Source organism: Cellvibrio sp. UBA7661, assembly GCA_002483365.1.
In the GTDB taxonomy this organism is placed as follows: Bacteria; Pseudomonadota; Gammaproteobacteria; order Pseudomonadales; family Cellvibrionaceae; genus Cellvibrio.
This window is the reverse complement of the sequence record DLHT01000018.1, coordinates 136,082-251,424: the sequence shown is the minus strand read 5'-3', so window position 1 is coordinate 251,424 and position 115,343 is coordinate 136,082. Positions and strand designations below refer to the sequence as shown.

General features: G+C 44.1%; 95 protein-coding genes, 3 tRNA genes, 1 pseudogene and 1 riboswitch (2 of these 100 running past the window's edge). Of the genes and pseudogenes, 68 read left to right on the top strand and 31 right to left on the bottom strand.

The genetic code is table 11. From position 1 onward, the window contains the following. From kdsB to B2739_RS16220, 13 genes and pseudogenes are all read left to right on the top strand, one after another. A protein-coding gene (kdsB, locus tag B2739_RS16275) for a 3-deoxy-manno-octulosonate cytidylyltransferase (protein WP_331346903.1) crosses the window boundary here: on the top strand, positions 1-480 show its 3' portion. It extends 282 nt beyond the left edge of the window; only the last 480 of its 762 coding nucleotides appear in the window; its start codon lies off the left edge, out of view; the stop codon is at positions 478-480. Positions 481-491: 11 nt separating this feature from the next. After that, entirely contained in the window at positions 492-971 is a 480-nt protein-coding gene (locus tag B2739_RS16270; protein WP_331346902.1) for a low molecular weight protein-tyrosine-phosphatase, read from the top strand. Positions 972-1,013: 42 nt separating this feature from the next. After that, entirely contained in the window at positions 1,014-2,036 is a 1,023-nt protein-coding gene (gene murB / locus B2739_RS16265; RefSeq protein ID WP_331346901.1) for a UDP-N-acetylmuramate dehydrogenase, read from the top strand. 211 nt (positions 2,037-2,247) lie between these two features. Further along, positions 2,248-2,901: a response regulator gene (locus B2739_RS16260; RefSeq protein WP_331346900.1), complete on the top strand. Its 654-nt coding sequence runs from the start codon at positions 2,248-2,250 to the stop codon at positions 2,899-2,901. 37 nt (positions 2,902-2,938) lie between these two features. Next, on the top strand, positions 2,939-4,774 hold the full coding sequence (uvrC, locus tag B2739_RS16255) for an excinuclease ABC subunit UvrC (protein ID WP_331346899.1): 1,836 nt from the start codon (positions 2,939-2,941) through the stop codon (positions 4,772-4,774). A 99-nt stretch (positions 4,775-4,873) separates the two neighbouring features. Then, on the top strand, positions 4,874-5,428 hold the full coding sequence (gene pgsA / locus B2739_RS16250) for a CDP-diacylglycerol--glycerol-3-phosphate 3-phosphatidyltransferase (protein WP_331346898.1): 555 nt from the start codon (positions 4,874-4,876) through the stop codon (positions 5,426-5,428). Positions 5,429-6,470: 1,042 nt separating this feature from the next. Next, on the top strand, positions 6,471-8,207 hold the full coding sequence (gene ltrA, locus B2739_RS16245; protein WP_331346897.1) for a group II intron reverse transcriptase/maturase: 1,737 nt from the start codon (positions 6,471-6,473) through the stop codon (positions 8,205-8,207). 133 nt (positions 8,208-8,340) lie between these two features. Then, positions 8,341-8,414 (top strand) — tRNA-Cys (locus B2739_RS16240). 33 nt (positions 8,415-8,447) lie between these two features. Continuing rightward, positions 8,448-8,534 (top strand) — tRNA-Leu (locus tag B2739_RS16235). Between the two features lie 223 nt (positions 8,535-8,757). Beyond that, positions 8,758-8,943 (top strand): annotated as a pseudogene (locus B2739_RS17905) (Arm DNA-binding domain-containing protein); the annotation flags it as partial. Then, positions 8,917-9,540 (top strand): tyrosine-type recombinase/integrase, encoded by a 624-nt coding sequence (locus tag B2739_RS16230; protein ID WP_414633239.1) that lies wholly within the window; start codon positions 8,917-8,919, stop codon positions 9,538-9,540. The pseudogene B2739_RS17905 and the gene B2739_RS16230, both read left to right, overlap by 27 nt. A gap of 599 nt (positions 9,541-10,139) precedes the next feature. Further along, positions 10,140-10,409, top strand: coding sequence for a DUF1778 domain-containing protein (locus B2739_RS16225; RefSeq protein WP_331346896.1), 270 nt, complete (start codon positions 10,140-10,142; stop codon positions 10,407-10,409). Continuing rightward, complete coding sequence (locus B2739_RS16220) at positions 10,406-10,936, top strand: GNAT family N-acetyltransferase (RefSeq protein WP_331346895.1); 531 nt, start codon at positions 10,406-10,408, stop codon at positions 10,934-10,936. Before B2739_RS16225 ends, B2739_RS16220 begins: the two co-directional genes overlap by 4 nt. Before the next feature lie 175 nt (positions 10,937-11,111). On the opposite strand, the gene B2739_RS16215 is transcribed toward B2739_RS16220, so the two are convergent. The 9 genes from B2739_RS16215 to B2739_RS16175 all read right to left on the bottom strand — a co-directional run bounded on the left by B2739_RS16215 (position 11,112) and on the right by B2739_RS16175 (position 20,086). Continuing rightward, the gene (locus B2739_RS16215) at positions 11,112-11,384 is read right to left on the bottom strand and encodes a hypothetical protein (RefSeq protein ID WP_331346894.1); all 273 of its coding nucleotides are present in this window, start codon (positions 11,382-11,384) and stop codon (positions 11,112-11,114) included. Between the two features lie 72 nt (positions 11,385-11,456). Continuing rightward, positions 11,457-12,710 (bottom strand): HEAT repeat domain-containing protein, encoded by a 1,254-nt coding sequence (locus tag B2739_RS16210; protein WP_331346893.1) that lies wholly within the window; start codon positions 12,708-12,710, stop codon positions 11,457-11,459. A gap of 20 nt (positions 12,711-12,730) precedes the next feature. After that, positions 12,731-13,894 (bottom strand): hypothetical protein, encoded by a 1,164-nt coding sequence (locus B2739_RS16205; protein ID WP_331346892.1) that lies wholly within the window; start codon positions 13,892-13,894, stop codon positions 12,731-12,733. Further along, complete coding sequence (locus B2739_RS16200) at positions 13,845-14,993, bottom strand: DUF2169 domain-containing protein (protein ID WP_331346891.1); 1,149 nt, start codon at positions 14,991-14,993, stop codon at positions 13,845-13,847. Before B2739_RS16200 ends, B2739_RS16205 begins: the two co-directional genes overlap by 50 nt. Before the next feature lie 9 nt (positions 14,994-15,002). Next, the gene (locus tag B2739_RS16195; protein WP_331346890.1) at positions 15,003-15,488 is read right to left on the bottom strand and encodes a DUF6484 domain-containing protein; all 486 of its coding nucleotides are present in this window, start codon (positions 15,486-15,488) and stop codon (positions 15,003-15,005) included. Positions 15,489-15,541: 53 nt separating this feature from the next. Beyond that, complete coding sequence (locus B2739_RS16190) at positions 15,542-16,495, bottom strand: hypothetical protein (RefSeq protein WP_331346889.1); 954 nt, start codon at positions 16,493-16,495, stop codon at positions 15,542-15,544. Between the two features lie 54 nt (positions 16,496-16,549). Then, a complete protein-coding gene (locus tag B2739_RS16185; protein ID WP_331346888.1) occupies positions 16,550-17,554 on the bottom strand; it encodes a hypothetical protein in 1,005 nt (334 codons plus the stop codon). Further along, positions 17,555-18,547: a hypothetical protein gene (locus B2739_RS16180; protein ID WP_331346887.1), complete on the bottom strand. Its 993-nt coding sequence runs from the start codon at positions 18,545-18,547 to the stop codon at positions 17,555-17,557. After that, a complete protein-coding gene (locus B2739_RS16175) occupies positions 18,548-20,086 on the bottom strand; it encodes a PAAR-like domain-containing protein (protein ID WP_331346886.1) in 1,539 nt (512 codons plus the stop codon). A 235-nt stretch (positions 20,087-20,321) separates the two neighbouring features. Between B2739_RS16175 and B2739_RS16170 the strand changes: the two genes are divergently transcribed. Both B2739_RS16170 and B2739_RS16165 read left to right on the top strand, forming a co-directional pair. Next, positions 20,322-20,570, top strand: coding sequence for a CopG family ribbon-helix-helix protein (locus tag B2739_RS16170; protein WP_331346885.1), 249 nt, complete (start codon positions 20,322-20,324; stop codon positions 20,568-20,570). Continuing rightward, on the top strand, positions 20,551-20,844 hold the full coding sequence (locus B2739_RS16165; RefSeq protein WP_331346884.1) for a type II toxin-antitoxin system RelE/ParE family toxin: 294 nt from the start codon (positions 20,551-20,553) through the stop codon (positions 20,842-20,844). Before B2739_RS16170 ends, B2739_RS16165 begins: the two co-directional genes overlap by 20 nt. A 797-nt stretch (positions 20,845-21,641) precedes the next feature. Here B2739_RS16165 and B2739_RS16160 read toward each other — a convergent pair. The 3 genes from B2739_RS16160 to B2739_RS16150 are packed head-to-tail and all read right to left on the bottom strand — an operon-like array spanning position 21,642 to position 22,834. Continuing rightward, positions 21,642-21,986: a zinc ribbon domain-containing protein YjdM gene (locus B2739_RS16160; RefSeq protein WP_331346883.1), complete on the bottom strand. Its 345-nt coding sequence runs from the start codon at positions 21,984-21,986 to the stop codon at positions 21,642-21,644. A gap of 36 nt (positions 21,987-22,022) precedes the next feature. Continuing rightward, positions 22,023-22,649: a trimeric intracellular cation channel family protein gene (locus B2739_RS16155; protein WP_331346882.1), complete on the bottom strand. Its 627-nt coding sequence runs from the start codon at positions 22,647-22,649 to the stop codon at positions 22,023-22,025. Then, the gene (locus tag B2739_RS16150) at positions 22,646-22,834 is read right to left on the bottom strand and encodes a ribbon-helix-helix protein, CopG family (RefSeq protein ID WP_331346881.1); all 189 of its coding nucleotides are present in this window, start codon (positions 22,832-22,834) and stop codon (positions 22,646-22,648) included. Before B2739_RS16150 ends, B2739_RS16155 begins: the two co-directional genes overlap by 4 nt. A 428-nt stretch (positions 22,835-23,262) precedes the next feature. Between B2739_RS16150 and B2739_RS16145 the strand changes: the two genes are divergently transcribed. The 4 genes from B2739_RS16145 to B2739_RS16130 all read left to right on the top strand — a co-directional run bounded on the left by B2739_RS16145 (position 23,263) and on the right by B2739_RS16130 (position 27,795). Next, a complete protein-coding gene (locus B2739_RS16145) occupies positions 23,263-23,493 on the top strand; it encodes a hypothetical protein (protein ID WP_331346880.1) in 231 nt (76 codons plus the stop codon). A 10-nt stretch (positions 23,494-23,503) separates the two neighbouring features. Continuing rightward, positions 23,504-24,283, top strand: a complete 780-nt coding sequence (locus B2739_RS16140; RefSeq protein ID WP_331346879.1) for a methyltransferase domain-containing protein — start codon at positions 23,504-23,506, stop codon at positions 24,281-24,283. Between the two features lie 27 nt (positions 24,284-24,310). Continuing rightward, positions 24,311-25,315 carry an isocitrate dehydrogenase gene (locus B2739_RS16135; protein ID WP_331346878.1) on the top strand — a complete coding sequence of 335 codons (1,005 nt, stop codon included), beginning with the start codon at positions 24,311-24,313 and terminating at the stop codon, positions 25,313-25,315. 371 nt (positions 25,316-25,686) lie between these two features. Next, complete coding sequence (locus B2739_RS16130) at positions 25,687-27,795, top strand: hypothetical protein (RefSeq protein WP_331346877.1); 2,109 nt, start codon at positions 25,687-25,689, stop codon at positions 27,793-27,795. An 18-nt stretch (positions 27,796-27,813) separates the two neighbouring features. Here the strand turns inward: B2739_RS16130 and B2739_RS16125 are convergent, their stop codons facing one another. Then, entirely contained in the window at positions 27,814-29,046 is a 1,233-nt protein-coding gene (locus B2739_RS16125; protein WP_331346876.1) for a PAS domain-containing protein, read from the bottom strand. A 192-nt stretch (positions 29,047-29,238) separates the two neighbouring features. Here B2739_RS16125 and B2739_RS16120 point away from each other — a divergent pair, with 192 nt between their 5' ends. Beyond that, positions 29,239-32,958, top strand: coding sequence for a PAS domain S-box protein (locus B2739_RS16120; protein WP_331346875.1), 3,720 nt, complete (start codon positions 29,239-29,241; stop codon positions 32,956-32,958). A 33-nt stretch (positions 32,959-32,991) separates the two neighbouring features. Here the strand turns inward: B2739_RS16120 and B2739_RS16115 are convergent, their stop codons facing one another. Together B2739_RS16115 and B2739_RS16110 are read right to left on the bottom strand one after the other, a co-directional pair. Next, positions 32,992-34,623 carry an EAL domain-containing protein gene (locus tag B2739_RS16115; protein ID WP_331346874.1) on the bottom strand — a complete coding sequence of 544 codons (1,632 nt, stop codon included), beginning with the start codon at positions 34,621-34,623 and terminating at the stop codon, positions 32,992-32,994. A gap of 1 nt (position 34,624) precedes the next feature. After that, positions 34,625-38,239: a PAS domain S-box protein gene (locus B2739_RS16110; protein WP_331346873.1), complete on the bottom strand. Its 3,615-nt coding sequence runs from the start codon at positions 38,237-38,239 to the stop codon at positions 34,625-34,627. A gap of 238 nt (positions 38,240-38,477) precedes the next feature. Here B2739_RS16110 and B2739_RS16105 point away from each other — a divergent pair, with 238 nt between their 5' ends. The 12 genes from B2739_RS16105 (at position 38,478) to B2739_RS16050 (ending at position 50,322) form a co-directional block, all read left to right on the top strand. After that, complete coding sequence (locus B2739_RS16105; RefSeq protein WP_331346872.1) at positions 38,478-39,326, top strand: HDOD domain-containing protein; 849 nt, start codon at positions 38,478-38,480, stop codon at positions 39,324-39,326. A 151-nt stretch (positions 39,327-39,477) separates the two neighbouring features. Further along, the gene (locus B2739_RS16100) at positions 39,478-40,158 is read left to right on the top strand and encodes a response regulator transcription factor (protein ID WP_331346871.1); all 681 of its coding nucleotides are present in this window, start codon (positions 39,478-39,480) and stop codon (positions 40,156-40,158) included. Next, positions 40,145-41,491, top strand: coding sequence for a HAMP domain-containing sensor histidine kinase (locus B2739_RS16095; RefSeq protein WP_331346870.1), 1,347 nt, complete (start codon positions 40,145-40,147; stop codon positions 41,489-41,491). Before B2739_RS16100 ends, B2739_RS16095 begins: the two co-directional genes overlap by 14 nt. Positions 41,492-41,561: 70 nt before the next feature. Then, positions 41,562-42,833: an NAD(P)/FAD-dependent oxidoreductase gene (locus tag B2739_RS16090; RefSeq protein WP_331346869.1), complete on the top strand. Its 1,272-nt coding sequence runs from the start codon at positions 41,562-41,564 to the stop codon at positions 42,831-42,833. Next, on the top strand, positions 42,827-43,588 hold the full coding sequence (locus tag B2739_RS16085) for a DUF1365 domain-containing protein (RefSeq protein ID WP_331346868.1): 762 nt from the start codon (positions 42,827-42,829) through the stop codon (positions 43,586-43,588). The genes B2739_RS16090 and B2739_RS16085 overlap by 7 nt, the downstream gene beginning before the upstream one ends. Positions 43,589-43,650: 62 nt before the next feature. Further along, positions 43,651-44,811, top strand: a complete 1,161-nt coding sequence (locus B2739_RS16080; protein ID WP_331346867.1) for a cyclopropane-fatty-acyl-phospholipid synthase family protein — start codon at positions 43,651-43,653, stop codon at positions 44,809-44,811. After that, positions 44,801-45,319, top strand: coding sequence for a chalcone isomerase family protein (locus tag B2739_RS16075; protein WP_331346866.1), 519 nt, complete (start codon positions 44,801-44,803; stop codon positions 45,317-45,319). Before B2739_RS16080 ends, B2739_RS16075 begins: the two co-directional genes overlap by 11 nt. Then, positions 45,316-46,659, top strand: coding sequence for an MFS transporter (locus tag B2739_RS16070; protein ID WP_331346865.1), 1,344 nt, complete (start codon positions 45,316-45,318; stop codon positions 46,657-46,659). The genes B2739_RS16075 and B2739_RS16070 overlap by 4 nt, the downstream gene beginning before the upstream one ends. Then, positions 46,607-47,140: a DUF3833 domain-containing protein gene (locus B2739_RS16065; RefSeq protein ID WP_331346864.1), complete on the top strand. Its 534-nt coding sequence runs from the start codon at positions 46,607-46,609 to the stop codon at positions 47,138-47,140. The genes B2739_RS16070 and B2739_RS16065 overlap by 53 nt, the downstream gene beginning before the upstream one ends. Further along, positions 47,140-47,895, top strand: coding sequence for an SDR family NAD(P)-dependent oxidoreductase (locus B2739_RS16060; RefSeq protein ID WP_331346863.1), 756 nt, complete (start codon positions 47,140-47,142; stop codon positions 47,893-47,895). Before B2739_RS16065 ends, B2739_RS16060 begins: the two co-directional genes overlap by 1 nt. Positions 47,896-47,987: 92 nt before the next feature. Further along, positions 47,988-48,887 carry an AEC family transporter gene (locus tag B2739_RS16055; RefSeq protein WP_331346862.1) on the top strand — a complete coding sequence of 300 codons (900 nt, stop codon included), beginning with the start codon at positions 47,988-47,990 and terminating at the stop codon, positions 48,885-48,887. 70 nt (positions 48,888-48,957) lie between these two features. Continuing rightward, positions 48,958-50,322 carry an HD-GYP domain-containing protein gene (locus B2739_RS16050; RefSeq protein WP_331346861.1) on the top strand — a complete coding sequence of 455 codons (1,365 nt, stop codon included), beginning with the start codon at positions 48,958-48,960 and terminating at the stop codon, positions 50,320-50,322. 61 nt (positions 50,323-50,383) lie between these two features. On the opposite strand, the gene B2739_RS16045 is transcribed toward B2739_RS16050, so the two are convergent. From B2739_RS16045 to xseA, 4 genes are all read right to left on the bottom strand, one after another. Next, positions 50,384-51,196 carry a thiazole synthase gene (locus tag B2739_RS16045; RefSeq protein WP_331346860.1) on the bottom strand — a complete coding sequence of 271 codons (813 nt, stop codon included), beginning with the start codon at positions 51,194-51,196 and terminating at the stop codon, positions 50,384-50,386. Between the two features lie 4 nt (positions 51,197-51,200). Beyond that, positions 51,201-51,404 carry a sulfur carrier protein ThiS gene (gene thiS, locus B2739_RS16040; protein ID WP_331346859.1) on the bottom strand — a complete coding sequence of 68 codons (204 nt, stop codon included), beginning with the start codon at positions 51,402-51,404 and terminating at the stop codon, positions 51,201-51,203. Between the two features lie 5 nt (positions 51,405-51,409). After that, positions 51,410-52,525, bottom strand: a complete 1,116-nt coding sequence (locus B2739_RS16035) for an FAD-dependent oxidoreductase (protein WP_331346858.1) — start codon at positions 52,523-52,525, stop codon at positions 51,410-51,412. Between the two features lie 41 nt (positions 52,526-52,566). Then, positions 52,567-52,702: riboswitch (TPP riboswitch) on the bottom strand. Positions 52,703-52,752: 50 nt separating this feature from the next. Next, entirely contained in the window at positions 52,753-54,108 is a 1,356-nt protein-coding gene (gene xseA / locus B2739_RS16030; RefSeq protein ID WP_331347110.1) for an exodeoxyribonuclease VII large subunit, read from the bottom strand. A gap of 171 nt (positions 54,109-54,279) precedes the next feature. Here xseA and guaB point away from each other — a divergent pair, with 171 nt between their 5' ends. From guaB to B2739_RS16015, 3 genes are all read left to right on the top strand, one after another. Beyond that, positions 54,280-55,755 (top strand): IMP dehydrogenase, encoded by a 1,476-nt coding sequence (guaB, locus tag B2739_RS16025; RefSeq protein ID WP_331346857.1) that lies wholly within the window; start codon positions 54,280-54,282, stop codon positions 55,753-55,755. Positions 55,756-55,891: 136 nt separating this feature from the next. After that, the gene (guaA, locus tag B2739_RS16020) at positions 55,892-57,469 is read left to right on the top strand and encodes a glutamine-hydrolyzing GMP synthase (protein ID WP_331346856.1); all 1,578 of its coding nucleotides are present in this window, start codon (positions 55,892-55,894) and stop codon (positions 57,467-57,469) included. A gap of 84 nt (positions 57,470-57,553) precedes the next feature. After that, positions 57,554-59,074, top strand: coding sequence for a succinylglutamate desuccinylase/aspartoacylase family protein (locus B2739_RS16015; protein WP_331346855.1), 1,521 nt, complete (start codon positions 57,554-57,556; stop codon positions 59,072-59,074). Between the two features lie 58 nt (positions 59,075-59,132). Here B2739_RS16015 and B2739_RS16010 read toward each other — a convergent pair whose 3' ends face one another. From B2739_RS16010 to B2739_RS16000, 3 genes are all read right to left on the bottom strand, one after another. Beyond that, positions 59,133-59,678 (bottom strand): PEP-CTERM sorting domain-containing protein, encoded by a 546-nt coding sequence (locus B2739_RS16010; protein ID WP_331346854.1) that lies wholly within the window; start codon positions 59,676-59,678, stop codon positions 59,133-59,135. Between the two features lie 186 nt (positions 59,679-59,864). Next, on the bottom strand, positions 59,865-60,341 hold the full coding sequence (locus B2739_RS16005; protein WP_331346853.1) for an EVE domain-containing protein: 477 nt from the start codon (positions 60,339-60,341) through the stop codon (positions 59,865-59,867). A gap of 27 nt (positions 60,342-60,368) precedes the next feature. After that, positions 60,369-62,366, bottom strand: coding sequence for a VacB/RNase II family 3'-5' exoribonuclease (locus B2739_RS16000; protein ID WP_331346852.1), 1,998 nt, complete (start codon positions 62,364-62,366; stop codon positions 60,369-60,371). A gap of 210 nt (positions 62,367-62,576) precedes the next feature. Between B2739_RS16000 and B2739_RS15995 the strand changes: the two genes are divergently transcribed. From B2739_RS15995 to B2739_RS15985, 3 genes are all read left to right on the top strand, one after another. Then, positions 62,577-64,295 (top strand): potassium/proton antiporter, encoded by a 1,719-nt coding sequence (locus B2739_RS15995; protein WP_331346851.1) that lies wholly within the window; start codon positions 62,577-62,579, stop codon positions 64,293-64,295. Positions 64,296-64,321: 26 nt separating this feature from the next. Then, positions 64,322-65,791, top strand: coding sequence for an NAD-dependent succinate-semialdehyde dehydrogenase (locus B2739_RS15990; protein ID WP_331346850.1), 1,470 nt, complete (start codon positions 64,322-64,324; stop codon positions 65,789-65,791). A gap of 139 nt (positions 65,792-65,930) precedes the next feature. Beyond that, complete coding sequence (locus tag B2739_RS15985) at positions 65,931-67,571, top strand: methyl-accepting chemotaxis protein (protein WP_331346849.1); 1,641 nt, start codon at positions 65,931-65,933, stop codon at positions 67,569-67,571. A gap of 25 nt (positions 67,572-67,596) precedes the next feature. On the opposite strand, the gene B2739_RS15980 is transcribed toward B2739_RS15985, so the two are convergent. Then, positions 67,597-68,835, bottom strand: a complete 1,239-nt coding sequence (locus B2739_RS15980; RefSeq protein WP_331346848.1) for an EAL and HDOD domain-containing protein — start codon at positions 68,833-68,835, stop codon at positions 67,597-67,599. Positions 68,836-69,084: 249 nt separating this feature from the next. On the opposite strand from B2739_RS15980, the gene B2739_RS15975 reads away from it, so the two are divergent. Continuing rightward, the gene (locus B2739_RS15975) at positions 69,085-70,035 is read left to right on the top strand and encodes a chemotaxis protein CheV (protein WP_331346847.1); all 951 of its coding nucleotides are present in this window, start codon (positions 69,085-69,087) and stop codon (positions 70,033-70,035) included. Between the two features lie 62 nt (positions 70,036-70,097). Here the strand turns inward: B2739_RS15975 and B2739_RS15970 are convergent, their stop codons facing one another. Then, entirely contained in the window at positions 70,098-72,095 is a 1,998-nt protein-coding gene (locus tag B2739_RS15970) for a transglycosylase SLT domain-containing protein (protein ID WP_331346846.1), read from the bottom strand. A 189-nt stretch (positions 72,096-72,284) separates the two neighbouring features. Here B2739_RS15970 and B2739_RS15965 point away from each other — a divergent pair, with 189 nt between their 5' ends. Further along, a complete protein-coding gene (locus B2739_RS15965; RefSeq protein ID WP_331346845.1) occupies positions 72,285-74,201 on the top strand; it encodes an ATP-binding cassette domain-containing protein in 1,917 nt (638 codons plus the stop codon). A gap of 49 nt (positions 74,202-74,250) precedes the next feature. Here the strand turns inward: B2739_RS15965 and B2739_RS15960 are convergent, their stop codons facing one another. Then, complete coding sequence (locus B2739_RS15960; protein WP_331346844.1) at positions 74,251-74,709, bottom strand: universal stress protein; 459 nt, start codon at positions 74,707-74,709, stop codon at positions 74,251-74,253. 88 nt (positions 74,710-74,797) lie between these two features. On the opposite strand from B2739_RS15960, the gene B2739_RS15955 reads away from it, so the two are divergent. Then, positions 74,798-75,286, top strand: a complete 489-nt coding sequence (locus B2739_RS15955) for a hypothetical protein (RefSeq protein WP_331346843.1) — start codon at positions 74,798-74,800, stop codon at positions 75,284-75,286. Positions 75,287-75,295: 9 nt separating this feature from the next. Here the strand turns inward: B2739_RS15955 and B2739_RS15950 are convergent, their stop codons facing one another. Then, positions 75,296-76,009, bottom strand: a complete 714-nt coding sequence (locus tag B2739_RS15950; RefSeq protein WP_331346842.1) for a hypothetical protein — start codon at positions 76,007-76,009, stop codon at positions 75,296-75,298. Between the two features lie 334 nt (positions 76,010-76,343). Here B2739_RS15950 and topA point away from each other — a divergent pair, with 334 nt between their 5' ends. From topA to B2739_RS15905, 9 genes are all read left to right on the top strand, one after another. Further along, positions 76,344-78,968, top strand: a complete 2,625-nt coding sequence (topA, locus tag B2739_RS15945) for a type I DNA topoisomerase (RefSeq protein ID WP_331346841.1) — start codon at positions 76,344-76,346, stop codon at positions 78,966-78,968. 56 nt (positions 78,969-79,024) lie between these two features. Then, complete coding sequence (locus B2739_RS15940) at positions 79,025-79,558, top strand: DUF6586 family protein (protein WP_331346840.1); 534 nt, start codon at positions 79,025-79,027, stop codon at positions 79,556-79,558. Positions 79,559-79,711: 153 nt separating this feature from the next. Beyond that, positions 79,712-79,796 (top strand) — tRNA-Leu (locus tag B2739_RS15935). Positions 79,797-79,869: 73 nt separating this feature from the next. Then, complete coding sequence (gene tig / locus B2739_RS15930; protein ID WP_331346839.1) at positions 79,870-81,183, top strand: trigger factor; 1,314 nt, start codon at positions 79,870-79,872, stop codon at positions 81,181-81,183. A 175-nt stretch (positions 81,184-81,358) separates the two neighbouring features. Further along, positions 81,359-81,997: an ATP-dependent Clp endopeptidase proteolytic subunit ClpP gene (gene clpP, locus B2739_RS15925; protein WP_331346838.1), complete on the top strand. Its 639-nt coding sequence runs from the start codon at positions 81,359-81,361 to the stop codon at positions 81,995-81,997. A 132-nt stretch (positions 81,998-82,129) separates the two neighbouring features. After that, complete coding sequence (clpX, locus tag B2739_RS15920) at positions 82,130-83,428, top strand: ATP-dependent Clp protease ATP-binding subunit ClpX (RefSeq protein ID WP_331346837.1); 1,299 nt, start codon at positions 82,130-82,132, stop codon at positions 83,426-83,428. Between the two features lie 163 nt (positions 83,429-83,591). Beyond that, on the top strand, positions 83,592-86,012 hold the full coding sequence (gene lon / locus B2739_RS15915) for an endopeptidase La (RefSeq protein WP_331346836.1): 2,421 nt from the start codon (positions 83,592-83,594) through the stop codon (positions 86,010-86,012). Positions 86,013-86,219: 207 nt separating this feature from the next. Continuing rightward, positions 86,220-86,492, top strand: a complete 273-nt coding sequence (locus B2739_RS15910; RefSeq protein WP_039914522.1) for an HU family DNA-binding protein — start codon at positions 86,220-86,222, stop codon at positions 86,490-86,492. A 201-nt stretch (positions 86,493-86,693) separates the two neighbouring features. Further along, the gene (locus tag B2739_RS15905; protein WP_331346835.1) at positions 86,694-88,565 is read left to right on the top strand and encodes a SurA N-terminal domain-containing protein; all 1,872 of its coding nucleotides are present in this window, start codon (positions 86,694-86,696) and stop codon (positions 88,563-88,565) included. Between the two features lie 91 nt (positions 88,566-88,656). Here the strand turns inward: B2739_RS15905 and B2739_RS15900 are convergent, their stop codons facing one another. Both B2739_RS15900 and B2739_RS15895 read right to left on the bottom strand, forming a co-directional pair. Next, positions 88,657-89,622, bottom strand: coding sequence for a diguanylate cyclase (locus tag B2739_RS15900; RefSeq protein WP_331346834.1), 966 nt, complete (start codon positions 89,620-89,622; stop codon positions 88,657-88,659). A gap of 14 nt (positions 89,623-89,636) precedes the next feature. Then, positions 89,637-90,254, bottom strand: coding sequence for a hypothetical protein (locus B2739_RS15895; protein ID WP_053094156.1), 618 nt, complete (start codon positions 90,252-90,254; stop codon positions 89,637-89,639). Between the two features lie 280 nt (positions 90,255-90,534). Between B2739_RS15895 and B2739_RS15890 the strand changes: the two genes are divergently transcribed. Genes B2739_RS15890 through B2739_RS15875 form a run of 4 tightly spaced genes read left to right on the top strand, consistent with a single transcriptional unit; the run spans position 90,535 to position 95,618 of the window. Then, positions 90,535-92,169 carry a peptide ABC transporter substrate-binding protein gene (locus B2739_RS15890; RefSeq protein ID WP_331346833.1) on the top strand — a complete coding sequence of 545 codons (1,635 nt, stop codon included), beginning with the start codon at positions 90,535-90,537 and terminating at the stop codon, positions 92,167-92,169. A gap of 3 nt (positions 92,170-92,172) precedes the next feature. Next, positions 92,173-93,108: an ABC transporter permease gene (locus B2739_RS15885; protein WP_331346832.1), complete on the top strand. Its 936-nt coding sequence runs from the start codon at positions 92,173-92,175 to the stop codon at positions 93,106-93,108. Between the two features lie 3 nt (positions 93,109-93,111). Then, positions 93,112-94,002 carry an ABC transporter permease gene (locus B2739_RS15880; protein WP_331346831.1) on the top strand — a complete coding sequence of 297 codons (891 nt, stop codon included), beginning with the start codon at positions 93,112-93,114 and terminating at the stop codon, positions 94,000-94,002. Between the two features lie 2 nt (positions 94,003-94,004). Further along, positions 94,005-95,618, top strand: a complete 1,614-nt coding sequence (locus tag B2739_RS15875) for an ABC transporter ATP-binding protein (protein WP_331346830.1) — start codon at positions 94,005-94,007, stop codon at positions 95,616-95,618. Between the two features lie 99 nt (positions 95,619-95,717). Here the strand turns inward: B2739_RS15875 and glgA are convergent, their stop codons facing one another. Both glgA and glgB read right to left on the bottom strand, forming a co-directional pair. Next, positions 95,718-97,160 carry a glycogen synthase GlgA gene (gene glgA / locus B2739_RS15870; protein WP_331346829.1) on the bottom strand — a complete coding sequence of 481 codons (1,443 nt, stop codon included), beginning with the start codon at positions 97,158-97,160 and terminating at the stop codon, positions 95,718-95,720. A gap of 36 nt (positions 97,161-97,196) precedes the next feature. Next, the gene (gene glgB, locus B2739_RS15865; protein WP_331346828.1) at positions 97,197-99,404 is read right to left on the bottom strand and encodes a 1,4-alpha-glucan branching protein GlgB; all 2,208 of its coding nucleotides are present in this window, start codon (positions 99,402-99,404) and stop codon (positions 97,197-97,199) included. 379 nt (positions 99,405-99,783) lie between these two features. On the opposite strand from glgB, the gene glgC reads away from it, so the two are divergent. The 4 genes from glgC (at position 99,784) to B2739_RS15845 (ending at position 104,781) form a co-directional block, all read left to right on the top strand. Beyond that, positions 99,784-101,049 carry a glucose-1-phosphate adenylyltransferase gene (gene glgC / locus B2739_RS15860; protein ID WP_331346827.1) on the top strand — a complete coding sequence of 422 codons (1,266 nt, stop codon included), beginning with the start codon at positions 99,784-99,786 and terminating at the stop codon, positions 101,047-101,049. After that, positions 101,042-102,769 carry a glycoside hydrolase family 57 protein gene (locus tag B2739_RS15855; protein ID WP_331346826.1) on the top strand — a complete coding sequence of 576 codons (1,728 nt, stop codon included), beginning with the start codon at positions 101,042-101,044 and terminating at the stop codon, positions 102,767-102,769. The genes glgC and B2739_RS15855 overlap by 8 nt, the downstream gene beginning before the upstream one ends. Before the next feature lie 74 nt (positions 102,770-102,843). Next, the gene (gene malQ, locus B2739_RS15850; protein WP_331346825.1) at positions 102,844-104,358 is read left to right on the top strand and encodes a 4-alpha-glucanotransferase; all 1,515 of its coding nucleotides are present in this window, start codon (positions 102,844-102,846) and stop codon (positions 104,356-104,358) included. A 57-nt stretch (positions 104,359-104,415) separates the two neighbouring features. After that, entirely contained in the window at positions 104,416-104,781 is a 366-nt protein-coding gene (locus B2739_RS15845) for a hypothetical protein (protein WP_331346824.1), read from the top strand. A gap of 545 nt (positions 104,782-105,326) precedes the next feature. On the opposite strand, the gene B2739_RS15840 is transcribed toward B2739_RS15845, so the two are convergent. Then, entirely contained in the window at positions 105,327-105,509 is a 183-nt protein-coding gene (locus tag B2739_RS15840) for a hypothetical protein (RefSeq protein ID WP_331346823.1), read from the bottom strand. Positions 105,510-105,645: 136 nt separating this feature from the next. Between B2739_RS15840 and B2739_RS15835 the strand changes: the two genes are divergently transcribed. The 10 genes from B2739_RS15835 to B2739_RS15790 all read left to right on the top strand — a co-directional run. After that, the gene (locus B2739_RS15835) at positions 105,646-106,050 is read left to right on the top strand and encodes a hypothetical protein (protein WP_331346822.1); all 405 of its coding nucleotides are present in this window, start codon (positions 105,646-105,648) and stop codon (positions 106,048-106,050) included. Beyond that, the gene (locus tag B2739_RS15830; RefSeq protein WP_331346821.1) at positions 106,038-107,093 is read left to right on the top strand and encodes a phage/plasmid replication protein, II/X family; all 1,056 of its coding nucleotides are present in this window, start codon (positions 106,038-106,040) and stop codon (positions 107,091-107,093) included. Before B2739_RS15835 ends, B2739_RS15830 begins: the two co-directional genes overlap by 13 nt. A gap of 2 nt (positions 107,094-107,095) precedes the next feature. Then, positions 107,096-107,476 carry a hypothetical protein gene (locus B2739_RS15825; protein ID WP_331346820.1) on the top strand — a complete coding sequence of 127 codons (381 nt, stop codon included), beginning with the start codon at positions 107,096-107,098 and terminating at the stop codon, positions 107,474-107,476. Between the two features lie 2 nt (positions 107,477-107,478). Continuing rightward, entirely contained in the window at positions 107,479-107,694 is a 216-nt protein-coding gene (locus tag B2739_RS15820; RefSeq protein WP_331346819.1) for a hypothetical protein, read from the top strand. Positions 107,695-107,718: 24 nt separating this feature from the next. After that, positions 107,719-107,943 (top strand): hypothetical protein, encoded by a 225-nt coding sequence (locus B2739_RS15815; protein ID WP_331346818.1) that lies wholly within the window; start codon positions 107,719-107,721, stop codon positions 107,941-107,943. 156 nt (positions 107,944-108,099) lie between these two features. Then, positions 108,100-109,395: a hypothetical protein gene (locus B2739_RS15810; RefSeq protein WP_331346817.1), complete on the top strand. Its 1,296-nt coding sequence runs from the start codon at positions 108,100-108,102 to the stop codon at positions 109,393-109,395. A gap of 2 nt (positions 109,396-109,397) precedes the next feature. Continuing rightward, positions 109,398-109,721 carry a DUF2523 family protein gene (locus tag B2739_RS15805; protein WP_331346816.1) on the top strand — a complete coding sequence of 108 codons (324 nt, stop codon included), beginning with the start codon at positions 109,398-109,400 and terminating at the stop codon, positions 109,719-109,721. Further along, positions 109,718-110,938 (top strand): zonular occludens toxin family protein, encoded by a 1,221-nt coding sequence (locus B2739_RS15800; protein ID WP_331346815.1) that lies wholly within the window; start codon positions 109,718-109,720, stop codon positions 110,936-110,938. The genes B2739_RS15805 and B2739_RS15800 overlap by 4 nt, the downstream gene beginning before the upstream one ends. A gap of 250 nt (positions 110,939-111,188) precedes the next feature. Continuing rightward, the gene (locus B2739_RS15795) at positions 111,189-114,284 is read left to right on the top strand and encodes a glycoside hydrolase family 15 protein (protein ID WP_331346814.1); all 3,096 of its coding nucleotides are present in this window, start codon (positions 111,189-111,191) and stop codon (positions 114,282-114,284) included. Positions 114,285-114,413: 129 nt separating this feature from the next. Further along, on the top strand, positions 114,414-115,343 hold the 5' portion of the coding sequence (locus B2739_RS15790) for a TrkH family potassium uptake protein (RefSeq protein ID WP_331346813.1). Its footprint extends 522 nt past the window's final position; the window shows 930 of its 1,452 coding nt (coding positions 1-930); the start codon lies at positions 114,414-114,416; its stop codon lies off the right edge, out of view.

Genomic DNA, 115,343 nt, shown 5'->3' with positions numbered 1-115,343 from the left:
GTTAATGTGCAAGGTGATGAACCATTGATACCCCCTGCGGTAATTAATCAAGTAGCAAAAAATTTGGCAGAAAATCGATATGCAAGTGTTGCAACCTTGAGCGAGCCTATTTATACCCTCGATGATTTTCGTAATCCCAATATTGTAAAAGCTGTAGCTGATCAACAGGGTAGGGCACTGTACTTTAGTCGCGCTCCAATCCCGTGGCCTAGGGATCATTTTGCACAATCGCAGGTTAATACATTGCCTGATAAATTCTCCGCACAGCGACATATAGGCATTTATGCGTATCGTGTTGCTTTACTGAATCGTTTTATAACTTGGCCTCAGGCTGCATTGGAGCAAATAGAATCACTTGAACAGCTGCGGGTATTGGCGAATGGTGAAGCTATCCACATAGCGGAAGCATGTGCCCAAGTGCCGGGGGGGGTTGATACAGAAGCTGATTTATTGCGTGTTAAAGCATTATTAGAACGCTGAGAGTGATTAGAATGGTTAAAGTGTTATTTGTTTGTTTAGGAAATATTTGTCGCTCTCCAACAGCTGACGGGATTTTTCGTGAATTGGTAAAGCGTGAAAAATTGGATCAGCAATTACTGATAGATTCAGCTGGTACAGGTGATTGGCACGTTGGCAAAGCGCCTGATGCGCGCACTATTGCTGCTGCAAAACAGCGTGACTATGATTTGTCATATTTACGTGCTCGTCAGGTTTCAATTAAAGATTTTGATGAGTTTGATTATATCCTCGCGATGGATGAGGCTAATTTGCGCGATTTGCAAGCGTTAAAGCCTGCGCATTATTCAGGGCACTTGGGTTTATTCTTGGATTTTGGTTCCAGTAAACAATATCGAGAAGTCCCTGACCCATATTATGGCGGTAATGATGGATTTGAGCTGGTACTTGATTTGGTAGAAGAGGCTGCTCATGGTTTATTGATGCACATCCGCAGCAAGCTTCACTTATCATAAGCGTTACTTATGAGAATGTTTAAATCCAACAGGTAAAGCATCGTGCCACTATTTTTGCCGCATTTTAATTTGCAGAAATTTAATACACTTGCAGTGCCTGCAATTGCTGCTTATTTCGTCAGTGTAAAAAACACAGAGGAATTGCGAGAGGCTTTGGCATTTGCCCGTACGGAAAATTTATCTCTTTTATTGTTGGGAGGCGGTAGCAATATTGTTTTGAAGGATGACTTTCCTGGCTTGGTAATTCACATAAAATCCCAAGGTAAGGAAATTATTCATGAGGATGATGATTATGCTTGGCTAAAGGTTGCTGCGGGAGAAAACTGGCATCAATTGGTGGAATACACACTAGCGAATGCGCTATATGGGTTGGAAAATTTATCACTCATTCCTGGTAGCGTAGGTGCAGCCCCGATTCAAAATATCGGTGCTTATGGTGTAGAGATTAAAGAATTGCTTACAGAGCTCACCGCACTAGATATTCGCTCTGGATTAAGTGTCACCTTTACTAATCAAAGTTGCCAATTTGGTTATCGAGATAGCATTTTCAAGCATGCACTGAAAGACTGTTATGTGATTACTTCTGTGACATTCAAACTGCATAAACGACCACAAATGCATCTGGAATATCCTGCTTTAAGGGCTGCTTTGGCGTCTCTCACGCAAACAGAAATTACACCTCAATTGGTGAGTGCGGCAGTGATTGCGATACGCACTAATAAATTGCCCGACCCTGTCGATATCCCCAATGTAGGCAGTTTTTTTAAGAATCCGGTTATTCCCAAAATAAAATATGAGGAATTAAAGCTCCGCTACCCTGAAATTGTTGCTTATGATGTTGAGGAGGGGCAAGTTAAATTGGCGGCGGGCTGGCTAATTGATCGTGCTGGATGGCGGGGTAAAGAGGCTTCAGGCGCTGCTGTTCACAGAGACCAGGCGTTGGTGCTCATCAATCCACACAAAGCAACCGGTCAGGCGGTGTTAGGATTGGCCGAATTAATTAGGCAGTCAATTTTTGATCAGTTTGGGCTATGGTTGGAAATAGAGCCCCGCGTTTATCCCTAAAGTTTTAATCAAGTGATATGAAAATCAGATCAGGCTAAAAATCAACCAAAACAGTATGCTATCCGATTATTGGCATTTAAGAACGCCTAAGCGGGTCATTAAAGAGTGGTAGTTTGGCAGGAGTCTCACTACAATCGTTAAAAATGTGCCAGTTATTAATGGGCAGTTATAACAACAATGTAATGTATCCGGTTTCGGATTGGGGGCTAGTTTGACAAAGATTCTCGTAGTCGATGATCACGATCTAGTTCGCATGGGGATAGTGCGTATGTTAGCCGATATAGACGGCTATCAAGTGGTTGGGGACGCCAAGAGTGGCGAAGAAGCAGTTACTAAGGCGCGAATTTTGAAGCCTGATGTTGTGCTTATGGACGTAAAGATGCCCGGTATGGGAGGTCTTGAAGCTACCAAAAAATTACTGACGGTCAATCCGGTCATCAAAATTATTGCTGTCACCGCCTGCGATGATGATTTATATCCGACACGATTGATGCAGGCAGGAGCCGTGGGTTATGTGACTAAAGGTGCAGAGTTTACTGAGATTACTGATGCGATTGATAAAGTAATTCGCGGTGACTTATACATGAGTAATAGCATTGCACAGCAGCTTGCATTGAAGACGTTTGCCGGAGGTGCGACTCAGGAATCTCCGTTTGAAAAGCTTTCTCAGCGCGAGCTTCAAACAGCAATGCTGATCGCTAATGGCCAAAAAGTGAATGACATTGCAAATACTTTTTGCGTTAGCCCTAAAACAGTTAACTCCTACCGCTACCGAATTTTTGAAAAGCTTGCGATTAACAGTGACGTAGAGTTGACTCTTTTGGCTGTCAAACACAACCTTCTTGATCCTGAGGCAGTTGTATAGCGACTGCTTCTTTTCTAATTTCATTGACGCATTTTTAATGACGCAAGACAGTGCTGCTTTTGATCATTCCCTGTTTTTATCCAACACCACTCAACAGCCTGGTATTTATCAGATGTTTGGTGTTGATGGGGGGGTTCTTTACGTTGGCAAAGCCAAAAATCTTAAGGCACGATTGTCAAGTTACTTCCGTAAAACGGGACTAACTCCCAAGACACAGGCTCTCGTTGCTCGCATCACCCGTATTGAAGTAACAGTAACAGCGAACGAAACAGAAGCGCTGATTCTTGAACAAAATTTGATTAAATCCAATCGTCCACCCTACAATATTTTATTGCGTGACGATAAGTCCTATCCTTACATTTTCATATCCAGTGGCGAGGACTATCCGCGCATTAGTTTCCATCGTGGGGCAAAGAAAAAAAAGGGAGATTATTTCGGGCCATTCCCTAATGTGGGCGCAGTAAAAGAAAGCTTACATTTTTTGCAAAAAACATTTCGTGTGCGTCAGTGCGAAGACAGTGTTTTTAGAAATCGTACGCGTCCGTGCCTGCAATACCAAATCAAACGCTGCACTGCCCCTTGTGTGAATTTCATTTCTGCATCTGACTATAAAACAGATGTTTATCACACAGGGTTATTCCTCACCGGTAACGCTGATAAATTATTGGATGAACTTGCCGATAAAATGGATGCAGCATCACAACAGTTAGCATTTGAAAAAGCAGCTGCATATCGTGATCAAATTACTGCTTTGCGCACTGTTCAATCGCAACAAATTATTGAAGAAGGTAATGGTGATATTGATGTGATTGCTGCTGAAATGCGTGTGTCTGCCATCTGCGTTCATATTCTCTTCATTCGTCAAGGGCGAATTTTAGGAAGTCGCAGCTTCTATCCGCATGCAACATTAGCAGAAACACCCGCACAGATTCTTGCTGAGTTCATTCCTCAGTTTTACTTGGCGAATACTGCGCGCGATATCCCGCGCGAATTAATTGTAAGTGAGTTGCTTGAGGATGCTGAGTTGCTTAGTGCCGCCTTGCAGCAAGCGGCAGGGCGGCAGGTTGCTATCAATCATCAAGTGCGAAGTCATCGTGCGCAATGGTTACAAATGGCAGCTACTGCAGCAAAACAAAATATAATTGCGCACATCAATAGTAAAAAGAACTCACTTGATCGTTTCATTGCGCTGCAAGAAGCTTTGGGTTTGGAAGATACACCACAGCGTTTGGAGTGTTTTGATATCAGTCACAGTAGCGGCGAGCTGACTGTGGCAAGTTGTGTAGTATTCGATACTAACGGGCCGCTGAAATCAGATTATCGTCGTTTTAATATTGAAGGCATTACTCCAGGCGATGACTATGCCGCAATGGAGCAGGCACTCACCCGGCGCTATACTCGTCTGCAAAATGGTGAAGGTAAATTACCTGATATTTTACTGATCGATGGTGGAAAAGGGCAGTTAGGCAAAGCAATAGAGGTTCTTGCTGAGCTAGGTGTGCAAGATGTTCTCTTGATTGGTGTTGCTAAAGGTTCCACTCGTAAAGCAGGTTTTGAAACACTGTTTGATGGGGAGACGGGAGCGGAAATTGTATTGCCGGGCGACTCTCCTGCATTGCATTTAATCCAGCATATCCGCGATGAATCTCATCGCTTTGCCATTACTGGTCACAAGCAGCGGCGGGATAAAAAGCGCAAAACATCTTCTTTGGAGGATATTCCCGGTATAGGCGCCAATCGTCGTCGTGAATTGCTCCGTCATTTTGGTGGTTTAACTGAAGTGCAAAACGCCAGCATAAACGAGCTGGGTAAGGTTAACGGGATCAGCCAGAAATTAGCCGAAGAAATATACGCTTTTTTTCATAATGATTAGCCAGAGGGCTTCGCTGGCATACTGAAAAGATGTTAAAGGCGCTTTGCTGGTGTATTATCGCGCCCGATTGATGATTGTTTGAAACGCCGGAACCTGCCTATGAATCTTGCCAACCAACTGACTTTATTGCGGATATTTTTGATACCGCTATTCGTAGTGGTCTTTTATTTGCCCTTTGGTTGGTCTTATTTTGTTTCTTCTTTGATCTTCAGTGTCGCAGCTATCACCGATTGGGCTGATGGATATGTGGCACGTAAATATAATCAAAGTACACCATTTGGCGCATTTCTTGACCCTGTGGCCGATAAGCTAATGGTGGCTATTGCATTATTGTTATTGGTCACACTCCACCATGATTCAGTTTGGTTTGTGGTTGCCGCTGCAGTTATTGTAGGGCGTGAGATTGTGATATCGGCATTGCGCGAATGGATGGCGGAGCTCGGACAACGCGCCAGCGTAGCTGTTTCAAATATCGGCAAAATCAAAACCACTCTGCAAATGACGGCAATTATTGTGCTACTAATGAATATTCCTTTATTGCTACCGTTGGGCTTTATTGCCTTGGCTGGTGCAGCGGTTTTGACATTGTGGTCAATGATCATTTATCTGCGCGCAGCTTGGCCTTATTTACTGCCGGACTCTGTAGATAAATAACGTCTTTTTGATCGGCCTGTGCAGCAATTGAACAGTAATCTAGTTGTCATCAAAAAACCTCTATATAAGCCTCAGAAAAGACTAGGATTTTTAAAATGAGTCCGCTAGAACTGCGGCCTCTGTGCGACACGTTTTACGTGTCTCCGGTGTGTGGTAGCTAGCCACCAAAAACAAATAGCATATTAGTTTTATCATTATTAACCCCTGCGGGATGTATCCCGTATGGGCTACCTCTCCCGCATACAAGTGAGAGAGGTATATCGGAATAAGCTCGCTGTCTCTTGACGGTCCTTGCTTACTTCAACATCGGAGGCATGTAAATGTGCTCCGTTTCGTATTGCTTGGCTCCATATCTTTGTTTGGAGTATCAAGTCTAACGTGTGTCCGTTAGTTCGCTAGATCGACATGCTTTGAGGGCCAACCTTGAGGTGTGAAGCTCGATTAACAATGTCTCTGCTGGCCTCTTTTGCTGTTTAAGAAAAGCGGTGGCTCCTGATTTTGGTGACAAGATCGGTTTGAATCTGAATTGCACGGATTTGAAGAGGCTAGTGACAATACCTGCATGGCTAACTTATGTGAATCATCGTTATAACCCTCGTAAATACGGACGGGCCTACGGCAATTATTGGCCCCAGCCAAAACGGCATCGTAGTTGGTCTACACAATAAGGGCATGTGTAGCGGCACCAGACAACTACCGGGGGAAAGATGAAGCCTAAACAGGGAATCGGTACGAAACGGGGAACGTGGCAATCCCGACCACTCGCCAACGGCCAGAACACCGGTACGGGCAGGCGCTTTGTAAAAAGTGCTGATGAGTGTGGGGAATGGGAGGATGTAAGAAGCGAATGGCTCTCTGTAATGGAGAGTATATCGGTTGAAATATCACCGACTGGGGCAACCCTGGCTGACGTACATCTGGTTTACACGCGCGTGAACTTTTGCTGATTTCAATCCATTAACTCACCTGAAGGGTAGACACTGCCCTTTGGGGGAGTCGTCCGCCTGACGGGTAGTTATTTCTATCCACTCAGGAGGACTGTATGAATCTACCATCGGAAACGATGCACGCTGCGTCCTCTGACGAGGCGACAGGCTGGCACCAGATCAACTGGGAAAAGGCTTATCGCACCGTTAGGAAGACGCAATTGAAGATCGCGCAGGCGACTAAGGCGGGTGATTGGCGAAGGGTTTTTCGACTTCAACGATTGCTTGCTCACTCGTTTTACGGACGCTGTATGGCCGTAAAGCGGGTAACAGAGAACCGGGGTCGAAAGACACCGGGCGTGGATGGTGAAACATGGAGTACGCCAACCGCCAAATGGAATGCCGTGAAGCGTTTGTCACATAAGCGGGGTTATCAACCAAAACCGCTAAAACGGGTATGGATACCCAAACCCGGCAAGCAAGAAAAGCGCCCACTAGGCATCCCGACGATGTTGGATCGGGCAATGCAGGCGCTTTACTTGCAGGGATTGGAGCCTGTTGTAGAAAGCACCAGCGACCCGAAAAGTTATGGCTTCCGGCCTGACCGATCAACCGCTGATGCAATGGTAGAACTTTTCCACTTGCTTGCGCCGCAAACGGCGCCGGTTTGGATTTTGGAAGGGGACATCAAGGGCTTCTTTGACAATATTAACCACGAGTGGCTGTGTCGCAACGTTCCTATGAACAAAACGATACTTAACAAATGGTTAAAAGCCGGTGTGATAGACAAGCACCAGTTTGCAGAAACGAAGGCAGGAACACCGCAGGGTGGCATTATTTCGCCCTGCTTGGCTAATGCCACACTTAACGGATTGGAAAACCAATTAAAGGCGTATTTTGCGCAATCAATTGGTATGTCTAAATCCAAGCGGCTTGGGTTACAGGTGGTGAGATATGCGGATGACTTTGTGATTACGGCCTATTCGAAAGAATTGCTGGAAAGCGAAGTGAAGCCTTGGGTGGAGGAATTCTTGTCGGTGCGAGGGGTTCAATTATCAAAGGAGAAAACGCGTATTACTCACATCAACGCCGGTTTTGATTTTCTGGGGTGGAACTTCAGAAAATATGTACCCAAGTCACCGTATCGAAAGGCCAAGCTGTTTATCAAGCCATCCAAGAAAAACGCGCAAGCGTTTTATCGAAAAGTGGCAGCGATAATTAACAACAGCGGAGCATTGACGCAGGATGCGTTAATTGGCCAATTGAATCCGGTATTGCGGGGATGGGCGGAGTACCATTCTCCAGTGGTTGCAAAGCAAACCTTCGGCAAGCTGGAGTATCTTATCTTCTGGCGAATATGGCGATGGGCAAAACGCAGGCATCCAAATAAGTCCATTGAATGGGTTAGGAAGCGATACTTCAAATCCATTGGTGAGCGTAGTTGGGTGTTCTCTCTAGCGTACAAATTGCAATCGGGAGAAACGAGGTATCGCCGACTCTACGGGTTAGCGGGTACCCCTATCGTGCGCCATAAGCGACTACCAGCGGATTACAATCCGTATGACGCGGAGCACGAGGAAAAATGGGAGGCACTACGAGTCCAGCGGATGCGGCATAAACTGCGCTACCGCAAAGAAATCTGGTCGCTATTTGCCAGACAACTGGGCTTGTGTGCTTACTGTGGCGGCGGAATATCAATGCAAAGTGGCTGGCACGATCATCACATCGTAAGGCGTGTTGATGGCGGGTCTGATCGCAAAGATAACCGTGCTTTACTTCATCCAAATTGTCACGCTTTGATTCATAGTCAAGGGTACATAAAAGAGTTGCAATACAGTGGGTTAGGTGTGTAATATTCGCGCCTCTCTGATGTTGCCGGCTGGTTAGATCAGCTTGCAGTAACTTGAGCCGTGTGCGGTGAAAGTCGCACGCACGGTTCTTAGGGGGGAATGGGGCAGTAATGTCTTGTTCCTACCCGACCGAAATGGCGCGATAGCAAAGCGGTTATGCTCTGGATTGCAAATCCAGCTAGTCCGGTTCGACTCCGGATCGCGCCTCCATTTTTTCTTTACGTGCCGACGTAAAGACACTCCGCCCGAGTGGTGAAATCGGTAGACACAACAGATTTAAAATCTGTCGATCTTTTGGTCGTGCCGGTTCAAGTCCGGCCTCGGGCACCATCTTGAAATTCCAAGACATCCAAGAAAGTCTCGAAACCCGCATAAACACTGTGTTTCGGGGCTTTTTTCGTCTCTAGACGTCCACCGAAATACCCTTGAAGCTACAACGCTCTGGGGGCACAATTGGGGGCATAAATTTGGAGGCGTAAATGGCACCAATAAGCTCACCGAACTCGCAATCAAGAAGGCTAAACCAAAAGAGAAGTCATAAAGGCTCGCTGATGGCGGCGGTATGTATTTGGAGGTCATGCCCAATGGCTCCAAATACTGGCGAATGAAATACCGTTTTGGTGGAAGAGAAAAACGTCTTGCCTTTGGTGTTTATCCATCAATTTCACTTGCGTCTGCACGCGAAAAAGCTCGACTCGCAAAACTCGAATTGATCGAAGGGAATGATCCGGGCGAGATCAAAAAACAAGAAAAATTAAACAAGCGAATAAGCTCATCTAACACTTTTTCAGCGATTGCTGCTGAGTACATAAAAAAGAAAGAAATTGAAGGCGTTGCTCGCGTAACCCTCGATAAACTCAAGTGGATAATTGATCAAAAGTTGTCCCCTCATATTGGCCGCACTCCTGTCTCAGAAATCACCTCAGCCAAATTGCTTGTGCCGTTAAGGCAAATTGAAATCGATGGTCTGCATGAAACTGCAAACAGAGCCAAAAGAGTTGCTGGTCAAGTGATGCGTTATGCAGTCGGTTTGGGGTTGGCTGATAGAGATCCATCCCAAGATCTTAAAGATGCATTGGTCACCGCCAAGGCCACCCACCGGGCAGCCATAACTGATCCAAAAGAGTTGCGCAAGATCCTCATCAGCATTGATGGCTTCAACGGTACTCCGGAAGTCAGTGCTGCGCTAAGGCTCACTCCAATACTATTCCAACGGCCTGGTGAAATTCGCCATATGGAGTGGTCGGAGATTAATTGGGAGGAGGCCTATTGGGAAATTCCTGCCGATAAAATGAAAATGCGTTTTGCGCATGTTGTGCCGCTCGATACCTTTTAATCCTGCCAGAGCGAGGTTGATACTGTTGACTGCATATCCTGCTTCGGTAAATGCGGAGCGAATAAGGTGCACTTTTTCAAACGTCAACGTGCTCCAGTCGAATCGCTCGATGGGTTTTTGGTGGCCCAGAATGGATGCGCACTGATGCAACAATGTTTTCATGGATTTTCGCCCTGTGGGTGCCAGGCTATCCAAATAAATGGCGTAGGCTGATTTAATTTCCGCTTTGAATATCGATGTGGAAAGTTTGGTTTTAACTGCATGGGTAGCCATAAGGCCTCCTGTTTTAAGGCAATAGAAATCCCGCGATCAATGGATTTGATCGGGGATAAGTTGATGTGTGAAAAGGGGTAAAGCGAAGGGAATGGCACTAGCGGTTTAATGCACATTAAACCGAGTAAAGAATTCCTGGGAATGATATATGCCTGAGATTTTTTACTCTTTGAGTGCGATAAGGCTTAGGGTAGGGCGCTCTGGGGGAGTCAGTTGAGGCTTGAGTGTACGGAAGTTTTCCGTACATATTGATCTAAAGCTGGTTATGGTTGTATTATGACCGTACGGAATGTGTCCGTACAATTTCACTGTGCACGAGGTATCCCATGGCTACATCCCGCTTAGACATGCGCCTTGATGAGCAAATTAAGGCTAAAGCTGAAAAAGCCTCAGTATTGCTGGGCCATAAAAGTCTGACTGATTATGTGGTTAGCGTATTGAATGAAAATTCGACCAAGGTCATAGCTCAATATGAATCTATGACGGTAGAAAACAATGTTTTCGATAGATTTATGGATGCATGTAATAAGGCCAGTAAGCCCAATACCGCACTGGCAAACGCCGTTCAATTTGCCAAAAAACAGGGATTTAAGTGAGCTATACAAAAGAGTTTGTAGGCTTGGATAAAACAATCCATGACAGAGAGTCTTTTGATTGTGGCGAGCCGGAATTAAATAGCTTCATTCGAAGCCAAGCTTCAAGACTTATGGATGCGGGCATCAGCAAAACGATGGTGCTGCCTGCATCCTTATCTTTAGCGAATGGAAAAGTGCCTATCTGTGCGTTTTATTCTATTGCGCCATCATTAATAAAGCGTGAAGACTTACCAGAAGGGGTCGCTAAAACACTACCTCGCTATCCTATCCCAGTATTTCTTCTCGCGCAGTTAGCCGTGCATAAGGAATTTAAAGGTGTGGGGTTGGGGAAGGTTGCTCTCGTGAATGCGCTTGAATATTTCTACAACATTAGCGCTCATATGCCAGCACATGCTGTTGTAGTGGATTGTCTCAATAAAAATGCAGAGAGTTTTTATTTAAAGTATGGCTTCAAGGAGCTGTGTAAATACAACGAGCGCTCCCGATTGTTTATCCCCATGAAACAGCTGTCTGAGTTATTCAAATAATTGTTTTTCCGTTGCTTACGAATTTTTATTTTTGACAAGTTGTGTAATAACCAAAATTTTTTCTCGGTTAATTCCGGTGTGTTGAGTGTAATTTATTGAAAATCATAGATAGTGCAATGGCATAGGAATGATGTATGTCTGAGATAATTTTCAGCGACTATTGAGGTTGCGCTTCTTACAGAAAATCAAGTTCGTTGCTGTTTTTGTAAAAGTCTTGCAAAGCGGTTGTTTTATCTGCTGCCTGACCTGCCGCTTTTTCCAGAAACTCTGAATAGGTTGTCAGTATGTTTGTTTCGCCCGATTGCTGCTCAAGAATAAAAAAGGGTGCTTGATCAACGTTGAATTTTTTGGCTAATAGCATGCCGGGAGAATTGCTGTCGCGCTCGTCGGCGATGACAATACTATTAATGATTCCGATATGGCCGGATGCCTCCAACTTATGAAGCATTTCCGCGCATCGTTTGCATGGCAATCCATTGGTCAATATTTTTTTGACTAAGGTAATGGTTTGCATATTTCTTTAAATATTCCGTTTGTTTAGCAGCGTCACCATGTGGCGACCACTGTGCGTTGAGCTTTGACGCGATAAATATAATGCGGCTTGCCAGCGTTGTGGTTGAGTGCCTTGTGCTAAGCTGGCGTTAGCATTTTCGAGGGAGATGGGGAGGCCCATGCAGTGTCTTTCTGTAGAGGTGATGGTTGAGCAGTGTTGAATTATCCAATTGCGCAAAGCATCGGGATCTACAGCTGCAAGGCCTGCATCATCCGAGTCTCCTTTTGTTGTCGTGCCGTCGTCATTTTTTGCTGCAAGCTCAGCCAGTACACTTTCCAGATCAATATTGGTTATGTGTGTAATAGCGTGAGCGGCGAGTCGCACTGTGGTGGGATTTAACCAGGGTGTTATGCATTCCAGCAATCGTTGATCCCCCCGAAATGCCAACGCCCACAAACGACTCCTTTGGTGTTGCAATGCGTCACCCGGTAGCGTTAACCATGAGTGAAATTCCTCATCAGAACTGTCAGTTGCCCAAAGTAATAAACTGCGTTTTAACGCATGCCCAGTCAGTAATGGCAAGCTGTCGCGCAATAGTGGTAGGCCATCGTTATAACCCAATAAGCTCAGGCTGTAGCTTGCCTCAAAGCGGCATGCAGAATTTGCATGCGATAACGCATCTTCACAATGCGGAATGAGCGAGTGCAAACCGTGCTCACCAATCGCTGCTAATAAGTTCGCTTTAAATTCTTCATCTGCATCGCTGATGCCTGCATCAATAATGTCAGCAGCAGAGAAGTGAGGGCTATTTAATGCAAAGGAGAGTGCAACGCGGCGCAATACTGATACAGGCGATGACCACCAGTGTGTTAATAGTTGACGTTGTGGTTCAGACAACTGTTGTGGATTCAATTCGAGACAGGCTGCTGTCGCGCCGTCAATTAGCGATGGTTTTTCTATCAGTATGTTTTCGCAAATGTGTTGTGCTTCAGTGGCATCCTGCGAATCTAGGTTGTGTAACAGCACCAGTATTGCGACAAATGTTTCGTCAGGTGTTTTCCATCGTTGTAATTTTGCGACCGCAGGCATTAGCGCATGATTGCCACTTAATCTTAATCCGTTAATATTTGCGGTGAGGCGATTTTTATAGCGTTGTACTACGCGCTGATTAGATAAGGGACACCATAATCGTTGATGGCTACGCGCCCAACAAAATGCAGCGTTTTCTATATGTTGTTCGAGAATGGGCCCAATAATTGGGCGATCTAAAATGGCAGGCATGACAATATCCTTTGTTGGAGTTAAATCCGTGTTGCGACTATAGCGCCACGCGCTTCGCCTGAAGAGGATAAGGAAATAAGTATGGGTGCGTGTGGGATGGTCTGCTCTTGTGCGGATTGCCACGCTAGGCCAAGTAGCAAAGGGCCAAACGCTGCGCCAAGATTGCCCGTGCTGTTTGCAGGTTGTAAACGTGCGAATCCCGATGGCATGGACTTGCGTAACAAGCGGCTTCTTGCATAGGCGGTCTCTTCGAAAAAATACGGTTCACTGGTGAGGTCGTTCAGTTCCAGCATGACATCGGATAGTGATAGCTGCGCTTGATCCAGTGCTTGGCGGATAGCCTTAGCCAAACCTTTTCCATAACACGGTGCATCGCTATAGAGAATGGCTTCTTCCTCTGCACTGCCAATGCCGGAAATGCGCAATTGTGTCTCTGGATTCACATTGGTGTGGTGTTTAACGGAATCTGGATTGGCAACTAAAATGGCCGCCGCCCCTTCGCTTGGAATAAAGCCGCTGGCATTTTCTGGCGAGATAAGCCGCTCATGTTCGATGGCAAATTGAATATCAGGAACATTCAACCAGCTATCAACACCAACGAGCAAAACAAAAGGGGTATCGTCATTTTCAAGTAATGTGTTCGCTGCCTGTAGTGCTTCAATCACACCAACACATCCCACTTCTGCGCGATAAAAGGGTGTTTGATGTGCCGAGGATAATAACGCGGCATAGGCTTGTTGGCAGTACGCAACTAATTCATCGGTGCGGCCATAGCGTTCGGTTTCACCCAATACCAGCAGTATTGGAATAGGATATTGGCAGGGTAAATTGATTCCGGCATTTAACAAGCACTCTTCAATTGCCATGCGCACAAAAGCGGCCAGACGTTCGTGGCCGCGCATAGTGGGATTGGGTAAAGTGGGGTGAGCGCTGTATTGAATGGCTGCCCCTATGACGGGGCTGCCCATATTCATAAATGCGGTGTCTTGAAAATTATCCAAGCCTGCGTGAATGGCTGCGTTAGTTGTTGCCAGGCTCATTCCAACGCTGGTTACTGCGCCAGCTGAAATAATGTTCATCGGTGTGGGCATTTTAGTTGCGGCGAGAGTCACGATAATACTTAATCCTTTTATATTAAGCGGATAAACCGCAATCGCTACAGTTGTCCATCGCGTCAGTGACATCGACCACATCATCCGCGTTGTCCGGCTCTATTTCACCCGAACAGGTACCTGTTCCCATTACCAAAGAGCGCCACTTACACTGGCTTATTTTTCCTATAGCAACGGTGAGGATTTCATTTAACGAGCGCTTAATGGGGAAGTGCGCACGCCATAGCAGGGTAAATTCTTCTTTGTCTGGATTTAACGTCAGGCAATCAACAACCGGTTTCAGTTTGTGCTGGATGTGTTGTTTGGTGAGTAGCACCATGGGCATTTCAAGATCGGGTAATAAAAAATGAATGCGCTCACGGGTAGGGTGCAAATTCATGAGCGTGATAGCTTCACCGCCAACAGGAAATGGAATCTGTTGATCTTTAGGAGTGCATTGGAAAAAAGCTTCATCAAAATCTGCAGGTAATAGCGGAAAAGTATTTTCTTTCCAATCATCATCATAAGTTCCCGCACAGGACAGCCGAGGCTCCCAAGAGCGCCCGATAGGACCGAGCGAGTAGGGCTGATAATTTCCATCACACTGCCGAATCGGTTTATCTGGATGTTCCAGATTGGGGACTTTGGTTCCTTTGAGTAAAGCGGTATGTTTTCCTTTCGCATAACCACAGCCCACCGGGTTGGCGGCGTAACTTATTCCGGAGTCCTTTTCATTTTGTGGTGGTAAGCTTCCGCCAAATGCGCGGCTATATGAAATTGGCATTTCAGTAAATAATTCAGGGGCCGATGGGCTAAGCCCGAGAAAGCCTTGCCAGGTGCGATCACCTACAACACGCAATACTTTTTGGCATTCATGTACGCGCATACCCACCAAGAGTTCGGCGACCGGTTGTTGTTGTGGTGCATAGGCTGTTGCGTTTATAACTACATCGCAGCGGGCTTTTCGCAGACCATAATCGCTTTCAAATATCGGGCTGGAGAATCCTGGCTCACCTTCAAATACATCCGCTGCATAAATCGGTGTTTGTGTTTTTGCGAGCCTGGGCAAGCTGGTGGCATCTTTGGGAAAGTCGTAGGTGGCTTTTACCAGCGCGACTATATATTTTTGCCCTGTTTTATCCATTGCTTGGTGCGTATCCAGCACAAAGGGGCTGCCATTTAACAAATCCATTGTATTGCCTTAATTCAGTTTGACTGATGCGCCGCGAATCTGATTTAACCCCGTCGAATGAGAAGTTATTTTTGTTCCGCGCAATTCGATTTTTCCATCTGCACTCAAAGTGAGTGAGGCCTTTCCGCATTGAAGTTCAATTTTTTCTACGGCTTTGATGTCTTGTTGTTCTTCAATTGTATTGATTGTTAAAACCGGATGGTGCAATAGCCCCATTACAATTGGGTGTGCGGGGTCGCCGTTTTCGAACATCAGTGCGCATTGGCGATCTATATCGTTCGGAGATACGGCGCATATCGTCATTGCAACCAGTGGGAATTTTATTCCTGAGTGATTTATCCATAGTTGGCCTTCGTCATCTATAGCGCAAATGCTGCCTATGATAATGCCGCGTATGTTTTCGTTGGTGTGAGTTTTTTTGCTTTTCAGCAGCGTGTGCAAAAGATCGGTAGTTTCGTCAGTTGCCTGCTCAAGTAGTGCGCCTGCTTCTTTCATGGTAACTATCTCCATTAGTCAAAAAATGATTGATGATTATTTTCCATAAGTTACTAAAACAAACTTCTAACAGTGGCGGCAATGCCGCTTATGCGTTCACCTATGGTGCGCTCTGACATTTCATAGCTAAGCCATTTCAGAACAATAGGGTCTTCTGTTTTTTCCAATTCTTTTATTATCTTTTTAGACAAGTCATAGCGTGCTGCCATTAGTTGGTTTACAAGAGGGTCTTTGCCTATTAGCGACAATAATTCAGCCTCTGACGTTTCTGAGTTGATGGTAGATTCTATCCAGGTAGGAAGTTCTGGCGGTGCAGGAACGTCTCGTAAAACGGGCTTACCGTTTAGCAGGTTTTCCCATATTGCACCGTGATTTATCGGTTGGCTTTCCAGTGTCATGTAGTCCTGATCGATTGCATCTCTAAACTCGGGCTCGCTAATAAACTCGGGTAGCAGATGACGAAATCCATTATGTAATAAGTGGAAATCTTTTTCTCTTTCATAGAGCTGGCTTAAAAAGGCAAACTCAAGGTTGGCCTCATTGAAATTTGCATATTTATCATCGATAAATAGTCCTTTAGCATTTAACTTCCCATCAACTTCAAAGTAAAAATCATTGGAAATTGTGAATATCAACCCTGACACGTTTAGGTCACCTTTTACATAGAGTGAAGCCCAATTATAAATGTGTGTAGCGCTCATATTTCCCATGACAATGGTGAAGCCATAGCCTGTTCGATAATTCCTACGTAAACCTTCCTCATCATCGTACATACCTTTGATGGTCAGGTTGCCGCGCACCACTAAATGACCACTGGCGATAAAGTTAGCAGGGATGGTTAAGTCGCCGTCATATATCAGGAAGTCTTGATTTTCAAAGTCGTAGGAAATCATTCCTTTAATTGTTTGACTCAGCCAAAGCTTTTCTTCATTGGTAGCCTGGCGAATGCCGAGTATATCGCTAGCATTTAACCAATCGCTAGCATTTGAAAGCAGTGCTACAGACATTAGCAACATCCCTATTAATTGTGTGCTGATAGTTTTCATTGTTGGGTTAATCATTTATTCGTATGGCCTTACAATCGTGCGCCAATCGGTGCCGTCAAATAATTTTACGGTATTCAAATCGGCTACTAGCAGCAGGTTTTCGTAAACATCCATATTGCCAGACATAATAATTTCTTTTCCATCGTGTACTGGGTGAACCAATTCTTTGCCATTCCATACCCGCAATTGGTAATCAGAGCTGATCCATACTTGGTTGTTGTACCACGCCAAATCTTTATTCAATACGCTGGATGAGCCTGTGTGGATTTTTTCCCAAGTATGCATTTGCCCGCGCCATAAATTGCCGCCTTCACCGCTGATATAGACATCACCATCGGGTGCAACTAAAACGCAAGAGAGTTGTTCATTACTGGGAAAATCGCACCATTGCCATTTTTCACCGTTGTAGTGCCATACATCACCGCAACCACCTACAGCGTACATGTTGTTTTCGTTGGGGCCGTGGATGTCGTGGAAACCCATATCTGATGAATCCATTTTCTCCGGCCATATTAAGCCGTTGGTAAGTGGTATCCATTGTCCGTGTGCAACTCGTTTGTGGATGATTCTGCCAAAACTAGCAGCATACGCGTATCCATCTATACATTTGAGTTTGTAGACATAGGCGCTACCTTTTGGCTTTTCTTCACCATCAGGGGTGATGTAATCCATTTCCTTGATGCCGCCTTTGCCTATTGCAAATATCAATCCGTCATTTTGCCGAGAAGAAAATAAGCCACGTAACTCAGGCTTTTGCGTGATGCAAACTCTTGGAAATCGCAGGCCTCCTGGCCTGTAAGCTCCGCACTTCAACTCATCGGCTTCAAACATAAGGATTATTCCTCTCATTTCCCGTGAGCTTTCGCGAAGCACGTCATATTCATCGTCAGACATATCAGCTTTTGCTGCTAGTAATATTTTGTTGCGCTCTAAAATACAGCAATCGATAATATCGAATCCTTTAATTATTTCTTCCCATTTTGCTTTCGTTAGTAAGTGTTTCTTGTGAACGTTAATCATTTATTCATAAGGCCTTACAATCGTGTGCCAATCAGTACCGTCAAATAATTTCACGGTATTTAGATCGGCTACTAGCAGCAGGTTTTCGTAAACATCCATATTGCCGGACATAATAATTTCTTTTCCGTTGTGTACTGGGCGAACCAATTCTTTGCCATTCCATACCCGCAATTGGTAATCAGAGCTGACCCATACTTGGTTGTTGCACCACGCCAAATCTTTATTCAATACGCTGGATGAGCCTGTGTGGATTTTTTCCCAGGTATGCATTTTCCCGCGCCATAAATTGCCGCCTTCACCGCTGATGTAGACATCACCATCGGGTGCTACTAAAACGCAAGAGAGTTGTTCATTGCTTGGGAAATCACACCATTGCCATTTTTCACCGTTGTAGTGCCATACATCACCGCAACCACCTACAGCGTACATGTTGTTTTCGTTGGAGCCATGGATATCCTCAAAGCCCATGTCGAGGTAATCCATTTGCTCTGGCCAAGTTAAACCTTCAAGTATCGGTATCCATTGGTTGGCCGCTGCTCGCTTAAAAACACGGCGCCCAATCGCTACTGCAAACGCCCATCCGTTAATGCTTTTTAATTTCCTCGTGTTGCAGCTTTTTGTTGGACCTGGTTTTCCCTCAGGGGTAATGTTTTCTAACCCTGCATTGGTATTTCGGTCTCTATAAAAAACGCCACCCTCACTTTCCCTTGATGAAACTAATAGTATTGGTTCCTCTTTTCGTTCAACGGTTACTTTTGGAAAGCGAAAACCTGTTAGCGCGGTGTTGCCGCACTTGGTCGCATTAGATTCAAGCGTTAATGATATTACTCTTGTTTCTACGCTTCCTTCTCTTAATACATCGTACTCTTCAGAAGGAACATCTTTTTTGGCAATTATGGCTATTCTGTTGTTTTCCCAAATGATGCAGTCAACGAAGTTGAAGCCTTTGATATTTTTAGTCCAACGATCTTCGGTTAATTGAAGTATTGTCATTTAGTTATCCTCGGTAACTGGCTCGAATTTTTTGCCATTCTTATCTTTCGCATTAAGCATTGGATTCTGTTGTTTACAAGCTTTTTTGTAGTAATCGTCCAACTGTGAACGTATGCATTTTTTACTGCAAAGTGATAACGGGAATGCTTTCATGTGTGATTCCGTGGCAGCTGCTAGCGCGTCATCCAAGCTAATTTTGTTATTGATAATTTTTCCTTTCTCTGATGCTTTTTCGAGGGCGCTATCCATTGCGTTGTGCACTCGCCCATGACTGCCGTTTCCTACTCCACCCTCAACGCACACGGTAGGAGCTTCGACGCTTTGACCGCCGCGATTTCTGTGGATTGTACAACCAGAATCACGTGTCATCCCATCGGGTAGTAAGTGGTGACCCGTTTGTCCATTGCAGCAGCCTTTCCCATTTTTTTGGGATGTTTCAGTTTTTTTTGTGCCATCTCGCCCATCGGTACTTTTTTTACCATAGGGAACTAAATTACATTTTCGTGCGCGAGTACAATCATTGAGCGTGGCAAGTCCATCCTGAATATCACCAACTTGTTTTCGAAATTCAGTTTGACCTTCTTTTGTGTCTAAATCGGGCACGTTTACTTTCCCGTCTTTAAACATGTTGTCGAGATTTTTTTGTGCTTCGGAGAGTTTTTGGGCTGATTCGGCAGCATATTTTTCAATCTGCGCCGCTTGTTCTGTTAATTCTCTTATTTGTGCCTGAAGTGAATAGAGGTCTGCTGCTGTTGATGCGCCCATTGCGATATTCCCAACTACAGGCACCAGTGAGCCGATGGCTTGTTTACCAACAGCTTTCATCGCTGCTATGCCCGCCTGCTTAGTGCCCCAGTCGATAACTTCTTCGCCAAACTTATCGGAAATCTGTTTAACAATGTCTGCGTTTTTCAGCTGATCCTGCAGGTGCGAAATATTGTTTTCGAGTTCTGCTTTGATGTCGTCAATTTTACCGTTGCCAACCTGAGCGCCGAGCCCTTTACAGTTTTCCTCTGTCCAGTGCTTATCTTTATCGGCGGCCTTTTTGCTTTTGCAGGCTTTTTCAATTCGTTTTTCTTCCTTCATGCAATCATGACGACCAAGAAACCAGCTGCGGGATTGAAAGGGAAAAAGTGCGGTATTGGATGGATTGCTGTGATTGTGCGTTACGCTATCCAAATGCCTTGGAACACCAAAGCCTTCTACTTTCACATTCGGTGACCAATGTACGAAGTAGGCTTTACCATTTACGGCACCGGATACGATGCCTTTCTTAAGCCCTTTTGTTGCCGGGTCATCGCCAACACTGGTTTTAAAATAGGATTCGTCGGCCAAGCCAACACTTTTCCCTTTGATAAAAACACTGGTGCTGCCGTTGGTAATATCCTTGGCGAAACAAGTATTGCTGTAAGGAATGGGTACACCGGTAGCGGGTGGTGTGGGTGGTGAAAAGCAGGTGTCTGGAAATGCAGCGGCAGATTTGCCGTCCGAAGAGCGAGAGGCTATTTCCATACCGTTGGCGTATACGTGGTGCGCCATGTAAAACTCCCTGATTAAAATCGGCTTGCGATTAGATATCACTTCATGGTTTTGCGGATGCGGACTCTAACCTAACTTCAGGTGGTGATTCTGGGATTTGGGTCGCATTCACGGACGGCATAAGCGTTTTGTCGTTTAATATCTCCAGTTATAAATGACCATTAAAAGACTTTGATAGCGTTTATATGATAACTTTCAGGTTTCAAGAGAACCTCATAGATTCTTGGAGATTCCCATGAGCTTAAAAGCAACCTCAGTAAGGCTTGATGATGAAACTTTGGCCAGGATTGGCCAGATGGCAGACGCTATGGATAGGCCGCGCGCCTGGTTAATGGCGGAGGCTATCAAGCAATATGTTGCTCGCGAAGAGTGGTTTTTACTTGAGGTAGAAAAGGGTGTTAAAGCGGCGGAAGAGGGACGTTTGATCGACCACAAGGATATAAAGGCTAAGTGGGAGGCTAAGCGTGCAGCTCAAATGGACTGATCTTGCCGAGGTTGATTTAGAAAATATCGAAGCTTATATTACTAAGGAAAATAGTCTCTCTGTCGCAATTGATGTCGTTCTGCGTATTGTTGATGACGTTCATTTAATTTTGTCGGATTATCCTCGCGCAGGCAGACAAGGTCGCGTGAAAAATACGCGCGAGTTGGTTGGTGATGGCCTTCCTTTTATTGTTATATATCGTGAGAATTCCAAGGTTAATTGCATTGAAATTTTGCGTGTTTTGCATAATGCACAACGGTGGCCGACAGCCTAAAGGTTCATTGAAAAACGGCTAAATTCGACTGGGAAAAAGCCCGCTTTCGGACTTGAAGAGGTTATTTTTTGATCGGGACTAAAAAGCAAATTTACGCACTGAAATTCTAGTGTTCTAGTATGGTAGTTTTGTGGGTAAATTGATTAAAAAGTGATCAGCCGTGTGCGGCGTTTATGTGCAAACTACCGGCAAGCCCTCTAGCCATCAGACTCTCAAAATTGGGGGCATGTGAGGGGGCATAATTGAGAAGTGAGGTTTTTAAAGTGTTTGATTTTAAAAGGTTTTTTGTTCACTTCAAGTCAGGCCTCGGCACCATCTTGAAATTCCAAGACATCCAAGAATATCTCCAAACCCACATGAATGCTGGGTTTCGAGGCATTTTTCCTCTCTAGACGTCCACCGAAATCCTATTGAAGCTACGATCATCTGGGGCAGAATTGGGGGCATAAATTTGGTGGCGTAAATGGCAACTAATAAGCTCGCGGAAGTCGCAATCAAAAAAACTAAACCAAAAAAAGTCACCATCCAGGTGCGTTGATGGTGACTTTTTTGTATTTGGTGGTGCGTAATATTGACGGATCAAATATTGCTTTGGTTGAAAAAAGTGTTTTGTTTCTGCTATTTGTTCATTCGGTTCTCTTGCTGCTGCGAGAGAAAAATTTGCTTCCTAAAACTTGAATTGTTTGAAGTAAAAATTCCAGTGAGTCTGGCGAGATAAAAAACAATAAAAATTAGAAAGGAAATATGCAAAACCTTTATCGAGAGCGCCGGCCGCAAAGGTGTGGCGGGAATAAAGACTACGCTTTTTTCACAAACTCCGATTTCAACATCATTGCGCCGATCCCCTCAATGCGACAATCAATGTCGTGATCACCATCGACTAAGCGCAGTATTTTTACTTTTGTGCCGACTTTGACCACGGAAGATGAGCCTTTAATTTTCAGATCTTTAATCACTGTTATGAAATCCCCTTCGGTAAGCACATTGCCGTTGGCATCACGAATTTGTTTGGTGGTTTCTGAGGCGTCGCTGGCTTGCGCTAGTGGAGACCATTCGTGCGCGCACTCGGGACAAATCAATAGATCTTGATCCTGATAGGTGTATGGCGAGTTGCACTTCGGGCATGGTGGTAGTTGAGTCATGAATAAATCTCCGGCGGGAACTAAAAATTAAGTGTTTCATTTTTCGAACACAAAAGACGGCAGTGCCCATTGTGCTTTTACTGCCCATAGGCGCAGAAACAGAACACAGGACATGCTGATTATCGTATTGAGAAAAACACTGACTTCAAAAAAAGTAAGGGTGCAATAGACAGCTCCGCCCAATGCGCTTGCGGTCGCATAAATTTCGCGCTTCAAAATAAGAGGGATGTCGTTACAAATAATGTCACGGATCGCTCCGCCAGCAGTGCCCGTGATGATCCCCATCATAATGGCAACCGGCACAGGGGCAGTCACTTGGTGCAAGGCGACTTGTACACCAATTACGGTAAACACGGCTAAACCGAAGGCGTCCGACACTACCATGATGCGCTGATCAAAGCGGTGAGTGATTCGCTGCCCCATTAAAGTAAGTGCTACCGCGATGGTTACCAACAACAAATATGCGGGGTTACCAATCCAGCTGACAGGGTGAACGCCTAATATCAGGTCACGTAAAGTGCCACCGCCAAGTGCCGTAATAAATGCGATTACCAGTACGCCAAAAATATCCATTGAGCGGCGACCAGCGGCGAGTGCGCCGCTTATTGCAAACACCAACACGCCGAAACAATCGCTCGCATAGAGCCAATTAATACCGCTCATTCAGGAGTGTCGTTGGTGCTTGGAGCCTGATTGGCGTAAGTAACTCCATGTTTTTCAAGGTATTCGCGGATTAATTGTCGCACCACCTGGGATGGTGTGACATCTTGCGATGCACAAAGCTGCTCGAAGGCATCCTTTTTAGTAGGGTCAATCAGCACTGTAAGGCGCGCCGTTTTTTGTTCCATATCCTCTCTCTCATCATTGAAGGTTTTATAGGCGGGGTTTATTCGGAGCAAATGCTGTTTGCAATACAAGGATCTGCACCGATTTCGGTGCCGCAACCGGGCGGACCTGAGCACCATGACTCGCATAACGCTAACCCTCATAGGATACACGATAAGTTAAAAATTATAACAGCATTATAATGTTATTAGCATATGATGATAATGATCAGCTATACTGAATTGGTCAAAAGTGCATAGAGGGTTGCTCTATGTTGTTCAAAATCCACTTGGTTTCCCCTGTGTATAGAGCATTCTATTGTCGGATTTTCTTGGTTTGCCGATTCCACTCGGTCCTGGAAAGTTTAAATCTTCACACAACGTTCGTTGTGTATACCCCTCGCTGGAAAACTGTATCTCTCGTCACCCTTTTTTATAGAGTTTTAAATTCCATGAAATTATCTGAAGTCAAAGAAAAAATATTAACCAACGAAACTATAACGGTTGAAATGATGCGCAACCCGGCTGAGTTATCGGAATGGGTTGTTTGGATTCGTGAAAGTGACGGCAAAAGTTTTCTGTTGATGAATGAGTTTGATGTTGCAATTACTACTACCGATGCGAATAAAATTCTTCTGTTATTGCGTTCTGTTGGTGTTAAACAAACCAATGTTGTTCTTTGATGATTTTTTTATGACACTGAAATTTTTATTAACAGGTGCTTCAGCAATGCCCGAAGGAAAAATCATACACAGTACTAGTGACACTTACGGCAATATTTTGGTTGTTGATTACCCTCGCTATCGGGCATTAAGTTTTGATTCTATTTATGAGCAAAGTGGATATTATGTGGAAAAACCCTATGCACTTGTACATGAATACACGCGAATCATGATGTTAGTTTTGGGCTTTATAGAGCCTCGCCATACCACGTTGTTGGGGTTGGGTGGTGGTAGCTTATTGCGGAGTTTGCATCACTATTTATCGCACTGCGATTTTCACGTCATAGAGTTGCGTGCAAAAGTTTATGAAATTGCACGGGATTATTTTGATATTCCTGATGATAACCGTGTGTGGGTATCTATTGAGGATGCAGAATTGAAAATGAGGTCTGCCAAAGATGGAAGCACCGACGTTATCTTTGCTGATATGTATGATGCGTATCACATGAGTCCAGCACAAGGGCAAAAACAATTTGTTCAGGAGTGCTGGCGAACCCTGAGTAAAAGTGGATGGTTAGTAATTAATTATCATCGCTTGCCTGATAAGAATTCTTCATTTTTTGACTATTTAATTAGCTATTTCAGCACCATCATGGTGTGCTCTGGTGAGTACGGTAATCATATTCTGTTTGCTTGTAAATCACCGAGTATCGATTACGATCGTGCTCCGATTATGCTGAAAAAAATGGAAAAAATATTAAATGAAACCTTCATGCCTTTATTCAAGCGCATTGAACATATCACAGTTTAACTGTATTTACCTTTTGGGATAAATCTTATGGCTGCAATTATTACTGTTATCAAGGGGGATGGCATAGGCCCAAGTATTGTCGATGCCGCTATTCAAGTTCTCAATAAAGCCGGTTGTGACTTTTGTTATGAATATGTCGATGCTGGACTTATCGCATTGGAAAAAACCGGACAGTTGTTGCCACATTTAACTACTGATGCCATTACACGCAATAAAGTGGTGTTGAAAGGACCGCTCACCACTCCAATTGGTGAAGGGTTTACTTCAATCAATGTGAGTTTGCGTCAAATTTTTTCTCTTTACGCTAATGTTCGGCCGGTAGTTTCTTTTGTTGGTACCAAGGCGCGCTACGACAATATCGATATTGTCACTGTGCGTGAAAATACAGAGGGGCTTTACTCAGGAGTAGGTCAGTTTGTCTCAAGTGATGGGGAAATTGCTGAGGTCACCAGCATTGTTACCCGTCGTGCATCGGAGCAAATTGCGACTTTTGCCTATGAGCTTGCACTACGTGAAAAACGCCGTAAGGTCACCATCGTACACAAAGCCAATATCCTAAAATCTACTTCAGGCTTGTTTCTCAAAACGGCACGTGAAGTTGCCAAAAATTATCCGGCCATCGAAACCAATGAAATGATTGTCGATAATGCCTGCATGCAATTAGTGATGAACCCGCACCAGTTTGACGTGATAGTTACCACTAATTTATTTGGCGATATCATTTCTGATTTGTGCGCTGGATTGGTGGGCGGGTTAGGTATGGCGCCCGGTGCCAATATCGGTAAAGACTATGCGATTTTCGAGGCTGTACATGGTAGCGCGCCTGATATCGCTGGTAAAAATATTGCAAATCCTAGTTCAATGATCCTGGCATCAATACAAATGTTGCAATACCTTAAATTATTTGAACCAGCTGAGCGCATTAAAAAAGCACTGCGGGACACTATTCAGGCTGGTGATAGAACGACTCCCGACTTGGGAGGGGGGGGAACCACAACCGATTTCACGGAGGCAGTCATTAGTCGGTTATAACCTATGCTTGATGTAATAATCTTAATTCTAAACGCTGGTTTTTAGGGGGCGTCAGGCTCGCCTCTGATCCAGGGTTTCCTGCCGTGCAGTGTGGCATGTTCCTAATCGCTATTGACACCTGAGTTTAATTTGTATTTCTTGAGGCAATTCTCAGAGCTGTAGATGCATTATTGTCAATTGGTCGTTTATGTTTCCTCATGAAACCACCAGCATAGACATTAAAATTAAATTTAGTTCTCTACATAAAAGACCCTTTGGAATTCATAGGTAGAATGGGTTAATTTTGTAGGTGCTAAACTGATTAAAAATGTTGGGTCGTCAACATTAGCATATGATGACTTGTTGCTGAATTGGCAAAAAGAGGAAATGCAATGACTGCATCTAATGGACTTCCATTTATTTTGGGGGAGATAATATTTATCTTGCTCGTCGCGTGTATCTTTCTAACCTTTATAGCAATAAAGTTCAAAAAAAGACATGATGAAATAGAATTGGAATATAAAGAGCTTCGTAAGCGAACCAGGCATATTCTGAATGAGTTAAATTTTGCTGATCAAAATTTTATTCCAGAAAAACTACATGGAGATACTGTTGGCATTTTTCTTCACAGTATTACCCAATATTCTATTGAGCGATTCAAGAAGTTTGTGCCTGGTGGGATTCCCAGTTTGTCAGCGGATACCCCGTTCGGGGCAAAGATTGCTGCATTACGCTATCTTGTTGCGAGTGCCGAGGCGGAAAACCGCACCAAACAAAACAGTCCAGAAAATTGGCTGGTTCTTGAAAAAAGGTTGGCTGATATCGTTCGTTGGGTGCGTAATATGCCAAAGCAACAAAATTATGGAGGGGGGCGAATCAAACAACTGCAAGAAAAAATCGATAGCTTGAAAAAACAAGAAGTTGAAAACTCACGATTAAAACGTCAACTGACTTTGGCTAGACAAAAAAGTGAATCTCTCGGTCAGCAAAATAAAAGCCAGCGAGATAGTATTCGCAAGCTACAAACTATGATCAATGCTTTCCAGCGTGCTTTTCCTGATACTCATTTTGCACTCTCTTCTGAAAGTGATGATCAGGAAAATGCTGCATACCAACGCCATGAGCGAGCGACTCACGCTTATGAAGGTAGCGTGTTCCAAATAACCAATATCAACGATATCAGCCAAAAAAAGCAGGGCTTATTAAATCAGATTGCAGAAGATTTTAACAATTCGTTTGCCTATCTTGGAAAAAGTGAACGTGAAAAATTTGAAGAAAAAGTGAAAGCACTGGAGTTGGATATTCTCAAGTCAGACCACCATATCACCAACTTGCAGAAAGAGTTAAAAATGGCGCGTGAAAATATCCAACAATTCAAGCAGGTGGAATTGGATGAAGCCAATTATGCGGTGTTGGAGAATGATCTTGCGGATGGCGCTGTGTTACAAGAAGAGCATGTCGGAATGGCTTCCTGGGTGGAAGGTGGTGGGCCACAGCGTTCATTAGAAGAAATAGAAAAGCTGCGTAGCAATAATCAAAACCAGCGGCAGCTTATTCTGGAATTAAACTCAGAAATAAACGTATTGCGTGAATCAATGTTGGCCACTGATGACGAGGTTCTCAAAGAGGAGAAAGGCCAAGAAATTATCAAGTTGGAACGGTTGGTAAAAGAATGTGAATACTGTATTGAAACTTTGGAAAGCGAAGTGGAATTGCTGCGCGATCAAATGACTGATGAGCAAGAAAAACTTCAGCATCCCGATATTGAGCGGCTCAATCGTGATATTGAGCATATGTCCGCGCAGTTACATCAAACAATAGAACAATGCTCAAAGGCTAATACAGTTAATAAATTTGCTACCCAATTGCTTGAGTGCAACAACATCGAGTCAATTGCCCAATTGCTAACCGCCACACTGCAATCTATGAATGTTGCGTGTGGTTTTTATCTGAACAGCGATTTGGGTAACATAGAGCACTATTCAGATGGTAAAGGCACACCACAAGAACAAAAATCACTTAAGGCACTGGATAGCACTAGCGAAATTGGCTATGTAAATGAAGGGATTTTGTTTTTTCGTCCCCATGTGCGGCTAATTGTAAGAGATCCGCCAGACGAGGATGAGGCGCAAGCATTGTTGGAAACAACGCTGGATACGATGGTTCAGTTGGCCAATTCAAAAATAGGTTTGATGGATTCTCAGATTAAATTAGCGAAACATGATTCTGCCATGAGCTCTGCTTTGCATAAAATAACGGGAACGCTGACGCAAATTAAATCCCGACATCATGCTCAATCAGCAGATGCAAAGGCGATTATTCTCGACTTCACTCGTGAGATAGAGCTTTCAGTAAAAGCAATGAAGCCATCGCCTGCTGTCAAGGCGGTGTTTGATAATGCTATTGGTGAGTGTTTTCAGCGTATGGATCAGATGTTGAGTGAGAGTAAAACGATTGATAAATACACACAGGATATTATTGGTTTGTTAGAAAAGAAGTAACGCCCGGTTTTATGAGAGTTATTGCGGTGTTGGTGCATTGGTTGATATTGCTGATGATTTCATGCGCTCTGTAAGGCGATCAACAATCAGGCGATGCTCTCGCTCTAACATTTTGTGCTCGTGAATATCCACTGTGCCGCCATACCATTTAATTATCTCACCCTGATGATTAAATACTGGCTGTGCTCGCGTTAAATGCCAGCGATACTCGCCATCATTGCGTCTTATTCTGAACTCAATAACATACTCAACACCATTTTGGACTGACTCTTTCCAGTAGGCTTCAGCGCGCTCTGCATCATCTGGATGTAACAAACTAAGCCAGCGCCCGGGTTGGACAAGTTCTTCAATATCCAGGCCCGTAAAGTTGCAAAGCGCACGATTAACATAATCTACAACGCCATTAGCTTCTGCGCTCCAAACAATAATAGGCATGGCATCGGCTAGATTGGAAAACTTATCATTACTTTGTTTAATTAAATGCTCGACCTGTTTTCGTTGGCTGATGTCTTGTATTGCTCCTTGAATACAGATAACTTTTCCGTGTTCATTCGTTAGTGGCATACCAATAATACGCACCCACAAGGAACTATTTTCGCGAGTCAGTAGTTGAGCTTCGCTATCAAAAGAAGTGCCTAGCTCAATGCAATTGCGCAATTGTTTACGTACATATTCACGCTGATTTGGGTGATAAAAATTTAGCATTTCTTCAAGGCTTGGGTGATATCCGGGAGGGAGCTGGTGCATATTGGCAAGCTCATCTGTCCAGCTGACTTGCTCATTCGGTAGGCTAAGCGTCCAACCGCCCAAGTGCCCCACCTGGCTCGCAATACGCAACAATTGATGTTGCTCGGAAAGTTGTTCCTGAGTGGCAATTAACGCATCTGTAATTGCATTTAAACGCTGAAAGTTAACGAGTAGCCAAAACGATAGGGTGGCCGTAAACACGATGAGTAAAATAGATAGCAACCGGTTGCCAAAAATCGCATTCAAGCTGGGAGTTTCGCCACCAATAGACGATATCAACATACCTATCAAGGTTAGTACCACTGCACTGAGAGCTGTGGCGAGCAAAAATGCACGGCTACCGCAAACTAATGCGATCAATATTAATGGGCTATAGAGCATGCCGTGGGCAAATCCCAACGGTGTCAGCCAATCGGCTGCAAAGATGACTGCCAAACCAATTACACTGATCCAGCGGCAAAGTGTGCGGGATAAAAACGGATAGGGTAATAAACTCTCTGTCATCACATACCTCTTGCAGATTGCAGTCACCCGTACAATAAAAATAGCACTGAAAACACAGTCCGGTCACGACCTAGTCATTCATCAAGGCTGAGCTAAACTTTGATTTTATGCCAGCTATTTATCAGGCTTTTGACGAAAAAATTTGCAGGGCACTTTGTTATGGTTACAGGCAAGCATTCCGCCGGTGGATTCATGTCAATACGCTTCTGGGTATGGGGGTTGGCATTCACCGCGCTGCTGTGCTGCATGCTGCTTGCTACCTTGCAGGTTTATCATAAATATCAAAGTACTTTCACAGTTAAATCCAGTGAGTGGCCTTTTTATACGGCAGTTGCACTGGCTTTTTTGTTGCTGATCATTGTTTTTGCAATAGCCTGGCTGTTTGAAATATCGCGTACGCATAACAACCAGAATCTGGCTGAACGCGAAACCCATTTTCGGGAGTTGGCAGAAACCATTACGGAAGTGTTTTGGTTAACCGATATCACCAAAGGCAAGATGCTTTACATCTCTCCCGGGTACGAGCGTATATGGGGGCGGCCTTGTGATTCGTTATACCAAAACCCTGCTGCCTGGCTGGAACCTATACATCCCGATGATCGGCCTGCGTTATTGAAAGTATTACCGGATCAGGTGCGTGGCAATTATCGCTGTGAGTATCGCATTATTCGCCCCGACGGCAATATTCGCTGGATTGAAGATCGCGCATTTCCCATCTGTGATGAGTCTGGCAAGGTTTATCGCATTGCAGGATTGGCTACCGACATTACCCATCGTAAACATATTGAAAAGCGACTGCGTCAGCAAGAAAACCAATTGCGTCAGGCCGCACGTATTGCACGATTGGGTAGTTGGTTCTGGGATGTGCGCAGCGACAAAGTTGTTCTGGATGATGAAGTTTGCAAAATCCTGGAGTTGCCACCCAATACTCAAATGCCATTACAGCAAGGGTTGGATATGTATCCTCCGCGCTGGCGCAATCTGATTGTGACTGCGGTTAATCGTTGTCTTGAGCAGGGCATCGCTTACGATGAGGAGTTGCAAATTATTACTGCCGGTGGCCGCTACTTGTGGGTTCGCACACAAGGCGAAGCCATTCGCGATGCACAGGGAGTTGTGATTCGCCTGGAGGGATCATTTCAAGATATTAACGAACAAAAACACACGGAAAACTTATTGGCTCAAGGTGGACAGCGCTTGCAGCAGTTGGCGAATGCGCTGCCTATTATTATTTGGTCAGCAACAACCGATGGCACTATTGATTATGTCAATGATCGTTTTAGTGAATATACGGGTCTGGATCAATCCCAAATTTCAACTCAACAAGACTGGCTGCAAGTTATACACAGTGATGACCAGTTGCCCGCCGGCGCAGCCTGGCAAAATGCAACGCAGCATAGCGCAATGTACCTTACTGAATTCCGGTTGCGCGATATCAACGGCAATTATCGCTGGCACCTTGCCAGAGCGGTGCCGGTATTTAATGCACAGCGTGAGATTGTGCGTTGGTACGGGAGCGCAATTGATATTCACGATACTAAAACCAATGAAGAAAAAGCCCAGGCATTGGCTGATCGTTTAACCGTAACACTGGAAAGCATTACCGATGCATTTGTGACAGTGGATACTGAATGGCGCTTTACTTACATTAATCAGGAAGCTGAACAATTACTGCATCGATCGCGCGCAGAGTTACTTGGCAGAACTATGTGGCATGAGTTCCCCCAAATCAAAGATAGCGATTTTGAGTTCCACTACAAAAAAGCAATGAGCGAGCAAGAAAAGGCATCGTTCGAGGCCTATTATGCGCCGTTGCAAAAATGGTTCAGTGTGAATGCTTATCCTTCAAGCGAAGGTTTAGCTGTTTATTTTCAGGATATAACCTTGCGTCGTGCAAATGAACAGCAATTGCGATTGATGGAGGCGTGCATTGCGCATATGAATGATATGGTGATTATCACCAATGCTCCTTCATCACAAGAAGATGGGCCGGAAATTATTTTTGTGAACACCGCTTTTGAAAAAGTGATGGGTTATAAAAGAGAGGAAGTTGTCAACAAAAATCCTCGCTTTTTAAGATCCAGCGATTCACCTCCAGAGGAGCTCCATAAGGTCAAAGACGCGCTGAAAAATTGGCAGCCTGTCCGGGCCGAATTGATGAATGTTACTAAAACTGGTGAGCAGGTACAGGTAGAAATTGATTTGGTGCCTATCACCGATAGCAATGGCAAATACACTCATTGGGTTGCGGTTGAGCGTAATATTACAGAGCGAAAACGTATTGCTGAATTAGAACAAGCACATCGATTGGCAGAACTTGCCAGTCAGGCGAAATCCAACTTTCTTGCTGCCATGAGTCATGAAATACGCACACCGATTAATGGTGTGATTGGTATGATTGAAGTGCTGCAGCAAACACAATTGCGCGGATATCAAACAGATATGATTGATATCATTCGTGACTCAGCTATGTCGCTATTAAATATTATTGAAGATATTTTGGATTTCTCCAAAATCGAAGCTGGACGATTAGAGTTGGAGTCTAGACCTTTTTCACTAATAGAAACTGTGAAAAAAGTTGTACAGCTGATGGAGCCGGTAGCCGCTAACTCCAACGTAATACTAACAGTCACCAACGATGCTAATTTATTTGGATACTTGCGTGGCGACGAGCAGCGTGTACGTCAGATACTACTGAATTTGATGAGCAATGCGATTAAGTTTTCCAGCAAGCAGAAGCAACAAGGCATGGTGCAGCTTAGTACTCATTTGATTGCGCAGGATGAAGCGTTAATAGCACTGGAAATACGCGTAAAAGATAATGGAATAGGTTTGAGCCAGCAACAGCAAATGCGATTGTTTAGGCCTTTTGCTCAAGCAGATGCTTCTACCAGTCGTCATTTTGGCGGGACTGGCCTTGGCCTCAGTATTAGCTATGGTTTAATTCAATTAATGCATGGCAGCATTCGCGTGATCAGCGAATTATCTCAAGGTGCAGAGTTTATTGTGAATTTACAATTGCCGAGGGAAAACAAACCGCCACAGATTTTGAGTTCTGCTCCTGTAGAGGCAATAAATTATGTTTCAGCAAGCAGAACAGGAATGCAGCCAATACTAGTCGTGGAAGATAACAGCATTAACCAAAAAGTGATTGCTTATCAATTGGAGTTGCTAGGTTATTCTGGCGATATGGCGGCTAATGGCGCACAGGCTTTGGAGAAATGGCGACAACAAAAGTACTCGCTGATATTAACAGATCTGCACATGCCTGAAATGGATGGTTATGAATTCGTGAAGCAGCTTCGGCAAGAGGAACTAGCGTCTGGTTATCGCACGCCTATTATTGCGTTAACTGCAAACGCTTTGCGCGGTGAAGCGGAGCGCTGTTTTGGTTTAGGAATGGATGATTACCTCACTAAACCTATCACACTGGAAAGTTTGGCATTCAGTTTAAAAAAATATCTTTCCCCAGCAGAATCTATTTCTTCAATATCGGAAATTCATGATGATCACAACACTTACGCCCAGGTGTTAGATTTTCCTGAAGGCGTTGCCGATGCTGTGGATTCTGCCCATCTGAATTTGTTAATTCTGCAAAATCTGGTTGGGAGTGATGCAAGTACAATTAAAGAATTTTTAGCCGAATTTCTGGTCAGTGCGCAAACATTGGCAGGTGCCATCGTTAGTGCTTATGACAATCGCGACTGGTCACAGCTCAGTACCAGTGCACATACACTCAAATCATCGGCACGTGCAGTTGGAGCGCAACAACTAGGCAATATTTGTCAGGGAATTGAAGCTGCTGCCAAAAAGCCAGCGCCTGAGCAAATTGCCCATGAAATGGCGCTGTTTGGTCCTGCTTATGCAGCGGTTGAAAACGAAGTGAACCATTATCTGACACAAATACACTAAGGCTATAAGTACTTATGGAAATTGCGCAATACATTAACGTATTAATACTGATTTGACTTTTGCTACCAAGGTTTTTCGATCAAAAGGTTTAGCAATAAAACCTGATGCCCCCGTTTTCATGCTTTGTACTACAATTTCTTTTTGGTTTGAGCCTGAAAGCATAATCACAGGTGTTTGTTTAAAAACAGCAGTGGATCGTAAACGTTTAAGAATTTCCAAGCCGTTCATTCCTGGCAACTCGATATCAATTAATATCAATGTGGGGCGTAGTGTGCGCAACAACGATAGTGCTTCTGCGCTGGTTGCAGCAGTCACTACAGAGAACCCTTCTTCAGTTAATATTTTGTTTTGTATTCGCCGCTGAAATTCATGATCTTCAATTAACAGTACGGTCCCTTCTTTACTGGCTTTTACTTTGACAGCGGCGCCATTGATCTCCGGTAATAATTCGCGTCTAACCCGTTCGCCCCATAGGCTCAGCCATTTCGGTAGTGCATCCCCCTCCATTGGTTTTGAAATAAAATAGCCTTGTGCATAATCGCATTGGGCATTGCGTACAAATGCCCAATCTTTTTCTGATTCAATGCCTTCTGCCACGACTTTCATGGATAAACGTTTGGCCAGGTTCAAACTGGTTTCAAACATTGCACGAATACGTTGATCTGCCCATGCGCCAGTGACAAAACTCTTATCAATTTTGAATTCATCAAACGGAATATCCCGTAACTGCGCCAGTGATGAGTGGCCAGTCCCAAAGTCATCAATAGACAAAACAAAGCGCTTCAGGCGCAAGCGCGCTAATGTATCCAACGTGATTGTCGGATCTTTCATTGCGCGGCTTTCGGTAATTTCCAGTGTAATATCTTTTGTGAGCAAGCCTGCATCGGCCATAATTTTGGAAAAATTATCCGCAAAATCCAATGAGGCCAAATTTTCCATAGAGACGTTAATTGCCATGGGAATATGCAGTGACAATGCCTGCCATTGTTTATACTGTTGCAGCGCTTCGGTTAGCACCGTGCTGGCTAATTGATCGATCAGGTTATTGTCCTCAGCGATTGGGATAAATTGCTCTGGCCCCACCAGGCCATCAGTGGGGTGATTCCAGCGCACCAATACCTCTACACAGTTAAGTTTGCCATTTTTAAGTGACACTATAGGTTGGTAGGTATTAAATAATTGCCCTTTTGAAATGGCTAAAGCCAGCTCGTCGGCAGAATAAGTTTTTAATTCTGTTGGAATAAATGTTGATTGCGTATCCAGTTGTTTGAGTAATGGGATAATGGATTCCTGCGTTACCGGTTTTTGTAGATGCCCCAGAATGCCAATCTGGCGCGCAGCAATTAATTTTTCTGCACTGATTAACATGCGCTCATCTTCACCGCTTATTAAAATAATATTGCCCTTAAAATGAGTAGTCTCCAAAGCCCGGACAAATTCAATGCCATCCATTTCCGGCATGTTTAAATCCAGTAGAATTAAATCGATTGGTGGCTCTGCATGCGAGAGTGCTTCCAAACCTGCTGCGCCGCTATCGCAGCAGCTTACATTGATGACACCATTTACAGTCAAAATTCGCTGCATGATTTTCAGCATAAATGTATCATCATCGATCACTAACGCATTGATTTTTGATAAATCGATGGGACCCGTATCTTGATTCATATTAATGCAGACGTTCTGCGTCCTCTCCTGTGTTATTGAGGTGTTCGGCAATCAGTTGTTCAACACCATGAAATTCATTTTCAAAGTCGCAATAGTGGTTTGCTAATTCTGTGCTCATTTTTTTATTGGCATAAAACTCCATGTGCTCACATATTTTACCTAAAGCCAAGGCACCCACTGCGCGTGAAGATGATTTCAATTTATGCAGTTGTCCAGCTGCGGAAGGGTAATCCTCTTGTGTTATATTGTTGCTAATTTGTTGTTGAAGTTGGCGTGCATTGCGGAGGTAGTCGCGTAAAAATTCGTTGATAACCAATTCATCATCACCAACCAGATCGCGCAAAATGTTGACATCCAATTGTGCAGTTTCAGTATGAGTCATTACTGGAGCATGCGGCTCGTATGAAACTATATTTAGCTGGTCATGTTGTGTCAGGTAGCGATCCAGTATTTTCTTCAAATCAGGTAGTAATGCCGGTTTTACCAGATATTCATTGGCGCCAAGCTGCGCGCATTTTTCTGCTTCATCGCCCATTGCATTAGCACTGAGTGCGATGATAGGTATGTTATTAATAGCTGCATCGGAACTGCGTACTTTACGAATTAATTCATAACCATCCATAACCGGCATATGGATGTCAGTAATCAACATGGCGTAGTGTTCATGGTGGAGGCGTGCAAAAGCCTGTTCGCCATTGTCGACAATATCTACTGCATAACCTAATAACCCGAGTTGTCGGGCAATGAGTTTTTGATTGGTCTCATTATCTTCAGCTAACAATAATAGACGGCCTTGCGCCAACGCATCAGAGCGCAGGGGAGGTATAAAGTCCTGTTCGTGATGGCCGCGTATTTGTGGCGTAGTTAGTTGCTTCTGCCCAATTGCAATCTGAACTGCTTCAAAAAAACGTGCGCGCCCAAGACAATTCCCATCGATAAAGCAATTGCCATGTTCGTCGCGTCGCAGCTCACGTCGCTGGCCTCTGCCAATAGTTAGACAATAAATCTGTGGATGTAAAGATTGAATGGTATTGATTAAACCATTTGGCGTGAGCTCGGTATCTTTTTCGCAGTCATCAATTAATACCAGAATTTGATAGTGCATATACTTGCGTTGGAGCTCCTGCCAATGTATTAATTCTGCTGCAAAAAATTGCACCAACGTTGCTCCGGCAGATTGCAAATACTCTGCCCAGATTGACGCCATGTCACTGTTGCTGCCCACTACAATACTTAGCAGTCTACTAAAATGCGGCTGCGCAACCAGTTGTTTATCATTTTGAGATATTAAAAAAGGAATGCGTACAGTAAATGTTGTGCCGCTACCTTCGCGGCTACGCACTTCTATTTCACCTCCCATCAATTCAACCAGATGTCGCGTGATGGTTAGCCCAAGGCCTGTTCCACCGTAATGACGTGTGGTAGATGCATCCGCTTGCATGAACGGTGTGAATAATTGCGCAAGCGTTTTCTCTGACATACCAATACCGTTGTCAGATATTATGAATGCGATTGTAAGCGTGTCATGGGTTTGTGTTTGGGGTTTGATACTGATTCGAACTTTTCCATAGGGTTGTGCGTTTGCTGAGAATTTAATTGCATTGTTTACAAGGTTAATTAATATTTGGCGCAATCGCAGTTCATCGCCGATTATTCTTTCTGGTAACGCTGAATCAATATGGAGCGACAGCTCGACATTTTTCTCCAGTGCCATACGATCCAGTAATAAACTAACGTCTTCGAGATTTTTTTCTGGCGAGAAGAGGGTGTTGTCCAGCGCAAGTTTGCCGGATTCTATTTTTGAGAAATCCAGAATGTCATCAATGATATCCAGTAGTGAATTTGCGGAGTTGCGAATAATATCCACCATTTCAATTTGGTAGCCTTTCAGGCTGGTTTGATGCAGCAGATCCACCATACCGATAACGCCACTAATAGGTGTACGGATTTCATGGCTCATGGTGGCCAAAAAGTTGGACTTGGCCTCATTGGCCAGTTCAGCAAGCTGCCGGGCGTGTTTTATTTCTTCTATTTTTTTTCGCTCGGTAATGTCTCGTTCTACTGATACCCAATGGGTAAACCAACCGGTTTTGTCAGCGATGGGAAAAATATCCACTTCCAACCAAAACTCTTCACCGGCTTTAGTGTAATTAATTAGCTCTGCACGTACAGGCTGCCATTTTCGCATGGCGGTTTTGATTTTATCCAATTCATTGCGCGGCGTATTTGGTCCCTGCAAAAAACGAGGCGAACGCCCGATGACTTCATTCAGGGCGTAGCCAGTTTGCTTAATAAATGCATCATTTGCATAAATAATGCGAGGGCCCGGCTCTTCAATTGGTTCTGCTTCTGTAACAACAATTAGATCGTTCATGCGTGCGATGCACGCTTCCATCAATCTTAGTTGGTCATCTTTTATTCGTCGTTCAGTAATGTTTTGAAAGTAAACGCTAATCCCTTCTGTAGATGGATAAGCATTGACGCCGAACCATGTTTTGAGTGGGGCGTAATACTCTTCAAATGCAATCTTTACCCCATTATCCATAGCCTTGTGATAATTAAATTCAAAAGCTGTACCTACCGCTTCCGGAAATTCTTGCCAGATATTGTTTCCCAATAGATCATCGCGCCTTCTTTCCAGTAATCGTTCCGCCTCAATATTAACGTATGTAAAACACCAGTTTTTGTCCAGTGCAAAAAAAGCGTCGGTAATGCTTTCCAGTGTTGACTGTAAGCGCTTTGTTAATTGTTTATTTTTCTCATGGGCAATTTTATTCTCTGTAATATCATCAACCACACCAACAAACGCGAGCGGCTTTTGCTCGGCATCGCGCAGCATGGATACCTGTGCGCGCACCCAAATAATATTTTTTTGTTTGGTTATGCATCTGCACTCTAAAATAAAATTCGGGCATTGATTTTTATATAAAGATCTTAGTTTGATTTGTATTTCAGGAAAATCATCCGGGCAGAGAATGTCTGCCAGAGTTGTGCGCGACATTTCTTCAGCTGTGTAACCAAACAAGCTGAAATAATAGGGATTAAACAATAAATATTTTCCATCCAGGGTTGATACTGCGATACCTGTTGCTGCTGCAGAAATAATATCTTTTACGCGATTGTGCGCTGCATGTTCTGATGACAAGCGTTCGCGTCTGGTATTTAAATTGTGAATGGCTTGTTGCGCGAGAACCGACAAGGCTTTAATGGTTTCATCCCGGTAAGTATTGGGTTTGCGATCAATAACTGCGAGAGTGCCTATCGCAAAACCATCGGGCGAAATTAATGGAATCCCCAAATAAGATCGAATCCAGGGGGTGCCTGTGACCAAGGGATTATTAACAAAACGTATATCAGTTGTTGCATCTTCTATAAAAAATGGGGTCGTGTGTTGAATGGCATGATTGCAGAATGCGATTTCTCTTGGTGTTTCGCGCACATCCAAACCATATACAGATTTAAACCATTGCCTTTTTTCATCAACAAGAGTTAACACTGCAATGGGAGCGGCACAGACATGCGCAGCAAGCCATGTTAGCTGATCAAAATCTGCTTCAAAGTCAGTATCGAGAATGTGATAAGAGTGGAGACAGCGCAGGCGGTGAAATTCATCCATTGGGAATTCATCCATCGTAGTGATTCGCATTAACGCTTTGTGAATTCATACTAGCACACAAGCAAGATTTGGCTTTGCTTAGGCTAAAATATCAGGAGTGTGTGTATTTATATAACTGTAGGTGATTTCAATCTGAATGATATTTTCTGCACCGGTTTACTCTTGCAATTACCTGTCAATTGTCCGGTATTGATCATCATCTATACTTTCCGAAGATGCTGACTTTTTGGAAATACGTATGGATCATTTAGCCACCCGGATTAGCGAAGACATTATCAATGCTATTAATAGCGATCAGTTAATTTTGCCCACGTTGCCAGAGGTTGCATTGAGGGTACGCGCCGTTGCGGATGACCCCACGGCCGACATTGAACATTTGGTGGGTGTAGTTGGTTCTGATCCGGCGTTGAGTGCCCGTTTGATTCGAGTGGCCAATAGCCCTTTGTTGCGTGCTGCAAGACTGGTCGATAATTTGAACGGTGCATTGATGCGTCTGGGTATTGAATATGCGTGCAATATGGCAACAAGTCTTGCGATGGAACAAATGTTTCAATCTACTTCTGACATCATTGATATGCGTATGCGCGAGGCGTGGTTTAGATCAAGCCAGGTTGCGGCGATTAGCTATGTGCTGTGTAAACACTACACGAATTTGAACCCTGATAAAGCGATGCTCGCTGGAATACTTCATCAAATTGGTGTTTTGCCAATTCTCAGTTTTGCGGAAGATCATCCAGAGTTGCTAAATGACAGCATTACTCTTGATCGCATTATAGAAAATATTCATGCACCAATAGGGCGTTTGATCTTATCGCATTGGGGATTTGATGAAGATATCCTCTCAATTCCAGAGGATCATTTAAAATTTTATGAGGTTAGGGAAAAAGTGGCTTATGCGGATTTAATTACCATTTCGGTATTGCAATACGACTTCTTTAGGGACAGTCGCGTTTCTTCACTGGATTTTTCAAAGATATCGGCTTTTGATCGCTTGGGTTTGGACTGTAATATTGACATTGGAGCATCGCAATCGCTTGCTCTTGATGTAGAAGCCGCAGAAGATGTGTTGCGAAGTGATGGAATTTAGCAATAGAGTTTGTCGGGATTCAGCCTTTCTTTTGATATCAGGTGGATTGCGAAATTGATTAACCTATATCATGCATTTTCAAACCTACACAATAAACCTTAAAAGTCTTGGTATTCGCAATACCTATGAAAACGTCAATTGCCAGGAATTCATGAAAATACTGATTATCGAAGACGATCCCAAAATACGGACCTATGTAGGAAAGGGGTTAAAAGAAGCGGGGCATGTCGTTGACCTGGCTGAGGATGGAGAATCAGGCCTTCATCTGTGCATGAATGAAAAATACGATGTGCTTATCGTTGATCGTATGTTGCCAAAGCTCGATGGACTTTCATTGATCAAAACGCTACGAGGCAGTGGAAATCTGACGGGCGTTTTGATCCTGAGTGCGCTTGGCGATGTGGACGATAGAGTGGCGGGTTTGCGTTCCGGTGGTGATGACTATCTGGTTAAACCTTTTGCTTTTGTTGAATTACTTGCGCGTGTTGAGGCATTGGGTAAACGCTCATCTTCACTTCCGTTAGCGCAATCAACACTGCTCAAGGCGGGGGATTTGGAAATGGATCTTCTTGCACGCAAAGTGCGGCGCAACGGAAAAATAATTGAATTGCAGGCGCGTGAATTCAGGCTGTTGGAATATCTTGTCAAATTCAAGGGGCAACTGGTTACCCGCACTATGCTTCTCGAAGGGGTATGGGATTATCACTTTGATCCACAAACCAGTGTGATTGATGTGCATATAAGCCGCCTGCGTAAAAAGCTTGGCGATACAGGAAACACCTTAATAAAGACGGTGCGCGGTGCAGGATACATTATCGATGAAAGTGTCTAGGCGCTATGTTGATAGCTCCAGTTTCAAAATGGCTTTGCTGTTTACCATTCTGCTTTCTGCGTCAGCAGCTATCTTATGTTATTTCCTGATCGAATTTGGCCGACGCGATTTCCTGCGCGAAACAGAAGCTGCGATCGATATCGAAATTAGCATGCTCTCCAGTTTTGAAAACACGGAGGAGCAGCTCTTGCCATATATCCAGCGAAGGGCAAAAGACGACGCCGTTGTCCGATTCCGATATGAAAATCAAAAGGGGCTTTTGCTGGGCGGATCCGTTGACCCTATGCCTGAGCACATGCAAAAAATTACGGAAGGCGTATTAGGTTTTGATTTGCTGACTGCTCATGGCGAGCAGGCATTTGCAGCAAAAATTCATACATTCGAAGATGGTTCCCGCATTCTGGTTGCACGTAATGTGCACGAGCTTATTGCGAGTTATGAACGGTTAATCCATTTAAGCTGGCTGATCATGATACTGATGTTGGTAGTGGTATTGGTGAGCTTTGGTATCAGCCACTTTGTGGTAAGCCGAATTAACCGGATTGCTGCTACGGCACAACACATAGTTGAAACAGGCGATTTATCGCAGCGCCTTGCTATCGATAGCCGCTGGGATGACCTTAGTAATCTCTCAGAAGTGCTGAATGGTTTTCTGGCGAAAATTGAAGATTTAATGAACGGCGTGCGCGAAGTCAGCAACAATATTGCCCATGATTTACGCACCCCTTTAAGTGGTCTTCGTGGCGATATTGAAGCACTCAAGCATCGCACTGTACACGAGGAACAGATCGATACACTGCTGTCTGATGTCGATCATATTCTTGCGATATTTCATGCTTTACTGCGCATCGCCAATATCGAAAAAGGAAAACGTAGCCTGCATATGGTTGAAGTGGACTTGGGCAGGATTATTCAGGATGTGGCTGAGCTTTATGAGCCGCTTGCCGAAGAGCGAGAGATCAGGTTTGATCTTCGTACCAGCGGCAATGTGACGATTAAAGGTGACGGGGATTTGTTATTCCAACTGTTTGCCAATCTTGTCGATAACGCCATTAAATTTGCACCGGAGCAATCTGTTATCAACTTGTCGGTTGCTCGGGAAGGGCAGTTTGTGGTGGTGTTAATCCAGGACCAGGGGCCAGGAATTGCCGACGACGAAAAAGAAAAAGTGTTTAAACATTTCTATCGTGGTGATGCCAGTCGTAGTACGCCAGGAAACGGATTAGGGTTAAGCTTGGTGCGTGCAGTTGCCGGGCAGCATAAAGCACGGATCAGTCTGGATAATGCATCGCCCGGCTTACGGGTACGTATTCTGTTCCAACCTTACCAATAATTTAGGATTGCGTAAGTTTGTGCCAAAGGCATTCGTCATAAAGTGGTAGCTGACCTCGGAGGGAAATGCTTTGACACAAACAACCCGAAAAAAAATAGCCATCATCGGTACTGGTATCTCTGGTCTCGGCGCCGCATCACTGTTGTATCCTCACCATGACATTACTGTGTATGAGAAGGGCGCATACCTAGGTGGGCACAGTAGGACGGTGGAGGTTAAAACCCGCGACGGTATCACACCTGTTGATACCGGTTTTATTGTGTTCAACAAACGCAATTATCCTTTGCTTACACGCTTGTTTGAATATTTACAGGTGCCTATTGCCAAAAGTGACATGTCCTTTGGCGCAAGTATCGATAATGGATGGCTTGAATACGGCACGCGTAGATCCGGTGATTTTTTTGCGCAAAAACGCAATCTATTGCGCCCTGCATTTTGGGGCATGATTGCTGACATCCTCAAATTCAATAAAAGCGCAAACGCTTACTTGCTTAAAGATCCTTCGTTCACACTGGGCGATTGTCTGGATGATCTGGGGATGCGCCCCTGGTTCCGTGATTATTTTTTGCTGGCGATGGGTGGCGCTATTTGGAGTACGCCCATCAATGAAATGCTCAAGTTTCCCGCCAGTACGTTTATCCGCTTTTTTGAAAATCATGGGTTGCTTACCATTAACGACCATCCCCAGTGGTATACGGTGCAGGGCGGTAGCCGCGAATATGTTCGCCGCTTGTCTGAGCCATTCAAGGAGCATATCCACCTCAATCGGGGTGTTAAAAAAATCAAGCGCGAAGAGGCAGGCGTTATTCTTGAAGACCTCTGTGGGGACATTCGTGTTTTTGATGAGGTCGTTTTTGCATGCCATGCCGATCAAGCGCTGAACATTATTTCTGACGCGAGTATTGAGGAGCAATCCATACTCTCAGCATTCAGTTATCAGCCTAACCGCGCGGTGTTACACAGTGATACCAGTTTTATGCCCAAGCGGCGTAAGGCCTGGGCGAGTTGGGTTTATCTGTCGGAGGGCAAGCGTGACCAAAACCCCAGTGTTTCGCTTAGTTATTGGATGAACAATCTTCAGCCTTTGGGGACTGCCCAGCCGTTAATTGTGACGCTAAATCCCGGGCGCGAACCTGATTCAGCGCTGATCTATGACGACGTTATGTTCGAACACCCCGTGTTTGATGAAGCTGCGATAACCAACCAGTCAAAAATTGATGGCCTTCAAGGCCTCAATCGCTTGTGGTTTTGTGGTGCTTACCAACGTTACGGTTTTCACGAAGATGGTCTTGGTAGTGCAGTAAAAATGGCAGGGTTTATGGGTATTTCTCCTCCATGGTAATAACACCTCAACTTTACACAGCACGGGTAATGCACAAGAGGCTTTTTCCCAAAAAAAATGCGTTTCATTACGGCATTTATTATTTTGCATTACCGCTGCCGGCTACCCCTGTGCCAGGTTTGCTTGCCAGTTTTCACCGGAAGGATGTTGGCCGACGCGATGGCAGTGATCCGACACCTTGGGTGAAAGAAATTCTGGCTGATTACGGCCTGGATCAGACAACAAATAATATTATTTTGCTGACCATGCCGCGTGTGGTCGGTTATGTATTTAATCCTGTCAGTTTTTACTTTTGCCTTGATGATCAGCATACATTGCGCGCGGTACTGTGCGAAGTGCATAACACCTTTGGTGAGCAACATAGTTATTTGTGTGCAAACCCGGACCACTCGCCAATTGGTGCAGAGCAATGGCTGGAAGCAGAAAAAGTATTTCATGTTTCGCCTTTTCTGAATCGTGCTGGCACTTATAAATTTCGCTTTGATCTGAATGCCGACAAGCTGCGTATCTGGATTGATTATTATGACAGTGACCAGCAAAAACAGCTGGTGACTTCGCTAGTGGGCTCTTTCACGCCATTGACTCGGCAAAGCGCGCGACAAGCGTTTTTGCGACACCCCCTTGTGGCAATGAAGGCAATGTTGCTGATTCATTGGCAAGCGCTAAAGTTGGTGATGAAAGGTATTGGCTACATAGCCAAGCCTGCACAACTGGCCACCAAAATTACCGCGAGCCGAAACCTTAACAAAATGTAAGCCAGGGGAAATTCAAAGGACAGGCAACCAAGGCTATAAAAGAGAAAAAGAGGATGAATACTATGTTTGATCGGCACCTTACTAACCGTTTTCTTGCAGCGCTTGACCTGATCGAATACGGGGCGATCGAGGTGACAACACCTGAAGGAAAAACCTACTCTTTTAAAGGTTCAAAGCCGGGCGCAGAAGCACAGCTTGATATTCGTGATTGGCGTTTGGTGGGCGCACTTGTGCGTCATGGTGATATCGCGCTTGCTGAGGCTTATCGCGATGGACTGTGGGATTCAACCGATCCAACCCAGGTATTTCTGTTTGGATTGCAAAACCAGTCAGTGCTGGATGATTACATCTGCGGTAATGCTTTTGGCAAGTTCGCCTCGCGCATCGCGTACTTTTTCACGCGCAACACATTGCAAGGCAGTAAGAAAAATATTCATGCCCATTACGATATTGGCAATGATTTTTACTCCCTCTGGCTCGATCCCTCGATGACTTATTCATCAGCAATTTTTGCACGGGAGGATGAGAATCTTGAGCATGCCCAAATGCGCAAATATGACCGCATGATCGACCGGCTAAGTGCTTCTGGCAGTCTTCTGGAAATTGGTTGTGGCTGGGGAGGTTTTGCCGAGCGTGCACTGCAGAAAGGTGACTACGCAATCAAAGGTCTGACCATTTCTGAAGCCCAACATGAGTTCGCGGTAAAACGCGTGGGTAGAAACGCCGTTATCGCACTTGAAGATTATCGTCATCAAACTGGCCGTTACGACCAGATCGTTTCTATTGAAATGTTTGAGGCCGTTGGTGAGAAATTCTGGCCCGTCTACTTCGCAAAATTAAAATCGCTTCTTGCAAGTAAAGGCAAGGTGATGGTTCAAAGCATCACTATTGATGATTCGTCATTTGATCGCTATCGGGTGAGTGGTGATGCGATCCGTACATTTATATTTCCAGGCGGTATGTTGCCATCGTCTTCGCGCTTTCGTGAAGAGAGTGCAAAAGCAGGTCTGCGTGTAACAGACGAGTTCGCGTTTGGAAAAGATTATGCACGTACCCTGACACACTGGCTCGATAATTTCGATGAAAAAATCCACAGCGTCAAAGCCATGGGATTCGATGAAAAATTTATCCGCATGTGGCGCTTTTACCTGACCTGTTGTATTGCATCATTCCAGCATGGAAGAACGGATGTGGTGCAATGGGAGCTTGAACATGCAAGCTAGACTGAAGTCGGCACTGGGTGTTTTTTTTATTCACGCATCCAGTGTGTTTGCGTCTGAGCCAATCAGTCACTCTGTGCCTGAAGCATCTATAGTAGGGCAGGGTGTGTTTTCTTACGCGTTTTGGGATGTTTATGAAGCAACCCTTTATGCGCCGAAAGGAGAGTGGAGTTCTGACCAGCCGTTCGCATTATCGATTGAATATTTTCGTGATATCAGCGGCAAAGAAATTGCGGATAGATCAGTGCAGGAGATGCGCAAGCAAGGTTTTTCTGACGAAGTGGCGCTGGCGGCATGGAACACGCAAATGAAATCTATTTTTCCGGACGTAAAAGAGGGGATGGTTCTGTCTGCCATTTATGTTCCTGAAAAACACACAACTTTTTACCACGGAAATGAAATCGCAGGTGTTATCAAAAACGACGATTTCGGCAAACTATTCTTTGATATATGGCTGGGTGAGAATACATCCGAACCATCGCTGCGTCGCGCGCTCTTGGGGTTGCGATGAATGCCGGTGCAATCACAGCGAAATCGCTTTTTGGATACGGTTTTATTGCTGTGCCTGTCGCATTTGCCGGTTTTCCGCTTTACATTCTTGCGCCTGATTTTTATGCCACACACTATGGCCTTTCGCTCACATTGCTCGGCACTTTGCTATTGGTAATTCGTTTGTTTGATGCAGTGCAAGACCCATTGATTGGCTGGCTTACCGATCGCTTCCAACAACACTTATTTGCTTTTCTTGTAGTGGCTGGAGCGATTTTATGTCTAGCTATGTATGGGCTGTTTAATGTCAGGTTTTATTCGGCAGCGATGTGGTTTTGCCTGTGCATGGTGTTTGCAGTAACTGCATACAGCGTGCTAACTATTGTGCTGGGCGTCAAAGCAACACTATGGACGCAGGATGCCGCTGAGCAAACCAGAATTGCAGGTGCACGTGAATCCTTTGGTCTGATTGGCCTGGTTATTGCGGTATCTACTCCTGCACTGTTGTCTTATTTTGTTAATCCCGACAATGTGTATCTTTGGTACACGATGATGCTGTCTATTTTAATGATGGTAGGAGTCGCGTGTTTTTTTCTGTTAGCTTCCCGCACAAATGCATCTCTGATTCGAGTTAATAACCACAACATCAAGGTTCCCGTTTTATCTCCATTATCCGCATTGCGCGCTTTACCCGCAGTAAGTGTGCAGCTATTTGTTGTGTACGCGATCAGTATGCTTGCCTCTAGCATCCCTTCCGTGTTGGTCATTTTTTATGTGCGCGATTTTCTGGGCGCAGAGCATTTAACCGGATTATTTTTATTGCTGTATTTTCTGTCGGGTGCAGCGGCAATGCCGTTATGGAAAAAGTTGAGCGTGAAGTTTGGAAAATATAAGGCGTGGGGCTTGGCAAATGTTCTTGCTGTCGCCGGTTTTATTGGTGCTGCCTTGCTGGGTGCTGGTGATGTATGGGCATTTGCCGCTGTGTGTGTTTTTTCAGGCCTTGCATTTGGTGCTGATCTGACATTGCCGCCATCAATATTGGCTGATCATATTCATGCCCATAGCAATAGTAATTATGCCGGATCGCATTACGCGATTCTCGCCTTCATTATTAAAGCCAGTTTGGCGTTGGCGTCGGCTATTGTGCTACCTATTTTGGATGCAGCAGGATTCCATCCGCAATCAACCAATTCTGCCACTGCCCTTAGCGTACTTTCGATTAGCTATGCCGTTTTGCCTTGCATTTTAAAACTGGTGGCGGCTGGTTTTCTTTATGTGTTTTTTATTCAATCCCACTCAGGAGGAAAAAATGAAAATCATCAGAATCACAGCCATTCTGGGAGCACTCATGATGCTGGGTAGTTGCGCGGGAAATTCCCTTGATCATTACAAAGACACGACCCCACGTGCCGATATCAAAGAATATTTTAATGGCCCCATCAAGGCCTGGGGAATAGTTCAGGATTGGCGCGGCCGTGTAATACGCCGTTTTGATGTAGACATGGTAGGTGAATGGAAGGGCGATGTCGGCACATTGACGGAGTACTTCAATTACTACGATGGGGAAAAACAACAGCGTATCTGGACCATCAAAAAAATGTCTGATGGCACTTATCAAGGGACCGCATCCGATATTATTGATACCGCAACCGGTAAGATTGAAGGTAGTGCAGTGCGCTGGAATTATGTAATGGATCTTCCTGTTGATGACACAACCTATCACATTCGTTTTGATGACTGGATGTGGTTGATGAATGATGATGTATTGATCAATCGTTCATACCTCAAAAAATTCGGGTTCACAGTCTCTGAGCTCACCATCTTTATGCAGAAGCAAAAATAATGATGACCTCATATGAAAATCAGGTTGTCTGGATAATTGGAGCCAGCAGTGGAATTGGTGCTGCGCTGACACGCGAACTTTTCAAAAGAGGGGCTTTGTTGGCATTGTCTGCCCGGCGCAAGGATGACTTGGATAAATTAAAACTTGAACTGGATGATTCAAGTAAAGTGTTTGTGCTTGATATTACAGATCCGGATACAACATTGCGCACTGCACATGCAATACGTGCTGCTTTTGGCCGCATAGACCGGATTATTTTTCTGGCAGCCGCCTATGTGCCGATGAAAACAACAGAGCTGGATATTGCAGTCACCAAAGGCATTGTTGATACAAATTTGACCGGGGCATTCAACGTGGTACACGCCGCTGTGCCTATCCTCAAATCCCAACCAAACAAAGGGCAGTTAGCCTTGTGTGGCAGTGTTGCAGGCTATATAGGCTTACCTGAAGGCCAGCCCTACAGTGCCACTAAAGCGGCGCTGATTAATCTTGCAGAAAGTTTGCATGCAGAATGTAGGGGGTTAATTGATATAAAACTCATCAATCCCGGATTTGTCAGCACTCCATTGACCGACAAAAACCGTTTTGAAATGCCAATGATCATCACCCCTGAGCAGGCCGCCAGCGCAATTGCCGATGGTTTGTTATCGCGCAGTTTTGAAATTCACTTCCCTAAAAAATTTACGCTGCTACTAAAGCTATTGCGTTTGCTTCCATATTCGTTGTCGCTTCGCATCACTCGCAAATTAGTTTGAAAAATAGTTTCTTTAGGCAGTAGTTTCTATTTATATTTAGCATTGATCAGCTAAAGTAAGTTTAATTTTTTCGTCATTTGGTTGCTAACGTCATGTCCAACATAGCGGTTGTCATTATTTGTTTGCTGGTTGGATTATTGTTCCAGCGCAGTAAACATCTGCAAGAGAACGCGGCGGCATCGCTCAATGGATATGTCATTTACGTTGCCTTGCCAGCATTAATTCTTGCCGAAATTCCCAAACTCACCCTTAACCACGAAGCGCTGATTCCAGTCATAGTTGCCTGGGTTGTGATGTTTTTTAGCGCAGTGGTTACTTTTTTTACAGCGCGCTGGTTGCGCTGGTCGCGTGAAATTAGCGGGGCACTCATGCTACTAGTGCCCTTGGGGAATACCGGTTTTGTCGGAATTCCGCTCATAGAAGCTCACCTTGGCTCCCAGGCAATTCCCTATGCGATTTTGTATGACCAACTAGGGACATTTATTGCGCTCAATACTATTGGTGTTGCGCTTGCGGCTTACTATGCAGGCGGTGCAACATCGGCAACAAAAATTTTGCGCAATATAGTGGTGTTCCCTTCCTTCATCGCACTCGTTGCAGCCTTCTTGTTACGATTTTTTACATATCCGGATTGGTTTGCTGAGGCAGTTGCGCGAATTTCATCTACACTTGTTCCTGTGGTAATGGTTGCGGTGGGATTGCAGTGGCGGTTTAAACTGGAGTCCAATCATTTATTGCCATTGTTGCTGGGCATTTTTTATATTCTGGTGTTATCGCCAGCATTTGCCTGGTTTGGCTTGTGGTTGTTTGATATCCAGGGTTTGGTTGCGCAAGTGGTTGTATTGGAGGCAGCAATGCCGGCGATGATCTCTGCTGGCGTACTTGCCGTGAGTCATAACCTTGCACCACGTTTTGCTGCTTCCATGGTTGGCTATAGTTTATTGATAGGATTGGCCAGTGTTTGGTTATGGCGAATTCTTTTGGTGCATTAATTGCCCGGAATAGTTGTGTAAAGTGAACTAACAATAACTCCAATTTGTTTACGTCTGCATGGATGGTTTTATGTCGTATGATCAGCCGTCAATGCTGAAAAATGCATCATCTGTCTGGAATCCCTTGCGGTTAGATGCATATGATTTTTATCTGGCCCAGCTTTCTGCTTCAAACCCTGTCACTGCCACACAGGATATTTATTCTGTTGATGGCAGGCTGCTTATTTCTTCAGGCGATTTGATCTCCCGTAATACTCTGTTGTTATTAGGTGATGTCTTGTTGGCCGCACCGCTATCCCATTGCGTCCACATTCAAAAAACCATGTGTAATAGCGATTTTTTGCAGCATTTGGTCGATACCATCCGCAATACAGAATTTTTCCAGTCGCTGGAAGAACGTAAATATCCATTGGACTCCTTGCGGCCTGTAAGTGAAATGCTGGAGCATTTTCCGCGAGTGCAACAGCGCCTGACAGTCATGGCATCGCAAATGGAGAATTTGTTTCAGCGCACGTTGAGTGTAGGGCTGTGGTCTATTTTTATCGCTCAGGAAATGCGTTTGCCCCTTGATGAAACTCAGCGGATCTTTTGGGCTGCTATTACTCATGATTTTGGCATGATGCACATCCCACCCCGGATTCTTGCACATGAAGAGCTCACCGCTGACGAATGGCTTGTTTTGCAAGCACATGTTGATATTTCTTGCCAAATATTGCGTGAGGTTCCCGGGTTTTCTGATGAGTTAATTATTGCGGTAAGCGAACATCATGAACGTTGTGATGGCACTGGCTATCCAATAGGCAAAGTGGAAAGTGAAATTTCGTTGCCAGGGCAAATTCTTGCCTTGGCCGACAGTATTGTGGGTATTTACTACAATCGCTTTAAACCTTATGGCCGCCGCTGGCGAGAAGTGATTCCGGTGTTGGAATTAAACCGCGCAGCGTATTTGTATCGAGGTTGTGAAATTGTCAGCACTATGATTTTTCGTAGTGAAATTCCACTGGATAATGTCGTAGAGGGTAGTGAGGTTCCTGAGTTTGCAGAGCGCATGCTGCAACAAAATGAAAATTTACAGCAATGGTTTGCTGAACTAAGAGAAATACTGACTAATTTGGGTTACACCCATGGCGATCGTAAGCTGCACAGCTTACAAAACGTTGTACTGCATATCGCCTCTACTTTTAAAGGCAGTTTGTTATTTCATGAAGATTTGCGAGACTCTTTGCAATCTATCGCGAATCAGCAAGGCGTGAGCATCAATAAAGTAGTGGAAGATGCACTTCTACGGCAGCAGGAGATGGATTTTCATTTGCATCGCTTAACGCATATGCTGCAGGTCTATGTAAAATCGGGTGACTGCAAAAATATAAAAGTGGCCGCGGCATTGGCTGCAGGGCTGAAAAAAATTGGCGGCTTTTTGTTGCCGCCAACGTGATAATTGCTGGTTTTCAAATAGCTACCGGAACAAATCGCTGCCCGCTAAAATATTATTGTTTCTATTGTTGATGCCAAAATGGCTGGCCGACAGTAGGTGTGCTTGGGCTGGCTGTTTGGCGCTTTTGCATCAGGCCTGCTTTGAATGCTTTACGGCCTGCATCAATAGCATCGGCAAATGCTTCTGCCATTAACGGTGGATTGTGTGCCTTGGCTACTGCTGTGTTTAGTAATATCCCGTCAAAGCCCATTTCCATTGCCTCTGCTGCTTGTGAGGGAGCGCCGAGCCCCGCATCGATAATCATCGGAACATCCTTGATCCTTTCACGCAAGCTACGCAAGTTATATCGATTTAATAAGCCCTGGCCTGTACCTATGGGAGCGCCCCAAGGCATTAAGACTTCACAGCCGACATCCAACAAGCGTTTACATAAAATCAAATCATCTGTGCAGTAAGGTAATACCTTAAAGCCTTTTTTTATCAGGATGTCTGAAGCCTCTACCAACCCAAAGGGATCCGGTTGTAAGTTGTAGTCATCGCCAACGACTTCCAATTTTATCCAGTCAGTATTAAAAATTTCGCGCGACATTTCGGCAAGAGTGACTGCCTCTTTAACTGATTTACAGCCCGCTGTATTAGGGAGTAAGCGGCAACCACTTTCTTGAATGTATTGCCAAATAGCATCTCCATCGCGATTCGCCGGATTTTGACGGCGCAAGCCGAGTGTGACAATTTCACAGCGCGATTGGATAATTGAATCGCGCATTAATTGTGGCGATGCATAAAGTGCAGTGCCTAGTAAAAAGCGACTGGAAAAGGTTTCGCCATACAGTGTGAAATCGCGTGCGGGTAACGTTGATGTTGCATTATTCATGTGCTTAACCTCCGCCTACCGGGCGAACTATATCGATTTGATCGTTGGCATTGAGTATGCGTTGTGTGTAAGTGGAACGTGGTACAAACTCCTGATTGATTGCCACTGCAATTTTGCTGTCACCATAACCCCAATCACGCAATGCGTCACTTAGCAGCATCTCTGGGGTTATTGATTTAATTTCATTGTTTACACTGACGTGGATCATTGTTTTTAACCTGAAGGCTGAAGCAAATCGGGGAATAAAATAGTGTGGTCTTGCGCAACCTGTGCAAGCACTTGTTCAGTGACGGCGGGTGCCAACAAATAGCCGTGGCGGAATAACCCATTGGCAATAATGAGCCCGGGTCTGCAAAAAATCTTGGGCAGGTTATCCATAAATGCCGGGCGTAAGTTCGTGTCTGTCTCGATAATTCGTGCTTCGGCAAAAGCGGGTGATAACGTATAAAGTGCGCTACCTAACTCAAGTGATGATTGCAGCGTAACCGGTGACAGATCTTCACTTTCAATTTGCGTTGCACCAATAATGAACCGATTATCTGGTTTGGGAACGACATATAATTGGTAGCGCGGGTGCATTAATCGAACAGGGCGCTGTAAACGAATTTCGCTGGTCTCTACATGCAGGGTTTCACCGCGCACGCCGCGCAATTGTGTGAGTTGTGTTTTTGCCCCCAGTCCACGGCAATCAATAACCAGGTCGAATTTTTCAGTTCTATCAAGGGTGCGGATAGTATGCGGATCGACTTCTACAGGTGTGTTTTCGTAAATGGTAATGTTTAAGCGAATCAATTCATCGCCAAGTTGTTGTAGAAATTCACGATTATGCAAATGACCTTCTTCTTGCAAGAGGAGGCCGCGCAAAAAGTGTGAATGCAAGTCTGGTTCCAGTGTTTGAATTTCATGTCCGGATAACCATTGATAGTTGCGGCATTCAGGTACGACAAAATTTAATTCATTTTCAAATTGTTGCAGCTCGCTTTCATCTTGTGGGTGCGCAACCAGCAAGCTACCTTTGGCAAAAAATAATTGCGGATTCTGTTGAGGTAAATTTGCCTGCGGTAAATCGTTTAGCCATTGTGGCCAGCGCTGCAGTGCAAATTGGCCCATGCGATAAACATTTGCATCGGATACTACGGCTTCACTCAGTGGCGCTATCATTCCTGCCGCAGTAAACGCAGCCGCCCGCAGTGTGTCGTCCGGTTGTAATTTGCCAGCTTCGAAAATCGTGACGTCATGCCCCTGTAAGCGCAAGCGCCAGGCAATCAATCGACCTAACAGGCCTGCACCGGCAATGGCGATCTGCTGCGGGTTGATTTTGGTATTCATGGGTGCCTCGAAAAAATGAGGCGGAGGGCGGGGATATAGCTATCGCTATGCGCCTTGTTCCCTCCGCAGGTTCTAGCCTGTTCAGGTTCTACGGGTTGGGCCGAGCCCATCTCAGCCTCCGTACCAAATTTGCATTCGCATTCATGCAATTCAGCCAAGGCGCCCCGACAAGAAGTGCAGCCAATATACTCATGGCTTTTATTGTTCGCAATCAAAACCTGCAGGTTTTAGTGGGTATCTATCGACTCCACAATGCTATGAAAGCCACCGCCTGCTACCCGTATGTGAATGCGTTGGCCCGATTGGACTTGCTGCTGGTGCGTTATGATTCGCCCTGATTGTGCATCGCTTGCCAATGCAAATCCGCGCTCAAGTGTATTGAGTGGGCTCAGGGTGTTTAGCATGCGCGCCGCTGTAGTGAGCCGCTGTTTCTGATTATCTATGTACGCAAATTGGGTTTTAAATAGTTGTGTTCGTGCTGCATGTAGTCGATCGCGCAATTGTGTTAGCTGTACATGTGGATGATGCACCTGCATGCGCAGCCGCAATTGAGCGAGTTGGTGCTGGTGACGATCCAAAAGGTGTTTGATATGGTTTTTCAAGCGCAATTCGAGGTTGTCTAATCGTTGCGCTTGCTGCTCCAATCGTTCGCGTGGATGCCGTAAACGCAGGCGCAAATGTTGTAAGTGCTTTTGCAGATGCGCGAGTTTGCGCAGCATGGCTTCTTCCAGCAGCACCTCAAAACCGATGAATTTATCTAGCCATTCCTCGCTGTCGGGCACCAATATTTCCGCTGCTGCGGAGGGCGTTGGCGCTCGCAAGTCGGCAACAAAATCGGCGATCGTGAAATCGACCTCATGACCCACGGCGCTGACAATGGGAAGTGAACTATTAAAAATCGCGCGGGCGACAATTTCCTCATTAAATGACCAGAGATCCTCCATCGAGCCCCCACCGCGGGTTAGCAAGATGACATCGAACAGGTTGGCACGGTTGGCAAGCTCAATAGCATTGACAATTTGAGGCGCCGATTCTTTTCCTTGGACTGCGACCGGGATTACGCTGACCGGAATGCCAGCAAAACGTCGATCCAGTACACTTAGGACATCACGGATAGCCGCGCCGGTAGGCGACGTGATCACAGCGATATGTTTAGGAATTTTTGGTAGGGGCTTTTTATGAGCCTCGTTAAACAATCCTTCGGATGACAGGCGATGCTTTAATTCATCAAATGCGCGTTGTAATGCGCCGCTGCCAGCTTCCTCCATATGTTCGGCAATGATTTGATAATCACCGCGACCTTCATAAAGACTCACGCGAGCGCGGATCAATACGTGTTGCCCTTGTTGTGGCTTGAATCGCACCAGCATATTCCGGTTGCGGAACATGCAGCAGCGGACTTGGGCTTGCTCATCTTTTAGCGTGAAATACCAATGGCCAGATGAGGGGATTGACACATTAGAAAGTTCACCCTCTACCCAGAGTAAGGGTAAGTGTGTTTCCAAGAGCTGGCGCGCTTGACGGTTAAGCTGGCTAACACTAAGGATTTCCCGTTCAGGGGATTTGCTGAAAAGATCATTCATGGCGGATAGAGTCAAAAGCAGTTTGATACGCATTCTAGGCCAAGCATCGGTGTGCGGATAGCCTGAAAGCGTGCAATAGCCACAAGATATAGTGGTTATTGGTTTACCAGCGAGGATCGAATCGCTATAATTCCGCGTTTATTTTCCCGCTCTATTTTGAGGTTGGTTGCTATGTTGCGAATTACTGAAGAAGCCCTCACATTTGATGATGTGCTCCTTGTGCCAGGTTTTTCGGATGTCACACCGAAAGATGTATCCCTGAAAACCCAGTTGACTCGCAAGATCCAGCTAAATATTCCTCTGATTTCCGCTGCGATGGATACTGTCACCGAAGCACGCCTTGCTATTTCAATGGCGCAAGAGGGGGGTATAGGCATTATCCACAAGAACATGACTATCGAGCAGCAAGCTGCTGAAGTACGTGCTGTGAAGAAGTTTGAGGCCGGCGTAGTGAAAGACCCCATCACTATTGACTCCAGCGCAACCATTCGCGATTTGATCGCGTTGACCCGCAAAAATAATATTTCTGGTGTGCCGGTTCTGCACAACGGCGATCTAGTAGGCATAGTAACCGGTCGTGATGTGCGTTTTGAGACCAATCTGGATGCGAGTGTTTCCAGCATCATGACTCCCAAAGCACAGTTGGTGACAGTTAAAGAAGGTTTTACTGCAGAAGAAGTCCGCAATTTGTTGCACAAGCACCGCATCGAAAAAGTCCTAGTAGTGAATGATAACTTTGAGCTGCGTGGTTTGATTACCGTTAAAGATATGAATAAGGCTGAGAAGTACCCCAGCGCTTGTAAAGACCCTGAAGGTCGCTTGCGTGTAGGCGCGAGTGTCGGGACCAGCCGCGATACAGATGCGCGAGTCGATGCATTGGTTGAAGCTGGTGTTGATGTGTTAGTTGTTGACACTGCCCACGGTCACAGTAAAAACGTATTGGATCGCGTGCGCGCGATCAAAGTCAAATACCCGGATGTACAAGTGATTGGCGGTAATATCGCTACTGGTGCAGCTGCTTTGGCGTTGGTTGAAGCAGGTGCAGATGCGGTGAAAGTAGGAATTGGCCCAGGTTCGATTTGTACAACCCGTATCGTCAGCGGTGTAGGGGTTCCACAAATTTCTGCAATTGCAAATGTTGTCGCAGCCCTGAAGGGGACCGGTGTTCCTGCTATTGCAGATGGCGGTATTCGTTACTCCGGTGACATCGCCAAAGCGGTCGTTGCTGGTGCTTATGCGGTGATGATGGGCTCTATGTTTGCCGGTACCGAAGAGGCTCCCGGTGAAGTGGAACTGTATCAAGGCCGCACTTATAAGGCCTACCGCGGCATGGGATCATTGGGTGCCATGTCACAATCGCAAGGTTCCAGCGATCGCTACTTTCAGGACGCCAGTGCAGGTGCTGAAAAGTTGGTTCCAGAAGGAATTGAAGGGCGAGTCTCCTATAAGGGCCCTCTGGCGGCCATCGTTCATCAAATGATGGGTGGTTTGCGCTCAGCAATGGGTTATACCGGTTGTGCTGATTTGGAATCTATGCGCACCAAACCTGAGTTTGTGCGTGTAACCGCCGCGGGCATGGGGGAAAGCCATGTGCACGATGTACAAATCACCAAAGAAGCACCGAATTATCCAATTGGTGGCCGTTAATTAGTGGTTTTTACTAAGATGTGCGTAACAAGCGCAGTAGAGAAGAAAAACTCGGGTTAAGCCCGAGTTTTTCGTTTCAGCAGAATTCATTTTTAATATTTTATTTTCTGATTTTTTATTTCGAGCAGGGCACAACATGTCTCATGATATTCATGCACAGCGAATTCTTATTTTGGATTTCGGTTCACAGTACACCCAGTTAATTGCACGTCGCGTACGCGAGATTGGCGTATTTTCGGAGATCCGCGCTTGGGATATGAGTGACGACGAAATTCGCGAATACAATCCAAAAGGCATTATTTTGGCGGGTGGACCAGAATCGGTTCACGAAGCAAATTCACCGCGTGCGCCAAAAGCAGTATTTGATTTGGGTGTGCCGGTTTTTGGTATTTGCTATGGCATGCAAACCATGGCAGAGCAAATGGGTGGTGCAGTAGAAGGTTCGAATGTTCGTGAGTTTGGCTATGCGCAAATAAAAGTGCATGGAGAATCATCACTGTTTAACGATATCAAAGACCATGTCGATCAAGATGGTAGCGCATTGCTTGATGTTTGGATGAGCCACGGTGACAAAGTGACGAAAATGCCGGAAGGCTTTCGTTTAATGGCATCAACACCGTCGTGTGCAATTGCTGGCATGTATGACGAAGCTAAAAAATTCTATGGTGTGCAGTTTCATCCCGAAGTAACTCATACATTGCAAGGTAAGCGCATGTTTGAACACTTTGTTCTGCAAACCTGTGGCTGTGAACCCTTGTGGACACCTGCAAATATCGTTGAAGATGCGATTAAAAAAGTTAAAGCGCAAGTTGGTACAGACAAAGTGTTACTTGGTCTTTCTGGCGGCGTGGATTCCTCAGTGGTTGCAGCGTTATTACACAAAGCAATTGGCGATCAACTGACGTGCGTATTTGTTGATAACGGTTTGCTGCGTAAAAACGAAGGCGACCAAGTCATGGACATGTTCGCCAAAAATATGGGCGTGCGTGTTATTCGTGCTGATGCAGAAGAACAGTTTCTCAGTAAGCTTGCGGGTGTGAACGACCCTGAGAAAAAACGCAAAATTATTGGTGGTACTTTTATCGATGTCTTCGATGTCGAAGCAACCAAACTCAAGGATGTTAAATGGTTAGCCCAAGGCACTATTTATCCCGATGTGATTGAGTCTGCCGCTGCAAAAACCGGAAAGGCTCATGTTATTAAATCGCACCACAATGTGGGTGGTTTGCCAGAAGATATGGCATTCAAGCTTGTTGAGCCGTTGCGAGAATTATTCAAAGATGAAGTGCGTGCGATTGGTTTAGAGTTGGGGTTGCCCTACGATATGGTTTATCGCCACCCATTCCCTGGTCCCGGCTTGGGAGTCCGTATTCTTGGCGAAGTGAAAAAAGAATACGCTGATATCCTGCGCGAAGCCGATGCTATTTTTCTTGAGGAGTTACATGCATCCGGTTGGTATCACAAAACCTCGCAGGCGTTCGCTGTATTCCTTCCAGTAAAATCGGTTGGGGTAGTAGGTGATGGCCGTCGTTACGAATGGGTAATTTCGTTGCGCGCTGTAGAGACTGTTGATTTTATGACTGCACGATGGGCTCATTTGCCTTATGAGCTACTTGAAAAGGTTTCAGGTCGTATTATCAATGAAATCTCTGGTGTATCGCGTGTTTGCTATGACGTATCAAGCAAGCCGCCTGCAACTATTGAATGGGAATGATCTTCTGTTAAATCATTGTTCAGGATTAATCACACGGATGTGTGCTGTACAGTAACATTCCTATACTAATGAGATACTGAGTTTATGCAGCGAAAGTTTCCCTTGTTGGTCATTAATTTATTTTCTGCTTGTCTGCTTTCTGTTGGATTTTTTTATTCCGGCCTTGTGTTGGCGCAAACAAATTCCAGTTCATCTGGTGATTCATCCGTTTTACTTCTCGCACAACATGCTGCATCAAGCCGCAAGCCTATCATTACAGCATCATCATCCAGCTCAGCTGCTAGTACTGAGATTAGTAGCAGTTCAGCAATAAACGCTGAAATATCATCCTCTGCTATAGGGCAGTCATCCAGCACGCAATCGTCCACTGTAAGTTCGGTGATTGGGTTCAGCAGTGCTGTGGCGAGTACGGCTGTATCCAGTGCAGTACAGATAACATCTTCAGCGAAATCCAGTCATAGCGCACAATCTTTCAGTGAGACAATTGCGGATGACACCATAACTCTATCCAAATTTATTTTGGATACAGAAGTAAAACCCAACTCTTCAGTACGTTTAACCTGGAATTCAGATGCAGCGGTAGGAACGTTTAGCGAAGCAACGCCTGTTTTGGTTGTGAATGGCGCAACCCCCGGAAAAACATTGTGCCTGACTGCAGCAGTTCATGGTGATGAATTAAATGGAATTGAAATGATTCGTCGCGTTATTTTTAACATCGATCCCGCTAAATTAAACGGTACTATTATTGGTGTACCTGTGGCGAACATTATGGGATTTCGCCGCAACTCCCGTTACTTGCCTGATCGTCGTGATTGGAATCGTTATTTTCCTGGGAACACTCGCGGCAGCTCTGCATCGCGTTTAGCGCACTCCTTCTTCAGTAAAATTATTATGCATTGTGACTCCCTTGTAGATCTTCATACCGGGTCGTTTCACCGCACAAATCTTCCACAGTTACGCGCGGATCTTTCTGATGAAAACGTAGCGCGTCTTGCACAGAATTTTGGTGTAATCGCCGTGTTGAATGGTCGCGGTAATCCGAACTCTCTCCGAGCAGCGGCTGTGCGCGCAGGCATTCCAGCGGTTACATTGGAGGCAGGTGAACCAATGGCAATGCAGAGCGATGTAGTGGAGGAGGGGGTAATGGCAATTAATACATTGCTAGCCAAAACAGGAATGTATGGTAAACAAAAGCGCTGGAATCGTATTGCCCCTGTTTATTATCGCTCAGCATGGGTACGCGCAAACCAGAGTGGCATTTTATTTAGCAAGGCTACCTTGGGGCAACGAGTTAAAGAAGAGGATGTTTTAGGTACCGTTACAGATCCTATTACTAATGCGCGCACTACTATTAAGTCACCATACAATGGTCGCATTATCGGGATGGCGTTGGATCAAGTGGTGTTGCCCGGATTTGCTGCTTACCACATCGGTATTCAAACTCCTGAAGCTATTCTGATAGAAGAAAGTCAGATGAATGGAGAATTGCTCGAGACTGAAGAGGACGAAGAAGATGGCGATGACTCTGGCGTTGATCCGGCTGATGAAATGGATGAACCTGAAACGGGTGTGAGTAAAGCGCAGGATCGGATGGCGGATGAGTAGTAAAAAGGCCAGCAGTTTTTGCTGGCCTTTTTGTTTTTACTTGAGATTGTTTTTGTTTTTACTTGAGATTTTTTTGTCTACGACGAGCCAAACCAAGCCCCAACAGACCTAAGCAAGTCAACAGCAAAGTGGACGGCTCGGAAACTTCAGTTTTGGTGTATTTGCCAAATTCACTGACGTGACTAATCGTCAATGATTTTAAGTCAGGTAGTTTGAATCCAGCCTCTAATTTGGAAAAATCTACTACCCCCCAATTGGCATTGGCATTGTTTTCAAAAACAGCCCACCAGCGTGCATTTTTGATCAGGAAATATCCTGGAGTTGATTGCAGTTCGAACGCAAAAATGTTCGCAGATTCGGTGGCAAAATAATTCACTTTCTCTTCTTTGATTACGAAAGTGGTGTCCGGATGAAGTATTGAGTTAACCCAGTCGGTCTCAGTTGTAGGGTTGCTATTGGCTAATCCGGTTACGGTTGCCAATAACGTATCTTCAACACCGACATTGGTACCTGCAAAGCTACCAACCTGAATGACGTAAGCGTTTGCCGAATGCCCAGCACACAAAGATGCAGTGATAATTAGGGTAGAAATCAATTTCTTCATGGTAGCTGTTCCCGACAGTGTTCAATAACAGAATGATGGCGCTAAATTCAACATTTTGAAAGCAATTTAAATGCTACTTTTCTGCTTGAAAAAATCACAATAAAATCAATGTGATATCGGTTGGTATCATTAAGTGCAAGTTTTTTGTGTCAAATAAATCGACACTTTTCTTGTTTCAGCTAAAAATTATGAGCAGGGAGTACTGGCAAGCCCGGATATTAATTTCCACTCCGATAGTGTTACTGGTTGCGTGGATAACCGGCCTTGTTTCACTAGCACCATATCTTGTAATTGAGGGTGTGCTTTAATTTCAGCCAGCGGAATCAACCGCGGAAATATTGTAGTCAGTTGGATATCCACTGAAAACCAGCGCGGATTTTCCGGTGTTGATTTTGGGTCGTAGTAATTACTTTCCGGATTAAATTGTGTGGGGTCTGGGTAGGCCGTTTTCACAACCTTTGCAGTACCAACAATGCCAACATTTTTACAGCTACTATGGTAGATAAAGACTTCGTCACCAAGCTTTACGTGATCGCGCAAAAAATTCCTTGCCTGATAATTGCGAATGCCATCCCAGCGGCCAGTTTTGTTTGGCGCCGAAGCGAGATGATTTATGCCATAAATATGGGGTTCCGCTTTGAATAACCAATATTTCTGCGTCATAAATCCTCTCGTTTGAGGGTGTGTTAATTAAAGCCATGCACTTAAGCGCTGCGCAGTTTCTTCGCTAATAATTTCCAATCCTATTTTGCGTTTTTCAATATCGACATCTTTCACCAGAACGTAGACTTTATCGTCCAAACGCCAGGTTTTTCCATCGATAGTCAAACTTAGTCGGCGCGAATCGAACTGCGCTTTAATATTGCCCTCTTTGGGTGCAAGTAATGCATAGCCATCTAATCCCCAGTCATCGAGTTTTATGCCCAAGCCGAATGAATTAACTAGTGCAACACTGCCTTGATGCAGGCTCCCTATGTGCTGGGCTGCATACTGGCAACCCAGCCAGGTTTCTGTATAGCGGCCTGCTTGGCGACCATTATTCAGCTGGTTTTGCAGAGCGCCTGCGAATTGTTTCTTATCCAAAATATCAATGGGCGGTTCGCCACGTAAAATACGTTTAATAGCGATGTGGTTGAATAAATCGTTGTAACGGCGAATGGGGGATGTCGCCATCGCATAAGCCCGAAAACCCAAGCCAAAGTGTGGGGTTGGTTCAAACGTCAGCGAGCCAGCCTGAAGCATGCGCTGCAACAATGAGTGCAGTGCGCTACTTGCAGGATGGTTCGTTGGGTTCAAACGCAATTCGCGGAATAACCTTATAAATGCATCCAATTGTGTCAGATCGCCCGGGCTTAAATCCGGGCGATCTTCCTGGATTAATGCTAGTGCATCATTAATACGCTCAGGGCGAAAACCGATGTGTCCTGAGAAAATCCCATAACCCGGATGTTGCAAAAAGAATTCGCCAGCGCATAAGTTGGTAGCCAGCATGGCTTCTTCAATCATGCGGTGTGCAATATTGCGTTCGCGTTTTTCAATATGGTCAATTTTTTTCTGTTCATTCAATACAAAAGAATAATCAGGACGCTCTTCCATTATTAATGCATTGCTTTGACGATATTGCGCACGCGCTTGCGCACACACTTTCAATTCCATCAGCATATTATGAATAAAAGCTGGTGCTCCAAGCGATGAGTCGCTTGTTTCCATCAGTGCATCGAATACACCTTGGTAGCTTAATTTGTGATGAGAGCGGATTTGTGCTTCAACAAAAGTGAATGAACTGATAGTCCCGTCGTGCTGGATTTGCATTTTACAAACTAATGCAGGCCGTTTTTGTTCCGGCACTAGTGAGTAGGTGTCATGGGAAAGGTCAACCGGCAGCATAGTGACGGTCTGCCCAAGTAAGTAGTGTGTGCTGGCGCGGGCACGTGCTGTTTGCTCAAGTGGGCTATCAAATGTGATGTGCTTGCTTGGGTCCGCAATTGCTGTAAACAATTCCCAGCCATTGTCATTTGATGCAATATAAATCGCATCATCCATGTCACGTGTATTTTCGGAGTCTATTGTGACAAAGGGTAGGTGAGTTAAATCCTGCTCATTGTTCTCAAAGGTAAGTGGAGACCAGTTGATACTACCTGCTTGCGTTTGTGCAGCTGTGGGCCACTCAAAAGGAATTTGGAATTTGGCGATGCTGTAACGGCTTTCTACGCCGGGTTCATCGGGAGTTCCTATACGATTAAGGATATGGATTTGTACTTTGCCATCATTATTAAACGGGTGGCGCGCAACAGTACAGTGGATTAAATCGCCTACTTTAAAGCCTTTGCGCTCTTGTGGAGGAATAAACAACCAGCGATTAAAATTGTTTATGTCGGGCTCAACAAAATCGGCAGTACCCTTATTGACATAACGCCCCACGAATTCCTGTAGTCCAGGCGTAATGAGTCTGGTCAATTTTGCTTCAAATTGACCCTTGTTATTGGTTGTAATTTCAGCTTCGACACGATCATCTGGCAGCACTCGCATCATTTGATCTGGATCGATAAACGCCTCGCGACCATCATCTAATAATAAAAAACCAAAACGTTTGGTGGTGGTGCGTACGAGTCCTTGAGAAATGTCTTTACTGACTGAAATAGCAGACTTGAGTTGGGCGAGTTGTTGCAGGGCATCTTTATTGAGCATGGGGTACAACTTATAAAGTAAGGATTATGGCGCGATTATAGCTGGAATTGCCGGCGCTGTTGCGCAAATATGGGGCAGCTATTTTTTTTCACATATATAGGCTTTACTGATTGTTAACGGTGAGCCTTTTGACAGCATCCAGCCGCATCAGGTTACAATCGCTGCGACTTAGTATTTGTTTTTATTGGAATTCTTTGAAAGGGTTGTTTTTTGGACACAGTCACTATTAATAACATCTTGCTGGTGGGAGCGCTTTTAGTTGCTGCCAGTATTTTGCTTAGCTCAATTTCTACCCGTGTTGGGGTTCCTATCCTGGTCATATTTCTGGGAGTGGGAATGATGGCGGGGGTCGATGGCCCCGGTGGCATAGTGTTCAATGATTACTCTACCGCTTATCTGGTAAGCAACCTGGCATTAGCCATTATTTTACTTGATGGTGGTATGCGTACACGTACTACAACTTTCCGAGTGGCACTTTGGCCAGCGCTGTCACTGGCTACAGTCGGTGTTGTGATTACCTCGGGTTTGACCGGTATTGCGGCGGCCTGGTTGTTTGATTTGTCATTGATAGAGGGTTTGTTGATAGGTGCGATTGTAGGCTCAACCGATGCCGCAGTGGTATTTAACCTGCTCAATGGCAAAGGGTTGAACGAGCGTGTTGGCTCAACTCTTGAGATTGAATCGGGTAGTAATGATCCAATGGCGGTGTTTCTTACCGTTACGTTGATTGCCATGATTGCAGCTGGTCAGACCCAATTTACCTTGGGCGTGTTGGGCAGCTTTGCCCAACAGTTTGGTATTGGAATCGCTTTGGGATTAGTTGGAGGTTGGTTGTTATTACAGTTGATCAATCGTCTGACTATCGCTGATGGTTTGTATCCGTTATTGGCAGTGAGCGGTGGGATTATGCTGTTTGCGCTGTCTGGTTTTTTGGGCGGTAGCGGTATTCTGACTGTCTATGTGTGCGGCTTGTTATTAGGCAATCGCCCGATTCGTAATCGTCACGGCATTTTACATATGTTTGATGGCCTGGCATGGTTGAGTCAGATCGGTATGTTCCTGGTGTTGGGCTTATTGCTTACACCCAGTCAATTGCTTCCTATTGCCATACCGGCATTGTTGTTATCTTTATGGATGATTTTATTTGCTCGTCCGCTGTCTATCTTCATTGGGCTTTTACCTTTCCGCAGTTTTAATCTTAAAGAGCGAACATTTATTTCCTGGGTTGGATTGCGCGGTGCCGTACCGGTAATTTTGGCTGTTTTTCCATTGATGGCGGGATTGGAAAATGCCCAACTCTTTTTCAATGTGGCCTTTTTTATCGTACTGGTGTCATTGTTGGTTCAAGGCACAACGCTTGGATTCGCGGCTAGAAAAGCGAATGTGGTGGTGCCGGCAATTCCATCGCCTATATCCCGTGCGGGTCTTGAAATTCATGTGACCAGTCAATGGGAAATGTTTGTTTATAAACTGGGGGCTGAAAAATGGTGCATAGGTGCAGCGCTGCGCGAACTAAAAATGCCGGAAAATACACGTATTGCGGCTTTATTTCGAGATAAGGAATTGCTTCACCCGTCGGGCAGTACCACCCTGATGGCGGGAGATATTTTATGCGTAGTGGGTCATGACCACGACTTGCCTGCATTAGGGCGATTATTCAGTGAAGCACCCAAGCGCACGCTGGATGTCAGCTTCTTCGGTGATTTTATTATTCAAGGTGATGCCGAATTACGTGATCTCGCTATGCTTTATCGACTGGATATGAAAGGTCATGAAATGCACACCACTTTGGGTGAATTGATCACCGAAATGGTAGGGGGCAAACCTGTAGTGGGCGATAAATCAGAATGGAGCGGGATGTTGTGGACTATTGCTGAGGTTGAAGGTAATAGCGTACGCAAAGTCGGTGTTAAACCTGTTGCAAAATAAACCCTTCTGCTATGGATGATTCATCAATGCCCATCTCCGAACTTGGTAATCCATTACTGCTTCGTACAGGTGCATTCATTGGAGGCAAGTGGTGCGAGTCTGACTCGAAAAAATATTTTCCGGTGACGAACCCGGCTACCGGTGAATTGATTACCAGGGTTGCTGATGCTGGGGCGGAGGATGCTCGCAGGGCAATTAGTGCAGCTGCTCAGGCTCAATCGAGTTGGGGGCAAAAAACGGCGCAGGAGCGTAGCCGTTTATTACATGCCTGGCATGCTTTAGTGCTGAAATATTTGGATGATTTAGCGCTAATCCTTACACTGGAGCAAGGCAAACCCTTGCGCGAAGCGCGCGCTGAAATTGCTTACGGTGCAAGTTATATCGAATGGTTTGCTGAAGAAGCGAAGCGTATCTATGGCGATGTCATCGCACCACAACATCCCGATCAGCGGATACTTGTCATCAAACAGCCGGTGGGTGTAGTAACGGCAATAACACCCTGGAACTTTCCCAATGCCATGCTGGCACGCAAGCTGGCACCTGCTTTGGCTGCCGGTTGTGCTGTTGTAGCAAAGCCAGCCGCTGAAACACCGCTCTCGGCGTTAGCGCTTGCATGGTTAGCGGAAGAGGCTGGTATTCCCGCAGGCGTTATTAATATCGTTCCATCCACTGACGCGTCTTCAATCGGTGTTGAGTTTTCATCAAATAAGCTTGTACGCAAACTTTCGTTTACGGGCTCTACCCGAGTTGGAAAATTATTAATCCAGCAATGTGCAGATGATGTGAAGCGTATTACTTTGGAGTTGGGAGGTAATGCGCCTTTTATCGTATTTGAAGATGCTGATCTTGATGTTGCTGTAGCAGGAGCGATGGCTTCCAAGTTTCGTAATGCAGGACAAACCTGCGTATGTGCCAATCGATTTTATATCCATCGTAATATCCAAAATATTTTTTGCGCCAAATTGATACAAGCGATGCAGTCACTGAGTATTGGCAATGGCGTAGAAAATGAAACTCAAATAGGACCTTTGATTTCTCAAGCGGCAGTTAACAAAGTGCAAACGTTAGTCGATGACGCTTTAAAAAAAGGAGCTTTAATTGCCTATCAAGCTGATCTTGAGAAATCGCTTGCCGAAACAGGTTTTTATTATCCTCCTACAATGCTATGCAATATCGCCAGTGATTCCATTTTATTAACACAAGAGATTTTTGGTCCGGTTGTGGCAGTACTGCCTTTTGATTCGGACGAAGAGGTTGTCGAACTTGCAAATAATACCGATTATGGATTGGCTGCTTATTGTTTTACCCGTGATACCAAAAGAATAAAAAGGCTTTCTGAGGTTTTGGTGACAGGTATGTTGGGAATTAATACAGGCGTTATTTCAAACGCAATGGCTCCGTTTGGCGGGGTCAAACATTCTGGGTGGGGAAGGGAAGGCGCTCATTATGGTATCGCCGACTATCTTGAAATCAAATACATTTGCGAACAGTTTTAATTATCTCTATCTGCAACAACTGAAAAAATTACGCGTAATCCCTTCTTGCCTTGTATTTTTTCCAGTAGCAAATTTATTAAACGTTACTAAACTTAATCTATTAGCCATTTAGCAACTGAAAAGTGAAAAGGGGTTTTCCATGTTTGGCTGGTATCAACGGTTAAGTCTTCGCTGGAAACTCACGCTACCTTTATTGCTATTGGTGGTATTGGTGCTCTATATGGGGCTGCATGCAATGAGTACAAGTAAAATACTCGGAAGCAATGCAACTACCATTGCTAAAGTTAATTTGCCTGAAATCCAGTTATTGATACAGGCAGATAGAGACCTTTACCAATCATTAACGGCAGAAAGGGCACTCTTGCAACTGGATTCAAATGAGCATCAATCCTTATCTGAAGAGCAGAGTGAAAACGCTAAGCAAGCCTATGACCGGGTATATCAATCGCTTGATATCTCCGAGACAGCCACGTCCGCAGAGCGGGAAGAATTTACTCGCAGGTATAACGCGTGGAAAATCCAGGCGGCTGATGTTGTCAACACTGCTCGCTTGAGTGATGATGCAAGCCGTGCCGCCGCACGTGAAAAATCTTACGGTAGCGCACTTGAGGCCTTTGAGCATTTGCGTAATTACATTGATGAACTCCAAGAGAAACGACTTGGAGAAGTAGATGAATTTACAGTGCAAATTGATAAGGATTTAGATAGCAGTTCAACCCAATTATTGGTTTTAGTTATTCTCGGCACATTAGTCAGCGGCTTGGCCGCATACTTTTTACCCGTATTGGTTGCCGATCAAGTGCGGCAAATCAGTCATCGTATCCACAATATCGCCGAAGGCGATGGCGATCTCACTGCTCGTTTGCCTGTTAACACTAAAGACGAGCTGGGTGAGCTTGCTACCAATGTAAATCAATTTATTGAAAAGCTGCAGCGCATCATTAGCGATGTTTTGGTGAATGCTGCAGAAGTATCAAAAGCAGCAGAATCTTTATTGGTGGTATCGAGTAATAGCCAGCGTGCAGCAGATGACCAATGCCATGCAATTACGATGGTGGTTACAGCAGTGAACGAATTAACAATGGCTATCCAGGAAGTTGCACGTAACACAAGCAATACAGCGCAAAATACTAAAGACGCAACTGCTATTACTGATCGTGGTCAGGAGCGAATTCATCTTGCAGTTGAACATGTAAGAGGGTTGGCTATACGTATTAGTGAAACTGCGGAGTTTATGTCGCGCTTGGAAAATGAAGCCAAAAATGTAACGTCTGTGATCGATGTCATTCGTGGTGTTGCAGAACAAACCAATTTGCTTGCATTAAATGCAGCCATAGAAGCGGCTCGCGCTGGCGAGCAAGGCAGAGGTTTTGCTGTAGTTGCAGATGAGGTGCGCACACTTGCGAGCCGTACACAGCAATCTACAGCAGACATTCATGGGATGTTAAGCCAGTTGCAGCAAGGCGTACAGCGGGCGGTAGATGCAATGGGCAGTAGCGCAACCATGACATCGGACGCTGTGGCATCAGCAACTGAAGCGGGGCAATCGTTGACTGGTATTGGAACCGCAGTAAAGCAAATTTCAGACATGACATTGCAAATTGCCACGGCTGCAGAACAACAAAGTTCAGTTACAGCTGAGATTGATAAGAATTTAGTGCAAATTAATACACTAGCAATGAATACTGCGGAGGGTGCATCCAAAACAGCGGAACAAAGCCAACATTTAAATGAGTTATCAATTCAACTGCGGCAAATGCTTACGCAATTTAAAGTCTAAATGGTGTTCAGCCAGTTGTGATCCATTAGGTGTCCTTTGAAATTTGGGAGGTCCAATTCATTGTTTCTGCAACCCAACGCAATGCATCGACATAAATAGTAGCGAGAATTTCTGGAGATACACCCAAACTTTCCAAATGTGCCCAATCTATTTTGTCCCAATGGCCTTGCTCATGGGCTTGGACGATATGCAAAACCATTCCCTCAGGGCCTGAGTGCGCCAGCATCGCTTGGTTCAATGCTTCACTAAGCGAAAGGTTGCGAAGTAATTCTTCCAGTGGGGAATCAAGAAAAGCATCCAGTGTCGATAAAAGACCCACAGTAAAGTAAGAGTCCGGACGGCTGCGCTGGTTGATATGTGTTGCAATCATTTCGCACATGCGCGCACGCGTTAAGGCTGCAACGCTAAGTTCATGGGGCTTGCCACTCAGGTTGGACAGCGCCAATAAATTCACCCAGTTTCTTAGCTTTTGTAACCCTAACAGCATAATTGCCTGGCGTAATGACTCAACATCACGCGATAAACCAAATGCAGCAGAGTTCACTAACCTTAGTAGCTTGAAGCTTAATAGCGTATCGCGTGCAATCATGCGCTCAACTTTTTCAATCGGTACATCTGGATCATGCAGGGCAGATAACAGCTGTAAAACCGATTGTTTGTTTTCAGAAATCTTTCGTCCGGTAATCACCCTTGGTTTTGCCAGAAAATAACCTTGAAACAAATCAAAGCCTAATGCTTTGCAGTTTTCAAACATTTCGTAGGTTTCAACTTTTTCTGCGATCAGGGTAATGCCAAATGGTTTTAGATAATCAATGTGGTGTTTCAGTTTTTCAGGTGACAAGCTCAATACATCAAGCTTGATGATGTCTGCATAAGGGATCAGATTTTTACTGTTGTCATCCAATTCAAAATCATCCAGCGCGATCGTATAGCCTTGTTCGCGCAACTGCATAAGCGCATGTAGCATGGCTGCATCAACCTGTTGCCCTTCAAGTACTTCGATAACTAATTTTTGGCGATTAAATGGCGGAGGAGAATGCAGCAGTGTGCGCGTGAAATTCACAAATGCTTTATGTTTTCCAACAACTTGCTCTATTGATAGCTCTGTGAATGCATTAAGTAGGACTTGCGAGCTGGCTGCATCGCCATCGGTAGATCCAATAAACTTTAAATCGCTATTGCGACACAATAATTCATAAGCAATGACCCGCATGTTTCCATCAAAGATAGGTTGGCGGGCAAGGAGTGGAGTTATGTTGGTCATAAAATAAATGAATCACAGCAATAGTTGTTTTTTTTGATGATTGTTATTGGTTCTATAGTCTATTCAACATTGTAGCTGCCAACCGCAAGCTTACAACTACAGGCTATTACATCTTGCTGCAACTATCTCTTAAACTGTTGAAATTACAGCGATCTGAAGATTATTGCCTATAATCATAGAAATTTACGTCTAACCAGATGTTAGTGTTAGGGTCAATCCTGACCCTGAATGAGAATCTATGGTAACCGCATGTCCAAATTATTAGACTCTATTGATCAGCGTACCCGCTTGGTAGGGGAAAACCGGCTGGAGCTGTTGATGTTTCGCCTTGGGGGGCGTCAACTTTTTGCAATTAATGTGTTCAAGGTGCAAGAAGTGGTCAAGGTTCCACATCTTCGTCATGTGCCCCATAGTCATCCTCATATCAGGGGGGTTGCGCACCTGCGTAACCAAACGGTTCCGGTGATTGATTTGCGTGCGGCCATAGGGATGAGCCCACTTAAAGAGTTAGAGAGTGCAAATTTGATCGTGGCTGAATACAACCGTTCTGTACAGGCCTTTTTAATTGGTGCAGTTGATCGCATCGTGAACCTTAATTGGGAGTTGATATTACCTCCACCAAAAGGAACTGGACGTAGCCATTTTTTAACTGCGATAACTCGCATTGATGATCAATTAGTTGAAATATTGGATGTTGAGCGGGTGCTGGCTGATATCATTCCTTACAACACACGCGTGTCTGATAGTGTTCTTGATCAAGATTTGGCATTGGAAGCACGCAAACGCAAATTAAAAATCCTCTTGGCTGAAGATTCCCCGACGGCAGTCAAACAAGTAAAAGAAACCTTGGGCAATATTGGTGTTGAGGTTTTGTCGGTGCAGGATGGGTTGCAAGCGTTGACTTTATTGCGTCAATGGGCAGTGAGTGGCCGTAAGGTGACAGACGAAATCTTGATGTTAGTTACTGATGCTGAAATGCCTGAAATGGATGGTTATCGGTTAACTGCTGAAGTGCGGAAAGATCCTGCGTTGGCAGATCTTTATGTGGTTCTGCATACCTCTCTTAGCGGCAGCTTTAATAAAGCAATGGTAGAAAAAGTAGGGTGCAATGACTTTTTATCCAAATTTCAACCAGACGAATTGGCTGCGGTAGTACAAAAAAGATTGCGCCAGTATTTCGGTGCAGAAAAAACTAACTGATCAAATAGCAGAATAAAAAGCCATTGACGCTTGCCAGCGTCAATGGCTTTTTATTTACATATTCAGAGTTGTTGATTGACTTCTGTTGGTGTTACAAAGCGGGTTTCCTGTCCAAGGCGGTAAGCGTAAATAACAGAAAAGGACAAGACGTTTTGCACATAACCCCTTGTTTCTTTATAAGGGATGGTCTCAATCCAAACATCGTAAGGCAGCTGTGCGCCTTGATCTTTGTTGAGCCACTTTTTGACTCGTGAAGGGCCTGCATTATATGCAGCTGCTGCCAAGATGCGATTTCCATCAAATACGTCGAGTAGATGGTTCAGATAACGGCTGCCCAATGCAATATTTTTTTCCGGTGTGATTAAGTCTTGGGGAACAAAACGCAGCCCATTTTTCTGTGCAGTTTGTTTGGCTGTAGACGGTAATAGCTGCATTAAACCTACTGCACCCGCTGGAGATTTTGCATCGTGAACAAATGCACTCTCCTGGCGTGTTACGGCGAAAATAAAGAGCGGATTGACAGATGTTTGTTGTGCAGCTTTGGTCACGTGCTCTTTGTAAACAATAGGGAATCGTACTTGTAGATCGTCCCAGTATTGTGCGTCTGCCATTACCTGTATTCCATTGCGATACCAGCCCCATTTCTCAGCGAGTCGGCCAGCCAATACCATTTGTTCCAACGGCATGCGACGGCTGGTATGGAAAAATTCACGATTAGCTGCACCTAATTCACCGCGCGCAAAAAATTCACGCGCACGTAACATCCCTTGATGATTTTCCATTGCAGAGACTTGCTCGGGCGTAAATGCCATCGGACGATCCAGCAAATGGTAATTTACACTCACTTTGTCTGCTGCAAGAAAGCCATAAAAACTTCTCGCAGGAGCAACGCTATTATAAATATCCGAAGGGGTTTCCCCATTAATTTCTTTGATGTCCAGTTCTTCCATTGCCCTTGCTTGCCAATAGCGCCAGCGTTCTGTTTTGCGTGCATCTTCTGGCAAGCGTGTTAACCATACGTTGACTTGCTCCCAATTTTGTTTGCGTAATGATTCGCGTAATAACCACTCCAATAAATCGACTCGGGTTAAGTTCGGCGTAGATGCAGCCAAACGTTCCGCTTCCACTTCGTGATCTTGATAGAGTAGTCGCAATGCGATTTGGTATTTGATGTCGGTGCGATCTTCATCGCTGAATAGCTGTTGTGCGTCGTAACCGTTCCACAGTGTCAAAGCTTCTTTGGCATTACTACGCGCTAATTTTTCCAGCCCATGCAGAATCACGGTTTTCATTTTGGGTGATTGCTTGGAAAATTTGGATGTTTGCTTCAAGAGGCGGGGATTGGCATTCACCTGCTGTAATAACAGTGCATATGGGCGGTCTGCTGTAGGTAGAAGATTGCTCAGATAGCTTGCCATGCCATTATTGTTTGCTTTAACGGCTTTGAGATGGCGATCCCAGATAATATCCGATGTCATCAAGCCCGCTTTTTTCCACTCTACAAATACGGGATCACACGCTTTTGATTGGGTCTTTTCAATATTCCATAGGGCTGCCACATCACTTAACGCGGTTTTATCCCCTTGTGCAAGGCGCGCACGTATATGTAAGCAGGCCAACTCAGGATCAGTCAGTCTCTTATCGTAAAATCGTTGATAGTCTGCCCAGCGTTCACGTTGTGCCAGTGTGCGTAACCAGCGATGAGTTAGACGTTCGGATAGAAATGAATCGGGATAGCGTTTAAAAAAACTTTCTACTTCTTTCGTGGGCAGAGTGATTAAACGATTAGTTAACTCTTGGTATTCAAGGTAGGGCAGAAGGGGGTATTGCTGTAACTGTTTAACCAAGCGGTGATACTCAGTCATATTTTTTGCATTTAACGCCTTTTGTGCCTGTGCGTATTTTTGCCTTTCTATTTGGCGCGCATCGGGTTTGGCCGGTGTTGTTTTTGTTGTCGGTTTTGTAGTGTTGGTTGCCGCTTGCGCAGGGATCAGAGCCATACTACCGACGAATACGCTGGCACTCAGTGCTAACGGCCAAAGTATTTTCGAAAACCTCATGGGAACCTCAAATTACTGTCAAACGTAGATGCGAACCGGCAAACATATGCGGGTTGGTTATGCCTTCCCGGTGGGATATGATGCGGCACTTTCATTTACCGCGCGGTCAAGCCTATCCTGAGAATAACAGCACCTTGATGCTTCTGCCAGTACCATTTTCGTTAGAAAACTACCTGAATTATTCCTTCTATGTCTTTGATTAAAATTGAAAAAGCCGGGCTAAGTTACGGCCTGCAAGTGTTGCTTGATGATGTAAACCTGAGCATAGAGCGAGGGCAGCGACTGTGCTTGATCGGACGAAATGGTGCCGGTAAATCCAGTTTGCTAAAAGTGCTGGATGGCGAGGTTGATCTTGATAAGGGCGATGTTATTCGCCAGAGCGGAATTCGTATCACCCGTCTTGAGCAGGATCTTCCCGAAGCTGATGACCAGTTGGTTTTTGATGCTGTAGCTGCAGGCGCAAAGGGTGTAGGGGCGTTATTGGCCGAGTATCGCCAACTTTCCCATGCAGCGGATATTAATGAGTCCGGTTTGGCTCGTATGGCGCAATTACAACAGCAAATTGAAGCAGACGATGGATGGGCTTTACAGCAGAAAGTAGATGAGATTATTTCCCGCCTTGATTTACCTGCTGAACGCTATATGCGTGAGCTATCGGGTGGTTGGCGTCGCCGTGTTGCTCTTGCACGTGCATTGGTATTGGAGCCTGATGTTTTATTGTTGGATGAACCAACAAACCATTTGGATATCGCGGCAATCGAATGGTTGGAAAAACAATTACTGAATTTTAACGGTGCTCTGGTTTTCATTACCCATGACCGCTCTTTGTTACAAACATTGGCTACACACATTGCCGAGTTGGATCGCGGCCATTTGCGGTATTGGGAAGGTGATTACGCCAGCTTCCTGGTTTACCGCGAACAAGCTCTCGCGGAAGAGGCTCGCCACAATGAATTATTTGATAAACATTTAGCGCAAGAAGAGGTATGGATTCGCCAAGGGATCAAGGCGCGCCGAACACGCAATGAAGGTCGTGTCCGCGCATTAAAAGCACTCCGTGACGTGCGTGCGCAGCGACGTGAACAAGTGGGTAAAGCCAATTTTAGTCTTTCAACAGGAGGCGACTCTGGCAAGTTGGTAGCAGAGCTCACAGATGTTTCTTATGCATGGGGCGATAAAACAATCGTTAAACAATTTTCCACGCGCATTATGCGTGGGGATCGTATTGGTCTGGTAGGTGCAAATGGTGCCGGCAAAAGCACTTTGCTCAAATTAATTTTGGGGGATTTGCAACCACAATCAGGTCGCGTAAAACTCGGGACTAATATTGAAGTTGCCTATTTTGACCAGCTGCGGGATCAGCTTGATCTTGATAAAAACGCAGTGGATAACATTGCAGGTGGCCGTGAATTTATTGATGTCGACGGAAAATCAAAGCATATTTTTTCGTATTTAAGCGATTTTTTATTCAGTGGTGAGAGGGCGCGTACACCACTGCGTGCTCTGTCTGGCGGTGAGCGTAATCGCGTGCTTCTCGCAAAATTATTCAGCAAGCCAGCTAATTTATTGGTACTGGATGAACCGACCAACGATTTGGATGTGGAAACACTGGAGTTATTGGAAGATATACTTTCTGAATACACCGGAACATTGCTGTTAGTGAGCCATGACAGAGCCTTTCTCAATAATATTGTTTCCAGTGTTATCGCTTTCGAAGGGCGCGGGAATGTTATCGAGTATGTGGGAGGCTACGATGACTGGATTCGCCAGGGCGGCAGATGGACTGTTGCTGACGAATTACCGCCTCCCGCAGAAAAAATTCTACAAGCAGAAACGAAAAACGCTGAGCTTGTAGATACTCGCCAAACAGCAAAATCTAAAAAGCTGAGTTACAAATTCCAAAAAGAATTTGACGAGCTACCACAAAAAATTGAAATGCTTGAGTCTCAAGTAGCTCAGTTGCAGTCTATAACATCAGCCGAAAATTTTTACGCTCAATCAAGCAGTGTTGTCGAACAAAAACTGCAAGAGTTGGCTCTATTACAACAGCAATTGGATGATTGTTTTGATCGTTGGGCAGAGTTGGAAAATATGCAGCAAGAATAATTCTTTGGCGATTTCAATCATAAAGGAATTGTACTTGCTACATCGGCATTTATTCAGTGCCCGTCTGCTTTTTTACCAACACCGCCAAAACATCGCATGTTGCACCATGTAAAACACTGTTGGGCGTTGAACCCAATAACAGTGCAAAACCTTTGCGCCCGTGGCTGCCGACAACTATTAGATCTGCATTTTCTTGCTCGGCAAGATAATGTAATTCTGCAGCGGGTTGGCCAACCAGAACATGTTGTTGTTGGATCGGATATGACGTGCTTTGAGCTAATATTGCCAAATCAGCAGTCGCTTTTTGTACTTGCTGTTCTTGAACGCCAGTAAGATCGACGGGCATATCGCCCCCATAGGCAAAGGCGATAGGTTCAAGTACATAAGCAAGAGTTAATTTTGCATTGCACGTACGTGCAATCGCCGCTGCACGGCGGATAACAGTAGGGCAATCTTCCGATAGATCAATACCGACAATAATATGCTTGTAGTTAATGGCTTCTGTCATGATTCCTATCCTCGACCAAGTTGGATTGTTTAGTAAAGATACCTCGCTTAAGAGTAGTTCTTCTCAGCTAAAGTTTTAAGGGTTTCCAATGAATATCTGGTTTTTTATTATCTTAGTAGTAGCGTTGGCTCTGGTATTGGGGCCGATCAGTATGCTGAAGCCCAAGCCAGCTCAGAAGCGCAGAGAGAACTTGCGCCTCTATGCCAACCAAAGAGGTGTTCGCTATACACTTCGCCGTCCACCTGTATTATCAACAGATATAGAGCAGCCTGAGCCTATGCCTGTCTATTACCTTCCTCCCGCTGCCAAAACACCGACAGAGAGCGAGTGGATATTAATGCGTACCCATTATGTTCACGAAGGAAACTTTTATCAGGAGTGGGATTGGCAGACAGCAACACGCCCGTGTGATGATGTTTGCCAGTGTTTGAAAATATATTTGCCTGACCTGCCAGCTTCAGTCATCGCAATCACTCAGGGAAGCTTGGGGATATGTGTATTCTGGTCGGAAAAGGAGGATAAAGAAACGCTGGAATTGCTAATTGACATGATGGAAAAACTTCGCCAACTAACCTGATTTTCTGAATCACCCCGGATCCAATACAGCGGAGCTTGTATCGCGTAACTCACGGCTGAGACTAACACGAGCACCATCTATCATTTCACTTAACTCTTTGATCATTTTGAGTCTCCGAGGGTCTTGGTGCATGGACTCCATCAGCAATTGCTGCGCCTTGCGATAAAAAGCCTGCGCCGAAAACCTGTCACTTATGGATATAGATTTATCGCCCTGTCCGATATAAGACATTACCGAAACCATCAAATACGCCCAACGTAGTTCAGACAGGTAGCTATCCATTTCTACTTCATTAATATTTCCTTGGGCTGCCAGCTGGGTAATCAGGTGCATGGCTTCGTTCAGATGCAACTGGGTTTTGGCAATTTGCGCGTCGCTTTCGCGTTGGAAGCTGGTGGCTTTTTTATGGTTGGGGTTCATTAATTCTTCTGAATAGAGCTCGCTTTTACGAATGGCGGCTTCTATATGCTCCGGGTTTTTGTCCTCCAGTGCCAACATCTGCTGCTGTATCGAGATAACCATGTCGTTGATATGCTTGATGATCATTCTGTTGGGAATGGTTTGTTCGAGGGATATTACCAGCTCAATCAACTCTTCGGCTTGGAGGCGCAAGCGGCGTTGTTGCAAACGGCGCTGGCGTTGAATCTGCTGCACTCGATTGATTGCACTGACTGCAACAAGTGTTATCAGCATCAAAAAGAACAAAATAACAATCAGCGTCATTCGAATTCTGCGTATCAGGTTAGGTTGAATATCAGGTTTTGCTTATTCTTTAATTAAAATTGCTGGCTGAAATTAATTAACTTTTAAAAACATATACTTAAGTATCTTTTTTAAAGAAAATCCTTAACCTAAAATGCAGTAAACTTTGCACATCCCATTTTGCTCAACTATAAGTCATGAGGAAAATTATAACTTGACCCCTTGTGATTCAAGACTTATATATGCGCACCTTTGCCGCTAGTTTAGCCTTTTCTTGGCAGCACTGTACCAGATTGGCGCATTATTCAGCAGATTATACAGCCTTCCTTTATATACAGAGACATTTCTAACAATCATGGGTAAATCCTTAGTTATCGTTGAGTCGCCCGCCAAGGCAAAAACTATTAATAAATATCTGGGGAGTGACTTTGTAGTCAAATCCAGCATCGGCCACATTCGGGATTTGCCTACTAGCGGAGGGGCCAAGCCAGTGGATGCGAAAGAGCGAGCTAAACAAGCCGCCGCCACACGCAAGATGTCCGCTGATGAGAAGGAGCTTTATCAAGCGAAGAAAAGCAAAAGCCAGCTTATCAATCGCATGGGGATCGACCCAGAAAATAACTGGGAGGCGCACTATGAGATTCTTCCCGGTAAAGAGAAGGTGGTTGAGGAGTTAAGAAAGCTTGCCGAGAAAGCCGATATGGTTTATCTCGCAACCGACTTGGATAGAGAGGGAGAGGCAATCGCTTGGCATCTTCGTGAAGCGATTGGTGGTGATGAATCTCGCTATCGTCGCGTAGTTTTCAATGAAATTACCAAAACTGCCATTCAAAATGCGTTTAAAACCCCAGGCCCAATCGACCAGAATCGCGTTGATGCGCAACAGGCTCGCCGGTTTTTGGATCGTGTAGTGGGTTATATGGTGTCGCCCCTGTTGTGGGAAAAAGTGGCTCGCGGGCTTTCAGCCGGACGTGTTCAATCAGTGGCTGTACGTTTGGTAGTGGAGCGGGAAAATGAAATCCGTGCGTTTGTCCCGGAAGAATATTGGACACTATTTGCGGATCTACAAGCCGATAAAAGCCAGCACGCCAGCTTTGAAGTTAAAAAACTGGGTGATGAAGCATTCAAACCAATCAATGAAGCGCAAGCGATGGCTGCGGTCAGCGCTTTGCAGCATGCTTCTTACAAGGTGATCAGTCGCGAAGATAAGCCAACCCAATCTAAACCATCTGCACCGTTTATTACTTCGACCTTACAGCAGGCAGCCAGTACGCGTTTAGGTTTTGGGGTAAAGAAAACCATGATGATGGCGCAGCGCTTGTACGAAGCTGGGTATATCACTTATATGCGTACAGATTCGACCAACCTGAGCAAAGAAGCTGTTGATGCCTGTCGTGATCATATCCTTGAAAATTACGGTAAACGTTATTTGCCGGATGCTCCTGTACTTTACTCAAGCAAAGAGGGCGCTCAAGAAGCGCATGAAGCCATTCGCCCATCCAATGTAAGCGTGCAACCTAACCAGTTAAGTGGTATGGAGCGCGACGCAGAGCGTCTCTATGGACTGATTTGGCAGCAGTTCGTGGCTTGCCAAATGACACCTGCAGAATATACCAGTACGAGTGTTGTGGTTAGTGCCGGTGATTATGAATTACGCACCCGTGGTCGGGTAATTCGTTTTGATGGATATACAAAAGTAAATCCACAGGCGGCCAAAAAAGATGAAGATATTGTTCTGCCGGATATGAAAGTTGGGCAGATCCTGCCTCTGATTAAACTTAATCCCCAGCAGCATTTCACCAAACCTGCCGCGCGTTATACGGAAGCCAGCTTAGTTAAAGAATTGGAAAAACGCGCTATTGGCCGTCCTTCGACATATGCTTCTATTATTTCTACGATTCAGGAACGTGGGTATGTGCGTCAGGAAAATCGCCGTTTCTATGCAGAAAAAATGGGCGATATAGTTACTGAACGATTAGTCGAAAGTTTTGATGATTTAATGGATTACGGTTTTACTGCCAATATGGAAGAGTCGCTCGATGTCGTTGCTCAAGGCGGAAAAAACTGGCGCGATCTGCTGAATGAGTTTTACCGCAATTTCAGTAAAAAGCTTGCGCAAGCATCAAGCACAACTACTGGTATGCGGGCTAACGATCCTACAGATACAGATATTGAATGCAATCTTTGCGGTCGTCACATGCAGATTCGCACAGGAACTACCGGGGTTTTTCTTGGTTGCTCTGGTTATGCGCTGCCACCCAAAGAGCGTTGCAAAAACACAATGAATTTGGTGTCAGGTGATGAGGTTATTGATACCGAAGTTGACGATGATGAAGCAGAGTCTCGTCAATTGCGTTCAAAGCATCGTTGCAAATTGTGCAATTCTGCAATGGACTCCTATCTTCTGGATGAAAACCGAAAATTACACATTTGTGGCAACAATCCCGATTGTTCTGGCTATGAAGTTGAGCAAGGCAGTTATCGTTTAAAAGGTTACGAAGGGCCAACAATTGAATGCGACAAGTGCAGCAGTGAAATGCAGCTCAAAACAGGTCGCTTTGGTAAGTATTTTGGTTGTACAAATTCGGAGTGTAAAAATACACGCAAGTTGTTAAAAAATGGCGAAGCGGCACCACCAAAAGTCGATCCTATTGCAATGCCGGAATTGCGATGTGAAAAAGTAGATGATCATTATGTGCTGCGTGATGGCGCAGCAGGTCTCTTCCTTGCTGCGAGCCAATTTCCCAAAAATCGCGAAACTCGCGCACCTCTGGTTGAAGAATTGTTACCATATAGAGATCAAATTGATCCTAAATATCATTTTTTGCTATCTGCCCCGGTAAAAGATCCCGATGGCAATAAATCGATTATTCGCTTTAGCCGCAAAACCAAAGAACAATATGTACAAACTGAGGTTAATGGTAAGGCTACTGGATGGAAAGCATTTTTCGTTGCAGGTAAATGGCAAGTACAAAAGTAAATACGTAACGCCAGCATCTAAAAAGTGTTGGCTTTTTTCTATCTTTTCCTAAAGCTATGTCTATTACACATCTCTCTCTTGTTAATCAAAAGTTTACTTTTGCACATGCAAATCTTGTTGACATGGAAATGCTGGATACAAAGCTCTCTGGCAACAAAAAAACTCGCCAGCAGGCATTAGGGGATGCGGTTGTTTTCCACCTGACTACAGCATTATGTTTTTATGTGCGGGAACTGGCTGATCAGTACCGTGTGCAAAACGCGACCACTCTTAACACTATCGATGAGCTGTATATAACACTTGGTAATTTGGGTATTAACTCATCAGAAGTAAATGAGCTAATGGCATTAAAAAAAGAGCCAGGGGCTTGGCTTTACATGTTGCTTTCTTATGAGCGGACGATTTTTAAGTCACCTGAAAGAATAAAAGAAAAGAAAGCCTTTGTACCGAGTAATGTAATAGAAGTTATTGATGTGACCGAAGTCAATTTACAGCAAGCGCTTGTTTTAAGGCGCGAATTGCTGACGCAATGGCTGGTTGATTTTAAGGATTTGGTGATGCGCCATCGCAGCACCTATGCAGAGTATTGATAAAAAGTTGAACCCGCAGAATGACTGTGGCACAATCAGCACCCTTCGCGCGCTAGGGCTGTTGGTTTTTATAAAAAACATTAAAAATCAACATGTTAGGGTTCGATAAAAATTAGGTCATCATCTTGGTAATAGCCAAGAAGCGACACAAAAGCGGACGTGGTGAAATTGGTAGACACACCAGGTTTAGGTTCTGGCGCCGCAAGGTGTGAGAGTTCGAGTCTCTCCGTCCGCACCATATTCTCCCTGCACCCCGATCTTCGGGGTGCTTGAGCAACTGCCATACTTTTCAGTTATTTCACGAGGCAAATATGCAGGTTTCACTGGAAACGACTTCTGGATTGGAGCGCCGCTTGACTGTAGGCGTGCCAGCGGAACAAGTAGAAAACGAATTTGAGAATCGCTTGAAACAAGCGGCTCGCAATGTAAGCATCAAAGGTTTCCGCAAGGGCAAGGTTCCAATGTCTGTAGTGAAGCAACGTTTTGGTGCTGGAATTCGTCAAGAAGTAGTCGGTGATGTTATTAGCCGTTCATTTTATGCGGCAGTACAAAAAGAGAATGTTAAACCTGCCGGTCAGCCTTCCATTCAGCCTAAGCAACTGGCTGCAGGTAAGGATTTGGAATACGTTGCAACCTTCGAAGTTTATCCTAGCGTAGAACTCAGTGATTTGAGCGCTTTTGAAATCACAACCTACAAGGCTGATGTCACAGAAGCAGATGTAGATAACATGATAGAAGTGCTTCGTAAACATCAGGCCACTTGGTCGATTGTAGAGCGTGCGGCGGCTGATGGTGATCAAGTAAATATTGATTTTGTCGGCACAAAAGATGGTGTTGAATTTGCTGGTGGTAAGGCCGATGGTCACTCATTGATTCTTGGATCAAAATCAATGATCCCAGGATTTGAGGAAGGGATTATCGGGATGAAAGCTGGTGATAAAAAAGATATCTCGGTAACTTTCCCTGATGATTATCAGGCTGAGGAGCTGAAGGGTGCAGCTGTAAAATTTGCTATCACCGTCAATAGCGTGTCAGAGGCTGTTTTGCCTGAGCTTAAGAAAGAGTTTTTTGTAAAGTTTGGCGTAGAAAAAGGCGGCGAAAAGCAGTTCCGTAAGGAAGTGAAAGCAAATATGGATCGTGAGCTGGCTAATGCCCTCAAAGCAAAAGTTAAAGTTCAGGTTATGGATGCTTTGATTGCCGCTCATAGCACAGATATTCCTAAGGCATTAGTAGCCAATGAGATTCATGTTCTTCGCAATCAAATGCTTCAGCGCTTCGGTGGTCATCAGCAAAATTTCGATGTTAAAAGCCTTCTGCCCGACACAATGTTCCAAGATGAAGCCGCTCGCCGTGTTACCCTTGGCTTAATTGTTGGGGAGATTGTAAAAAGCGCTAAATTGAAGCCTGATTCAAAGCGTGTCCGTACAATGATTGAAGAAATTGCATCTACTTATCAAGAGCCTAAGGAAGTAGTTGAATACTACAGCAGCAATCAAGAGTTGATGTCAGGCGTAGAGTCGGCGGTGCTTGAGGATCAAGTTGTTGATCATATTCTATCTCAGGCAAAGGTTTCAGAAGTTGAAACCAATTATGATGAAATCATTAAGGCTAATGCGCAACGCTGATAGCCTAAAAAAGCCGCAAAGCGTTTGTTTTGCGGCTTCCTTTCAGTTAAATCCCCTGCAAAAAACTCTTTTGACTGGCATATAATCCAATCACGGGTTAAGCTCTGTTTGTCAAAAAATCATAGTTTTCAATATTGGCGATGCTAAAAAAGCCCGCTTAAGGACAAAATGCACAATGTCATACGAATTCTTTAAAAACCAGTCTTCTCCCATAAACAGTGGTCTTGTTCCAATTGTCATCGAACAAACAGCACGGGGGGAGCGATCCTTCGATATATACTCTCGCCTGCTCAAAGAAAGAGTTATATTTTTAGTTGGACCAGTAGAGGACTACATGGCCAATTTGGTCGTGGCGCAGCTTTTATTTTTGGAAGCTGAAAACCCCGATAAAGACATACATTTATATATCAACTCTCCTGGCGGTTCAGTGACTGCCGGCATGTCTATTTACGATACCATGCAATTTATTAAGCCTGATGTCAGCACAATGTGCATTGGGCAGGCTTGTAGCATGGGGGCGTTTTTGCTTAATGCTGGGACAAAAGGAAAGCGCTTTTGTCTCCCAAACTCCAGAGTTATGATTCATCAACCTAGTGGGGGCGCTCAAGGGCAGGCATCTGATATACATATTCAAGCACAAGAAATTTTAAAGATCAGAGCTCGTTTAAATGAATTAATGGCACTTCATTCTGGACAGCCCATAGAGAAGATTGAAATTGATACCGAGCGTGATAATTTCATGTCTGCGCAGCAGGCAAAAGATTATGGATTAATTGATTCTGTTTTAGATAAACGTATTCAGTCAGCTAAATAGGCTTTTGATTGTCGGGGGTGAGCTGCTCTACAGGAAACCCTCTGAGCACTTAGGCGACAAAAGTTCGTCATCACACTTGAAATTTCAATATTTAAACTGACAATTGCTACATATAAAGATGGAGTGGGTTCAATGACCGATCACACAGGTGACACAGGCGATAAAAGCGGAAAGTTACTATATTGTTCTTTCTGTGGTAAAAGCCAACATGAAGTTCGCAAACTAATTGCGGGACCGTCGGTTTTCATATGTGATGAATGTGTTGATCTCTGTAATGATATCATTCGAGAGGAAATTCAGGAAAGTTCGTCGGAGGGAAGCTCTGAAAAACTACCTAAGCCTCATGAAATATCTGCAATTCTTGACCAATATGTTATTGGCCAGAAACGTGCAAAAAAAGTCCTTGCCGTTGCGGTTTACAATCACTACAAGCGCTTACGTTTTGGCGAAAAAAGTACTAAAGACAAAGAGCTTGTTGAGTTAGGTAAAAGCAATATCCTATTGGTTGGGCCAACAGGTAGCGGTAAAACTCTGCTGGCAGAAACGCTGGCTCGCTTGTTGGATGTTCCTTTCACTATCGCCGATGCTACAACACTCACAGAAGCCGGCTACGTTGGCGAGGACGTTGAAAACATCATTCAGAAACTACTGCAAAAATGTGATTACGATGTAGAAAAGGCACAACAGGGTATTGTTTACATAGATGAAATCGACAAAATTTCACGCAAATCAGACAATCCATCTATTACTCGTGATGTATCTGGAGAAGGTGTTCAGCAAGCACTGTTAAAATTGATCGAAGGTACTGTTGCATCTGTACCACCCCAAGGGGGGCGCAAGCATCCTCAGCAAGAGTTTTTGCAGGTTGATACAGCTAATATTTTATTTATTTGTGGCGGTGCATTTGCAGGATTAGATAAAGTTATTCGTGATCGCTCCGAAAAGGGAGGCATCGGGTTTGGTGCAGAAGTTAAAAGTAAGGATGATAAGCGTAATTTTGGTCAAACTTTACAAGACTTAGAGCCAGAAGATCTTGTTAGGTACGGTCTTATTCCTGAATTTGTTGGTCGCCTTCCTGTTATTGCCACATTAGATGAGCTTGATAAAGCTGCATTAATTCAAATCTTGACTGAACCCCGGAATGCATTAACCAAACAATACGCACGTTTGTTTGAAATGGAAGGGGTTCAGATCGATTTTCGCAGTGATGCACTGGATGCAGTTGCTGAGCGAGCACTTGAACGTAAAACAGGTGCCCGAGGTTTACGATCTATAATGGAGTCTGTTTTACTGGATACTATGTACAAGATTCCTTCAGAAGAGCACGTTGCGAAAGTGGTCGTAGATGAAGCTGTTATAAAAGGTGAGTCTGAACCCTTACTTGTATATGAAAATATGGATAAACAAGTAAAAAGCGCAGCAGAAGATTAAAATTTATCAGAGTTAAGTCATCAGTAATTCGAAAACAAAAAGAGCGCAAAAATGCGCTCTTTTTGTTTTTTAATCTGTCACCGCTTGTAATTCGGCATTTTAACCCCCAATCTTATTTCATTGTAAGACAGTATCCTGTCTTTCCGTAATTAGAGAGGAACCAATGGTCGCTGAAACCCTTCCAAATCTTCACATCACTGAAATCCCATTACTTCCATTGCGAGATGTAGTTGTCTACCCGCATATGGTTACCCCATTATTTGTCGGTCGAGGCAAGTCAATTGAGGCTTTGGAAAGGGCAATGGCAAGTGACAAGCAAGTATTGTTAGTGGCACAAAAAAATCCACAACAAGACGAGCCTGTAGCGCAAGATCTCTACGAGATAGGGACCATTGCAACCATCCTTCAGCTCCTTAAATTACCTGATGGAACTGTAAAAGTGCTAATTGAAGGGCGGGAAAGAGCGCATATTGAATCTATTGAAGAAGCGGATTCTTTTTTCAGGGCAAATGTCGAGGTAATTGTTAGCTCTCCTGTTGCCAATGCAGAGGCTCGTGCTTTAGTTGCATCTGCTATAGGCCAATTTGAGCAATATGTAAATCTTAGTAAAAAAGTTCCAGTAGAGGTCATTACTTCATTGTCTGGAATTGATGAGCCTGGCCGATTGGCAGATACGATTGCTGCTCATATGTCATTAGATCTTCCCAAAAAGCAATCCATTCTTGAAATGGCAGACATCCACGCACGAATTGAGCATCTACTTGACTTGATGGATGCAGAGGTCGATCTGTTCCATGTTGAAAAAAAAATTCGTGGTCGCGTTAAAAAGCAAATGGAGAAAAGTCAGCGCGAATATTATTTAAACGAGCAAATTAAGGCTATTCAAAAGGAGCTTGGTGAACTAGGGGAGGAGGTTAGCGAAGCGGACGAACTTGAAAAAAAAATCGTTGCCGCAGCAATGCCCAAAGAAGCTGAAGAGAAGGCTCGTACAGAGCTTAATAAATTGAAAATGATGTCGCCTATGTCAGCAGAAGCTTCTGTGCTGCGTGCTTATATCGATTGGATGATAAGGGTGCCTTGGAGCAAAAGAAGCAAAGTTCGTCACGATCTTAATCGTGCAGAAGAGGTTTTGAATAAAGACCACTTTGGTCTCGATGAAGTAAAAGAACGTATCCTTGAATACTTGGCAGTTCAGCAGCGAGTAAAAAAAGTAAAGGGGCCAATTCTTTGTCTCGTCGGTCCACCTGGTGTTGGTAAAACATCTTTGGGTGAATCTATCGCGCGCGCAACAAATCGTGAATTTGTTCGTATGGCGTTAGGAGGGGTACGGGATGAAGCCGAAATTCGTGGCCATAGAAGAACTTATATTGGATCATTACCAGGGAAGTTAATCCAGAAAATGGCAAAGGTGGGTGTGCGTAATCCGCTATTTTTGCTGGATGAAATTGACAAGATGGGTATGGACAATCGAGGGGACCCAGCTTCGGCTTTATTGGAAGTTTTGGATCCAGAGCAAAATAGCCACTTCAGTGATCATTATCTTGAAGTTGATTACGATTTATCTGACGTTATGTTTGTATGTACCTCAAACTCAATGAATATACCGGGCCCATTGTTGGATCGCATGGAAATTATTCGTATTCCCGGGTATACGGAAGATGAAAAACTCAATATTGCACAACGTTATTTGTTGCCGAAACAAATTAAGGCAAACGGCTTAAAGGAAAGTGAAATCAATATTAGCGAGGCTGCTATTCGTGACATCATTCGTTATTACACCCGAGAAGCCGGTGTTCGTGGGCTTGAGCGTGAAATAGCTAAGATCTGTCGTAAGGTGGTTACGCATCATGTAAAAGGTCATAAAAATAGCGTAGATCTGGTAGATGCTTCCTCATTAGAGAGCTTATTGGGTGTCCATAAATTTGATTTTGGTAAGGCAGAAAGTAAGGATCAAATAGGGCAAGTGACTGGCTTAGCTTGGACACAAGTAGGCGGTGAATTGCTTACAATTGAGGCAACGGCTGTTACAGGCAAGGGGCGGATTATTAAAACGGGCTCATTGGGTGATGTTATGCAAGAGTCTATCCAAGCAGCTTTGACTGTCGTACGGTCTCGCAGCCAGGCTTTGGGGATAGCTCCAGATCATCATGAAAAGGTAGATATACATATTCATGTCCCCGAAGGTGCAACACCTAAAGATGGTCCGAGCGCAGGTATTGCCATGTGTACTGCACTGGTGTCTGTACAAACCAATATCCCTGTAAGGGCAGACGTTGCCATGACAGGAGAGATAACTCTTCGGGGGGAGGTTTTGCGTATCGGTGGGCTTAAAGAAAAACTTTTGGCTGCGCATAGAGGTGGAATAAAGACAGTGATTATTCCTGCTGATAATGAGCGTGACCTAAAAGAAATTCCCGACAATATAAAGGAAGATTTACACATAAAACCAGTAAAATGGATTGATGAGGTGTTGGCAATTGCTCTGCAATCTAGTCCTAAGCCTCTAAGCGACGAGGAGTATCGTGCATTGGAGAAAGCAGCTCAGAAAGCCACGGATAGCGACAGTAGATTAAGTACTCACTGAGGGAAAGGTAGCTGATTCGAAATTGCACGCCACTGTTTATTTTATGAACCGGAACAAAGGGTTTTGTGTAAAGCTTTAAGCTTTCCTTGACCCTCTCCTGCTGTGTTGGTATAAATCGCAATTCATTTGATGCACAGATAATCTAGATTAATAACAAAATTGATCTGTACTGTGTTTTTAGAAACAAATAATCAAAAGGGGTTAAGTGTGAATAAAACTGAGCTGATTGAAGCCATTGCCGCATCTGCGGATATTCCTAAAGCTGCTGCGGGACGAGCCTTGGATGCGGTAGTTGAAAGTATCACTGGTGCCCTGAAAAACGGAGATTCTGTGGTTTTGGTGGGATTCGGTACTTTTGCAGTCAAAGAACGTGCTGCACGTACTGGTCGTAACCCTCAAACTGGTGCAGAAATTAAAATTGCAGCTGCTAAAGTTCCCGGCTTCAAGCCAGGCAAAGCGTTGAAAGATGCAGTAAATTAATAAGTGTCTGCTGATATATTTTGACACTTGTAGGTATACGAAGCGCATCATATTCAGGTGCGCTTTTTTTTTAAGTTTTGCTCTTTCTATGTTTTAGATTTTTGTACTTAATAGAATAGTTAGCTTGTTTAAAATCAAATAATTAAGTCTTTTGTTGTTTATGCCGTCTATTAGGCATATCTATCCCGCTAGGAGTTCAAAATGTTACAACACCTCAGAGACAATTCCAGAGGCGTGATTTCGTTTATTTTGATAGGCTTTTTGGTAATCATTTTTGCCCTTACGGGTGTTGAAGCGTTATTCAATTGGGATACTTCTGCTAACCAAGCCGCTAAAGTCAATGGTGAAGTTGTTACGGAGATGGATGTTGCTCGTGCAATCAGCATGCAAAAACAGCAAATGCTCAATACTTATGGCGATCAAATTCCCGCCGAATTTCTTAGTGATGAATATCTACGTAAACCAGTAATAGAAAATTTGGTTCAACGAATGGTGTTGTCACAAGCTGCTGAAAGTGCAGGGCTGACAATGGGGGCCTCATATTTAAGTGAACAAATTGCGAATGCGCCTCAGTTTAAAAATGAGTCTGGGGTGTTTGATAATGTCCGTTACCAACAAGTTTTACGTAATATGGGATATACACATAGTACGTATTCAAAAATTTTAACTGATGAATTGATGATTAATCAGCTCCAAGCAGGGATAGGTGCAACAGCTTTTATCACATCAGAGCAGCTTGATGACATATTCGCTCTTAGCTTTCAGACTCGTGATTTATCTTATCTTTTGCTTTCTGCATCAAAAGAGCGTGAATCATTAACTGTGGATCAAACTGAAATCCAAGCATATTACGAAGCAAATCAACAGGCATTTACAAGTGAAGATCAAGTGGCTGTTGATTATATTAATCTCAGCGTTGCTGATTTGATGAAAAGTGTTGTAGTTACAGATGAACAGTTGCGTAAACAATACGAACAAAACTTATCTAATTTTGTTGCTGCAACTGAAAGGCAAGCTGCGCATATTCTTGTTGAAGGTGAAAATCCAGAAAAGCTAAAAGCTATTACCGAAAAGCTTGCTGCAGGTGAGGACTTTGCAGCTATTGCAAAAGAACTTTCCGATGACTTGGGCAGCAAAGAGCAGGGCGGAGATTTAGGCTTTACAAAAGGCGATGCGTTTCCTGAAGAGTTTGAAGCTGCTTTGGCGAAACTGAAAGTAGGAGAGATCTCTCCAGCAGTAAAAACGGATGCTGGAATCCACATTATTAAACTGTTGGCTGAAAAAGGTTCCGAGCCTCCAAGTTATGAGGAACAAAAAGCTAGTATTGAAGAACAATTAAAACGTGCTGAAGCTGAAAATATATTCGTAGCTCAATTAGAGAGACTTCGCGATTTATCATATAACGCTGAAAACTTAAATGAAGTGTCTCAAGAGTTAGGGTTAAAGGTTGAGAATTCTGGTCTATTTGAGCGCAACAAAGGAAAAGGATTGTTTGCAAACACCGATATTATTGAAGCTGCGTTTTCGAGTGAGGTGCTGCAAGAAGGTAATAGTAGTGATGTTATAGAGCTTGATGCCAGCAATGTAATCGTGCTGAAGAAAACTGATTACAAGCCAAGCCAAGTGAAACCATTATCCGAAGTGGAAGCGCAGATTGTTAATTTATTGAAAGAACAAAAAGCAAAAGTTGCTCTGGATAAACAAGCAATTGAACTTATTGCGTTGTTAAAGTCAGGAATGAGTCTGTTGGATGTGAGTAAAAAAGCTGGTGTTGAGCTCAAACAAGTGAAAGCAGCTGCACGAAACACTGCGGAAGACAATGCGGAAATAGTGAGCCATGCTTTTTCGATGGCCAAGCCCGTAAATAATAGTCCCTCTTTTGATACACTGACTACTTCGACTGGAGATGTGGCGGTGGTTGTTTTGGAAACAGTTGTTGCTGGAACACAAGAAAAAGTTACTCCTGAACAGAAGACTGCAATAGTATCTCAACTTGCCGCCATCTATGGAAAAAATGATTTTTCTAGTTATCAAAAGTTTTTAAAAGATTCAGCGGATATATCCCAGAAGTAAATCTTTATCAAAAAGGCTCCAATGGAGCCTTTTTGATTTCTTCTATATTTATTTGGTGAGAAAAGTATTTTTAGGTTGTATGCGTAGGCAATTAAGGCGCTATGGTGTATTTGTTTCGCCCTCCTTCTTTTGATTTGTATAATGCTTGGTCTGCTTTTTCAATCCAGTTTCGGTGATCGTGCAGATTTTCTGTTAATTCAGCTACACCCAAGCTAATCGTAAACTTTATTTCATGACCTTCCGCGAAAATAGTTAATTTTTCAATTGCAATACGTAACCGCTCTGCAAAAACACAAGCTCCATCACCATTAGTATTGGTGAGTACAATACCAAACTCCTCACCACCGTAACGGCCTGCAATATCTAAATCACGAACTTGCTCTTTAATGACACGACTTACACCTCGAATCGCTTCATCTCCCACTGTGTGGCCATATTTGTCATTAATTTTTTTAAAATGATCTATATCCAGCATGATTAAACTAGATGGTTGTTCATAGCGATCATAACGCTTGAATTCCTGGATAAGTCTAAGCTCCCAATAACCGCGATTGTATAAGCCAGTTAAGTGATCTGTTCGACTTAGATTCTGCAGCTGTTTGTTAGCTTGCTGTTGTGCAATTTTATTTACGGCGGTATCCGTCACATCATAAATAATCAAGCAGATATGCCCAACTTCCCCTTTAGTATCAAGAAGGGGAATAATCGTACTATTTTGATACATATATTCTGCTGTACCAGTAATAGGGCGATAATGAGGAAAGCGAAACAAATAAGGACGTTGTTCCCAAGTTGTGAAAGCGGTGTTTTGGAGAACGAACACTGCTTTTGATTTATGCCTAAACCATTGTTCAGATAATTCGGGAAAAACTGAGAAAAGGCTTTTATTGAGAACTTCTTCAGGTGCTTTTCCGCTATGGTTTTGCATAAAGCTGTTCCAGACTTCTATTTGGTAGTCAGGACTCATGACGACTAAACCGACATCAATATTTTGCAGGATGTCCATTTGCCAGTGAACATCTTTAAATAATTTGCTGAGCTCTTCGCTAATTGCCATTGCTATTATTCAGCCTAATCGAGTAGGTAATTCAACTTTTCAGTTAATCCAAAAATAGAGTGTTCTGCAATAACCAGTAAAAGGTCGCAATTAATCTTATGGTTCTCAATAGAGTAGTTAATCTCTACCACTAAAGCCTGTTTCCATTTCATGTTATTGTTTTGTAGCAGATCAGTAATATTGCAGTGTTGCCCTAGAAGCATTGGGGGACCAAAACTGAAATGAGTATCCAGTTGTTCTGCCAAGCCTCGTAAACAAGCACCATTCAGAACATTTGCAGTATCCATTAATAATTCATATTGCGCTTGCTCATCTGGGGCTCGATCATATTTAAGAAGTTTGGCTAGGTCCTCGAAATCAGTCTCGTGGAAGATAAGCATTGCCTCACCAGCAATGCCGCCACCTATAAACCCCTGACATACTCCATGGACTATGTCGTTTTTACTTTCGCGATTCAATGATTGTAAGGCCATTGCGATATCAGTGGGATTCAATACGCTGACATGGGGGATGGACAACACCACAAAGACATCCAGCAATCGAGCCAGATGCGATCCCGCCTGCCCCATAGCGACATTGGTTATTTCCTGAAGGCAATCGCGTTGGTCTTCGGTGAGCAGGTAATCTCGCATAGTTCAGATCTTGTTATAAACATTCCACAGAAATATTTAATTGAAGCTTAGCAGCAATCTGTAGTTTTGTCGGGAAACATCGCGTGATGTTAAATAGTTATAGCTAAAAGCTGTGAGGGAAGTCAGGTGAGTCTGAATTTTATGCACATAAGTTATTGTAAATAAAGGATTTTGTATGGCTAGGTTTGAAAATTAAAGTGTACTAACATGGAGTGGTTTTGGGGTAATCCCATGTATGATTCTATCAATAAGGTTGTATTAGTGCGGGGCAGAGAGCGGAATGACTATCGTAACAATAGTAAGAGGCTTGTTTTTGGCAATGGTTGTATCCGGGCTAGCTGCCTGTGAGCGAAAGACGTTGGTAGATATTGGCACTGAACAACAAATACTCTATTTCGGAAATGCGACTGATGTAACAGGTGTTGACCCACACGGTACTAACGGCATGCCGGAACAACGAATCATGATGTCGTTATTTGAGGGGCTGGTTGCTAAAGATCCTAAAACATTGGAGATTGTGCCTGCTGTTGCGGATCGCTGGGTGGTGTCCGCTGACAATATGACCTACGTATTTCATATCAGAGAAAACGCAAAATGGTCTAATGGAGATCCATTAACAGCACACGATTTCGTTAATGCTTGGCTGAGGGGATTAATGCCTGCACTTGGCAATGAAACCGTGACCTCATTATTTGTGTTTAAAAATGCTGAAAAATATTATCGCAGAGAAATTACGGATCTTTCTCTCGTTGGTTTTAAAGCCTTGGACGATCATCATCTGAAAATAGAATTAGAAAATCCGACTCCGTATTTTTTACAGCTTCTGGATTATCTTGCGTTATTTCCTGTGCACACCGCCACCATAAAACAATTTGGTGATCTGGATGATCCTGCAAATCCGTGGACGAAGCCAGGTAATTTTGTCGGCAATGGAGCGTTTACGTTAAAAGATTGGGTTCCAGGCAGATCATTGGTTGTCGAAAAAAACCCATATTATTGGGATAAGGATAATGTCCGGCTTAATGAAATTCATTTCATGCCTATAGAACAATTGTTAGTCGAGGAGCGCATGTTCAAAGCCGGGCATTTACATCGAACTGAATGGATGCCTTACGCAAAAATGCCGGTCTATCGAGCAAATAAAGATCCCGAATACAATCACTATGCTTATTTTGCAACGTATTTTTATGTTTTTAATGTCACCAAACCACCGTTTGATGATGTGCGTGTTCGCAGGGCCTTGGCTTATGCAGTTGACCGGGAAATGCTAGTAGAAAGTGTTACGAACGGCGTACAAAATGCCACAGGGGCATTAACTCCACCTAATACTTTGGGGTACACATCCAGAAGTCAGATTGGCTTTAATGCAGAAAAGGCGCGTCAATTACTTGCAGAAGCAGGCTATCCCAATGGCAAGAATTTTCCCGCTGTAGAATTAACTTATAATAATTCAGAAGATCATCGAAAAATTGCTGAAGCAGTTCAGCAAATGTGGAAAAAAACGTTAAATATCAATGTGAGGCTTAAGAATCAGGAGTGGAAGGTATTTTTATACGAAATTAAAAATTTAAATCACAATATCGCTCGAACTGCGTGGGTGGGTGATTACATAGATCCGAATACATTCCTTGAAATATTCACCAGCACAAGTGGCGACAATAAAAGCGGCTGGAAAAACAACCAGTATGATAGCTTGATTAAACAAGCAGCCACGATTGTAAACAAAGAAGAACGTTACGAGGTTTTTCAGAAAGCAGAAGCTTTATTATTGGATGAGGCTCCTTTCATTCCACTCTATAACTATACGACTAACAATCTCATTTCGACCCAGTTAAAAGGGTATCACCAAAATATTTTGGATTATTACTCTTATAAAAATCTGTATCTTGAAGCCAATAAAGCCAAGGCAAAATAACCTATGTTCATGTTTATAGTTAAACGTGTTTTACAAGCTATTCCTGTTTTATTGGTGGTAGCTACCGTCACTTTTTTTATGGTGCGGGCTGCACCGGGTGGCCCTTTTGATAAAGACAGGTCTATACCTCCGGAGGTAATGACCCAATTGAATAAGCGGTACCATCTCGATGACCCTCTTTGGAAGCAATATATTGATTATATGAGTAATCTACTTCAAGGAGATTTTGGTCCATCATTTAAGTATGCAAGCCATTCTGTTACCGAATTAATTGCTGCAGGCTTGCCTCCTACACTGGAGCTTTCTGCCTATGCAATTTTATTTGCTCTTGTCATAGGTCTACCTATAGGTATTGTCGCAGCATTAAAACAAAATACAGTTCTGGATTATCTGCCCATGTCTACTGCAATGATTGGTATTTGTATGCCAACGTTTGTCTTGGGGCCGATTCTGTTATTGATATTTGGAATTGGGCTGCAATGGCTCCCGGTAGCGGGATGGGGTCAGGTTCCAGGCGATAAAATCCTTCCTTCAATTACACTCGGATCTGTTTATGCTGCCTACATTGCGCGCATTAGCCGCGGGGGAATGTTGGAGGTACTTTCGCAAGATTACATACGCACTGCACGGGCAAAAGGCTTATCCACAGCGCGCATCGTTTTGATTCATGCATTACGGGGTGGTATTACACCTGTTATTTCTTTTCTTGGCCCTGCTATTGCGGGGTTGCTTGCGGGTTCATTTGTGGTTGAATCTATTTTTCAGGTTCCGGGGTTGGGGCGATTTTATGTTATGGCAGCATTTAACCGCGATTACACCATGATTCTTGGCTGCACTATTTTTTTTGCTTTTTTAATCATCGTATTCAATTTGCTCGCAGATATTTTGCAGGTTTGGTTAAACCCAAAATTGCGGCAAGAACTGGAAGCAAGAGGATAGGTTATGGCATCAGCGATGGAAACACGAACTTTGGATGATTTTGAAAAAGGACGATCGTTGAGTGAGGACGCAATTGCCCGCTTACGTAAAAACAAAATGGCAATGATAAGTCTTTATTTTCTACTGGGACTAATTGTTATTGCGATACTGACTCCCTGGATTGCACCTTATAGTTATGAAGAACAAAATTTGGCTTTGGGTGCATCGGCACCCTCCATGCAGCATTGGTTGGGCACAGATATTTTAGGGCGTGACCAACTCACCCGCATTATGTACGGTAGCCAAATTTCCTTGGCTGTTGGCTTTATTGCTACAGCTGTTGCATTAACTATAGGTGTATTGTGGGGAGCTATTGCTGGTTTTGTAGGGGGGAGGGTAGATGCATTGATGATGAGAACCGTTGATGCGCTTTATGCTTTACCCTTTACGATATTTATTATTTTATTAACCGTTGTGTTTGGCAGTAGTTTACTGCTTTTATTTTTAGCAATAGGCGCAGTTGAGTGGCTAACGATGGCGCGAATTGTTCGCGGGCAAGTATTGATGATTAAAAAACAAGAGTTTGTGGAGGCAGCTGTTTCTATGGGCTTGTCGCCATGGAGAATCATATCGCGTCACTTGATTCCCAATGTACTTGGGCCTGTTATTGTTTATACAACGCTCACGATTCCCAGTGTGATTTTGCTTGAATCTTTTCTCAGCTTTTTAGGTCTTGGTGTTCAACCTCCTGCAAGCTCTTGGGGATCTCTTATATCCACAGGCGTTGAAACCATGGAAGAATATCCTTGGCTACTGCTCTTTCCTGGGCTGGTACTGACAGTTACATTATTTTCACTCAATTTTTTGGGTGATGGTTTACGTGATGCGCTAGACCCCAAAGCGTCAAAGGATTAAGTATGCCGACACAACCATTACTGTCTGTAAAAAATTTGCGCGTTGTTTTTAATACACGCAATGGCCAAACACAAGCTGTGGAAAATTTAAGTTTCACGCTGAATGCCGGAGAGGTTTTAGGGATAGTAGGAGAGTCTGGTTCAGGTAAATCTGTTGCCTGCTATTCACTCCTTGGATTAATACCAACTCCACCTGGAAAAATAGAGTCAGGGCAGGCGATATTTCACGAAAAAGATTTACTATCGATGCCAGAAAAGGATTTGAGAAATATTCGTGGCAATAAAATTGCGATGATTTTCCAGGACCCTATGACAAGCCTGAATCCTTACATGCGCATCTCCGATCAATTGATTGAGGTCTTACTACAGCATAAGTTATCCAATAAAAAAATAGCGCGTGAACGCGCTATCGCTTCTTTAATTGAGGTAGGAATACGTGACGCGGAAACACGTATTGATCAATATCCTCATGAGTTTTCAGGTGGTATGCGACAGCGCGTAATGATAGCAATGGCACTACTGGCAGAACCTGAAATACTGATTGCAGATGAACCAACTACTGCTTTGGATGTTACGGTACAAGCACAAATTCTTGATCTTATAAAACATTTGCAAAAAACACGTAAGCTTGCCGTTATTTTTATTACTCATGATTTAGGCGTTGCTGCACAAATGGCAGACCATGTACTGGTAATGGAAAAGGGGCGGCTGATAGAACAAGGAAAATCTACTGATATTTTTTATAATCCTACCCAGGTATACACGCAAAAATTACTCAAAGCAGTACTGACTACAGCCAAACCTGTTGCCAGTGCAGCACTTCCCGATGCGGAACCTTTGGTTGAAGTTAAAAATCTAAAAGTTGGATTTGCCTCTTATTCAGGTAATTTTTGGAACAGAATAAAGCACTTTTCCAGAGGGGTAGAAGGGGTAAGCCTCAATATACGTCGCGGTGAAATTTTGGGTTTGGTTGGAGAGTCCGGATCAGGTAAATCAACGCTTGGTAGAAGCATAATACGTTTGGTTGATGCACAAGAAGGCGAGATTATTTTTAATGGTATGAATTTACTCGGGTTAACCGAAACTCATATGAAGAATATTCGCCGTGATGTGCAAATGATCTTTCAGGATCCTTATGCCTCCCTGAATCCCCGCATGACAGTTTTTGATACATTAGCTGAGCCCTTATTAGTTCATGGCGTTGCTACGAAAGATACTGTACTGGATAAAATAAAGGAACTCATGGACGATGTTGGCTTGGATCGCCGTTTTATACAGAAGTACCCTCATGAGTTTTCCGGGGGGCAGCGTCAACGTATTGCTATTGCTCGTGCAATTGCATTAAAACCAAAATTAATTATTGCAGATGAGCCTGTATCCGCATTGGATGTCACTATTCGGGCACAAATACTTGCATTATTGCTGGAGTTAACTCAAAAGCATAATTTAACAATGCTGTTTATATCGCACGATATGTCGGTCGTACGCTATTTATGTGACCGCGTTGTAGTCATGCAACATGGAAAATTTGTAGAGGAGGGCGATACAGAGCAGCTATTTTCTGCTCCACAGCAGGAATATACCCGCCAATTATTGGCGGCAATACCAAAATTTTAGTTTATCGAGCGTAAGACGTTTTTAATAAACATATGCTGACATTTTTGAAATTAAAAATGCCCGGATTTCCTTTTAAGGTTGTCCATGGCATTTTTAGTTTTATGTTATTTGTGTGTAAATTTCACCGTAAGATTTAGCGCTAGCTTCCCACGAAAAATCCCTGCTCATTGCATTAAGTTGCATTTTTTTCCACGCATCGGGTTGCTCATAAGCCTTTATGGCGCGCTCTATTGCAGCGAGTAATTCTTTGCCTTCAGGCTTATGAAATACAAAGCCATTTTCCTCTCCGCTCATGACATCGGCTTGCTGCTCAATCACTGTGTCGCGCAAACCGCCTACAGCATGCACAATGGGTAAGGTTCCATAACGCAGGCTGTACATTTGATTTAGCCCGCAAGGTTCAAAAATGGAGGGCATTAAAAATATGTCGCACCCAGCTTCAATTTGATGTGCTAATCCTTCGTCATAACCAATGTATACAGCGACTTTATGGGGATTTTGTACAGCGATATTCTTTAGAGTTTGCTCATAATGAGTGAATCCGCTGCCTAACACTACCAGTTGGTAGTTTGATGTCAGCAAGTGACTCATTTGTGAAAGAATGAGATCCACCCCTTTTTGGTCTACCAAACGGCCAACAAAACCAAGAAGAGGAATGCTCTGGTCAACAGTCAAGCCCATGCTCGCTTGTAATGCCATTTTGTTTTTTGTTTTATTGCTCAGGGTTCGACGATTATAAGTCGCAGTAAGATGAGGATCGGTACCAGGATTCCATTCATCGCAATCAATTCCATTTAATATTCCTGCGAGTACCTTATTGCGATAACGAAGCAGACCATCAAGCCCATAGCCAAATTCTGGCTTTTGTATTTCTTTTGCATAGCTGGGGCTTACTGTTGTTACGAAATCAGCGAACACAAGCCCACCTTTGATAAAAGACATCTGTCCATAAAATTCCAGGCACTCGTGGTGCCAAAATGAATTGGGGAGATTTAATTCAACAAATGCCTGATAAGAGAATAATCCACGGTATGCAAGATTGTGAATAGTAAAAACAGTGGCAGGGCGTTGTTGGTGTAAGGATAGCAATGCCGGTATTAGGCCAGTTTGCCAGTCATTGCAGTGCACAATGTCGGGTTGCCAATCAAGATTAATCTGATTGAGCGCAATAAGCTCTGCCGTTTTGGAGAACAAATAAAAACGATTGTGGTTGTCATACCAATCGTTACCATTTGGTCCGCAATAAGGGTTGCCTGCTCGCTCTGAAAATTCAGGAATATCTACTAGCCAGACAGTTACCCTTGTTCCTGGTAAGCGTGTTTGTTTAAGACTAATTCGATTTCCTTCAAATTCAAATTGTGCAATGGTTTTGATGCTTTTTTCTGTGATCTTTTCCAATACGCTGGCATACGCAGGCAACAATATTTTTACATCGTATCCAAGTTTTAATAGCGCGCGAGGCAAACTTGCTGAGACATCGGCAAGCCCCCCGGTTTTTATCAGTGGATAAACTTCACTGGTTGCAAATAAAATTTTCTGCATAAGTGATCCTTGTTGTTACTAATCAAACATTGCAATTCAAACCAATTTCAAAATCAGCGCACCAAGGGGTGGAAGATTTATTTCCAAGGAGTGCGCATGATTCATCCAAGGCACAGCCTGTGAAAAAATCGGATTGCTATTGCCCCAATTGCTTCCGCCATAGAAGCTGGAATCAGAATTCAGAATTTCATGATATGAACCAGCAACAGGTACGCCAATGCGATAATGACTACGTGTCACCGGTGTGAAATTTAAAATAACAATCGTAAATTCATGATCACTTTTACGGATGTAACTCACAATCGATTGTGTACTGTCATGGCAGTCAATCCATTCAAATCCGTCACCACGGAAATTGCGCTGGTGAAGTGAAGGGATATTGGTGTAACAGTGGTTAAGGTCTTTTACCAATGTCTGCAAACCACGGTGTGGCTCATAGTCGAGCAAATGCCAATCCAGCGAACGGCTTTGTGCCCACTCACTCCATTGTGCAAACTCGCCTCCCATAAATAATAATTTTGTGCCTGGGTAGGTATAGAGATAGGTGTATAGCAAACGTAAATTTGCGAACTTCTGCCAATCATCACCTGGCATTTTATTAATCATGCTGCCTTTGCCGTGAACTACCTCGTCATGTGAAAAAGGCAGCATGAAGTTTTCAGTAAACGCGTACATCATGCCAAAGGTTAATTGGTTGTGATGATATTGACGATGGACAGGGTCTTTGCTGATGTATTCGAGCGTGTCGTGCATCCAGCCCATATTCCATTTCATGGAAAACCCTAATCCTCCTACCCATGTTGGGCGGGTAACTTGCGGCCAAGCGGTGGATTCTTCTGCGATGACAAGCGCACCTGGATGCATGCCATGGCACACTTCATTTAATTTCTGAAGGAATGTCATGGCTTCCAGATTTTCATTGCCGCCGTGAATATTGGGAATCCATTCATCTGGTTCCCGTGAATAATCCAGATGCAGCATGGAGGCAACGGCATCTACACGTAGACCATCAATGTGATATTCCTTCAGCCAAAAAAGGGCATTGGCCAACAAAAAGTTGCGAACCTCGTTACGGCCATAGTTATAAATCAAGGTACCCCAATCACGATGTTCACCCAAACGTGGATCTTCATGTTCATACAGCGCAGAGCCATCAAAACGGGCGAGGGCATGGGCGTCTTTAGGAAAATGTGCCGGCACCCAATCGAGAATGATGCCAATGTGATGCTGATGGAGATAATCAACAAAGTAGCGAAAATCGTCCGGTGTGCCAAATCGGCTTGTAGGGGCGTAATAACCGGTCGTTTGGTAACCCCATGAATCATCCAACGGATGTTCGCTGACCGGCATAATTTCAATATGGGTAAATCCGAGTGGTTTGATGTAATCCACCAGTTGGTGCGCAAGCTCACGGTAGTTCATGAACTCGCCAGACTGGCCACGACGCCATGATCCCAAATGCATTTCATAGATAGAAACGGGGGATGATTGCCAATCCCAGTGGGCTCGTCTCTCCATCCAGTCGTTATCAAGCCACTGATAAGTTGATGGAGCCTGGATGATAGAACTTGTTTGCGGGCGCATTTCAAACGCTTGCCCATAAGGGTCTGCTTTCAGAAATACTGCTCCGGAAGCACGATTGCGGATCTCAAATTTATAGAGCGAGCCGGCTTTGAGCCCGGGAATAAAAATTTCCCAAAGACCACTGCCACCACGAACGCGCAGACAATGCTGGCGGCCGTCCCAGTCATTGAAATCGCCCACAACACTGATCCGTTCCGCGTTGGGAGCCCATGTTGCGAATAGGACCCCTTCAATCCCATCTACAACACGCGGGTGAGCTCCCAGGTGCTGGTAGATGTCCCAATGTTGGCCCTCTGCGAAGAGGTGCATGTCTATGTCGCCCAATTGTGGTGCAAAACAGTAGGGGTCAAATTCGGTGTGCATCTGATTGTGACGATCAAACCATTGCACTTGGTAGTGTGTAGGTAGAATCTTTGCCAAACCCTGCCATTCAAAGAAATCGGTTCCCTCAATACGTTTTAATGCATGTAATTGCTGATTGATGACAAGAGCAGCTGTTCTTGCGCCAGGTAGAAAAACACGAATTCTCGTGTCGGCTGCAGCAGTCGCGGCAGTTTCCAATGGATGACGACCAAGGACTTCAAACGGATCATGGTGTGTGGCAGTCACTATGCGCAGCATCTCGTGGGATAAAACGGTGTCCTGTTTGGCATTCAACATTCAATCGATTCCTTAGTGGATTATTTGGCACGAAATTTCGCAATTTTCAGGCAGGCCCATTTTTGGGCTACATAAAAACGTCATGTCGCTGGGTTCTACTAGCTTAGCCATTATCACCTCATTTTGTTGCACCATTTTTTAACAAAAAAAGAATCCTTTTGAAGATATTTGCAGATTCGGTGCCAAACTTGTGACTACACTTAGTTTTGCATTTAAAGCGGGCAACGAAATCGCTATTAAGTGCACCATAAATTATTTGTAGTTGGTAAGGATTTGAGCGAGATCAATTTATTGGCACTGATATTGCTCCAATCTTGTCATAACACTGACACAAATTTCTTTGTTGTTTTCACACAATAGCCATAAGGAATACGTTGTAATGAGTACACCTACCTCAGGTCGTTTTGTTAGTCGTCTTACTCGTGAAACTCTTGCTGTTATTCTTGCCGGTGGACGAGGTTCCCGGTTACATCAGTTGACGGATTGGCGGGCAAAGCCAGCGGTACATTTTGGTGGAAAGTTTCGCATTATCGATTTCCCTCTTTCAAACTGTGTTAATTCAGGCATTCGTCGTATTAGTGTTCTAACGCAATATAAATCCCACTCACTTGATCGCCATGTTCAGCGCGGTTGGGGATTCTTGGGTGGAGAATTGGGCGAATTTGTTGAGCTGTTACCCGCACAACAACGTTTGAGTGAATCCTGGTATATCGGCACGGCCGATGCTGTCTTACAAAATATCGATATTATCCGTCGCCATAACCCAGAATACGTGCTCATTCTTGCGGGTGATCATGTTTATAAAATGGATTACGGCACAATGATTGCTGCACACGTAGAGCGCGGCGCAGATATCACTGTTGGATGTATTGAGGTTCCTCTGGAAATCGCCCATGCATTTGGCGTGATGGATATGGACCAGGATTATCGTATCGTAAAATTCACAGAAAAACCGGCCAATCCTGAACCTATACCTGGCAAACCGGATAAAGCGCTGGCATCCATGGGGATTTATGTTTTCAGTACCAAAGTATTATTCCGCGAATTATTAAAAGATCGTGACAATCCGAATTCATCACATGATTTTGGTAAAGATATTATTCCTTCCATGATCAAAACGCATCGCGTTACTGCATTTCCGTTTCGCGACCCGGTTTCTGGTGGCGATGCATACTGGCGCGATGTGGGAACTGTTGATTCACTTTGGGAAGCCAATCTCGAACTGACTGGCATTACACCGGAGTTGGATTTGTATGATGCGGCATGGCCAATCTGGACATATCAGGAGCAAGTTGCGCCAGCAAAATTTGTCTTTAACGATGAAGGCCGCCGCGGTTATGCGGTGGATTCATTAATTGCTGGCGGCTGTATTATTTCTGGTTCTGCGGTCAAGCACTCTCTTTTATTCCCACGCGTGCGCGTACATTCTTATTGCGAAATTGAAGATTCTGTTTTATTTCCCGGTGTAGAAGTAGGGCGCCGCTGCAAAATTCGCAAAGCCCTGATTGATCGCCGCTGTAAAATTCCCGAAGGCACTATTATTGGGTACGATTTGGAAGCAGATAAAAAGCGCTTCCATGTTTCGCCCAAAGGTGTCGTTTTGGTCACTCCCGATATGTTAGGACAGGATGAAGTTAATGGTTAGTAATGGTAAAACCAAGGTCGTCTTTCTCTGGCACATGCACCAACCGGATTATCGCGATATTGTGACAGGAGAGTACTATTTTCCTTGGACATATCTTCATGCTATTAAAGATTATGTGGACATGGCTGCGCACATTGAAACGCAGCCCGCTGCAAAAGCTGTTGTGAATTTTGTCCCCATATTATTGGAACAGTTAGATGATTATGCGCAGCAAATCGCTGCGCATTTAGCGGGCAAAGGTAAAGTTAAGGATGCTGTCTTGTCATCCTTAACTGACGCGGCATTGCCCGCGCCAGGAACTATGGCATTTGTTGATTTGGCTAATAAATACTTACGTGCAAATCGCCAGCGAATGATTGAGCGTTTTCCTGCTTATCTTGAGCTAGCGAATATTGTTGATCTATTCAAAGAAAAAGCATTCGTCAGTCGCTATCTTAATGAGCAATTTCTGATTGATCTGGGTATGTGGTATCACTTGAGTTGGATTGCAGAAATTCCACGCCGCAATGATGTTCGCATACAGGCGCTGCAAAACAAAGAGCGTAATTTTAGTATGGATGATCGTCGCGAGTTAATGGCGATTATTGGTGAGCTTGTTGCGTCCATCGGCCCGCGTTACCGAAAACTGGCAGATGCCGGGAAAATCGAACTATGCATGAGCCCTTATGCACACCCGATTATTCCATTACTCATTGATTTAAATAGCGCTAAAGAAGCTATGCCGGATATCACTTTGCCGAATGCCAGTTTTTACCCCGATGGCCGCAATCGTGCTAAATGGCACTTACATGAAGGCATCAAAACATTTGAGCAATATTTTGGTAAGCGCCCACGCGGTTGTTGGGCATCGGAAGGCTCGCTAAGTGATGAGACACTTAAGTTATTAAAAGAAGCTAAATTCGATTGGGCAGCAACAGGGGATTCTGTGCTGCACAATAGTTTGCGCGCACCCGAGAATCAGGAAGTTGCACAGAATATTAAAAATACTAATCAATCTTTGCATAGTGTTTATGAATTTTCACAAGTGAAATTGAATACCTTTTTCCGTGATGATGGTTTATCTGATCTTATTGGTTTCAAATACGCGACATGGCATTCCGATGATGCGGTAGATGATTTACTTAATCATATGGTGAACATTGCCACTGCCAGTGGCGACGCCAAAAATACAGTCATTTCCGTTATTATGGATGGCGAAAATGCATGGGAATACTTTCCTGAAAATGCATTCCATTTTCTGCATACCCTTTACAGCCGCTTAACTGATCATCCACAGCTTGAGTTGACAACTTATAGTGAGTTTCTTGATCAACATCATCCCAAGACGATTGCCATGCCTCATTTGGTTGCAGGCAGCTGGGTTTACGGAACATTCTCCACTTGGATTGGTGACAAAGATAAAAACCGCGGCTGGGATATGCTGTGCGATGCAAAACAAAAAGTGGACCAGGCATTGTGTAAGCGCAGTTTCACTGCGTCACAATTGGAACAAATTGAAAAACAATTAGCACTATGTGAAGGTTCTGATTGGTTTTGGTGGTTTGGCGATTATAACCCCGCGCAAAGTGTCAGTGATTTTGAATATTTATTTCGTCGGCACCTCATCAATTTGTATTCCTTGATTGAACAACCAGCACCTGATTATTTACATCAAATCATCAGCGTAGGTGAAGGTGATCCGGCAACAGGCGGGGTCATGCGCCAAGGCCATTCTAATTAGCCTGCAATCGATTCATATTCTATTGCTGTGAATTTACGTTGTGATTGGTCATATTTAAAAAGGGAAGAGCGCGGATGGCAGTCAAATCACCATTATTTCAGCAGCGACGGGCAGGGGTCTTGTTGCATCCGACATCGCTACCTTGTTCTGAATCTTATTTGAGGGGAAATGATCAAAAAGCATTCGGCACTTTGGGAAAAGACGCCTATCATTTTATTGATCTGATTGCTGAAGCGGGTTTGAGCATTTGGCAAATGCTCCCAACAGGCCCAACACAAGCGGATATGTCACCGTATCAATCAATTTCTGCCCATGCGGGCAATCCTGAACTTATTAGTCTGGATTGGTTGTTGGAAAGAGGGTGGATAACAACGGCGGATGTGCAACAGGCTGGTGAGCATGGTTTAACTCATGCTCGACAACAGGGCGCTTTTTCTTTTTATCAATTTTTAAAAACGGAAGAAGGGTTATCAACTCGTCACGCGTTTGAGAATTTTTGTTCACAACAACAATATTGGTTAGACGATTTCGCACTGTTTTGTGTATTACGCCATGAATTCAATGGCGCGTCATGGGTAGTCTGGCCAGAGCTGATCCGCCAGCGAACTACAGATGCATTAACGAAAGCACGTACAGATCTTCAAGAAAAAATCGATGTCATTTTATTTGAACAATTTTGTTTTTTTAGTCAGTGGGATGCGCTGAAAAATTACGCCAACCAAAAGGGGATTTATCTATTCGGAGATATTCCTATTTTTGTAGGGCACGATAGCGCTGATGTGTGGGCACAACCCCATTATTTTCAATTAGATGAGCAGGGGAATCCACTCACTGTTGCAGGTGTACCACCGGATTATTTTTCTGAGACTGGCCAGCACTGGGGAAATCCGCATTATGACTGGGCCGCAATCGAAGCCGATGGTTTCCAGTGGTGGCTAGCAAGACTACATACACAGTTACATTTGTTTGATTTGATCCGGATTGATCACTTCAGGGGATTTGAAGCGTATTGGGAAATTCCCGGTAATACTCATGATGCGCGTACCGGTAAATGGGTAAAAGCACCCGGTGAAGCCTTTTTAAAAGCTTGCTTCAACGCTTACCCGGCGTTGCCGCTGGTGGCTGAAAATCTTGGTGTGATTACCGATGAAGTTGAAAGGCTGCGAAACCAGTTTCAACTGCCAGGAATGTTGGTGCTTCAATTTGCATTTGATGGCAATACCAACAATCCCCATTTACCGCACAACCACACAACGAGTGATGTTATTTATTCAGGAACTCATGATAACGACACAACTCTGGGTTGGTATGCGACCCTGGCAGAAAAAGATCGCGAGCAATTGCAAACATATTGTTTTAATTCACCAGACACTATGCCTTGGCTGTTGATTGAGCTGGCATTGTCGTCGGTGGGGCGCATGGCAATTATTCCCATGCAAGACTTTCTGGAGCTGGACGGAGGGCACAGGATGAATATGCCCGGTACAACGGATAAAAATTGGGTGTGGACGTTTTCGTGGGATCAGGTTGAACCCACCTTCGCTGAACGTATTCGGCAGCTGTTAAGAACCTATCATCGCTTGTGCTAGCTGCGCTGTAAGCCATGCAGATAGAACATTAATCACTCAACGATACAGGAATGACCTATGGAACATAGATGCAGCGCACGCTATGCAGCGGATATTAAAATCCTGATATATCGGTACGATGTTCCCGTCGCTATAGGCCGTATCAAAAACGGTACACGATATGGCCTTTTCATCGAGTCAGATTTAACTTCCGTAGAGCCGTTGCAACAGCTGGGAATCGAAATACTGGTTACCCGTGGTACTGCACAGAAACTGCAGCGTTACCGCTTTGATTCCATTGCTATACATACAACATCCCACGGATTTGGTGTTGAGCTTGATACACTCAGTGAAGAGGCAGGAAATCAACTAACGGAAATGCTGCGTGCATCACCAGTAACGCCACAGGAAAGTGAATTGTTTGATATGGTGGCGAATGCATGAGTCTGTATGGCTCGCAGCAATCAACACACAAATACCTTAAATTTCCGAAGAGTCAGGTGTTGGGGATAATACTTAATTGCGCATAATAGAAACTGGATTATGTTACCGAAGGCCGCGTAGCGGAATTTGCAGCGGCGATACTCGCGCAGCTCGCCGCAAAAATTTAACGATAATCCGCATTATGCGCGATTTAGTTTTTCACCTGAACATGACACACAAAAAAGCCCAGGCTATTGCCTAGGCTTTTTTTTCGCACGTACTCCCACACCTTTACCACTGATTAACCCAATAGCGATATTTCCGCCTCTACGGCCTCTCCAGAGCTAATGCGCACACGCACCGAGTTAGCCTGTCAAGGGAGCCTCCAGCGACCACAGAGAGGCGCTATCTCGGCCGAGGGGGTTTACCCCCTCTGGTTAGCGTTTGGCACCGTTCTACGTGATTTACGGGCTATCAGCGCCCTCCCGCATCGGGTTAAACAGGGCGCTAGCCCGTAACGGTGCCTAGTGACACCGTTACAAAGTCCACCACAGTGGAAAATCCCATTATTTAGCTTCTTTTTCCTTCATTGCTTTGTAGTCATCTTCCGTGATGTGTTCTAGTCCTTTCCTTAGTAAAACTTCAATCATTTCTGATTCTTTTACTGGCATTTGTGTCGCCACTACTGCTTTTACCAGCTCCTTTTCTACCTTCCTCCAAATGGCGTCTGGGATGTGTTTAACAGGCATTTTTAACCCCTATAGGTCTAATAAACTAATTTTATTGTAACCTTATAATCTTAAAATTCTTGACACTAATTTACTTATTAGCTAAGGTTTGCTTACTTTATTAATTATAAGTAACTAAGTTTTTGGGGATTTTGGCATGGAAATATGCTTTTCTAGGTATAACGAGCCATTTACAGAGCCTTCAACACCTGAGGTTCACTACATATCACTCGATGCCCAGCGCGATATGAAAGCTGGTTTTTTCGATGCTCACGTAAAAGAGTTTTATTGCCATCTGCCCGCACCCCGTTTGAGTAAAACTTTCCGCACTTTCCGTACAGATGATTTGTTGGAAGTGTTCGATCCCCTTAGTGGAGTTACGCGTTTTCATGACGTTAGTAATTCCACTTTTTTTTATTCCCCAGCTGCTCCTACTTCATCCGGTGATTTGGCTTTTGCCCATGAACTTCATAAAGCCAAAGTTTCTGTTGCTCTTACTGCTGCATCACGTTGCACGTGTGGTAATGCAAAACGTCCTTGGCGGTGCACATGCAACAAGTAGGGATGATTGACTGGTTAACGCTTTGGCTTGATGCCAGCTTATTGGATCGCGATTCAATGCAGCGCGTTTTAAAAGATGCTGACCGTGTGCAGCGTATCAATGGATTAACAGGCGAGGTGCGTTGGGAGTCTGCTGTGCGTGAACATATTAAATCCGATGATCACAACGTCACCGTTAATTTTGGTTCACGTTTGCAAATACAGGGTAGTCCTGCGCGTGTAACTAGTTCTCATAATGTTTTTGGTTCGTTGGATATTCAGCAGTGCGCTAAAGACATGATTGATTTCGTTGCAAAGCATCACTCTATTTTTATTCCAAAAAATTTAAAGCTCTGGTCATGTTCTCGTATCGACATTACACAAAATTTTGATATGGGTTCACTCGCTCAAGCACAACAGGCTATCGATTATCTAAAGCCTTTAAAGTGTGGAAGACAAAAAACCAGTACTTACGACACTTCTGTTATTTGGGGTAAAGGTTCCACTTTGCATAAGGGTAAAGCGTATTTAAAAGGCACACAGTTGCGTGAATTGGTTGCCAAAAATAATGCGCGTGTAAGTGAAGTTGAGTTATTAAAAGCAGATCGTTTGTTGCGTCTTGAATACACAATGGCACGGGGTTTAATTCATCGTCTACGCGAAAATGCCGGCATGAATTGGTATGACCTAACACCAGAAATTCTTTTAGCGCATCACTCGGATTATTTTTCAAAATTTATATCCACTGTTGAGGTGGTCGATATGTGCAACGTATTGGATAAGTTGTTGGCAAATGTTGGTAAAGGTGAAAACCAAATTCCAACTGAGGGTAGGGCTCGTGCCGCCTATCGTTGTTATACAGATATTCGTATGAATGGTTATCACATAGCTAAAGAGACTTATGGTCGTTCTGCTTGGTATACCCATGTAAAAAATTTAGGAACTATTGGTTTGGTCGCCGCGGATTTACAACCAATTAACGTGGTTCCGCTTCGTCGTCGCCAAATTGTTCTTGATCAACCGATCTCGTCATGGGATCAAATTAACTTAGCTATAGGGGCTTGAAAATGATGAACGCACGTTTTGAACAAAATGCAACTTTGATTGGTGTAGTCGCTAAAAAGGGGCAGGGTACTTTAGATAATGGTAATGCATGGCATACAGATCGCGTTGAATTACATTGCGTTGTTCCTTTCCCCGAAGGCGATGCAAATGCTATTGGCGATACTGTTGTTGTGTATCAGGTAGAAGGTCGCGATCAGCATATTCAAATGGCCAAGGATTGCTTAGGTCAACCAATTACTTTGCGCATGGAATTGCAGCCCGCTAAAAAATTGGGGCAAGCGCCCAAGATGGTTTGTTATGGTTTTTATCCAGCTAACAATGCTCAACCTGCAAAAATAAAACCTTCTTCTACTCCATTGCCTGAAAATGTGCAGGTGAAATAGTAATGTCCCAGTATTTGGTTTGCGAAGGCTCTGTTGATTTATCCACGTTGACTTGCTCAACCGGTTGGCAGGTCGCGCAAGCTGTCGATTTTTCGGATTTGGTTTCTTTACTGGAATTTGATCCGGAAATATGCGCATACATTATCGGCGTTTGTGTCCTGTTCTTTATCATCGGTCACGCCGCTGGTCATGTAGCGCGAATTTTAATGCGTGTTTAATTTTAATTTTTGGAGTTTTTTTCTATGAAAACTGTATTTGCTGTTCTTCGTTCTAAAGGTGTAAAAGTTGCTGCTGCTGGTTCCGCTTTGATGGTTGCTACCACTGCCGCGCATGCTGACATGGCCACTGAAATCGCTGCTGCTCAAACTGCCGGTGAAGGCAATGTGACTCTCGCTATCGCTGCCGTTATCGGCATCTGTGCGTTGGTGATGGGCTTGAATGTTGTTATTAGTTTGTTGAAGAAGTAATTAAAAATGCTTGTTACCGTTATATTGGCCTGCACAATGTTTCTAGCGTTTTTGTTTGGATTCTACACTGGCCGTATTTCGTAACAGTATTTTTACTGGTTGCATCAAATGAAAAAAAACCCGCACTAACATGCCCGCGTTACTGCGGGTTTTTTAATGGAAAAAATTATGCGCTATTTATATTCACTATTTTTTTTAGTATTCAGTTTGCATAGTAATTTTGTTTTTTCTCAAGCCGTCCCTAACTGTACTAATCCCTACAATCTTGGTTGTCTTGATGCTCAAACAGTAGGCCCTAATGCGTCATGGTGCCAAGGTCAATCACCCGATAAATTTTTGCTTGATAAAGGCCAAATGGGTTGTCCTGCTAATCACAATTATTACGCCTGTGTAGTAATGTCTAACTGTTCATGCCCTCAGGGGCAGAAGTTTAATGTTACTGAAGTACTTGGCGTTAAGAAGGGCGAATGTATTCCTGATGAACCTCCAGCACCAGAGGAGTGTATATCACCTAATGTTAAAAATTTACAATCTGGTGAGTGTGAACCAAAAACAGAATGTACTTACCCACAACTTTATGATTTTTACAGCAATTCATGTACTAATAATCCTCCTAATTGCGCACAGGGATGTAAACCAAATCCATTAGAGCCTGGTGCCTGTTTATGTACCAATGAGCCTAATTGTCCGGATGGTTGGGCTCTTGGCGCTACTGGAACTACTTGTGTTCCTAGTACTAATTCTTCAACACCAACTTCAACACCAACTTCAACACCAGCTTCTCAGCCGTCCCAAAATTCAAGTACACCTTCTGCTACATCTTCTTCGCCTGATACATCGGGCGGTGATGATGGCTCAGGTGGAAGCGGCGGTGGTGGTGATGATGGAAATAATACTGGCGGTGGTGCTGGTTCTTCTTCTGGCACTACTTCAAGTTCTCCTTCTAGTGCTGGTGGTGGTGGTGGTTCCGGTACTAATTGGATTCCTGTTAATTCTGATTCTGATTGTCCTAATAAATTTCAAGATACCAATGGTCAATGGTGGTGTATGGGAAGTGGTGGTGTTTCAAGTCAAGGTGCTGGCAATTGTGATCCGACTGCCCACGATTATTTGTCCTGTATTTCTCGTGAAAATGAGGGCGGTGGCGATGGTGGTGATGATGAAACAACTGAATTAAAACTCGGCGAATACACCCAAGATTTGCAAGCTCGCTTACAACAAGCAAAGGATAAATATTCAGCAAAAATAAATACCATTAAAAGCGAATTTTCAGAGCAAATGGCCGTGAATATTTCCGCTGGTGGCGGCGGCCTTCCTTCGCATCAAGTAGAGCTTTATGGTGTTAGTTTTGAGGGTGGTATAGCTGCTCGTTCTGATTTTTTTAGTCAGATTAGCTGGCTTTTTATGGCTGTTGCTGCCGTTCTTTCGCTTTATATTATTTTGTCGAGGTAATTATGATTCCTGATGTTATGGAGTTGCTTAATTCTTTTGTTGAATTGATCAATGAGCTTCCTGCTAAGTCAGATAGTTATTGGGAGCGCATTGTTTTGTGGATCATTATTTCTTATATCGAGTTGAAGGTTGTTGCTATTGATTTTGCTTGGGGTTTTGCTTCTTCAATTTTGAGTGCTGTTGGTGTTTCTCAGAGTATCCAACAAGCATGGAGTTTTGTTTCTCCTGATATGGCTTCTGTTTTGTCGTATTTGCGTATTCCTGATGCTATTAATCTTGTTATGAACGCTTACATCACCCGTTTTATTTTGGGGTTATTACCATGACAGCTGTAATCCATCACGGTGCACCCGGCTCATATAAAACTTTTAGTATTGTTCAGCGTGTTTTAATTCCTGCGCTTCAAGAAGGGCGCATGGTTATTACTAATATTCGCGGTTTTGATTCAATTGATCGCATCCGTGAAGTTTTAAATATTGAAATACCTGATAGTGCGCAAATTTTATATGTAGAACCTAACGAGCTTGGCTATCAGACGTTAGCAAAGTTTTTTCACTGGGCTCCTGCCGGTGCCCTTATTGCAATGGATGAAGGGCAGAGGGTTTATCCAACTCGCACCAAGCGTTTTGATGAGCTGGATCAACCAGCCGATATTGTTATTTGTGATGCTGAAAATAATCCGCTTATTGATATTAAAACTGGCCAGCCAATTTATAGGCCATCCACAGTAGAAAATGCATTTGATCAGCACCGGCATTTTAATTGGGATATTTATATATCCACTCCTAACATTTCCAAGATACACAGTGAAATACGTAAAACAGTCGAGTGGGGCTATCGTCATCGCGATAACACCGGCCTTTTGCCTTGGTTTAAAAATACGTGGACGGAATTTAGACATGACTCTGAACAAAGTGGAAAATCAGTCGCTCACTACTCGGGCGCTCCCAAGCGCTATAAAGCAGATAAAAAAATCTTCCAGTGTTACCAATCAACCGCTACAGGAAGTGCTAAAACTTCAAACGAAAATATATCTATATTTCGCGACCCTAAGCTTCGCGCTCTCGGATTGGTATTTTTCGTCGCCGTTTCCATTTTTATTTACCAAAGCCAAGCTGCTTATGATCGCCTTATGGGTGGTGCTGCGTCCTCATCTGATGGCACTATTGCGGTTCCTGCGCAAGCTGCTGTTTCGCCTGTTCCTTTACATCATCATGATATTGGCAACCGCAATGTTATTGAAAACATGCACCCGCGTACTGTTCCTGTAAATCCGATTGAAACAGCGCAGCTTTTTTACACAGGATCCATAAATAATCGTTTTATGTTTGAGGCGCTCTGGCCGGATGGCTCTGTTACTTTTTTGGGACTTCCTGAGCTGGAGCGATTTGGCTATATCGTCAAGGAGCGTATTGGCGCGGTTGTTGCCTTTGATCTTAATGGAAAGCTGGTTTACGCTTTACCTAAACCTCGTGCACCAATTCAGGAGCGCGTAGCGACTATGGAGCGGAGCGCGACTGAAATTGGTGCATTTGGGATATAAATTTTATTTAAACTAATTGAATGACAATCGAGCTTAAGCGCTAGTGGCGAATGCATGAGTCTGTCTGGCGCACAGCAATCAACACACAAATACCTTAAATTTCCGAAGAGTCAGGTGTTGGGGATAATACTTAATTGCGCATAATGTATATTATGTTAAATTGAGTATTATAGAAAAATCAAAGGGTTATAGTTGCTCCCTTATATTTTGCTTTCCATCAGTGACTCTTCGGCTTAACCGCGAAGAGCCTATGAAGCACAAACAACTGTTAGAGCGTGTGTACGCTGAAGTCGAAACAGTCATTCTTAGTAAACAGCATCCTGTTACCGGGCTGCTTCCTGCCAGTACCGCTATTAATAATCACGGTGATTACACCGACGCATGGGTGCGCGATAACGTCTATTCGATTATCTGTGTGTGGACATTGTCCATCGCTTGCAGGCACCAAGGCGAAGAGCATAAATGTGACCAGCTTGAACAAGCCACTATCAAACTGATGCGCGGTTTGTTGCAGTCAATGATGCGTCAGGCGCAAAAAGTCGAAAAATTCAAACACTCGCTGGATAACCGCGATGCACTTCACGCGAAATACGATACTGCTACCGGTTTACCCGTCGTCGCTGATGATGCCTGGGGGCATTTGCAGATTGATGCGACCTCTTTATTTCTACTGATGTTGGCGCAAATGAGCGCCTCCGGGTTGCGTATTGTGTGTACGCAAGACGAGGTGGATTTTATCCAAAACCTGGTTTATTACATCGCCAGCGCTTACCGTACACCTGACTATGGAATCTGGGAGCGAGGCAACAAAGTTAATAACGGTAAAACAGAAATTAATGCCAGTTCTGTGGGCATGGCCAAAGCGGCTTTACAGGCATTGGATGGATTTAATTTGTTTGGAAAACATGCGGACAAAAGGGCAACGATCCATGTAATTGCCGATGCAATTTCTCTTGCCAGAACCACCCTCGCCTCACTTTTGCCACGGGAATCTTTGTCGAAAGAAACAGACAGCGCCCTGTTAAGTATTATTGGCTTCCCTGCATTTGCAGTTGGTAAGGAAACACTCGCAACCCAGACACGCGATGCTGTTTTGACCAAGTTAGGCGGCAATTATGGCTGTAAACGTTTCTTATGGGATGGGCACCAAACCGTACTAGAGGAAAGCTCGCGTATTTATTATGAGCACGATGAGCTGGGAAATTTTGATAACGTAGAATCTGAGTGGCCACTTTTTTTTACTTATCTCTATATCACCGCTTTATTTGATGGCAGCGAAGCAACTGCGAAACATTATCGCAAAAAATTGGAATCGCTAATGGTTCATGTGAACGGTATAGGTTTATTACCAGAGCTTTACTATTTGCCATTAGAAAATGTAGAAGCGGAAAAAAAGAATCCTCGATCACAAACGCGCATCCCCAATGAAAATATTCCACTTGTGTGGGCCCAAAGTTTGTATTTGACTGGATTGATGCTAGACGAAGGCTTGGTGAGCACGGACGATCTTGATCCATTGAAAATGCGCAGGCGCTCTACCCGGTTTATTAAATCCAATATTGCATTAGTGGTGCTTGCTGAAAACGATACTATTAAACAACACCTTGCGAAATACGGTGTTATCGCAGAAAGCTTGCAAGATATAAAGCCGATGGGAGTGATCTCAGCCTCCAGCTTAATGGAAGCCTATGCTCACATTGGTGAGAATAAAGCCTTGGGACTGAGTGGTAGGCCACGACGCCGGGTGCAAAGTTTGGCTACATCGCAAACTTATGAAATCAATAATAAAATTTATTTAAGCTTGTCCTGGCTGCAAAGCGAACGAGAGGATTATCGCCGTTACGATGCACAATGGGTTATTGAAAGTTTAGCGCAAGAAATCCATTTCATTTATAAAAACTGGCTCAGTTCCGAAGTTGCTGTATTTACTTTAATGATGGATCATCGTCTGTACAAAGTGCCCAATGCAGAATTATTATTTGAAGCTTTGCGCGCATATCAATTGCGTACTGAATATGAATATGTTGGTTATGCTTCGGCTAATCTTGCTCATCGCGCTTCACGTGTAAATAGTCTATCTATCCCCTATTTTCATATTGCTTCACTCAATAACCAATTGCAGGCCATTGTGACTGATGATGCTTTAACGGCCGAGCAATTAGAGCCTGCGGCAGCTTCATTGCTGGAAAATTTCTATACCGAAAGCGACATTATTACTTATCGAAAATTTTCGCTGTATGTAAAAAATCATAAGCTGTCTGATAACATTGGAATTAACGGAGCAGAAGTCACAGTAAAAGATTTAATTCGTGATGTTTTTTATCGATCACAAAAAGTCAATTACTGGTTGCTTGCCCGTTTCTGCTTTTCACAATTGAATTATACGCTCACTGATCTTTCTGATAGCCTGACCTTGCTGGCTGCACGTAATTTGACTATCACCGTTGGTGACAACAATCATACAGAAATTAAAGTCGATCAGTCATTTTCCAATGCCACCTACTTTGAAAGTGTACGGCAATTATTTCCTGACTTATTAGAACGCACGTTAGTGCAAGAATTAATTTCTGCAATAGGCTCATTAATCCGCTCCGAGCCTAACTTGTTTAATGGTTTACATTCAGTTCAATTGCGCAACTTCATGTTGCTCTGCGCAATGGACAAAGGTGATGCTGAAGATGTGAGTATGCTTGAGTGGCTTGGCTTGCAATCACCTGCCAGGCTGTATAAGAAAATTCGCGCAATCTTAACATCGCGCAAGAAAGTGTTTTCCCAAGGGATTAATCATGTAACCCCCTATAAAATTCATCACAATGACAATATCGATGATGAAAATCCCGTGCTCTCGGATGCAATGGATACCGACTGGCTTGAGTGGCGTACAGCGCGCGGATTGATTACCCATTTCGATGCAAACTTCCTTAAAGATATTTGGCATAGCTTAATGTTTGCCGAGACATTGCTATTCAGTAATGCGTCGGGTGGAAGTTTTAATCTGGACTGTAAAACGATTCGCAAATCTATGACCCCGGGAGAAGAAAGCTTTGCACATTTGATCGATCAGCTTACCCATAGGCTCTATCCTGCCTATTACAAAAGTGCCGTAGTAGAAGCCCTTTATGCATATACGCAGTTCTGCATTAATAATCCGCAAATGCGATTCCAAAAACCATTGGTATTTCGTGATGTGCTTGAACGCGCAGCAGCCCGTTATATACAAGAGCGCAAATCCCAGATGAACAGCTTGGGTATAGAAACAGATTTGACTGTTTTTATGCAGCAATCGCCGCATATAGTGAATCTGTATGTCACATTGATTTATGCAGAGATCACCCAACCTTACTGATGGGGTGCCTCCTAAGCAGCTGTTTATGGGGTTTTACGAAATATATACCGCCTCCCCATAGGCTCGCCCTACCCTTAGGTTTAAAATGCGCTACATTCATTGGGTGTCATTTGGCTTAAGTTGGATATTATGAAATTATTGGGGCCTACGCTGCTGATTTTGGGCGCAATCCTGAACATTCTTGCGTTGTTTATGTTGGTGCCGCTGGCGTTATCTATAACCTATAACAGTGATAATCAGCTTGCATTTTTTTCTTCGGCAACCATCACCAGTATTGCAGGAATTGTTTTTCTTATAATCGGTAAAAAATCCCGTTTGGATTTCATGCAGCCCCGGCAGGTGTTTTTAATCACCACGACCGCGTGGACCGGTGTTTCTCTCTTTAGCGCGCTACCTTTTATCCTGATTGATCATCCACTCAGTATTGCCGATGCCGTATTTGAGGCAGTTTCAGGTGTGACATCGACTGGTTCGTCCGTTATGGCGGGCTTAGATACGCTGCCTAAAGATATTTTGCTCTGGCGCTCCATGCTCAATTGGATTGGTGGGGTTGGGATTATCGGAATGGCGATTGCTGTATTGCCATTCTTGCGTGTGGGTGGCATGCGCCTGTTTAAGACAGAATCATCGGACTGGTCAGATAAAGCCATGCCGCGAGCGCAAAGCCTGATGGCAATGATTATCTATTCTTATATTTTGCTCTCATTAATTTGTTGTTTGGCATTTTGGTTGGCAGGAATGGATATTTTCAATGCAATCAATCATGCAATGACAACCGTTTCTACAGGTGGATTTTCTACATCAGACAGTTCATTTGCCCAGTTTGATAGCTTGCTGATCCATTGGATCGCTGTTGTTTTTATGTTGGCTGGCGCATTTCCATTTGTGCTGTTTGTACGCTTATTGGTGAATAAAAAATGGGTGATATTTAGCGATACCCAAGTGCGTGGATTACTGTGGGCGGTAGCCATGACAACAACCGTCTTGACGATACAATTGATCGTTACAGACCAGATGGAACCACTCCGTGCATTGACGATGGCCTGTTTTAATTTGGTG

Excerpts from the sequence above, each read along its gene's own strand:
- B2739_RS15830 (WP_331346821.1), top strand. The coding sequence starts at position 106,038 with ATGCAACAAGTAGGGATGATTGACTGGTTAACGCTTTGGCTTGATGCC.
- B2739_RS16125 (WP_331346876.1), bottom strand. The coding sequence starts at position 29,046 with ATGACAGAGAGTTTATTACCCTATCCGTTTTTATCCCGCACACTTTGC.
- topA (WP_331346841.1), top strand. The coding sequence starts at position 76,344 with ATGGGTAAATCCTTAGTTATCGTTGAGTCGCCCGCCAAGGCAAAAACT.
- B2739_RS15905 (WP_331346835.1), top strand. The coding sequence starts at position 86,694 with ATGTTACAACACCTCAGAGACAATTCCAGAGGCGTGATTTCGTTTATT.
- B2739_RS15815 (WP_331346818.1), top strand. The coding sequence starts at position 107,719 with ATGAAAACTGTATTTGCTGTTCTTCGTTCTAAAGGTGTAAAAGTTGCT.
- B2739_RS16015 (WP_331346855.1), top strand. The coding sequence starts at position 57,554 with ATGCAGCGAAAGTTTCCCTTGTTGGTCATTAATTTATTTTCTGCTTGT.
- B2739_RS15885 (WP_331346832.1), top strand. The coding sequence starts at position 92,173 with ATGTTCATGTTTATAGTTAAACGTGTTTTACAAGCTATTCCTGTTTTA.
- B2739_RS16205 (WP_331346892.1), bottom strand. The coding sequence starts at position 13,894 with ATGTCACTGACGCGATGGACAACTGTAGCGATTGCGGTTTATCCGCTT.
- B2739_RS15855 (WP_331346826.1), top strand. The coding sequence starts at position 101,042 with ATGGTTAGTAATGGTAAAACCAAGGTCGTCTTTCTCTGGCACATGCAC.
- B2739_RS15965 (WP_331346845.1), top strand. The coding sequence starts at position 72,285 with ATGTCTTTGATTAAAATTGAAAAAGCCGGGCTAAGTTACGGCCTGCAA.
- B2739_RS16175 (WP_331346886.1), bottom strand. The coding sequence starts at position 20,086 with ATGGCGCACCACGTATACGCCAACGGTATGGAAATAGCCTCTCGCTCT.
- B2739_RS16185 (WP_331346888.1), bottom strand. The coding sequence starts at position 17,554 with ATGATTAACGTTCACAAGAAACACTTACTAACGAAAGCAAAATGGGAA.
- B2739_RS16130 (WP_331346877.1), top strand. The coding sequence starts at position 25,687 with ATGACTGCATCTAATGGACTTCCATTTATTTTGGGGGAGATAATATTT.
- clpX (WP_331346837.1), top strand. The coding sequence starts at position 82,130 with ATGACCGATCACACAGGTGACACAGGCGATAAAAGCGGAAAGTTACTA.
- B2739_RS16210 (WP_331346893.1), bottom strand. The coding sequence starts at position 12,710 with ATGCCTGCCATTTTAGATCGCCCAATTATTGGGCCCATTCTCGAACAA.
- B2739_RS16095 (WP_331346870.1), top strand. The coding sequence starts at position 40,145 with ATGAAAGTGTCTAGGCGCTATGTTGATAGCTCCAGTTTCAAAATGGCT.
- B2739_RS16215 (WP_331346894.1), bottom strand. The coding sequence starts at position 11,384 with ATGCTTCATAAGTTGGAGGCATCCGGCCATATCGGAATCATTAATAGT.
- B2739_RS16145 (WP_331346880.1), top strand. The coding sequence starts at position 23,263 with ATGAAATTATCTGAAGTCAAAGAAAAAATATTAACCAACGAAACTATA.
- B2739_RS15895 (WP_053094156.1), bottom strand. The coding sequence starts at position 90,254 with ATGCGAGATTACCTGCTCACCGAAGACCAACGCGATTGCCTTCAGGAA.
- B2739_RS16035 (WP_331346858.1), bottom strand. The coding sequence starts at position 52,525 with ATGAATACCAAAATCAACCCGCAGCAGATCGCCATTGCCGGTGCAGGC.
- B2739_RS15940 (WP_331346840.1), top strand. The coding sequence starts at position 79,025 with ATGTCTATTACACATCTCTCTCTTGTTAATCAAAAGTTTACTTTTGCA.
- B2739_RS16120 (WP_331346875.1), top strand. The coding sequence starts at position 29,239 with ATGTCAATACGCTTCTGGGTATGGGGGTTGGCATTCACCGCGCTGCTG.
- B2739_RS15970 (WP_331346846.1), bottom strand. The coding sequence starts at position 72,095 with ATGAGGTTTTCGAAAATACTTTGGCCGTTAGCACTGAGTGCCAGCGTA.
- B2739_RS16115 (WP_331346874.1), bottom strand. The coding sequence starts at position 34,623 with ATGAATCAAGATACGGGTCCCATCGATTTATCAAAAATCAATGCGTTA.
- B2739_RS16155 (WP_331346882.1), bottom strand. The coding sequence starts at position 22,649 with ATGAGCGGTATTAATTGGCTCTATGCGAGCGATTGTTTCGGCGTGTTG.
- B2739_RS15820 (WP_331346819.1), top strand. The coding sequence starts at position 107,479 with ATGTCCCAGTATTTGGTTTGCGAAGGCTCTGTTGATTTATCCACGTTG.
- B2739_RS15800 (WP_331346815.1), top strand. The coding sequence starts at position 109,718 with ATGACAGCTGTAATCCATCACGGTGCACCCGGCTCATATAAAACTTTT.
- B2739_RS15950 (WP_331346842.1), bottom strand. The coding sequence starts at position 76,009 with ATGACGCTGATTGTTATTTTGTTCTTTTTGATGCTGATAACACTTGTT.
- thiS (WP_331346859.1), bottom strand. The coding sequence starts at position 51,404 with ATGATCCACGTCAGTGTAAACAATGAAATTAAATCAATAACCCCAGAG.
- B2739_RS16080 (WP_331346867.1), top strand. The coding sequence starts at position 43,651 with ATGTTTGATCGGCACCTTACTAACCGTTTTCTTGCAGCGCTTGACCTG.
- B2739_RS16225 (WP_331346896.1), top strand. The coding sequence starts at position 10,140 with ATGGCTACATCCCGCTTAGACATGCGCCTTGATGAGCAAATTAAGGCT.
- B2739_RS15840 (WP_331346823.1), bottom strand. The coding sequence starts at position 105,509 with ATGCCTGTTAAACACATCCCAGACGCCATTTGGAGGAAGGTAGAAAAG.
- guaA (WP_331346856.1), top strand. The coding sequence starts at position 55,892 with ATGTCTCATGATATTCATGCACAGCGAATTCTTATTTTGGATTTCGGT.
- B2739_RS15810 (WP_331346817.1), top strand. The coding sequence starts at position 108,100 with ATGGAAAAAATTATGCGCTATTTATATTCACTATTTTTTTTAGTATTC.
- B2739_RS15805 (WP_331346816.1), top strand. The coding sequence starts at position 109,398 with ATGATTCCTGATGTTATGGAGTTGCTTAATTCTTTTGTTGAATTGATC.
- glgB (WP_331346828.1), bottom strand. The coding sequence starts at position 99,404 with ATGTTGAATGCCAAACAGGACACCGTTTTATCCCACGAGATGCTGCGC.
- B2739_RS16180 (WP_331346887.1), bottom strand. The coding sequence starts at position 18,547 with ATGACAATACTTCAATTAACCGAAGATCGTTGGACTAAAAATATCAAA.
- B2739_RS16055 (WP_331346862.1), top strand. The coding sequence starts at position 47,988 with ATGTCCAACATAGCGGTTGTCATTATTTGTTTGCTGGTTGGATTATTG.
- B2739_RS16050 (WP_331346861.1), top strand. The coding sequence starts at position 48,958 with ATGTCGTATGATCAGCCGTCAATGCTGAAAAATGCATCATCTGTCTGG.
- B2739_RS16105 (WP_331346872.1), top strand. The coding sequence starts at position 38,478 with ATGGATCATTTAGCCACCCGGATTAGCGAAGACATTATCAATGCTATT.
- pgsA (WP_331346898.1), top strand. The coding sequence starts at position 4,874 with ATGAATCTTGCCAACCAACTGACTTTATTGCGGATATTTTTGATACCG.
- B2739_RS16005 (WP_331346853.1), bottom strand. The coding sequence starts at position 60,341 with ATGACGCAGAAATATTGGTTATTCAAAGCGGAACCCCATATTTATGGC.
- B2739_RS15985 (WP_331346849.1), top strand. The coding sequence starts at position 65,931 with ATGTTTGGCTGGTATCAACGGTTAAGTCTTCGCTGGAAACTCACGCTA.
- B2739_RS15845 (WP_331346824.1), top strand. The coding sequence starts at position 104,416 with ATGGAACATAGATGCAGCGCACGCTATGCAGCGGATATTAAAATCCTG.
- uvrC (WP_331346899.1), top strand. The coding sequence starts at position 2,939 with ATGACGCAAGACAGTGCTGCTTTTGATCATTCCCTGTTTTTATCCAAC.
- B2739_RS15900 (WP_331346834.1), bottom strand. The coding sequence starts at position 89,622 with ATGGCAATTAGCGAAGAGCTCAGCAAATTATTTAAAGATGTTCACTGG.
- B2739_RS15825 (WP_331346820.1), top strand. The coding sequence starts at position 107,096 with ATGATGAACGCACGTTTTGAACAAAATGCAACTTTGATTGGTGTAGTC.
- B2739_RS15960 (WP_331346844.1), bottom strand. The coding sequence starts at position 74,709 with ATGACAGAAGCCATTAACTACAAGCATATTATTGTCGGTATTGATCTA.
- B2739_RS16110 (WP_331346873.1), bottom strand. The coding sequence starts at position 38,239 with ATGGATGAATTTCACCGCCTGCGCTGTCTCCACTCTTATCACATTCTC.
- B2739_RS16060 (WP_331346863.1), top strand. The coding sequence starts at position 47,140 with ATGATGACCTCATATGAAAATCAGGTTGTCTGGATAATTGGAGCCAGC.
- malQ (WP_331346825.1), top strand. The coding sequence starts at position 102,844 with ATGGCAGTCAAATCACCATTATTTCAGCAGCGACGGGCAGGGGTCTTG.
- B2739_RS16160 (WP_331346883.1), bottom strand. The coding sequence starts at position 21,986 with ATGACTCAACTACCACCATGCCCGAAGTGCAACTCGCCATACACCTAT.
- B2739_RS16195 (WP_331346890.1), bottom strand. The coding sequence starts at position 15,488 with ATGAAAGAAGCAGGCGCACTACTTGAGCAGGCAACTGACGAAACTACC.
- B2739_RS16150 (WP_331346881.1), bottom strand. The coding sequence starts at position 22,834 with ATGGAACAAAAAACGGCGCGCCTTACAGTGCTGATTGACCCTACTAAA.
- tig (WP_331346839.1), top strand. The coding sequence starts at position 79,870 with ATGCAGGTTTCACTGGAAACGACTTCTGGATTGGAGCGCCGCTTGACT.
- B2739_RS16010 (WP_331346854.1), bottom strand. The coding sequence starts at position 59,678 with ATGAAGAAATTGATTTCTACCCTAATTATCACTGCATCTTTGTGTGCT.
- B2739_RS16170 (WP_331346885.1), top strand. The coding sequence starts at position 20,322 with ATGAGCTTAAAAGCAACCTCAGTAAGGCTTGATGATGAAACTTTGGCC.
- B2739_RS16190 (WP_331346889.1), bottom strand. The coding sequence starts at position 16,495 with ATGTCTGTAGCACTGCTTTCAAATGCTAGCGATTGGTTAAATGCTAGC.
- B2739_RS15890 (WP_331346833.1), top strand. The coding sequence starts at position 90,535 with ATGACTATCGTAACAATAGTAAGAGGCTTGTTTTTGGCAATGGTTGTA.
- B2739_RS16100 (WP_331346871.1), top strand. The coding sequence starts at position 39,478 with ATGAAAATACTGATTATCGAAGACGATCCCAAAATACGGACCTATGTA.
- B2739_RS15975 (WP_331346847.1), top strand. The coding sequence starts at position 69,085 with ATGTCCAAATTATTAGACTCTATTGATCAGCGTACCCGCTTGGTAGGG.
- B2739_RS15835 (WP_331346822.1), top strand. The coding sequence starts at position 105,646 with ATGGAAATATGCTTTTCTAGGTATAACGAGCCATTTACAGAGCCTTCA.
- B2739_RS15990 (WP_331346850.1), top strand. The coding sequence starts at position 64,322 with ATGCCCATCTCCGAACTTGGTAATCCATTACTGCTTCGTACAGGTGCA.
- B2739_RS16085 (WP_331346868.1), top strand. The coding sequence starts at position 42,827 with ATGGTAATAACACCTCAACTTTACACAGCACGGGTAATGCACAAGAGG.
- B2739_RS16135 (WP_331346878.1), top strand. The coding sequence starts at position 24,311 with ATGGCTGCAATTATTACTGTTATCAAGGGGGATGGCATAGGCCCAAGT.
- B2739_RS16000 (WP_331346852.1), bottom strand. The coding sequence starts at position 62,366 with ATGCTCAATAAAGATGCCCTGCAACAACTCGCCCAACTCAAGTCTGCT.
- B2739_RS15795 (WP_331346814.1), top strand. The coding sequence starts at position 111,189 with ATGAAGCACAAACAACTGTTAGAGCGTGTGTACGCTGAAGTCGAAACA.
- B2739_RS16065 (WP_331346864.1), top strand. The coding sequence starts at position 46,607 with ATGAAAATCATCAGAATCACAGCCATTCTGGGAGCACTCATGATGCTG.
- B2739_RS16200 (WP_331346891.1), bottom strand. The coding sequence starts at position 14,993 with ATGGATTTGTTAAATGGCAGCCCCTTTGTGCTGGATACGCACCAAGCA.
- clpP (WP_331346838.1), top strand. The coding sequence starts at position 81,359 with ATGTCATACGAATTCTTTAAAAACCAGTCTTCTCCCATAAACAGTGGT.
- B2739_RS15875 (WP_331346830.1), top strand. The coding sequence starts at position 94,005 with ATGCCGACACAACCATTACTGTCTGTAAAAAATTTGCGCGTTGTTTTT.
- B2739_RS16270 (WP_331346902.1), top strand. The coding sequence starts at position 492 with ATGGTTAAAGTGTTATTTGTTTGTTTAGGAAATATTTGTCGCTCTCCA.
- B2739_RS15880 (WP_331346831.1), top strand. The coding sequence starts at position 93,112 with ATGGCATCAGCGATGGAAACACGAACTTTGGATGATTTTGAAAAAGGA.
- B2739_RS16075 (WP_331346866.1), top strand. The coding sequence starts at position 44,801 with ATGCAAGCTAGACTGAAGTCGGCACTGGGTGTTTTTTTTATTCACGCA.
- B2739_RS16140 (WP_331346879.1), top strand. The coding sequence starts at position 23,504 with ATGACACTGAAATTTTTATTAACAGGTGCTTCAGCAATGCCCGAAGGA.
- B2739_RS15980 (WP_331346848.1), bottom strand. The coding sequence starts at position 68,835 with ATGACCAACATAACTCCACTCCTTGCCCGCCAACCTATCTTTGATGGA.
- B2739_RS16070 (WP_331346865.1), top strand. The coding sequence starts at position 45,316 with ATGAATGCCGGTGCAATCACAGCGAAATCGCTTTTTGGATACGGTTTT.
- xseA (WP_331347110.1), bottom strand. The coding sequence starts at position 54,108 with ATGAATGATCTTTTCAGCAAATCCCCTGAACGGGAAATCCTTAGTGTT.
- lon (WP_331346836.1), top strand. The coding sequence starts at position 83,592 with ATGGTCGCTGAAACCCTTCCAAATCTTCACATCACTGAAATCCCATTA.
- glgC (WP_331346827.1), top strand. The coding sequence starts at position 99,784 with ATGAGTACACCTACCTCAGGTCGTTTTGTTAGTCGTCTTACTCGTGAA.
- B2739_RS15955 (WP_331346843.1), top strand. The coding sequence starts at position 74,798 with ATGAATATCTGGTTTTTTATTATCTTAGTAGTAGCGTTGGCTCTGGTA.
- guaB (WP_331346857.1), top strand. The coding sequence starts at position 54,280 with ATGTTGCGAATTACTGAAGAAGCCCTCACATTTGATGATGTGCTCCTT.
- B2739_RS16045 (WP_331346860.1), bottom strand. The coding sequence starts at position 51,196 with ATGAATAATGCAACATCAACGTTACCCGCACGCGATTTCACACTGTAT.
- ltrA (WP_331346897.1), top strand. The coding sequence starts at position 6,471 with ATGAATCTACCATCGGAAACGATGCACGCTGCGTCCTCTGACGAGGCG.
- glgA (WP_331346829.1), bottom strand. The coding sequence starts at position 97,160 with ATGCAGAAAATTTTATTTGCAACCAGTGAAGTTTATCCACTGATAAAA.